Raw genomic sequence first — 113,120 nt, 5'->3', positions numbered from 1 at the left:
GCACGGCGGTGGAACCGATGTGCTCCACGCCCAGGCCCCGCTCCCCCGCCGCCCGGGCGACCCGCGCCGCGAGCCGCGCACCCCGGTCGGCCCAGCGCGGCTCCGGGTCGGCCAGGACCGGGGGGCCCCCGCGCACCGCTCGGCCGAGCCGCAGGTTCTCCTCGAGGGGCACCAGGCGGTCGTGCCAGAGCCGGTCGACCCGGGCCCGCAGGTCGTCCTCGCTCCCGTCGTTGTCCAGCACCGCGTCGGCGACGGCCAGCCGCTCGGCGTCGGACGACTGCGTGGCGATCCGCGCCCGGGCGTCCTCCTCGCTCATCCCGCGGCTGCCGACGAGCCGGCGCACGCGGACCTCCGCGTCCGTGTGCACGACCACGACCAGGGGGAACCGGCTCGCGTTGCCCATCTCGACCAGCAGTGCGGCGTCGTGGACGACGACGGCCTCCGGGCCGGCCGCGGCGACCAGCTCGGCCTGCCGGCGGGCGATGAGGGGGTGGGTGATGCCGTTGAGCACGGCGAGCTGGGCGTCGTCGCCGAAGACGATGGAGGCGACCCGCGGCCGGTCCATCTCGCCGTCCGGCCCCACCACCTCGGGCCCGAACGCCTCGGCGATCCGCGCGAGCCCCTCGGAGCCCTTCGCGACGACCTCGCGGGCGATGAGGTCGGCGTCGACCAGGACCGCCCCCAGCTCCACCAGCCGCCGCGAGACCGTCGACTTGCCCGCCCCGATCCCGCCCGTCAGCCCGATCTGCAGCACGGGGTCAACGTACGCGACGGACGATCACCGGGCGGCGGCCACCGGAGGCACGGGCTTCGGGGTGTCGGTGGTCGACGGCGCGCTCGCGGGCGCGGGCGGCGTGCTCGCCTCCGGCGGGGCCGGCTGGGTCGCGCCGTCCTTCGGCAGGACGCGCAGCGCGAGGTCGACGAGCCGGTCGACGGGCGCACCCGGCGCCCCGGCGGACGCCGGCAGCACGAAGGTCAACGTGTCCACCCCGTAGACGACGGCGAGCACGGTCTCGGTCGGCCGCTCGACCGCGACCGCGGGCGCCGCCCCGATCGAGAGGTCGCGGGACTGCCCGTCCGAGCGTTCGGCGTTGGTGTTGAGCTGCCACTGCCGCTTGGCCGCGTCGGCGTCGCCGTAGCGCCCGACGTTGATGTCCAGCAAGGTGTTCCCGCCGCCCTGGCCGCTGGCCGAGTACCGGCAGCCGACGCGTTCGGTGCGGCCGACCGACGGCTCCGGTACTCCGCGGATGGTGCGCAGCGCGGTGGAGCCGATCGGACGGGCGAACAGCGCCCCGAGATCGTCCGGTGAGAGCAGCGAGGTGCAGTCGTCCGGGAGGGCGATCTTCGTGGGGTTCGCCCCGGCCCCCGCGGCCGCCGACTCGGAGAACGTCGGGACGGGCAGCGCTTCCTGCCCGGTCGCGGTGGAACAGGCGGTCAGCACGCCCAGCCCGACGGCCAGCATCGCCACCACACGCCCCCCGCCACGCATGGATCAAACCTAGGTCGGATCGAAGATCGTTACACGTGGCGCGCCGGAGTGGTCACGGAACGCAGCCCGATCGTGATCGGTGCGACACCCGAAGGAGTACTCCCGGACGTCGAACGGCCCCGGTCCGCGAGGGACCGGGGCCGTCCGTTCAGCCGTGCGTCAGACGCTCACGCCGGGATCACGCACCGCCGGAGAGCTTCTCCCGCAGCGCGGCGAGCTGCTCGTCGCTGGCCAGCGACCCGCCGCTCTGCGCCTCCTGGGAGGCGCCGCCGCCGGACGAGTAGTTGGCGGCGCCGGTGTCGGCACCCGCCTCCTCCTCGGCCTCGGCGGCCTTGCGGATCTGCGCCATGTGCTGCTCGTAGCGCTCGTGGGCCTCGGCGTACTGCTTCTCCCAGGCGGCCCGGGCCTCGTCGTAGCCTTCCTTCCACTCGCCCGTGTCGACGTCGAAGCCCTCGGGGTAGATGTAGTTCCCCTGGTCGTCGTACTCCGCCGCCATGCCGTAGCGGGTGGGGTCGAACTCGGTGTCGACCGTGATGCCCTCGTTGGCCTGCTTGAGCGAGAGCGAGATCCGGCGCCGGTCGAGGTCGATGTCGATGACCTTGACCATCGCGTCGTCGCCCACCTGGACGACCTGCTCCGGGACCTCCACGTGGCGCTCGGCCAGCTCGGAGATGTGCACCAGGCCCTCGATGCCCTCCTCGACGCGGACGAACGCGCCGAACGGCACCAGCTTGGTGACCTTGCCCGGGACGATCTGGCCGATCGCGTGGGTCCGGGCGTACAGGCGCCACGGGTCCTCCTGCGTCGCCTTCAGCGACAGGGAGACGCGCTCGCGGTCCAGGTCGACGTCGAGGACCTCGACCGTGACCTCCTGGCCCACCTCGACGACCTCGGACGGGTGGTCGATGTGCTTCCAGGACAGCTCGGAGACGTGCACCAGACCGTCGACGCCGCCGAGGTCGACGAACGCACCGAAGTTGACCACCGAGGAGACGACGCCCTTGCGCACCTGGCCGCGGGCCAGCTGGTTGAGGAACTCGCTGCGGACCTCGGACTGGGTCTGCTCGAGCCAGGCGCGGCGGGACAGGACCACGTTGTTGCGGTTCTTGTCCAACTCGATGATCTTGGCCTCGATCTTGCGGCCGACGTACGGCTGCAGATCGCGGACGCGGCGCATCTCGACCAGCGAGGCCGGGAGGAAGCCGCGGAGCCCGATGTCCAGGATCAGGCCGCCCTTGACGACCTCGATGACGGTGCCCTCGACGGGCTCGTCCGCCTCCTTCAGGGCCTCGATCGTGCCCCAGGCGCGCTCGTACTGGGCGCGCTTCTTGGAGAGGATCAGGCGACCCTCCTTGTCCTCCTTCTGGAGGACGAGGGCCTCGACGAACTCGCCGACCTCGACGACCTCGGCGGGGTCGACGTCGTGCTTGATCGACAGCTCCCGCGAGGGGATGACGCCCTCGGTCTTGTAGCCGATGTCGAGCAGGACCTCGTCACGGTCGACCTTGACGATGGTGCCCTCGACGATGTCGCCATCGTTGAAGTACTTGATCGTCTGGTCGATGGCGGCGAGGAAGTCCTCCTCCGACCCGATGTCGTTGACGGCGACCTGCGGCGTGGTCGGGGCGGCGGTGGTGTCGGTGGACATGTAGTGGGGTGCTCCGGTGGATGTCTTCGGTTGTGGCCGCGTCACGGGCGGCCGGTCGTGGATGTAGCCGTGACTGGATGATGCGTGGAACAGTCACCTTCGATCGTCGATTCCCCGCGGGTGGTTGCGCGCTGCGAGCCCCTCGCGCACCAGCTCGAGTCGGCCCCGCACACGTTGACCACGGGTACGGACCATGCTACGCGGCACCCGATCAGCGGGGCAATGCGGGTCCCCGGTGTGGAACTGGGACGATCCGGGGCGTGAGCTGCAGGTGTGCGGGTGGATCGATCATGAGCGCGCGGACGTCCCGCCGGGGTCGGCGGTGAGCGCCGAGGAGGTGCTCGGGACGGCCGGCGTCGCCCGCCGGACGGTCGACGCTATGGAGTCCGAACGGGCCAGCCGCGCCTGGTGGGACGCCGACGCCGCGGACTACCTCGCCGAGCACGGCCCGGACATCGGCGAGGCCGAGTTCGTCTGGTGCCCGGAGGGCCTGCGGGAGAGCGAGGCCGGGCTGCTCGGCGAGGTCGCCGGGCGTCGGGTGCTCGAGGTCGGGTGCGGGTCGGCGCCGTGCGCACGCTGGCTGCGCGCGCAGGGGGCCGAGGCGGTCGCGCTGGACCTGTCGCGCGGGATGCTGCGGGCCGCCGCCGACCTCAACGCCCGCACCGGGATCGACGTCCCGCTGGTCCAGGCCGGTGCCGAGCACCTCCCGTTCGCCGACGGCTCCTTCGACCTCGCCTGCTCGGCCTTCGGCGCGGTGCCGTTCGTCGCCGAGCCGGTGCAGGTGATGCGCGAGGTGCACCGGGTGCTGCGGCCCGGCGGCCGCTGGGTGTTCGCGGTCAACCACCCTATACGCTGGATGTTCTCCGACGACCCGGGGCCCGCCGGGCTCACCGTGACCCAGTCGTACTTCGACCGGACCCCCTACCTGGAGGTCGACGGCGAGGGCCGGGCGACCTACGTCGAGCACCACCGGACGCTGGGCGACCGGGTGCGCGACGTGGTCGCGGCCGGCCTGGTGCTCGACGACCTCGTCGAGCCGGAGTGGCCCGACGGCTTCGACCGGGTGTGGGGGCAGTGGTCGCCGCTGCGGGGCGGACTCTTCCCCGGCACCGCGATCTTCGTGACCCACCGGCCGGCGTGACCGCCCTGCGGCTGACCTGGCGGCAGGTCACGCGGTGGCGGGCGGGGCGCCAGCTGCTCACCCGGGGCTGGCCCGATCCCGTCGAGGTCGCCCGCGGCCGACGTCGCGCGGTGGTGGGGCGAGCAGCCCGCGCCGGCGAAGCGGTGGATCAAGTCTGCTCCGGTGGTGCCGGTCGAGATCGACGGCGAGAGCGGGTTCGTGGTCCGGGCCGAGGACGCCGACGAGCTCGCCGCCGTCCCGCCCGCGGGCGAGCACCCCGGCGACGGCCCCTTCCTGCTGCCGGGTTTCGACCCGTGGGTGATCGCGCCGCTCAGCCACCGCCGGCGGGCGATCCCCGAGGGCCGGGAGCCCGAGGTCAGCCGGACGGCCGGGTGGATCTCGCCGGTGCTCGTCGTCGACGGCCGGGTGGTCGGGGTGTGGGAGCGCTCCGGCGACGGCGCCACCGGCACGATCGCGGTGCGCCTCTTCGCCCCGCTCCCGACGGCGACGCGACGGGCCGTGACCGAGCGCGCCGGTGCCGATCTCGTCTGGACGTGAAGTCGCTGGTCGGCCGGTGCGAGGCCGACACCGCCCGGACGCGCAGCGGCGGACAGCCCGGACGCACCAGTCCGCCGAGGGAGGCGCCGACGCAGCCGCACCGTGGCGGCGGCTGCGGGTCACGATCGGCACCCCCGAGGAGAAGGTGATCACCCAGTGTGGACGCGGGCAGTCGGACTTCGACTGTTCCCGTCCATGATCGGTGGTCAAGGCCCGGGGAGCGCACGGTGATCACTCCTTGTGGAGGTGGGCGGTCGGAATTCGACCTTTCCCGTCCACGATTGGTGATCAAGGCTCGGGTCCGAACCGTGATCGCGCCGGGCTCGCCGTCGTATGACTTCTGCCCATCTCGGGCCGTCGACGTGTACGGGTTAGGGTCCGTCAGGTGCCGATCGACGCCTCCCAGCTCCCCTCCCTGCACGGCCCGGCGGTGCCCGGCCAGCTGAACGACCGGATGGGGATCGAGATCCTCGCCGCGTCGCTGGAGGAGGTGCGCGGCCGGATGCCGGTCGACGGCAACCGCCAGCCCTACGGCCTGCTGCACGGCGGCGCGAGCGGGGTGCTGGCCGAGACGCTCGGCTCGGTGCTCGCGGCGATGCACGCCCTCCCGGAGCGCTTCCCGGTCGGGCTCGAGCTGGCGTGCACGCACCACCGCGCGGCCACCGAGGGGTACGTGACGGGCGTGGCCCGGCCGATCCACGTGGGCCGCAGCACCTCGACCCACGAGATCGTGCTGACCGACGAGCAGGGGCGGCGGACCTGCACCGCCAAGCTCACCTGCCTGCACCGGGACACCGAACCCACGATCTGAGACGCCCCGAGGCGGCACGGACGGCACCCCGGTGGGCGGAGTGCCGTCCGCGTGCCTCAGGTGCCGACGTTCTCGCCGAGGTACGCCTCCTGCACCCGCGGGTCGGCGAGGAGCTCCGCCCCGGTGCCGGACAGCGTGGTGCGGCCGAGGTCGATCACGTAGGCCTTGTCGGACAGGGCGAGCGCGGCCAGCGCGTTCTGCTCCACCAGGAGCACCGTGGTGCCCTCGTCGCGCAGCTCCCTGACGGTGTCGAAGATCCGCTGGGTCATGATCGGCGAGAGTCCCATGGACGGCTCGTCGAGCATGAGCAGCTTCGGCCGGGACATCAGTGCCCGGCCGATGGCCAGCATCTGCTGCTCGCCGCCGGAGAACAGCCCGGCCTTGTTGGTGCGCCGCTCCCCCAGCACAGGGAACAGGTCGTACACGCGCTGCATGTCCTGGGCGATGCCGGCCTCGTCCTTGCGGGTGTAGGCACCGAGCCGGAGGTTCTCCTCGACCGACATGCGGGCGAACAGCCGGCGGCCCTCCGGGCTGTGCGCCATGCCCCGGGAGAGGATCTCGTGCGCCGGCATCTTCTGGATCGGCGTGCCGTCGAACTCGATCGTCCCGGAGACGGGCCGGAGCAGCCCCGACAGCGTGCGCAGTGTGGTCGTCTTGCCCGCGCCGTTCGAGCCGATCAGGGACACGATCTGGCCCTGCTCGACGTCGAACGTCACGCCGCGGACGGCCTGGATGGCGCCGTAGGCGACCACCAGGTCGCGGACGGACAGGAACGCCATTACTCGGACTTCCCCTCTGCCGTGCCGTTCCCCACGGTCGCGCCGCCCGTCTGCAGCTGCGCCGAGACCTCCTCGGGCGGGGCGCCCAGGTAGGCCTCCACGACCCGGGGGTCGCCGCGCACCTCGTCCGGCGAGCCCTCGACCAGCAGCTCGCCCTGGACCAGCACCAGCACCCGGTCGCACAGCGTGAAGATGAACTTGGTGTCGTGCTCGATGACGACCACCGACACGCCCAGGTCGCGGATCGCGAAGATCAGCTGCCGGGTGGCCTCGGTCTCCTGCGCGTTCATGCCCGCCGTGGGCTCGTCGAGCAGCAGCACCGACGGGTCCGTCGCGAGCGCGCGGGCGATCTCGAGCCGCCGCTGGTCGCCGTAGGGCAGGTTGCGGGCCAGCTCCTCGGAGAACCGGGTCAGCCCGACGAACGCGAGCAGCTTCTCCGCCCGCTCCGCCGCCTCCGCCTCGCTCCGGCGGAACCGTGGGCCGTGCAGCAGGGACGAGAGCGGGCCCTGCTTCATCCGCACGTGCCGCCCGACCAGGACGTTCTCCGTCGCGGTCATGGACGGGAAGAGCCGGATGTTCTGGAACGTGCGGGCCACGCCCGCCTCGGTGACCCGGGCCGGGTCCTGCGGCATCGGCTTGCCGCGCAGCACGACCTGGCCCGACGTCGGGGTGTAGAGCCCGGTGAGGCAGTTGAAGAAGGTCGTCTTCCCCGCCCCGTTGGGCCCGATCAGGCCGATGATCTCGCCCTCGTGCAACGACAGGTTCACGTCGTTCAGCGCGCGCAGGCCGCCGAACTGCATGGTCACGCCGGAGGACACCAGGATCGGCTCCCGGGTGCCGGTGGCGACGTGCATGTCGTCGGCGAGCTCGGCGGTGACCTCCTCGGGCGGCGCCTCCGTCACCGACTCCGTCACCTCGGCACCGGGGTCCGGGACGGCGCCGTCGGCGGTCTGCGGGTTCTCGCTCACGGCTCCACCCTCGTCGGCAGGGGCCCGGGGCCCTCCTTGGCGACGTCCTCGACGTCCGGGTCGGTCAGCTCCGCCTTGCGGTGCCGGTCCGGCACGATGCCCTGCGGCCGGAACCGCATGATCAGCACCAGGGCCAGGCCGAACAGCAGCAGCCGGTAGTCGGAGAACTCGCGCAGCTTCTCCGGCAGCACGAACAGGATCGACGCGCCGAGCACGGCGCCGGGGATCGTGCCCATGCCGCCGAGGATGACCGCGGCGAGCAGGGTGACCGACTCGAGGAAACGGAAGGAGTCGTAGGCGACGACGGCCGTCTTGTGCGCGAAGAACGCACCCGCCAGGCCGGCCAGCATCGCGCCGATGAGGAAGGCGAGGATCTTGATCGGGCCGGTTCGGATGCCCATGGCGCGCGCGGCGTCCTCGTCCTCGCGGATCGCGATCCAGGCCCGGCCGAGCCGCGAGTACTTGAGGTGCGCGAACACCAGCATCACGCCCGCGACCAGCAGCACGATCAGGAAGTAGTACAGGACGCCCGAGGGCAGCCGCAGGCTCCCGATCATGATCGAGTCGGAGAACTTGAAGTCGCCGACGCCCACCGCGGGGATGTTCGGGATCGCGTTGGCGCCGCCGGTCAGCCCGCCGATGTTGTTCTGCGCGCTGCGCACGAAGATCTCACCGAAGGCCAGCGTGACGATCGCCAGGTAGTCCCCGCGCACCCGCAGGGTCGGCGAGCCGACGATCGCGCCGAACATCCCGGCCACCACGGACGAGATGATCATGACCAGCACGAACGGCAGGTGGATGCCGATCTGGGAGGCCGCCGCCCCGGACAGGTTCGCCGCCACGAAGGCGCCGATGCCCAGGAACGCGACGTACCCGAGGTCGAGCAGGCCCGCGAGGCCGACCACGATGTTCAGCCCGATCGCCGTGGCCGCGTAGACGCCGATGTTCGACGCCACCGTCATCCAGTACTCGGTACCGGCGCTGGTCAACGGCAGCAGCAGGGCGACGATCAGCAGCACGATCACGCTGAACGTGCGGTGCCGCTCGGAGACCACCGAGACCCAGGTGAGCAGGCCGGACGCGTTGAGCGCGGCGAAGGCGCCGCCCAGGGCCGCCAGCAGCGACAGGAAGACGACGCCGGCGTACGGGTTCACCACCCCGCCCTGGCCGCCGCTCGTGAGCACCGCCGCGACCAGCAGCAGCACGATCACGAACAGGACGACGAGCAGGACCCACTCCACCCACCAGGGCAGCTTCCAGGTCCACACCGGCTTGCGCTCGAGCCCGCCGGCGCTCGCGCCGAGCACCGTGACCAGGCCGCCGACCAGGGCCACGATCGAGCCGAACGCGATCGACCCCTCGGAGGCGGTGATCGCGCCGAGGCCGCCGCCCTCGACGGTGATCCACAGACCGTTGATCAGGGCGACGACGGTGACGCCGATCCCGAGCCCGCGCACGATGCGGTGCCGCGCCGGGATCCGTCGCAGCGCCGCCACCACGATCGCAGCCAGCCCCAGGATCACGAGGTGCAGCCGGAAGCCGGTCACGCCGAACGGGGCGACGAAGAAGTTGAGCGTCGCCTTCTCCGGGTACGGCCCCTCGTTGAGCACGAAGGTCGCCCAGGGCAGGTAGGCGCCCACGAGCGTGAGCACCCCGCCGACGATCATGAGGACGGTCGAGCGGGGCGCGGCCACGTCGAGCAGACCGGCGAACCGGCCGGTGTGCCGCGGCATGGCCGCCGGGGTGGCGGGCGTCCGGGGCGTCGCGGTGGCGGTCATGCGCGCACCCGCTCGGACTCGCCGAAGAATCCCTGCGGCCGGAACACCAGGACCGCGATCAGGACGACGAAGATCCAGACATAGTCGTAGGCCGTGCCCCCCGGCATGTACTGCCCGGCGAGCGCCTTGACCAGCCCGATCATCAGGCCGCCGACCACGGCGCCGCGGATGTTGCCGATGCCGCCGAGCACCGCCGCGGTGAACGCGAAGATACCGTTCTGGAAGCCCATGTCGATGTTGATGTTGTTGAGGTAGCTGCCGTACAGCACGCCCGCGACCCCGGCGAGCGCGCCGCCGATGGCGAAGGTCAGCACGATGACACGGTCGGGGTCGATGCCCATCAGCCGGGCGACGTCGCGGTCCTGGGACGTGGCGCGCATGGCGCGGCCGAGGCGGGTCCGCTCGATGAACCGCTCCAGGCCGAAGGCCAGCACCAGCGACATGACGACCAGCAGGATGCCGACGTAACGGATCACCACGCCGTCGCCGATCGGGATGACGACGGCACCCTCGACGAACAGGTTCGGGAACGGCAGGGCCGCGGTGGCCCCCGGGTAGAAGACGCGCATGGCCTCCTGCAGCGCGACCGACACGCCGAGGGCGGTGATCAGCGGGGCGAGGCGTGGCGCGTTGCGCAACGGCCGATAGGCGAAGCGCTCCATGGCCACGGCGATCAACATCGCGACGAGCGCGCCCGCCACCAGGGCGATCGGCAGCGCGAAGTACCAGGTCGTGGCGATCGCCGTGGGCAGGATGTACGTCAGGGTGGCCAGGCCGCCGTAGGCGCCGACCATGAAGATCTCACCGTGCGCGAAGTTGATCAGCGTGATGATCCCGTAGACCATCGTGTAGCCGAGCGCGATCAGCGCGATCAGCGAACCGAGCACCAGCCCGTTCGCGATCTGGGACAGGAACGTGGACAACCGAGGGGTCTCCTCCACCGCGTGCACGAGCGGGGACGGGTGGTGTCCCGTCCCCGCTCACGTGCGTTCTCGTCGCGTACCCCCGGGTCGGGGGACGCGCGTCAGCTGGTCGGGAACGTGCCCGTCTCCAGCGGCTGGAACTCGCCACCCTGGACCGAGTAGACGGTCAGCACCTTGTTGGTGGTGTCGCCGTACTGGTCGAAGGAGATGGCGCCGGTCGCGCCCTGGAGGTTGGTGGCCTGGACCGCGGAGACGAGGCCGTCCCGGGTCGCGTCGGAGAAGGTGCCGTTGCCGACCGCCTTCGCCACGCCCTGGATGAGGACGTTGGCGGCGTCGTAGGTCAGCGCGCCGTAGGCGCTGTACGGCTCGGAGTACTTGGCCGCGGAGTAGGCGTCGATGAAGGCCTTCGCGCTGGGCAGCTGCTCCGGCGGGGCGCCGACGTTCGTGGCCAGGTCGCCCTGGCGACCGCCGAGCGAGACGTAGGTCTTGTCGACGATGCCGTCGCCGCCCATCAGCGGGACGTTGAGGCCCGCGTCGGCCAGCTGCTTCGACAGCGGGCCGGCGACCGGGTACTCACCGCCGTAGTAGACCGCGTCGGGGTTCGACGGGCGGATCTTGGCGATGACGCCGGAGAAGTCGGTGTCCTTCTCGCCGACCTTCTCGCGGGCGACCACGTTCGCGCCGAGCTTCTGCGCCTCGGTGGCGAACTGCGACGCGAGGCCCGCGCCGTAGGTCTTGCCGTCGTCGATGACCGCGATGTTCTTCTTGCCGGCCTTCTGCACGAGGTACTGCGCCGCGAACGGGCCCTGGATCGCGTCCGTGGTGGCGGTGCGGAAGTACGTGGCGTTCGGCCGCTCCGGGGCGGTCTGGTAGTTGTCGCCCTGGGTCAGCGCCGGGTTGGTGTTGGCCGGGGAGATCTCGACGATCTTCTTCTGCGCCAGGATCGGCGCCGCCGACTGGGCGGTCGAGGAGTTCAGGGTCCCGATCACGCCGACGACGTTCGGGTCCGAGGCCAGCTTGGTGGCGGCCTGGCCGGCGATCTGGGCGGTCGCCTGGTCGTCCTCGGCCTGCAGGGCGAGTCGGTAGCCGGGCACGGTGCAGTTCTGGTTGGCCTGGTTCACCGCGAGGTCGGTGGAGTTCTTCATGCCCAGGCCCAGCGCCGAGAGGCTGCCGGACAGCGGGGCGATGAAGCCGACGACGAGGGTCCCCTTGCTGGTGTCGCAGGAACCACCGCCCCCGCCGGTCGCCTCTTGACGGTTGGTGCTGCACGCGGTGAGCGCGAGGGCCCCCGCGAGCAGGGCGGCGGTCGCTGCGACCTTCCGCGTCCGACTCATGTTCTGTCCTTCCGTGCCGACCACGTCGACGGCGGTCCCCCGAGCGCCCGCCGGGCCCCCGGACAGACGCCGGAAGCGCCGCGGACGTTAGGTCACCGGCGGGTGCCCCGTCATCCCGAGCGGCGGCAGCTTTACCAGACCGCAACCGGATATCGCCCAGAGTGACCGCAGCCTCACCCAATGTGCGGAGTTATCAGATCGTTATCAAGCGACAACGCGCTGACCAGGGCAGACGCCGGTAGCACGTGGCGAAGGTCGCACTGCACGGGGGTCATTACCGCCGGGTGAACGATCTTCGCAGGGACCCGGAGAACACGGCGAGGCCGCCCCGGCGGTCTGCCGGGACGGCCTCGTGGTGACGTGCTGCGACCGGGTGGGCCGGTGCGGACGGTCAGCGCCGGATACCCGCTCCGCGGGCTCCGCTCAGCGCCGGATGCTCGCTCCGCGGGCTCCGCTCGGCGCGGATGCCCGCTCCGCGGGCTCCGCTCAGCCCTTCGCGGGGGCGAGCCCCTCGATGACGGCCTCGGCGACCGCCTTCATCGTGGTGCGGCGGTCCATCGCGGTGCGCTGGATCCACCGGAAGGCCTCGGGCTCGGTCATGTTCTGCTTGGCCATCAGCAGACCCTTGGCGCGGTCGACGACCTTGCGGGTCTCGAAGCGCTCGTTCAGGGTGGCGACCTCGTCCTCGAGCGCGCGCTTCTCGGCGAAGCGGGAGACGGCGAGCTCGATCGCGGGCACCAGCTCGTGCCGGGCGAACGGCTTGACCAGGTAGGCCATGGCGCCGGCGTCGCGCGCGCGCTCGATGAGGTCGCGCTGGCTGAAGGCGGTGAGCATGACGACGGGCGCGATCTTCTCCTCGACGATCGTGGCGGCCGCCTCGATGCCGTCCTTCTTCGGCATCTTGACGTCCATGATCACGAGGTCGGGCTTGAGGTCGCGGGCCATCTCGATGGCCGCTTCACCGTCGGGGGCCTCGCCCGCGATCTGGTATCCCTCTTCCCCGAGCATCTCGGTCAGGTCGAGGCGGATCAGCGCCTCGTCCTCCACCACGAGGACGCGCCAGCCGACGGCGGGTCCGTCGTCGGTCGTCTTGTCCTCGGACACTGGCTGGCTCACGGGTGGGTTCTCCTTAGGCGTGCGGGTCGAACGCAAGGACCCAGGGTAGCGACGATAGGGTTGCATCCAGGTTGCCCTGCGCGTGTGATCCCGTGCGACGCGAGCGAGAACACAGTCGGCGACCTGGCGGCCCCCGTAGCCCAATCGGCAGAGGCAGCGGACTCAAAATCCGCCCAGTGTGAGTTCGAGTCTCACCGGGGGCACCGCCGTCGCCTGCGGAGGCGCAGGACTCGGGACCGAAGCCCAAGGCTCTTGGCCACGAAGCCACGAGCTGCGCGACCGGCCGGTCCGGGACTACTACAACGACCTGTTCTCCGCCCACGTCCCCGCCGCGGGTCATCCCGAGGAGTTGGAGCTCGTCGTCGGGACCAGCCTGCTCGCCTGGACAGCACCGAGCGGTGGTCGGGTCCGCCGGCACCTGCTCACCACCGCGGCGCGCATCGACTTCGACGAGGACTCGGGCCGGTTGACCGTGCTCGTCGACGACTCCGTCGAAGGCTCCGTGCTGGAGCTGGACATGCTCGACCCGGGTCTGATCGGCCAGCCGAAGCTCGTCAACGAGCTGCGCGACCGCGCACGCGAGAGTGACGCGCACCCCATGGACCGGGACCGGATGGGCGAGCTGGGGCGCACGCTCACCCACCAGCTCGCCGCCGACGCCCGATTCCTGGACACCGACGACCCCACCACGCCCGGTGCCTCGCCCGTCACCTCGTTCGCGCCTGCCCTCCTGCTCCGCCGGCGTTTGCAGAAGGGCCTGCTGGAGATCTTCCGTCGCATCGTGGAGCAGCTGCGTGAGGCCGGCGAGGTGCCCGACGGCATCCGCCCCCTCGTCGACGCCGACCACGAGCCCGCGGGGACGGCGGACGGCGAGCACGCCGGCGGCGCCGTGGTGCGGGTGGACGACGACCCGTTCCTGCCGCTGCCGGTCAACGACCGACAGCTCCAGATCCTCCGGCGGGTGGCCAGCGGCCAGCACCGCGCAGACCCTCATCCAGGGTCCGCCCGGGACCGGCAAGACCCACACCGCGGCAGTCCTCATCACCCACTTGCTCGCCCAGGGCAAGCGGATCCTCGTCACCGCGCAGACCGGCCGAGCGCTCAAGGAGGTGCGGGAGAAGCTGCCCGAGGCGATCCAGCCGCTGGCCGTCGCCGTGGTCGGGTCGTCCCGGGAGGACATGTCGGACCTGCGGGTCGCCGTCGAACGGATCGCGTCGACCGCGCAGGAGCACGACGCCGACGACGCCGCCAGCACGATCCGCCGAAATCTCGACGCCGTGTCGACGGCCGCGGCGAGCGCGTCCAGGTCGACCGGAACGTCGGTGGGCGGGACGTGCCGGGCGGGTGAGAGGTCGACGTCGTCGTCGAGCAGCTCGAGCGGTGCCACCCGCCGTGATCCGGGTGCGTCGGCGGACGCCGGGTCCGCGGCGAACGCCCGCCAGCGGGACCTGATCTCGTCGATCCCCACGCTGAGGAACAGGACGTCCCGGGGCCTGCTCCCCCGCCGCGGGCTTACGCAAGAGCCACAGGTCCAGCGCGCGGCCGACGTCGTCGGGCAGGGTGGCGACCATGCGCAGCGCACCGCTGCGGACCAGCGTCGAGCGGATCCGACGCCCGGCGCGCCGCACCGCGGCCGACGACGGCAGCACCAGTACGACGGCCGCCCGCGGCTCGGCGTGGGCGAGGCAGTGCTGCAGCCACGCCAACTCCGGCTCCCCGCGCGGCGGCAACCCGAGCTCCCAGCGCGGGTCCGCCGCGAGCTCCTCGTAACCCCAGTCCCGGTCCCCGAACGGCGGCTCGCACAGCACCGCCCCGAACCGGCGGCCGGGCCACGGGTCGGCGCGCAGCGAGTCCGCGCGCAACCCGACCGTGCGCCCGCTCGGCGAGCACGCGTCCGGCCGAGATCCGGGCCGCCGCCTCGTCGACGTCGATACCCCACACCTCGGACGCGCCGCCCTCGATCGCCCCGCGAGCAGACCGCCGGTGCCACAGGCCGGATCCAGCACCGTCCGCCCGCGGACCTCGGCGAGCTCGGCGGCGAGCCGACAGACCACCGCCGGGGTGGTCACCCACGACCTCGCCGAGCCGATGGTCGTCCACACCGGACCGCATGCGCTGCCAGACCCGGTCCAGCGGCGAGATCTCCGCCGTGCGGCCGTGGTCGCGCAGCCGTCGCTCGACGTCCGCGAGTCGGTAGAGCGGGCTCGCGGCGGATCCCCCGACGGGTTGGGGGAAGTCGCCGAAGCGTCGCCGCCTGTTGCTCACGGCGGCTCGCCCGACTCCCGCGAGCCGCGCGCCATGTCGGCCGAGGCGATCGTGGGCTCGCTCGCCGGGCGCCCACGAACAACGGCCGGAGGTCCTCGCCTGCCGCGAGGCGGTCCAGGTGCTCGGCGGCGCGGCGCGGGGCGGTCCCCCGCGGACGAGGATCCCCGCCTCCAGATTGCGGTCCGCCCCCGCGGCGGTGAGGTTCGCGCTGGACACCAGCATCTCCCGGGCGTCGGCAAGGACGATCTTGGCGTGCATCCGGGTGGACCGGTCCGGGCGCCGGTCGACCGGCCACTGCCAGAGCTCCGGGCCGGGGATGCCGAGGAAGGCCTTGCCGGGTTGGTCCCCGTTCAGCGCGCTCCCCGCCCCCTGCAGGGTCTCCACCAGGACGCGGACCCGCACCCCGCGCGTCCGGCCGTCGACCAGTGCCTCCCGCAGCGGCGGGTAGGCGCCGGCCGAGTACGTCGTGAGCCAGAGGGTGCCGCGCGCCCGCCGCACGACGTCGACGAGCACCGCCGCGGTCGACCGCAACGGCACCTCGTGCAGGTGCGGTCCGCTCCACACCGCCTCGACGGACTCCGTCCGCGTCCGGTGTCGGTACGCCGCCGCGACCCCGCGCAGGTAGGCCGCCGACTCGAGCACCCCGCGCCCCTCGGAGCATCGGGCGCGCAGCACCGCTCGGCAGAACTCGGCGTCGTCCGGCCGGACGACGGCGGCCACCATCGCGTGCTCGCGCGCCGGATCGTCCGACACCGCCTCCGCGAGGTCCTCCAGCAACCCGGGGTCGACCTCGTCGGCGAGCCGGACGGCGGCCTCGGCGAACGACCTCGCTGTGCCCATGGGCGACTCCGCAGGCTTCGTCACCGGACGGCGTCCGGGTAGACGGCTGGGAAGGCGGGGTCGATCGGCACGACGAAGCGGCGGTCCAGGAAGCGGTTGCCGCGCTCGCAGGTCGTCTCGGACACGAAGAGGCACACGTGACAGGCGGCCCCGTGGAGGAAGTCCGCCGGAGCCGTGAGGATGCGCTCCGAACACAACGGGTCCGACGAGCAGCGGTGCGCGTCCGCGAGCGCCCGCCGGAACACCCGGGTGAACGTGCGTGGCTCGCCGAGCGAGACCAGCCCGCCGAGCGTGCCCTCGCTGTCCGGAACCCGGGCACCGGGCCATCCGGCGAGAGGCTTGAAGGTCCCCTTCAGCCGGTCGGAGCGTCGGTTGGTCCGGTACCGCCGGTAGGCCTCGCGATGGGCGACGACGACCTCGGACTCCGCGACCTGCTGCTCCCACTGCTGCAGTAATGGTTCAGGCAGCTTGATGAACACAGCCCCTCACCCCGGACCTCGGTGGCGGGCACCCAGTCGAGATGCTCCGCGCGCCCCAGCGGCGCCGTCGGGACGAATCGGGGTCCTCCGGGTCCGGCGCATCGAGCCGGGTGAAGCCGACCAGGGCCCGGGCCTCCCGCAGCCGCTCCACCTGGACCAGGTCGTCGAGGTGTCCGCTGAGCTCGGCGGGCACGTCCTGCCGGTGCAGCGTGAAGTCCGGGGTGGGCGCCGGGTGCCGGGACGCCGCGAAGATCGCCCACTCCTCGGCCTGCAGGTCCGGGAAGCCCTCCTCGGCCGTCCCGTCCTCGGCGATGTCGAGGTGGGCGCGGTGGGAGTCCATCGCCTCCCAGATCTCGTCGCTCCACTCCGCGAGCCCGAACTTCAGGGGCTCGACGTTCGCGCGGGCGTAGGGCAGAGCCACCCGCGGACACGTCTCGAGATGGAGCCACAGCTCGGCGACCTTGGCCGCCAGCTCGCTCTCTCCCGTCCGCGGGACCGCGAGTGCGGAGAGCGTCCGGGCGAACCACTGGTTCGACGCCCCCACTGGATCTCGACGTTCGCGCCGACGTTCGCACTACGGTCCTGCATCCGCAGCCGCGGCTTCGGCGCGTTCGCGCACGGCGCGCCGTGGTGCACGAACTGGCGGTACGGGAAGTCGTCGAGGTGGCCGTTCCGGCAGCTGAGCACGAAACGCGCGGCAACGGCGAGCGGGCGCTTGCGCGAGCGCGGGCAGTCCGCGTGCACGAAGCGGGCCTCGTGCGGCCGCTGCGCGATGTCGTTGACGAACTGGAACGTCGCCAGGCCCACCAGCGAGCCGATGCCGCTGGTGAACATGAGGTGGCTCGGCCGGACCGCGCCGACGCGGCGCCGATGCTGTCCCTCACTCATCGCGCGGTCCTCCCGCTCAGCGTGCTGTCGCCGACCTCGTCGCCGTCGGGCTCGCTCTCCACCTCGGCCTCGCCGTCCGACGGCCGGAACTCCCGGTCGGCCGCGTCGAACTCCGGCGTCCGCAGGTCGGCGGAGACGAGCAGGTTGATCTCGTTCTCCGTCTCCCGCATCGACATCGCGACGGTCCGGTCCCCCTAGCCCCCACTCCCCGCCCGTAACAGCAGCGGATTGAGCAGCGAGTCCCCGCGCTTGGACTTCTCGTAGCCGATGGACCGGTCGGGCGCGCCCTGCCAGCGCTTCCACTCGTCGAGGAAGCGCTGAGCCGTTCGCGCAGGTAGATGCGCCCACGGTTCTGTCCGACGCGCTGCGCCCGCGCCAGCATCCGCTCCACCACGCCCTCGACGACCTCGCCGTCGAGCGGCACCGTCGCCGCGTCCTTGTTGTGCGAGTACTCGTCGTTGTGCGAGTACTCGTCCGCGACGTTCCGCACCGCGGCCACGAGCATCCCCGCGGTGGTCCGGTCCAGCGACCGCCGCGTGTACGGCGTGACGGACAGCGCCTCGACCTGCTTGTAGAAGGTCGCGTGGTAGTGGCCGAAGTCCTCGAAATGGGCGAGGTCGCGGGGCCGTGCCCAGTTGTAGAGCGTGACGACCAGCCCCGGGCGCGCTGCGTCACGGCCGACGCGGGAAGAGGCCTGGATGTACTCCGCGGTGTTCTTCGGCTGCCCCGTCACGACCATCAGCCCGAACCGCGAGACGTCCACCCCGACCTGCAGCATCGACGTCGCGAGCACGACGTCCACGGGCAGGGCGCCCGCCCGCGACCGCGCCGCGTACCGGTCGGACAGCTCGTGCGCCTGCCGCTGCGGCCGCCCCTTCGAGTCCTTCGCCGACGCCTTGCGCTCCCGGATGTCCGCTGCGATACCCGCCCGCCGCGCCGTCGTGTCCAGCTCCGGATCGAACGCGATCTCCAGCTGCTTGAGCGCCGCGCTCATGTCCGCGGACGAGATCCGCGAGGTCAGCTCGGCGATCTCCAGCATGCGCGTGCCCTGCAGCCGGTTCGAGAGGTCCTTGAACCTCCCGTGCCGCCGGACCCGCGTGGTCACGTCGTCGTCCATGTAGCGACGCATGCCCGCCAGCTCGCGCGTGGCGTTGAAGTAGCCGACGAGCGTCATGTACGGGTCGGCGGCCTCCCCGTGCTCGTCGAACAGGGTCTGCGCGGCGAGCAGCAGGATCTCGGCGAGCCGGATCTCCGCGGACTTCAGGCGGACGCCGTGGGCACAGATGCCGAGGTAGCGGCGTCCCGGCGTCGTCGGCGTGACGTCCACCTGCGTGGAGAAGTAGGTGTCCGCCACGTCGAGCATCGGCGGCGGGAAGATCTCCAGCCTGCGCCCGAACACCCCGAGGACCTGCTCGCGGGCGCGCTTGGTGGTCGCTGTCGACGCGACGATCTTGGGGCGTACGAGCTGCCCGCCCGGCGCCTTCCCGGTGCTGAGCTCGTCCACCGCGGGCTCGAAGAGGCCCACCGTGGTGCCCAGCGCGCCGGAGATCAGGTGCAGCTCGTCCTGGATGATCAGGTCCGGCGGCCGCAGCCGCACCACGTTCCGGCTGCTGACCGCCTCCCACCGGCCCTTGGCCTGATGCTTGTCCCGGCAGTGCGTGCGGGCGTCGAGATCGGCGTGCCGGTAGCCGTGCCGCGGGCACTGCGCGCGGACCCGGCCGAAGAGCGCCCCGGCGAACCCGCGCCACGGCAGCTGCGCGAGCTTGTCGACGGTCGCGATCACCAACGCGGGCGTGTACCGGTAGATCTCCTCGTCGATGGTGAGGACCGGCAGGCCCTCCGTCGACCGGGTCTTCGAGAAGGGGCACGCCTGGTCGCCCTCGGCGTTGGGGCAGAAGAGGAACACCCGTCGCGCCGTGTCGTCCGGCACGAGGTCGCGGTGCCCGGCCAACGTCGTGCCGCACCATGGGCACGTGAGCGTCTGCAGGACGTTGACGCGCTGGTCCCGGCCCGCCTCGCGGGCGTCGGCGATCTGGGTGGCGGCCTCGTCGTACCAGTTCGGGGAGACGCCACCGCCGACCCAGAGCCCGATGCGGAACGGCGTCCGACCCCACCGCTCCTCGTCCCGCGCCCGGACCACCTCGGCCGCGCACACCAGCGCCGCCGCACGTCGGAACTGCTGGGCGGTGAGCAGCCGCAGCGTGTAGCGCATGAGCACGGCGACGCCGTCCGCGCCGTTCCGGGCGTCGAGGCCCTGCCCGACGAGCCCCTGCAGCCTCCGGATCGCGAACGTGTAGGCGGTGAGGCCGAGGTAGGCCTCCGTCTTGCCACCACCGGTCGGGAAGAACAGCAGGTCGACGACGGCGTCCCCGGACGCCTCCCGTTCCGGGTGCTCCGGCTGGGTCAGCGCGGGCAGGTCGAGCAGCACGAACGCCAGCTGGAACGGCCGCCAGGTCGCGTTGCTAGGGGCCTCGACCTCCGCGAGCGCCGCCTCGTAGGACAGGCCGCGCTCCTCGCGGATCCGGGTCACCGCGGTGTGCCGTCGCTGCAGCGCCATGACCTCGTTCATGAATCCGAAGGCGGACAACGCCGTGGCGTGACCCGCGCGGTCCCGCTCGCTCAGCAGCGCGATGCCCTCGCGGATCCGCTCCGCGGCCTTCCGCCCGGTCGCCACCGCGGTGGTCGCGCTCTGCTGCAGGTGCGGCGGGAGCCCGGGGATCGCAGCCTCCTGCTCGTCCAGCCAGTTCGCATAGCCGTCGGCAGCGGGGCGAGGCCCGCGCGCAGGCCCGCGGCGTCCGCGGTCGCGAGCGTGTCCATCGCGAGCACCGCCGAGCCTGCCGCCCCCGCCACGGTCGACGGCACGTCCGAAACCGGGAGCCAGGTCGTCTGCAACAGGTCGGCGCGCCTGCTCCGCGGAACGGCCCGCGCGTCGACGGAGACGTTCTGCGCCACCGCGAACCGCAGGTGATGACGGTAGAGCAGGTCGAGGTGCAGGTCCTCGGCGTCGTCGCCGACCTGCCCGCCGGCCGCGGGGTCGTCGACCGGGACGAAGACGTCCGGCCGGTCACCCGTGTGGGCGGTCACGGTCAGCTTCGGCTGGAAGATCCAGAACGGGTCGGCGCCGCGCTCGGGCTCCCGCTGCCCGTTCACCAGCACGAGCTGGACCACCCGCTCTCCGTCGCGCGGCCGGACCTCGACCGAGAGGAACACCGTCTCCTTCTCGTAGGGGTCCTCCTGCAGCAGCCCATAGCGATCGGAGGCCTCGTCGAGAGTGATCTCCACGGTGCGCTCGGGCGTGCGGTACCAGGTGGAAGTCGGCTTCCCCTTCTCGTCCGTCCCACGCTCCCGGCGTAGGTGCCCCATTCCGCCTTGACTACGAGCCGGTACACCTCGGCCGGCACCACGAACGTCATCCCCATCGACGAGGCCCACAGCCGCCCGACGATCTGGGCTGTGGGAACCTCCGGCAGGTCCGCCTCGCCGTCGCCGTACACCCCGGACTCGGTCTCCGGCAGCCGGTCCGCCTGCTCGACGACGGACTTCGACATCGCCTTCGGCCCGAGCATGCCGACGAGGTAGCGGTCGCGTGGGCCGCGGACGTTGGGCGTGAACCGCTCATCCTCCCCGTCCCACGGGCCGAGGAGATCGCGCTCGATCAGGTCCTGCAGTGTGTCGCGGACGTCGTACGACGAGGCGCCGCTGAACTCCTGGGGCACGTCCAGCGGGTTGACGAGCTCCTCCTGCTCGCCGCGAGGATCGTCGAACAGGGGGTTCATGGGCACGCTCCTGCGAGGTCATGGCATGCGAACCGAGCATGATCGTGGGGAGCGGCGGACGAGCCGCGACGAACGGTGACACTGTTTCTCGCCAATCCATGGCGACCCGCCATCGGTGCGGCGAGAGGCGGCTGAGCTGCGACGATGGGCCAACGCTCGAACGCCCGTTCGGATATCCTGAGGGCATGCGTCGCGCCGCACACGAGAGCCTCACCGTGGCCCTCTCGGCGCTACGCGCCGCGACCGGTCCCACCGCGACTCCGGACGAGCTCGTAGGCGTCCTGGCCGTCGCCGAGGAGACCCGGCGGGCACTGGACCGGATCATGGTCGACGTGACCGCGGACCTGCAGCGCCGCGGTACCTTCGCCGACCGCGGCTACCGCTCCGCCGCGGGCGCCTTGTCGGACCTGCTCGGCTGGGAGCGCTTCGAGTCCCGACGCCGTGTGGTCGCCGCCGACAGCGTCTGTCCCACTGTCGGCCTGGGCGGCGAGGAGCTGCCCGCGCGCATGCCCGCCACCGCGACCGTCTTCGCCGACGGCACCGCGAGCCTGCGCCACGTCGAAACCATCGCCCGTGTGCTCAGCAGCGGTCCTGCCACCCGACTCACCCCGGAACAATGGGCGGGCGCGGAGATCCAGCTCGCCGGGCAGACCGGCGCCATGACCCCGACCGAGCTCCACACCTGGGGCATGCAGCTGGTCGAGCTCCTCGACCAGGACGGCGCCGAGCCCTCCGACGAGCCGGTGCAGCTCAACGAGCTGCGCCTCTCCCGCTTCCGCACCCGGCCCGGCGGCAAGATCACCGGCCGCTACGACGACGCCGCGCTCTTCGCCGCGATCGCCGCCGTGATCGACGCCGGCGCCGCCCCCCGGGATCCGGACGACGAGCGGCCCGTCCCCCAGCGCCAGGCCGAAGCCCTCGCCGAAGCCTGCGCCCAGGTGCTCGACCGCGGCCGCCTCCCCGAGACCGGCGGCCGCCGCCCCCAGCTCGTGGTCACCGTGCGCCTGGAGGACCTCGAACGCCGCGCCGCGGCCGCGTCCCTGGAGTTCGGCGGCGCACTGTCCGCTGCCACCCTCCGCCAGCTTGCCTGCGACGCCGCGGTGGTCCCGATGGTCCTGTCCTCCACCGGAGTCCCGCTCGACGTCGGCCGCATCTCCCGCACCGTCCCGGACGGCCTGCGCCGCGCGGTCACCGCGCGAGACGGCGGCTGCGCCTGGGCGGGCTGCGACCGCCCGCCTTCCTGGTGCGAGGTCCACCATGTCGTCGAGTGGGCGAACGGCGGGCCCACCGAGCTGGGCAATCTCGTGATGCTGTGCAGCGCCCACCACCGCCTCATCCACCACTCGCTGTGGGAAGTGCGGATGGTGAACGGCCTGCCCGAGTTCATCCCGCCGAGCTGGATCGACCGCAGCCGAAGACCCCGAAGACGGCCCACCCCCGCCCCGGTCGGCTAGAAGTTCGGCCGGGGCCATCAGAACAGCCCCTCGGCATCGTCGGGCTGCCGCGCTGTCGGCTTCTTGACAGGCTTCTTCGCGCCCTTCCTCTTGTCGTGCAGCCCCTGCGCCACTTCCTCGGCGTACCGCTCGTGGTTGAGCTCGAGCAGCCGGTCGAGGATCTCGCGCTGCGCCGCTGGTCCGATCGTGTAGCGGAGATCGCGGCCGGCGGGACGAAAGCCGTGGTCGAGCTTGTCGAGCAGGTCGTCCCAGTCGTAGGCGCGCACAGTCGCCTCATCGATCGCCTTGTGAATTCGGCGCAACTCCGCGATGTCCTCGTCGTGGACTGACGGGTCGAACACGAGGTTGTACGTCTTGGTTAGGCCTGTCTGCCGGGAGAGCATGACGTCGCGGCGGTAGGCGTCTAGCCGTTCCCCACCATCCCGCAAGTCCTGCGTGAGAGTAGGAAGGGCAAGCGTCTCGAATACGTCGGACGGGGTGCAACGGAGGTCCGCCTTCATGGAGGAGGCACGAGACACCCTCTGTCAACCTTCGGGTCAGGCTGCTCGTCCGAGGGCTCGGTTGCGGTTGGCGACGTGGACGTCCTCGTCGTAGAGGATTCTTCGGGTGAGGCAGTGCCAGAGGATCTCCAGCCAGCGGTTCCCGAGAGCGCGGAGCGCATTGTGGTGGGATTTCTTAGCGGCGATCTTGGCGTCGTAGAATTCGCGGGCCCAACCGCTCTGGGTGAGACTGCAGAACGCCCATTGGTGCACGGCGTCGCCGAGATACCGGTTGGGCGCGAGGCGTCTGGCGACGAAGTCGCTCTTCCCGGAGCGTCGGGTGACCGGGGCGCGGCCGGCGTAGCATTGCAGACCGTTCGGGGAGTCGAACTGCTCGATGTGCTCGCCGATCTCGCCGGCGACCCGAGCTGCGAGGCGGTCTCCCAGGCCGGGGAAGCTCAGGTAGATCGCCCCGCCTGGGAAGGCCTTCCCCGGGTCGGGGTCCTTGACGGTGTGATCGCGGCCGGTGCGTCGACCGCCGAGCAGCAGCTCGCCCATCCGGGCTTCCCAGCCGCGGCGGGCCTCGTGCAGGGCCAGCAGTTGGACCGCGGCCAGGCGGATCCGCCAGCTCGTAGTCCCGGTTCGTCACGGCGAGGTACTTCTTGCGAGCCTCCTCGCGCTCGTCGGCGGCGAGCGGGACCAGCTTCTTGGTCAGTGCCGCGACCGAGCCGATGCCGGAGGACGTGTACTTCTCCGCGATCGTGGCCACCAAGGAGTCGGCGGGGATCTTCTCCAGGTCGGAGAGCAGCACCTCCTCCTCGAGGCCCGGCTTGCCGGTGAGACCGACTACGACGTCCGATGCCCGGAAGCCCTCGAAGGACAGCAGGCCCTCGTAGACATAGCCGATCTGCTCCACGTCCAGCTGCCTGAAGGACAGCGTGCGCCGCTCGCGGTTCTTCCCCTTGCCGACCTCCACGAACTGCACCGCGCGCAGCATGTGCAGGACCGTGCGGTCGTCGATCGACTTCGGCATCCAGAGGTAGTCGTCCGGGTCGAAGAGCGAGCCGTCGTGGGCGGTGAGCGTCAGCCGGGGGTGCTCGATGCCGTCGTGCACCGCACGGAACAGGGCGAGCAGCCGGTGCCAGACGGCGGTCGAGGTCTCCAGCTCGTCCTCGGAGCCTTCGAGCGCCCGTTGCTCCAGCTCCGCGCCGAGCCGGCTCGCCGAGTACGCGGTCGCGTAGAGCTCGTTGTCGCTGGGCAGCAGCCTGCGTTCCTCGGCGAACAGGAGGAACACGATCCGCATCATCACGGAGACGGCGCCGCGGTAGACGTCGTGCGCCGAGACATGGGTGAGGGTGTTCCCGCCGGCCAGCACGTCGGCGCGGCCGATCGCCGTCACGAGCAGCTCGACGGCCTGCCGGACCTGCACGCCGAGGGCGTCGGTCAGGTCCTCCTGGCTGTCCTCACTGCGCTTGAGCAGCGCGGGCAGGCGCTCGGCCTCCGGCACGCGAAGAACCGGGTGCGGCGCAGGAAGGACAGGAACGCCCGCACGACGTCCCGGTCCGATGCGTCCCCCCACCCGACGGCGTCGAACACCACGTGGGAGGTCACGCTGCCGCGCGGGGCGCGGACCAGCACCCACCAGCGGCCGTCGGTCACGAGCCCGAGCTCGACCTCGTGGGCGCGGCAGAGCTGCGCGAGGCGAATCCGGGGAGCCTGCTGCCCGCGCTCGCCGGCAGCTGGCGAGGCCCCTTCACGCATGCGCCGATGGGGTGAAGCCAGCGTCGCAAAATCCGCGTAGTGCGGGTTCGTGTCTCAGGGTGGCACCGCCGGACGGTAGGGTCGGGGAAATATCCGGCCCCGCCGGGGCGCTACACCAGTGACCGCACGCGGGTGCCGGCATCGTCCGCCCCGCCCGTGCGAGACACAGGCCCGATCACCGATCCACCGAGAGGTGTACGGGCCCGGCCGCGGAAGCGGCGTCGCCGCTGTGCGGCGCCACCCGCCGTTGCACCGTGCCCGGCACGGCTGCACCACGCCCTGCCGGGCGTCCAGGAGGAGGAGTACTTGGCTCGACGAGGCAGGCCCCAGACCCGTGCTCGCCGCCCCGCCCCGCGCGACCGCCGGCACGGCGGACACGGCGACCACGGTGGCGAGGACGTCCTGTCGGTCCTCGCGCGCTCCGTGCGCGAGGTCGAGTCCGCGCTGCGCCGCGGCCGGGTGTCGCCTGCGACCCGCACGAAGTTCCAGGCGGTCGCGCTGCTGCTGCGCGAGGAGCGCGCCCGGGTCAAGGGCGCGGAGAACGTCGGCGAGCGGCACCGGACCGAGCAGCTCAAGCGGCTCGACGGGATCGCGAAGGCCCTCGCCATGAGCGCCGTGCGCGAGCCGACGCTGCTCGCGCTCCTCGACGAGGACGCCGTCGTCACCGACGAGGCCCGGTCCCTCACCCGGACCGTGCTGCAGAAGGCGGGCATCGAGACCGCGCCCGAGCCGGAGCCCGAGGTCCCCGCCGCCGAGGTGCCGGCCGCGCCCACCAAGCCCCGCGTGGTGCCGCAGTCGGTCGTGTCGCGGCAGCTGGCGAACCCCTTCCTCGCCCCCGACTTCTCCGCCGCGCGGCCGAGCGGACCCCGGCCCACGCCGTTGACCGGCTGGGAGCTGCTCGGGCCGTTGCTGCGGTCCTTCGAGCGCGCGAGCACCGGCGCGACGGCCTGCATGGATCTTCCGGCGCCCTCGTCGCGCACGGCGCCGGGTGGCCGCGAGCTCATGCCGCACCAGGCCCGGCTGGTCGCCGCCGCCGCGGCGGGTCACCGGACCTTCCTGCTCGCCGACGAGCCCGGCCTGGGCAAGACCGCGCAGGCGCTGCTCGCCGCGCAGGCGTCCGACGCCTACCCGCTGCTCGTCGTCGTGCCCAACGTCGTCAAGACGAACTGGGTCCGTGAGGCCGGCCTTTGGACGCCGCGGCGCCCCGCGACCGCCGTCCAGGGCAACGGCGACTCCGTCGACGGGTTCGCCGACATCGTCGTCGTCAACTACGAGGTGCTCGACCGGCACGCGGGCTGGCTCGGCGAGTTCGGCTTCCGCGGGATGATCGTCGACGAGGCGCACTTCATCAAGAACAAGTCCTCCCAACGCTCGCAGCACGTCCTGGAGATCGCGGACCGGATCCGCGCGCGCGCCCCGCACCCGCTGATGATGGCCCTCACCGGCACGCCGCTGATCAACGACATCGAGGACTTCCTCGCCATCTGGCAGTTCCTCGGCTGGATCGACGACGCGAAGCCGCGCGCGGACCTGATGGACGCGCTCACCGCCACCGGCCTCACCCCCGCCGACCCCGGCTTCTACCCCGCCGCCCGCAGCGCGGTGGTGGACAGGGGCATCGTCCGCAGGCGCAAGGTCGACGTGGCCGCGGACATCCCGGCCCGGCGCATCGCCGACCTCCCCGTCGAGCTCGACGGGGCCGCGGGTCGGTCGATCCGGGCCGCCGAGCGCGACCTGGCCCGCCGCCTCGTGGCGCGCTACGAGGACGCGCTGGCCACCCGCCGGTCCGGCGCCGACATCTCGTCCCCCGACGGCATCGACCACGACCTGGTCAGCCAGGTCGCCCGCTGGGAGCAGAAGGACGCGGCCGAGGCGAAGTCCGGCGACAACGTCTTCACGATGATGCGGCGCATCGGCCAGGCCAAGGCGACGCTCGCCGCGGACTACGCGGCCCAGCTCGCCCGCAGCGCGGGCAAGGTGGTCTTCTTCGCCAAGCACGTCGACGTCATGGACGCCGCCGAGGAGACCTTCGCCAGGCAGGGTGTGCGGTTCTCCTCGATCCGCGGCGACCAGACGCCGGGCGTGCGGCAGCGCAACATCGACGCCTTCGTCAACGACCCGGAGGTCGCCGTCGCGGTCTGTTCGCTGACGGCGGCGGGGGTCGGTCTCAACCTCCAGGTCGCCTCGAACATCGTGCTCGCCGAGCTGTCCTGGACCGCCGCCGAGCAGACCCAGGCCATCGACCGCAGCCACCGCATCGGCCAGACCGAGCCGGTCACGGCGTGGCGCATCATCGCCGCGCAGACCGTCGACGCCCGGATCGCCGAGCTGATCGACGGCAAGGCCGGCCTCGCCGCCCAGGCCCTCGACGGCTCGGACGAGGAGGTCGGGTCCTCGGCCGACGTGCAGCACGCGGCGCTGGTCGCGCTCCTGACCGAGGCCCTGACGGCGGCCCCGGCCCTCCAGGGCGCAGGCAGCCTGGCGTGAGCGGGCCGCGGGCGGCGGCGGACCGGCTCCGCCGCCGCCCGCGTCACCGCACCAGGCGGTAGAACGCGTCACCGCACCAGGCGGTAGAAGCGGAAGAAGTCGTCGTCGATCCCGAGGACCTCCAGGTCCGCGAACCCCGCCGCGCGGGCGTAGCCGCGCAGGGTGCCCGGGCGCATCACGGTGCCGGTGCCGACCGAGTGCTCGTGCGCCATCCCGTCGGCCAGGCAGCACAGCAGGCTGTAGCTGTACATCAGCCGCTCGATCTCGTCGCCGGGTGCCGTGAAGGTCTCGGCCACCCGCTCGTCCATCACGACGACGGTGCCGCCGAGCCCGTGCATCGCGCGCAGGACCGCGACGGGATCGGGCAGGTCGTGAATGCACTCGAAGGCGAACACGACGTCGAAGGTGCCGTCGGCCGTCCCGGCGTCGGCCGCATGGAACCGGACCCGGTCGGCCACGCCGGCCTCGCGGGCGTTGCGCCGGGCGGCCTCGATCGACGGCGCGTCGAGGTCGAAGCCGTCGACGGTCACCTCGGGGTAGGCCAGGGCGATCCCGATCGCGGACCAGCCGTGCCCGCAGCCGACGTCGGCGACCCGGGCCGCGGCTCGCAGCGCGGCGTCGACGTCGGGGACCGCGGGCAGGTACTCGCGGCCCAGCGGGCCGAGGAACATCGGCCGGTTCGCGGCGGCCTGGGCCTCGCGCGCGTCGGCACCGTGCTGCGCCCACGACACCCCGCCACCGGTGCGGAAGGCCTCCGCGAGCAGGTCCTCGGACCGAGCGCGGAGACCCGGGCGCCTCGGGGCACCTGCGGGCCGCGGTGGCGCTGGCGGAGGAGGCCGACTCCGCGTTCGTCGCCGGGATCGCCCGGCACACCCTGCTCACCTCGGCGGTGCGGCGCGGCGGGGCCCCGCTCGCCGAGCTGCGGCCGCTGCTGGAGCACTGGCACCGCTCGGGGTCCTGGAACCACACCTGGGTCGCGGTCCGCGCGCCACCCCCGCGTTCGGCCCGGACCTGGAGCGGGAACGGCAGGTGGAGGCCGCGGCCCGCGCCGCCCTGGGGCCCCGTCTCGACACCGCGCTCCTCGACGGCGCCGGGCTCGGCGACACCGCCGCGTTCGCGCTGGCCGTGCGGCTCACAGCGGTCGGGTCCCGGGTCCCCCCGCTCGGGACTTAAGTCCCTAGAACCCGTTCCAGGCCTGGGCCAGGCTCGGTGTCCGCGGCGGTGGGAGGGGGACGCCCGGCCGGCGATCGGATCCCGCTCGGACCCGACCCCGACCGGTGCCGCGTGGGCTCGGCCGGAGGGCACGCCGGCCGAGCCCACTCATGTCCGCACCCCGACACCTCCACCGGTACGGGTGGTCCGTGGGCGCGCGGCCGCCGGGATGGTTACGGTCCGATCATGAGCAGCATCGTCGAGAAGGCCACCACCCTGCGCCGGCTGCACGAGGCGCCCGAGCTCCTGCTCGTCGTCAACGTGTGGGACGCGATCACCGCCCAGGTCGTGGCGCGGACCCCCGGCACGAAGGCGCTGGCCACCGCCAGCCACGGCATCGCCGCCTCCCGCGGCTACGAGGACGGCGAGAACATCCCCCGCGACGAGATGATCGCCGAGGTCGGGCTGATCGCCCGGGTCGCGGGCGACCTCCCGGTGACCGCCGACCTCGAGGCCGGCTACGGCGACCCCGGCGGCACGATCGCCCGCGCGATCGACGTGGGCGTCGTCGGCGCGAACCTCGAGGACCGGATGAAGCCGCTGGCGGACTCGGTGAAGGCGGTCGAGGCCGCGATCGCCGCCGGCGAGAAGGCCGGTGTGCCGTTCGTGCTCAACGCCCGCACGGACGCGTTCCTCAAGGCAGGCGACCGGGACCCCGAGGAGGTCCTGGCCGACGCGATCGAGCGCGGCCGCGCCTACCTCGACGCCGGGGCGACCACCTTCTTCGTGCCGGGCAGGCTCGACGAGACAACCGTCGGACGCCTGGTGGAGGCGCTCGGCGAGCGCACGGTCAACCTCATCGGCGTGCCCGGCTCGATCCCGCTCGCGACCGCGCAGAAGCTCGGCGTCGCGCGCGTCTCCTACGGCCCCTGGAGCCAGAACACCGCGCTGACCGCTCTGGCGAAGCTGGCCGAGGACGTCTACGCCGGCGGCGGGCTGCCCGCCGACACCCGCAAACTCAACTGATGCCCCCAGACGCCCGCTAGTGGCTCCCGCGGCGGATCTCCCAGAAGCTCGGCCCGACCGGGTCCGGGAAGTCCCCGCGGGCGACGAAGTAGCCGTCGGCGTCGACGGTGATCGGCAGCTGCGGCAGCGGTCGGGCGGCGGGACCGAAGATCGGGCGGCCCCCTTCGGTGATGGCGAACTCGGACTGGTGGCAGGGACACAGGAGGATCTGCTGCTGGCTGTCGTACAGGGTGGCCGGGCAGCCGAGGTGCGTGCAGATCTTGGAGAAGGCGTAGAAGTCGCCGTGGTGGAGGTCCTCGCGGCCGGGGAGGTTCCGTACCTGCGTATCCGGCGGTAGCCGGAGGAGCTGGACCGGGTTGTCCGGGGACGACTCGGCGTCGCGCAGCTTCTCGATGTCGCCCCGCTCGCTCTCGCGGAAGGGCACGACCGTGACGACGCCGTCCTGGTCGATGTCCTCGGGCCGCACTCGCCTGATGTCGGTCGGGTCCCCGGTGGCGATGCGCAGGTAGACCGTCTCCCCGCCGATCGGCTTCCATCCGGTGGTCCAGAGCGGGGAGTCGTCGCGCCCCTCCCACGGGTTGCGGACCAGCCCCCCGAGTCCGACCATCCCGCCGACGAGACCGAGGATGCCGAATGCGGTGATCCCCAGCCGGCGGACCATCGTCCGGCGGCCGAACCCGGTCTGCTCACCGGCTTCGGCGAAGGTCGCGGCCGCGGTGAAGCGCTCTGTCTCGGGCGAGGGCCCGATCTCGAGCTCCTGCACCGCGACCTCGTTCGGGTAAAAGCTCTTGACGTAGAGCACCATTGCGGCAGCCAGCGCGGCGACCATGCCGAAGAAGGTGATCCCGAGGAGCGGCGTGTAGAAGAGATACGTCGTGTGGCCGGGCGCGCCTGGCGGGACGTAGGCGCTGGGCCACAGGTTGTAGACCCAGATGAAGGCGCCGGCGAACATCAGCGACGCCACCAGCAGCAGCGTGACGAGCCGGCGCCTGCGCCGCTCGCTCCGGGCGTCGGCCGCGCCCCGGCCCGGCTCCTCGGCGGCGACTCGAACTCCGTCGAGGGAGTTGCCGAGCTCGACCAGCTCCTTGCGGCTCATCCGCTGCAGTTCGGGCCCGGTGAGGTCCTTCTCGCTGCTCACGAACGGGCCCCGATCCACGCGGCGACCAGGACCAGTGCCCCGAGGCCGACCAGGAAGGCGATGACACCCTCCGTCGACGGGCCGAGCTCGCCGAGGTCGTACCCGCCCGGGGCGTTGTTCTGACCGCGCACGGCCAGCACGTAGGCGATGATGTCCTTCTTCTCCTCGGGCGTGAGCTGCTTGTCGCTGAACACCGGCATGGCCATTGGCCCGCTGAGCATCGCGGTGTACATCTGCTCCGGGGTCGCGGCCTCGAGCCGGGGCGGGTAGCGGCCGGCCCCGAGGATCCCGCCGCGGCCGGTGAAGTTGTGGCAGTAGGCGCAGTTGAGTCGGAACAGGTCGCCGCCGTGCCCGACGTCCGAGCCGATCAGCTGCGGCCCCGTCTCGGCCGGCACCTGCGGCCCGCCGCCGACGGACTGGATGTAGGCGCCCAGCGCGGCCAGGTTCGCCCGACCCTGGTCGGTGTCGGGGTCGAACTCGGGGGCGGGGACCCTGCGGTACCCGCGGTCCTCGGAGCGCGCCAGCGGCATGCGCCCGGTGGAGACCTGGAAGTAGACGGCGGCGTCGCCGACCCCGACCAGGCTCGGCCCGCGGTCCGGCGCGCCCTGCAGGTTCGAGCCGTGGCAGCTGATGCAGGCCTGCTCGTACAGCGCGCGCCCCTGGTCGATCTGCGCCTGCCCGGACTGCGCGGACGCCGTCTGCGGGGCGGGGACGAGCAGCGTGTACGCCCCGCCCAGCGCGACCAGGGCCGCCAGGACGAGCAGGGCGTGCCGTACACGACGGGTCATCGCTGCTGCTCCTCGCCGACGGGTTCGGGGGAGGTGGCCGGCCGCTGGTCCACGCGGGCGCCGCCGTAGTCGAGCGGGATCGGCCGGCCCTCCCGGTCCGCCCCGCCGGGTGGGCGGCGGACCTCGATGTAGACCCCGTCGGGCCGCTCCTGCAGCACCCCGGTGTGCGCCCCACGCTCGAGCACGTCGCGGTCGGCGCGCTGCAGGCCGACGCAGATCCGCTTCGTCACCATGAATGCGAGCGGCGGGAGCACGATCACCCCGATCCGCCCCGCCCACACCAGCAGTTCGAAGGGAACGTCGAAGGTCGCCGAGAGCACGTCCGTGGCGCCCGAGGCGAACAGGACGCCGTAGAAGGTCAGTCCCATGGCCCCGACGGCCGTGCGGGTCGGGTTGTCGCGCGGGCGCTGCAACAGCTGGTGATGGCGCCAGTCCCGGTTGGCCCACCGTTCGAGGAAGGGATAGGCGGCGAGCAGCGCGAACATCACCAGCGGTAGGAACACCCCCGGCCAGAACGGGGCGGGCACGGTGTAGGAGCCCAGGTGGATCTCCGCACGCGGCCACAGCCGCAGGCCACCGATGAGAAAGCCCGCGTACCAGTCGGGCTGGATATAGGTCGACGCGGCGGACGGGTCGTACGGGCCCCACAGGAAGACGGGGTTGATCTGGAACGCCCCGGCGAGCAGGCCGAGCACCGCCAGCACCCAGAGCCCGTTCGCGATCGTGTTCGTGCCGAATCCCGGCACCGCACGCTCCCCCACGACGTTCTTCTCGCGGGCCCCGGGGCCGGGGAAGTGGGTGTGCTTCTGATACCAGACCAGCCCGACGTGCAACGCGATGATCGCGATGAGCAGGCCCGGGATGAGAAGCACGTGGGCGATGTAGAAGCGAGAGATCCAGATCTCGCCGGCGTACGGTCCGCCGAACACCATCCAGTGCAGCCACGTCCCGATCAGCGGGATGGACAGGAGCAGGCCGGAGATGATGCGCACGCCCAGTCCGGACAGCAGGTCGTCGATCTGGGAGTACCCGAGGTAGCCCTCGAAGATCCCCAGCAGCAGCAACGCGACACCGCCCACCCAAGTCAGCTCCCTGGGCCGGCGGAACGCACCGGTGAAGAAGTTCCGGCACATGTGCAGCACCATCGACGCGACGAACACCACGGCCGCCCAGTGGTGCAACTGCCGCACGAACAGCCCGCCGCGGACGTCGAAGGAGATGTCCAACGCCGACTCGTAGGCCCGGGACATGTACTCGCCCCGGGCCGGGAGGTAGGAGCCGAGGTAGACGACCTCGTGGGTGTCCGGCACGAAGAAGAACGAGAGGTAGACCCCGGAGAGCACCAGCACCACGAACGAGTACAGCGCGAACTCGCCCCAGAAGAACGAATGGTGCTTCGGGAACACGTGCGACGCCTGTCTCCGGGCCGCCGCGGCGATGCTCAACCGCCGGTCCAGCGCGTTCGCGGTCCCGCGCGCCAGGCTCCGCGCCACCAGCCCCACCCGTCACCTCCGCCGTCGACCCCGCCCACCACCGGCCGCGTGAGCGGCCCGTACCCGTGGCCGGACGGTCCAAACGCACCACGGTCCCGCCGGGAAGAGTGGGGCGCGGGGGGCCGCACCGCGACCCGGGACCCGGATCGCAAGGCCGCCGCAAGGTGATCGACACGCGCTCGACGACCCTCGTCGTCGGACCTTGCGGTCGTCTTGCGGTCGTCCTGCAATGGCCGTTCTCGCCGCGCGGCGCCACCGGGCGCCCGGTTAAGTCGTCGCCGCGACCACGGTGATCCCCGAGGAGGTGGGTCCGGCCGGCAACGGCCTGTTTGGACGCGACGCAGCCGGGTACCAGCGCGGCGGCTGCAACGGGGCGAGGACGGACGCGACGACGGGAGTGGCGCTCGGTGGACTACCGCGGAGTGTTCGATCAGGTCTTCGGGCTGCAGGTGTGGATCGCTGTCGGGGTCTTCGTGCTGGTGACGGGCCTGCTGCTCGGCGCCCTGGTGGTCAACCGCGCCCGGCGGCGGGACAAGCTGCCGTTCGCCGCCTCCCAGAACAACCCCATCGAGATCACCTTCGCGGTCTTCCTGGGCGGTGCGGCGGCGTTCCTGGTCTGGCTGAGCCTGTCGAACAACCACAAGCTCGACTACGGCGACACCCTGGCGGTGGCGCAGCAGACCGGCCTGGCGCCGGGGCAGCAACCCGTGCGCGTCGACGTCACGGCGTTCCAGTGGTGCTGGAGCGCGGCCTACCCGGGCTCCAGCACGCTCGTCAGCGGTTCCTGCGCCACACCGGCCGACCGCCCGGTGATCGTCGTGCCGCAGGGCCGGCCCGTCGAGTTCTCGCTCACCTCGCGCGACGTCGTGCACGCCTTCTGGATCCCGGACCTGGCCGTCAAGCGCGACGCCTACCCCGACCACGTCAACACGCTGCTGATGACCTTCCCGGAGACCGGGCAGTGGCTGGGCCGCTGCTCGGAGTTCTGCGGCACCTACCACATGGACATGGACTTCTACGTGCGTGCCGTACCGCCGGACCAGTACCAGGCCTTCCTGCAGACCGGGGCGCTGCCGGCCGGGGCCGCCGCGTGACCGCCACCGAGCCCCGGGCCCCGCTCGAGCAGCCGCAGCCGACGCCGCGCCGGGTCCGTACGACCGTCCTGGCCTGGGCGACCAGCACCGACCACAAGCGGATCGGGCTGCTGACCCTGGGCACCGCGATCGTGCTGATGATCGCCATCGGGGCGCTGGCGCTGACCATGCGCGCCCAGCTCGCCCAGCCGCAGATGGACGTGCTCTCCCCGGACCGCTACAACCAGTTCTTCACGATCCACGGCACGGGAATGATCTACCTGGTCATGACCCCGTTCGCCATCGGACTGGGGCTCTACCTGGTGCCGCTGCAGATCGGCGCGCCGAACGTCGCCGCCCCGCGCACGACGATGCTGGGCTACTGGCTCTACCTCGGCGGCGCCGTCACCCTGCTCTCCGGCTTCGCCACCTCCAGCGGGGCGGCCGACCACGGCTGGTACGCCTACCCGCCGCTCGCGAGCACCCGTTTCACGCCGGGGCCCGGGGTGGACCTCTGGATCGCCGGCGTGGCGCTCGCCGGCACCGGCCTGTTGCTGATGGCCGCGACGGTGCTGTGGACGGCCCTGGTCAAACGGGCCAAGGGCATGACGCTGCTGCGCATGCCGGTGTTCTCCTGGTCGGTCGTCGCCACCAACCTCATGGTGATCGGGGCGTTCCCCTCGCTGCTGGTCGCGATGGGCATCCTCGCCGCGGGCCGCGTCAACCCGGCGATCTTCAGCGACAACACCTGGAACATCGGCTACCAGCACGTCTTCTGGTTCTTCGGGCACCCCGTCGTCTACGTGATGTTCTTCCCGTTCGTCGGCGCCGTGGCCGAGGTGCTCGCCGTGTTCGGGGCCCGGCGGTACTTCGGCTACAAGGGCACCGTCGTGGCGCTGCTGGCCTTCGCCGCGCTGTCGATGAGCGTGTGGGGCCACCACATGTTCAGCACCGGCCAGGCGGAGAACGACTACTACTCATTGACCTCGATCCTGCTGCTCGTCCCGGCCGGGCTCGAGTACTTCGGCTTCCTCGCCACGCTGCTCGGTGGGCGGCTGCGCTTCCCGACCCCGATGCTGTTCGCGGTGGCCTTCGTGCCGCAGTTCCTGATCGGCGGCCTCACCGGGATCATGATCGCCACGCCGGTGGTGGACTACCAGGTCACGGACTCGTACTTCATCGTCGGGCACTGGCACTACACGCTCGCCGCCGGCAGCCTGTTCGGCTTCTTCGCCGGGTTCTACTACTGGTTCCCCAAGGCCACCGGCCTGCTGCTGCGCGAGCGGATGGCCAAGGCCCACTTCTGGTTCTGGCTGGTCGGCACGAACGTCACCTTCCTGCCGATGTTCTGGCTGGGGCTGCACGGCATGCCCCGCCGCATCGCGAGCTACCTGCCGCAGGACGGCTTCGGGACCGCCAACCTGATCGCCACCCTCGGCTCCGGGCTGCTCGCGATCGGCACCGTGCTGTTCGTGGTCGACGTCGTCGTGTCGGTCGTCCGGCCGCGGCGGGCGCCCGACGACCCGTGGGGCGGCTTCACACTGGAGTGGGCCACCTCGTCGCCGCCTCCCCCGCACAACTTCGACCCGGCCCATCCCCTGCCGCCGGTCCGCAGCTACGCCCCCCTGCTCGACCTCCGCGCCGAGGAGGGCAGGGCATGACGGGCACCCCACCCTCCGCCCCGACGTCCGGTCCGGCGGCCGCACCCGTCCCACCCGACCCGGTGGGGCGGGCCGTGCTGCCGCCCTCCCGGATCGGCGAGCTGCGGACCGGTCACCTCGTCGTCGGCGCCTGGGTCGCCGGCAACGGCGTCCTCGCGGGGATCATGCTCGGCTTCCGGCCGCAGCCGATCTCGATGCTGCTCTGGCTGTTCGACCTGCTGCTGGTCTCGGGGTTCGGCCTCGCGGTCGTCATCGCCCTCCGCACCCGGCGGGGGGTCGGCACCACCGTGCGGATGCCGGTGCGCAGCACGGCCGCCGTGCTCACCGCGATCGGGCTCACGGTGGCCGGCCTCGCGCTCGCCTACGGCTGGCTCTGGCTGCTGGTCGCGATCTACCCGCTGATCGCCGCGGCGGTGCTCGTGCGGGGCGAGCGCGTCCCCGCCGGGACCCGGCCTGAACCGGCCGCGCTCGACGGCATGCCGCCGGCCCCGAACCCCCGCCCGCAGGAGTACGACGGCACCACCACGGGTGAGGCGGTCCCGGTGCCGGCCGGTCACCCCGCTCGGGCCCTCCCCGACGACCCGGATGCTTCGCCGACGGCCGAGCCGCCCCGCCGGCACGGCCTGCCGCTCGTGCTGCTCACCGCGGTGCCGGCCGCCGGCCGGGCGCTCGTCGACGTCTTCCGCCGGAGGCCGCGATGAGCGCCTTCGCGCAGGTGGCGCACATGGCCACGGACGGGCTGCTGGTCTCCGTGCTCGCCCCGCTGCTGCTCCTGCTGCTGCGGGCGCTGGGCGTCGAGCCGCCCACGCTCCCTGCGGTCGTGGTCGCGCCCGGGTTCGTGCTGCTCCACGCCGCGGTGACGCTGCTGCCCCCGCTGGCCGGGGTCGCGCCGGTCCTGCTGCTGGCCGGCGGCGTGCTGTTCTGGACACCGGTCCTCGGCCGCCGGCGGCTCTCGCCGGCCGGCCGGATCGTCTACCTCTTCGCGACCATGCCCGCGCTCGACCTCCCCGGCGTCTGGCTCGTCGCCCGCGGCGACGGGCCGGGCGGGATCGCCATGGTCGTCGGGATGCTGCCGATCGGCCTGACCGCCCTTGCCCTGGCCTGGCGCTGGACGGTCGACGAGGAACGACGTGCCGCGGCGGAGGAGTCCGCCCACGAGACGGCGAGGAGCTGACCGTGCCGAACCACGAACAGGACCACGAGGGGGACGACGCCGACCACGTGCTCGGCGTGCCGGTCCGCAACCCGACGAGCCGCGAGGCGGTCCACGACTGGATCCGACGGCGGGTGGTGCAGGACCCCGCGATGCGCGCGGCGCAGCACAGGAACGACGAACAGCAGGAGGCCGAGTAGCCGATGGGCATCAAGACCTGGATCGAGTCCTGGCCCGTCTACCGCCAGCTGACCGACGACGACCCGCTGGGCCGGGGCTCGGCCGCGAAGAGCCGGACCAGCAGCACGCTGCGGCCCCGGATCACCGACGCCGACCACGTCACCAAGTCGATCTGCCCGTTCTGCGCCGTGGGCTGCGGGCAGAACGTGTACGTCAAGGAGGGCAAGGTCGTCCAGATCGAGGGCGACCCCGACTCCCCGGTCAGCCGCGGCCGGTTGTGCCCCCGCGGCTCGTCGAGCCTGCAGCTCACCACCGGCGACGCCCGTGAGTACACCGTCCGGTACCGGCGTCCGGGCGGCACCGACTGGGAGGACCTGGACCTCGACACGGCGATGGACATGATCGCCGACCGGGTGATCGCCAGCCGCGCGGAGGGCTGGCAGTGGGAGCACGAGGGCAAGCGCGTCCGGCGCACCATGGGCTTCGCCAGCCTCGGCGGGGCGACGCTGGACAACGAGGAGAACTACCTCATCAAGAAGCTGTTCACCGCGTTGGGCGCGATCCAGATCGAGAACCAGGCGCGCATTTGACACTCCGCCACCGTCCCCGGTCTGGGGACCAGCTTCGGGCGCGGCGGCGCCACGACGTTCCAGCAGGACCTGCAGAACTCCGACTGCATCCTCATCGAGGGCTCGAACATGGCCGAGTGCCACCCGGTCGGGTTCCAGTGGGTGATGGAGGCGAAGGCGCGCGGGGCCACGGTGATCCACGTCGACCCCCGCTTCACCCGGACCAGCGCGCTGGCGGACCTGCACGTCCCGCTGCGCGCCGGCACCGATATCGCGTTCCTCGGCGGCATCATCAACCACGTCCTGCAGAACGAGAAGTACTTCCACGACTACGTCGTGGCGTACACGAACGCGGCCACGATCGTGGGCGAGGACTTCCGCGACACCGAGGACCTCGCGGGCGTGTTCTCCGGCCTCGACCGTGAGGACAAGTCCTACGACTTCGAGACCTGGCACTACGAGGGCGGCATGGTCCAGGCGGCCTCCGGCGAACGGGACCAGGTCGGGTCCGAACGCGTCAAGGAGTCCGACGGGGCGGGGTCCGACGGGGCGCGGTCCGATCAGGCGCGGTCCGATCAGGCGCGGTCCGACGGTGACGGGTCGGGCGGGCGCAAGTCCCGCGCGAGCGGCGTCAAACGGGCCGCGCGCGGGGAGGCCCACGGGTCGGGCGGGGCCGGCATCAGCGGCGAGTTCGAGACCGACGAGACGCTGCAGCACCCGCGCACCGTGTTCCAGATCCTGAAGCGGCACTTCGCCCGCTACACCCCCGAGCTGGTCGCCGAGACCTGCGGGGTGCCGGAGGAGACGTTCCTCCGGGTGTGCGAGCTGCTCGAGGAGAACTCCACGCCCGAGCGGACCAGCGCGTTCGTGTACTCGGTGGGCTGGACCCACCACACCGTGGGCGTGCAGTACATCCGCACCGCGTCGATCCTGCAGGCCCTGCTCGGCAACATCGGCCGCCCGGGCGGCGGGATCCTCGCCCTGCGCGGACACGCGAGCATCCAGGGCAGCACGGACATCCCGACGCTGTTCAACATCCTGCCCGGCTACATCCCGATGCCCCACGCGGAGTCCTCGCCGGACCTGACGACATTCGTGTCGGCGGAGAAGGCCGAGAAGGGCTACTGGGCCGAGCTCGGGTCCTACCTGGTCAGCCTGCTCAAGTCGTACTGGGGTCCGGCCGCCACGCCCGACAACGACTTCTGCTTCGACTACCTGCCCCGGCTCACCGGCAGCCACAGCTCCTTCGAGACCGTGATGGCCCAGCTCGAGGGCGAGTGCACCGGCTTCTTCGTCCTCGGGGAGAACCCGGCCGTCGGGTCGGCCAACGCGAAGATGCAACGGCTGGCCATGGCCAGCCTGGACTGGCTGGTCGTGCGGGACTTCTCCCTGATCGAGTCGGCGACCTGGTGGAAGGACGGGCCCGAGATCGAGACCGGGGAGCTGCGCACCGAGGACATCGGCACCGAGGTGTTCTTCCTGCCCGCCGCCGCGCACACCGAGAAGGACGGCAGCTTCACCAACACCCAGCGGCTGCTCCAGTGGCACCACCAGGCCGTCGAACCGGCCGGTGACGTCCGCAGCGACCTGTGGTTCCTGTTCCACCTGGGCCGCAGGATCCGGGAGAAGCTCGCCGGCAGCACGGACGAGCGGGACCGCCCGGTGCTCGACCTCACGTGGGACTACCCCACCAAGGGCAGTACCGACGAGCCCGAGGCCGAAGCCGTCCTCGCCGAGATCAACGGCTGGGACGGCCATGGCACGCCGCTCTCGTCCTACCAGCAGCTGCGCGACGACGGCTCCACCGCCTGCGGGTGCTGGATCTACTGCGGCACCTACGCCGACGGGGTCAACCAGGCCGCCCGCCGCAAGCCGGGCACCGAGCAGGACTGGGTCGCCCACGAGTGGGGCTGGGCCTGGCCGGCGAACCGGCGCATCCTCTACAACCGCGCCTCGGCCGCGCCCGACGGCGCACCATGGAGCGAACGCAAGGCCTACGTGTGGTGGGACCCGGACGAGAAGAAGTGGGTGGGCCACGACGTCCCGGACTTCTCCCCCACCAAGGCCCCCGACCACGTCCCGCCGAAGGACGCGACCGGCGTCGCGGCCCTCTCGGGCACGGACGCGTTCATCATGCAGGCCGACGGCAAGGCGTGGCTCTACGTACCGGCGGGGCTGACCGACGGCCCGCTCCCGGCCCACTACGAGCCGCAGGAGTCGCCCGTGGCCAACCCCGTCTACCCGGAGCAGCGCAACCCGGCCCGGCAGATCGACTCGGTGGTGCACCCGGAGAACCGGTTCCAGCCCAGCGGCGACGAGCCCGGCGCGCAGGTCTACCCCTACGCGCTGACCACCTACCGCATCGCCGAGCACCACACCGCGGGCGGGATGAGCCGCTGGTCGCCCTACCTCTCCGAGCTCGCGCCGGCGATGTTCTGCGAGGTCTCGCCCGAGCTGGCCCGCGAACGTGGGCTCACGCACGGCGGCTGGGCCCACGTCGTCACCGCCCGCAACGTGATCGAGGCCCGGGTGATGGTCACCGACCGCATCCCGGACCTGCGCGTCCGCGGGGAGGTGCTGCACCAGGTCGGGCTGCCCTACCACTGGGGGGCCAACGGCCTGGTCACCGGCGACGCGGCCAACGAGCTCACGAGCCTCGTGATGGACCCGAACGTGCACATCATGGAGACCAAGGCCCTCGCCTGCGACATCCGGCCGGGCCGCCGACCGCGCGGACCGGACCGGCCCGCGCTGGTCGAGTCCTACCGGCGGCGGGCCGGGATCACGGAGCGGACCGGTGTGGACGACACCGGCGCCACCAGGACGGGAGGAACGGCATGACCGCGCCGCCGCGGATGGGCTTCTTCACCGACACCTCGGTCTGCATCGGCTGCAAGGCCTGCGAGGTCGCCTGCAAGGAGTGGAACGCCATCCCCGCGGACTTCCCGGAGGGCGGGTTCACGGGCACCTCGATGGACAGCAGCGAGGGGCTCGGCGCCGACACGTGGCGGCACGTCGCGTTCGTGGAGCAGCGCCGGCCGCTCGGCGGGCAGGACCCGGGCGTCCCGCGCACCGCCCCGACCCCGCACGACGTCGCCCACCTCGACGTGCTGTCGCTCGCCGGGCAGGGCGCGTCGAGCGCGCCGGCGCACATCCCGGCCTCGCCCGCGGAGCCGGGCCCGGCCGGCGACTTCCGGTGGCTCATGTCGTCGGACGTGTGCAAGCACTGCACCCACGCCGCCTGCCTGGACGTCTGCCCCACCGGGTCGCTGTTCCGCACCGAGTTCGGCACCGTCGTCGTGCAGGAGGACATCTGCAACGGCTGCGGCTACTGCGTCCCCGCCTGCCCGTACGGCGTGATCGACCAGCGCAAGGACGACGGCCGGGTGTGGAAGTGCACGCTCTGCTACGACCGGATCGGCGTGGGCGCCGAACCCGCCTGCGCCAAGGCGTGCCCGACCGACTCCATCCAGTTCGGCCCGCTCGACGAGCTGCGCGAGCGGGCCGACGCCCGGCTCGCCCAGCTGCACGGGGCCGGGATCGACGAGGCCCGGCTCTACGGCCGCGATCCGGCCGACGGCGTCGGCGGGGACGGCGCGTTCTTCCTGCTCCTCGACGAGCCGGAGGTCTACGGGCTGCCCCCGGACCCCGTGGTGACCACGCGCGACCTGCCCCGGATGTGGCGGCACGTCGGCACGGCCGCGCTGGCCCTCGTCGGCGGGGTGGCCGCCGCCTTCGCGTCCACGATCGTCACCGGCGGGAGGCGGCGATGAGCGAGTCCGACGTCACCAGGGACGGTGTGCGTGGTGCGCGCCCTGGGCGCGAGGCCACGACCGGGGCCGTCCGCGACGACGGCCGGCAGGGTGGGCGCCGCCGGCGGGACGGGCGCCGCGGACGGGGCGAACGGGCGATGGTGCCCGACGCCGACTTCCGCTCCTACTACGGCCGCTCGGTCCTCAACCCGCCGACGTGGCAGTCGCGCGACATCGCCGGCTACCTCTTCCTCGGCGGGCTGGCCGGGGCGTCGTCCCTGCTCGGGGCCGGTGCCCAGGCGACCGGACGGCCGGCCCTGGCCCGCTCCGGCAAGCTCGCCGCGATCGGGGCCGGGGCGTTGTCGCTCGCCGCGCTGGTCCACGACCTCGGCCGTCCGCTCCGGTTCCTGCACATGCTGCGGGTGTTCAAGGTGACCTCGCCGATGAGCGTCGGGTCCTGGTTGCTCGCCGGGTACGTGCCGCTCGCCGGTGTCGCGGCCGCCACCGCGGTCACCGGGCGGCTGCCTCGCGTCGGCGCCGCCGCCACCGCCGGTGCCGCCACGCTCGGCCCGGCGGTCGCCTCCTACACCGCCGCGCTGATCAGCGACACGGCCGTGCCCGCCTGGCACGACGGGCACCGGGAGATGCCCTACGTGTTCGTGGGCTCGGCCGCGACCGCCGCGGGCGGGCTCGGGCTGATCGCAGCGCCGTCGGCGGAACAGGCCCCGGCGCGCGCCCTCGCGACCCTGGGCGTCGGGACCGAGCTGGCCGCCTTCGAGCTCATGGAACGGCGGATGGGGCTGACGGCCGAGCCGTACTCCTCGGGCACCGGCGGGCGGTACGTCCGGACGTCGAAGGTCCTCGCCGTCGCCGGGCTGGCCGGGGCGGTGCTCGGCCGGCGCAGCCGGATCGCCTCCGCCGTCTCGGGCGCGGCCCTGGTCGCCGCCTCCGCCGCCACCCGCTGGGGCATCTTCCACGCGGGCCTGCAGTCCGCGAACGACCCGAAGTACACCGTCGTGCCCCAGCGGCAACGCCTCGAGGAGGGGCGCCCAGCCACCGGGACCTCCACCACGACCCACCCGGTCACGGCGCCGACCGGGGAAGGCTGAGCGACCGACCCGGCAGGGCGGGGGCGGGACGATCCCGCCCTGCCGGTCCGGTGTCCGCGAGCAGCTCCGACGAGCGCTTCAGCGGGTCAGGGCCGCGTCACCGCCGCCGATGCCTCGTCGCGCACCCGGCCGACCGTGTCGCTCACCTCGTCCCGGACCCGGCGCGCCTCGGCCAGGCCCGCGGCGGCGAGCGCGCCCGCGGCGCCGCCGTACAGGCCGGTCACCACCGCGGCCGACGCGGCGCGCGGCAGGACGCCGTCGAGCAGGCGCATGAGCAGCGCGGCCGACGACCCGGCCGCCAGGAGCCCGAGCAGGCCCGCCCCGCCGAGCATCAGGCTCGCGGTGCGCGCCCGCCCGAGCTCGCCGAGCAGGTCGTCGCGCATCGCCCGGACCTCGGTGCGCACGAGCGCGCGCACGTCCTCGGTGAGGGCGTGCAACGGCTCCTCGCGACGGGCGTTCCCCTCCGTCATCCCGATCCCCTTCCCGGTGTCACTCCGCTTGTCACTTCGGGTGTCATTCCGCGGCCTGCTGCGCCGCCGAGTACGCCAGCTGCAGGAAGTCCGCCCCGGCCAGGGCGGTGAAGGTGCCCAGGACCAACCGCGTCGGCCGGGGTGCGAAGACCAGCCCGATCGCGAAGCCCGTGGCGATCCACAGGCCGAGGCAGAACGGGCAGGTGAGCAGCTCGCCGACGCCGTGCCGCAGGGAGGACTCCTTGCGCGGTTCCTCCATCACCTCCGCGGGCCCCGCCGTGTCCGCGTACTGCGCGAAGGGTGCGCGGAGCGGGCTGGTCACCGCGTCCTTGGTGATCGTGCGGGAGAGCTTGTGGGTGGCCACGGTGAGCAGCACCAGGTCCTTCACCGACAGCGTGGGCACCGTCCGGCGGGTCGCCGCCGTGATCCCGGCGACCGCGCTGACGATCGCGCCGAAGATCGCCATGACCACGACGTAGCCCCCGAGGGGGCGGTCCTGGCCCTGCCGGTACTGCTCGGCCTCCGACCGTGCGCGGTCGTCGGCGATCGCCGCGACCCTCCGTGCCGTCTCCGCCATCCGGTCCTCCCGGTCTCGCCGTCTCGTACGCTCAGCGCCTACCCGCTGACGCGCGCGTCATCCCTGCGGGACCGCTGCAGCAGCTCGATCGCGGCCGACGTCGCCGCCCGGCGCAGCAGGCCCGTCGCCCCGTGGGCGCCCAGGGCCGCCCGGGCGGCGAACCAGCCGCAGGCGCCGTGCACCCCGCCGCCGGGGTGGGCCGACGAGCTGCCCAGGTAGAGGCCGGCGACGGGCGTCTCGGGCCGGCCGAGGCCGGGGACCGGCCGGAAGACCAGCTGCTGGAAGAGCTGGGCGGTGCCCCCGTTGATCGTGCCGTGCAGCAGGTTCGGGTCCGCGTCCTGCAGGTCCGACGGCCGCCGCACGGCCCGGTGCCGCACCCGCCCGGCGAAGCCCGGGGCGAACCGCTCCAGCACGCGCTCGACGCGGCGGACCAGCTCGTCGGCGGAGCCGGCGTCGTCGACCCCGCGAGGCAGGTGGGTGTACGCCCAGGCGCTCTCCGTCCCGGCCGGCGACCGGCTCGGGTCCGCGGTGGTCATCTGGCCGACGAGCAGGAAGGGCGACTCCGGCAGCACCCGCGACTCCAGATCCGCGCCCCACCGCACCAGCCCGTCCTCGCCCTGGCCGACGTGGACGGTCCCGGCACGGCCGACCTCGGGTGCCCGCCACGGGATCGGGCCGTCGAGCGCCCAGTCGAGCTTCACCACCGGGGTGTCCCACAGGAACCGGTCGAGGTCGCGCTGCACCCGGGCGGGCACGGCGTCGGCCGGCAGCAGGTCCCGGTAGAGCGTCGGCGCCGCGACGTCGGCCACGACCGCGCGCCGTATGCGGACCGTGGTGCCCGCGGCGGTGTGTACCGCCCGCACCCGGCCGCCGGACACCGCGATGTGCTCGACGCGCTCCCCGGTCCGCAGTACCGCACCGGCCGACTCCGCGCGCCGGGCCAGGGCGGTCGTCAGCTGCCCGGAGCCCCCGACCGGCACCGGGAAGCCGTAGTGCTGGCCGAGCATCGCCAGCAGCCAGCCGTACGCGCCGCTGACCGGCGACGTCATCGGGATGTCGGCGTGCACCGCGTTGCCCGCGAGCAGCAGCCGGGCCCCCTCCCCGCCGAAGAGCTCCTCCCCCATCCGCTTGGCCGGCAGCAGCAGGAACCGGGCCAGCCGCAGGGCCTCGGCCGTCCCGATCCGCCGCAGGAGCTGCACGGGCCCCCGGACCGGCGGGAACGTCGTGAAGAGCGTGCGCAGGAACGGTTCGCGCAGCACGTCCCATCGGCGGCACAGGTCCAGCCAGGCCTCACCGTCGCCGCGGTGCTGCGCGTCGAGGCCCACCGCGGTGTCGGCGCGGTCCCGGCACAGGACGGCCGCCTCCGCCCCGTCGGGCCCGAGCGGGTGGGCCAGCACGGCCGGCGCCTCGGACCAGCGCAGACCGTGCTCCTCCAGGTCGAGGGACTGCAGCACCGGAGAGGCCCGCGACAGCGGGTAGAACGCGCTGAACAGGTCCGTGACGTACCCCGGCTGCAGCTCCGCGGAGCGCACCGCCCCGCCGAGGTGGTCGGTCGCCTCGAGCAGGCAGACGTCCCAGCCGGCGTCGGCGAGCACGGCGGCGGCCACCAGACCGTGGTGGCCGCCGCCCACCACCGCCGCGTCCACCTCCAGGTCGGCCATGGAACGCGGATACCGCGGATCACGCGAACCATGCACGGGGCCACCCCGGACGGATCACTCCCCGGCGGCGCGGACTCCGACTCAGGACCTCAGTCCCCACCCGCCGAGCGGGTCCGCCCGGACGAGAAGGGCCGGGTCCCGACGAGCGGGACCCGGCCCGTGGCCGCAGCCGGACCTTCCCCGGCTAGAACCAGACCTTCCTGCCGCCGACCGGACGGCCGGTACGGCCCAGGACCAGGAAGATCACGCCCAGGATCAGCAGGATCGCACCGATGTAGTAGAGCAGGGACAGCCCGGTCAGGAAGCCGACCACGAGAAGTATCAGTCCGAGGATGATCACGGCGGTTTGCTCCTTCGACGGCCGGGCACCCTGTGCGCCCGGTGGTGATCTCATCTACCCGAACAGGTGATCATCCATGCGCGCGAAGGTCACGATCCGGCGACGGTGCGGGACGCAGTGCCCCCGGCGCCCGCAGCGCCCTCAGCCGCCCTCGATCCACACCGTCTTCGCGTTGACGAAGGTCCGTGGCCCGAACTCGGCGAGCTCCCGGCCGTAGCCGGAGTTCTTGGCCCCGCCGAACGGGACCTCCGGGGTCGACTCGGTGAACCGGTTGACGTAGATCATCCCGGTCTCGATCTCCCGGACGAGCCGCTGCTGCTCGGCCTCGTCGTTCGTCCACACGCTGCCGCCGAGGCCGAAGGGCGAGTCGTTGGCGATCCGGATGGCGTCGTCGAGGTCCTGCGCGCGCCACACGGTCGCGACCGGCCCGAACAGCTCCTCGTGGTGTGCGGGCGAGCCGTCCGGGATGTCGGCCAGCACCGTCGGCGGGTAGTAGAAGCCCGGCCCGCTCCCCGGCTCCCCGCCCGTGACGAGCGTGGCGCCGGCCGCGACCGTGTCGCGGACCTGCTGGTCGAGCGTCTTCACCGCGTCGCCGGACGACAGCGGGCCGACGTCGGTGTTCTCGTCCATCGGGTCGCCGACCGTCAGCGCCGCCATCGCCTCGCCCAGCCGGCGCGTGAACTCGTCGGCGACGTCCGTGTGGACGATGAAGCGTTTGGCGTTGATGCAGGACTGGCCGTTGTTCAGGGTCCGCGAGGTCACGGCGTTGCGGACGGCCGTGTCCAGGTCGGCCGAGGGCATGACGACGAACGGGTCGCTGCCGCCCAGCTCGAGCACGCTCGTCTTGATCTGTTGGCCGGCCGCCGCGGCAACGGCCCGGCCCGCCGGCTCGCTGCCGGTCAGCGTGACGGCCCGGACCCGGTCGTCGCCGATCACCCTCTCGATCTCCGACGAGCCGACCAGGAGCGTCTGGAACACGTTCTCCGGGAACCCGGCGCGCAGGAACACGTCCTCGATCGCCAGGGCGCACTGCGGCACGTTCGAGGCGTGCTTCAGCAGTCCGGTGTTGCCCGCCATCAGCGCGGGCGCGGCGAACCGGAACACCTGCCAGTACGGGAAGTTCCAGGGCATCACCGCCAGCACGGGCCCGAGCGGCTCGAACCGCGTGACCACCCGGGCGCCCTCCACCTCGTGCGGAACGTCGGCGAGCATCGCCCCGGCGTTCTCCGCGTAGTAGCGGCATCCCTTGGCGCACTTGTGCACCTCGGCGACGGCGGACGCGTAGGTCTTGCCGACCTCCCGCGTCGCGATCCGCCCGAGTTCCTCCGCGTCCTCGTCGAGCAGCGCGGCCAGGTCCCGGAAGAGCGCGGCCCGGCGGTCCATCGGCACGTCCCGCCAGTGCCGGAAGGCGATCGCCGAGGCCATGATCTTCGCGTCGAGCTGTTCGGCGGTGAGCGCGTCGAAGGTCTTCAACCGCTCGCCGGTGCTGGGGTCGATCGTCGCGATGGCCATGTCCGACGGGTACCGCACCGGCGCCGGATCATGCCGCCGACCGGGATGGACCGGGGAGTACCGGGAAGTCCTCCACGCATGGAGACCGAACTGACCCTGCAGGTCGACGGCGCCACCCACCGCCTGCGCGTGGACACCCGGACCTCGCTGCTCGACGCGCTGCGGCAGCGGCTCGGGGCCACCAGCCCGAAGAAGGGGTGCGACCACGGCCAGTGCGGCGCCTGCACCGTGCTCGTCGGCGGCCGGCGCATCCTGGCCTGCCTCGCCCTCGCCGTGGCCCACGACGGGGCCGAGGTGACCACCGCGGCCGGGCTCGCGCCGGGTCCCGACGAGGACCACCCCGTGCACCGCGCGTTCGTCGACCACGACGCCTTCCAGTGCGGCTACTGCACTCCCGGGCAGGTGTGCTCGGCCGTCGGCGTGCTCGACGAGCTGGAGCGCGGTTGGCCCAGCGCCGTCACCGCCGACGTGGCCGGCGGCCCGGACCTGGCCGACGCCGGGGCCGTCGACCGGGAGATCGCGGAGCGGATGAGCGGCAACCTCTGCCGGTGCGGCGCCTACAAGGGCATCCGCGCGGCGGTGGCCGAGGTCGTCGGTGTCGCGGAGGGGGCACGCCGATGAGGCCCTTCGCCTACGCCACCCCGCCCGACGCCCGGGAGGCCGTGCTCGCCGTGGCCGAGCGGCCCGACGCCAGTTTCCTCGCCGGCGGCACCAACATCGTCGACCACCTGCGGCTGGGCGTGGCCACGCCGGGCCTGCTCGTCGACGTCACCGCGCTGACGTCCGCCGAGATCGAGGACCTGCCCGACGGCGGCCTGCGGATCGGGGCGGCCGTGCGCAACTCCGACCTCGCGGCCGACCACCGGGTCCGTGCGCGCTACCCGGTGCTGGCCCAGGCGCTCCCCTCGGGCGCCTCCGGGCAGCTGCGCAACATGGCCACCACCGGTGGGAACCCGTTGCAGCGCACCCGGTGCGTGTACTTCCAGGACGTCACGACCCCGTGCAACAAGCGCGAGCCCGGCTCGGGCTGCGCCGCGATCGGCGGGGCCACCCGCAACCACGCGATCCTGGGCGCCTCCGAGCACTGCATCGCCACGCACCCGTCGGACATGGCGGTGGCGCTCGCCGCCCTCGACGCGCAGGTGCAGGTGCTCGGACCGGACGGGGACCGCACGATCCCGTTCACCGACCTACACACGCTGCCCGGCTCCACCCCGGAGCACGACACCGTGCTCGGGCACGGCGACCTGATCACCGCGATCGACGTGCCGGCGCTCCCGCTCGCCACCCGCTCGCGGTACCGCAAGGTGCGGGACCGGGCGTCGTACGCCTTCGCCCTGGTGTCCGTGGCCGCCTGTCTCGACGTGGCCGACGGGGAGGTCCACGACGTACGGATCGCCCTCGGCGGCGTCGCGCACAAACCCTGGCGCGCGCACCGGGCCGAGGAGGCGCTGCGCGGCGCCCCGGCCACCGACGAGTCCTACCGCGCCGCCGCTGAGGCCGCGCTCACCGACGCCCTCCCGCAGGAGGGCTTCGACGGCGGCAACGCCTTCAAGATCCCGCTGCTCACCGGGACGCTGGTGAGCACCCTGCGCGAGCTGGCCGGAGAGGAGACCCGGACGTGACCGCCACCCTGGAACCGAGGGCCATCGGGCGCGACCTCGCCCGGCGCGACGGTGCGGCGAAGGTCCGCGGCACCGCCGTCTACGCCGACGAGACCCCGGTCGCCGACCCGCTGTTCTGCCGGATCGTGCAGGCCACCGTCGCCCGCGGCCGCGTCACGGAGGTCGACACGGCCGATGCCGCCGCGCTCGACGGCGTCGTCACGGTGCTGACCAGCACGGACGCCGAACGCCTCGCCTCCACCGACGACGCCGAGCTCGCGGTGCTGCAGGGCACCGAGGTCGGCTTCCGCGGGCAGATCGTGGCCGCGGTGCTGGCCGAGACCGACGAGGTGGCCCGCGAGGCCGTCGACCTGGTCCGGGTGACCTACGCCGCGGAGGAGCACGACGCGCGGCTCGCCGCCGACCGCGACGACCTCTACACGCCGGAGTCGGTCAACCCGACCTACCCCCCGGACACGCACGAGGGCGACATGGCGGCGGCGATGGCCGAGGCGCCGATGACGCTCGAGGCCACCTACACCACGCCGATGCACCACAACAACCCGATGGAACCGCATGCGACCACGGCGCTGTGGGACGCGTCGGGCGCGGGACACCTCACGCTCTGGGACTCCACCCAGGGCGTGCACCCCGTCCGTCAGACGGTCACGCAGATCTTCGCGCTGGAGCCCGAGCAGGTACGGGTGATCTGCCCGTTCGTGGGCGGCGGCTTCGGCTCGAAGGGGACCCCGCACGCGAACGTGATCATGGCGGCGCTGGCGGCCCGCGCGGTGCCCGGCCGGCCGGTCCGGTTCGCCCTCACCCGCCAGCAGATGTTCTCGCTCGCCGGCTACCGCACCCCCACGATCCAGCGGATGCAGCTCGCCGCCGAGCGGGACGGGCGGCTGCGCGGCATCGCGATCGACGTCGTCGAGCAGACCTCGCGGATCAAGGAGTTCGCCGAGCAGACGGGCGTGCCGACGCGGAACATGTACGCCGCGTCGAACCGGCGCACCACGCACCGGCTCGCGGCACTCGACGTCCCCGTCCCCTCGTGGATGCGGGCGCCGGGTGAGTGCCCCGGCATGTTCGGCCCCGAGGTCGCGATGGACGAGCTCGCCGCCGCCCTGGGGATCGACCCCGTCGAGCTGCGGATCCGCAACGAGCCCGAGGTCGACCCGGAGACCGGGAAACCCTTCTCGTCCCGCAACCTCGTGGCCTGCCTGCGCGAGGGCGCGGAGCGCTTCGGCTGGGCCGGGCGCGACCACCGGCCCGGCGTGCGCCTCGAGGACGGGTGGTGGGTCGGCACCGGCGTGGCCGCGTCGGTCTACCCGACGATGCGGATGCCCAAGTCGACGGCCACGGTGACCTACGACGCCGGCCGGTTCGTCGGGCGCATCGGCGCCGCCGACCTCGGCACCGGCGCCTGGACCGTGCTGCCGCAGATCACCGCCGACGCGCTCGGCGTCCCGGTCGAGGACGTCGACGTGCTGATCGGCGACACCGACCACCCGGAGGCCTCGGTCGCGGGCGGTTCGTCGGGCACCACGACGTGGGGCTCGGCGCTGGTCGAGGCGGTGCGCGAGTTCCGGGACAAGTACGGCGACCACCCGCACGACGGCGACGCGGCGTCCGGGTCGGTGAACCCCAACGCGGCCGAGGAGGACTACGCGATGTCCGCCTTCGGCGCGCAGTTCGCGGAGGTGCGGGTGCACGCCGACACCGGTGAGGTCCGCGTGCCCCGGCTCCACGGGGTGTTCGCCGCGGGCCGCATCGTCAACCCACGGCTGGCGCGCTCGCAGTTCCTCGGCGGCATGACCATGGGACTGGGCATGGCACTCCACGAGCAGAGCCTGCTCGACCCGCGGACCGGGCACGTCGTCAACCACGACCTGGCCGAGTACCACGTGCCGGCGAACGCCGATGTCGACGACCTGCAGGCGCACTGGATCGACGAGGACGACCCGTACGTCAACGCCATGGGCTCCAAGGGGATCGGCGAGATCGGCATCGTCGGGACGGCCGCGGCGGTCGCCAACGCCGCCTGGCACGCCACCGGGGTGCGGGTGCGGGACCTGCCCGTCACCCTCGACCGGGTGCTGCCGGCGCGCTGACCGCCCGCGACCCGTCGTCCGGATCCGTGTCGGCCAGCGCGTCGAGCAGGATCCGGGCGGCGTGGGCCGTGTCCACCGCGGGCGACCAGGCCAGCTCGCGGCGGGCCCGGCCCGTGTCCATCACCGGGGTGTCGACGGCCAGGTCGAACCAGCCCGTGGTCGCGCCGAGGACGTGCAGCCGGTTCAGCAGGCCGAGCGCGGCCCGGACCAGGAGCCGCGGCACCGGCAGCGGGCGGGCGCCGGCGACGGCGGCGAGCCCTCGGGAGCCCAGGGCGTCGGCGGCCACGTTGACGGCCCCGGCGGCGCGCCGGTCCAGGACGGCGGCCACCGCCCGGCCCAGGTCGTCGGCGTGGACCAGCTGCAGCACGAGCCCGCTCGGCAGCGGCAGCACGGGGATACGGCCGGCCCGCAGGGCGCGCAGCAGCGCCGTGGGCACGGCCGGGCCGAGGAAGAGCCGTCGCATCCGGGCGGCCGCGTCCGCGCGGACGACGAGCGCCGCCCGGACGCGCGTCACCGCGACCCCGGGGTGGTCGCGCGCGAAGTCGTCCAGCATCGCCTCCGCGGCGACCTTGTCCCGGCTGTAGAGGGAGCCGCGATGGGCGCGGACCGGCCAGGACTCGTCGACCGGCAGGGCCGGCTCGCCGGCCGGGTGCGGGCCGTAGACGGCCTGGGAGGACAGGAAGACCACGTGCCCGACGCCGGCGCGGCCGGCCGCGTCGAGCATCGTGGCGGTGCCGTCGAGGTCGATGCTGCGCGGCGTCGACGCATCGCCGACGGGCTGGATGGCCCACGCCAGGTGCACGACGGCGTCGGCGCCGCGCAGGAGCCCGGTGAGCCGCTCGACGGCGTCGTCCGCGAGCAGGTCGAGCGGGTGCCAGGACAGCCGGTCGGTCTCCGCTGCGTCCGCGGGCGGATGCCGGCACACGGCGCGCACGGTGACCTCGGGGCGCTCCGCCAGGGCGTCGAGGAGCCCGGAGCCGACGGTCCCGGAGGCGCCGACGACGACGACGGTGCGCGCCGGCTGCGTCATGCGGGCGCGCCGGCCCTCTCGGTGTCGTCCCTCTCGATGTCGTCGTCGAGGCCCTCGCGCAGCTGGGCGAGGGTCCGCGCGAGCAGCCGCGACACGTGCATCTGGGAGATGCCGACCCGCTGCGCGATCTGGGTCTGGGTCATCTCGCCGAAGAACCGCAGGGTGAGGATCAGCCGTTCGCGCTCGGGCAGCGCGTCGATCAACGGGCGCAGCGACTCGCGGTACTCGACGTGCTCGAGCGCCTTGTCGACCTCGCCGAGCGTGTCGGCGACCGGCTGGTCGTCGGCGTCGTCGACGGCGGTGAGCGAACCGGCGTGCTGGTTGGCCTTGGCGGCCAGGGCCTCGACGATCTCCTCGCGGTCCACGCCCAGGTGCCGGGCCAGCTCGCTGGGCTTCGGCGCGCGGCCGAGCTCGTGCGCGAGCGGGCCGGAGGCCTTGCCGATGGCGACACTGAGCTCCTTGAGCCGCCGCGGCACCCGCATCGACCAGGTGCGGTCGCGGAAGTAGCGCAGCATCTCCCCGCGCACGCAGGGGATCAGGTAGCCGAGGAAGTCGCCCCCGGCGCGCTCGGGGTCCCAGCGGTCGATCGCCGAGATCAGCCCGATGGTGCCCACCTGGACCAGGTCGTCGATCCCCGCGCGGTAGCCGGAGCCGTGCCGCTGGGCGAGGTGGCGGACGACCGGCAGGAAGGCCAGGACGAGATCGGAGCGCAGCCGGTCGCGGTCGGGGTGGTCGGCCGGGAGCGCGGCGAAGCGCTCCAGCACCGGCATCTGGTCGGCGTACTCGCTGGGGCCCTGGGCGGGGGCGGCGCGGGTGGTGTCCGGCACCGGCTCGAGCACCGGTTCGGGAGCGGTCATCGTGGGCCTCCTCCACGTCGGGGGACGTCAGAGGCAGCTGGCTGTACCTCGTCGAGCGGCGCGGGGGACGGGCGCGCTCGCGGCGTCGATCGTGCGTCGGTCGCTCTTCGACCGTACAAGCGCCCACCGGCCGGCGCAGGTCGACTTCATTGCGAACGCATGACATGCGCCTGCCGGGGTATGACGCGCGACACATCTTCCGGCACCACCTCCGTGAGGGAGCTTCTCGATGACCGTCCACGATGCCCCCGTCCGCCCGGCCCCCGTCGGGATGGCCCGGCGCCCTCCGCCCCGTCCCACACCCGACGTGGCGACGGTGCTCGGCCCCTTCGTGGCCTGGCTGGCGAGCCGCGAGCCGCACGAGGGCCTGCGTCGCAGACAGGTGCGGGTGGTGGAGCGGTTCCTGCGGTGGGCCGCCGTCGACCACGGCGACCCGCGCACCCGGCGGGAGCGGTTCGAGTCCGAGCAGGACGTCGCGGGTACCGCCGAGGCGCAGGCGCTCGCGACGGCCCTGGACCGGTTCGCCGAACACCGCCGCATCCTCGCCATCGTCCCCGACCTCGACGCGTGAGGGAACGACCCACGAAACCACCCGGGAGACGACTCACGAGACGCCCGACGACGGGGGCGACGGACATATCGCACGACGCACGGACCCGGCCTCTATCCTCGGCAGGCCCGGTCCCACCGGGCAGATCGCCGCCGCGCGCCGGCGGCCGGAGAGGAGCGACGTGAACGCCGACTCCCGTCCGGCCCGCGACCCCACTCCGGCCCGCGACGCTCCCCCCGCGCACCTGCCCGCGGCGCTGCCGTTGCTCCCCGATCTCCGGTTGGCCGCGCTGTGGGTGCCCGCCACCCCGCCCGGACCCGCCGCGATCCCGTCCGCCGACGGCGCCGCGCCCGCCGGCGACTGGCTCGACGTCGTGCCGCTGCCGGACGGACGGCTCGCCCTCGCCGTCGGCGACCTCGTGGGTCCCGCACCGCGGCCCGGCGCCGTCACCGGCCTGCGCACCGTGCTCCGCCAGGCGCTGCACACCGCACCGTCGCTCGCCGAGGCCCTCGAGCAGGTCGACCGGGCCGCGAGCGTCGACACCGCGCTGCACGGCGCGTCGCTCACCGTCGTCGTGGTGGGCCCGGACGGGGAGCTGGAGCACGCCCGCGGCGCCCATCCCCCGGCGCTGGTGCGCGGGCCGGACGGGCTCGCGCCGCTGCCCGGCCAGGCTTACGGCCCGCTGGGCGTCGGCGCCGCGCCCCCGGTGCCCCACCGTGCGCGACTGGCCCGCGGGGACACGCTCCTGCTGTACTCCGACGACCTCGTGGAGGGCCGCGGGCGGACCCGTCCCGGCCGAGGCGGCGGGAACGGTCTCCGGCTCGATCGGGACACCCCGTCCGACGACCCCGCCGCGCTCTGCGACCGGATCGCCGCGCGGGCGCCGCGGGGCGGCGTGGCGGTTCTCGCCGCGTACCGACCCCTCACGCCCGTCGAGCCGCTGCGGCTGGTGCTGCCGGTCGACCCGTTCGCCCTGAGCCCGCTGCGCGAGACCGTCACGCGCTGGCTGGAGGCGGCGGGCGTGGCGCCCCGGACCGTGGTCGCGGCACCGATGGTGGTCTCCGAGCTCGCCGCCAACGCGATCGAGCACGCCTACCCCGAGGGCGCCACCGGCGAGATCCGGGTGGACGCCGAGCTGACCGGGGCCGGGTTGAGCATCACGGTCGCCGACGACGGCACCTGGCGGCCCCCGGAGACGGACGGGCCCGAGGACGACGCCGACGGCGCCGGCTTCGGCCTCGCGGTCGTCCGCGACCTCTGCGACGCCGTGGTGGTGGACCCCGGCCCGGACGGCACCTCGGTCACCGCGGTCCTGGCGGTCGGCAGGCCGGTCGCGGTCGGGGACGCCCCACGTCCCCGACCCGAAGCCGTCCCCGAGATGTTCGCCGTCCGTCCCGGGGAGGTCCCCGGCGTGCTCCACGTGCACGGGGACGTGGACCTGCCGGCCGTCCCCACCCTGCGGGCGGCGCTGCTCGACGCCGCGGCGGACGGGGAGCCGTGCGTCCTCGACCTGTCCGCCACCACGCTGTTCGCCAGCGCCGGGGTACGGCTGCTGCACCAGCTCGACCCGGACACCGACCTGCGTGTGGTGGCGCCGCCGGGCAGCGTCGCGCGCCCGGTGCTGGAGCTGACCGGGCTCGCGCATCTCCTGACCGATCGGGCCGAGAGCGCCTGACCGGGCGGGCCCGTCGCAAGGGCGGGCGTCGCCCGGTGCTCCCCGACGGTCAGCCCGCGCCGTCGAGGTGGGCGCCGGCGGGCACGCCGGTTCCGCCGGTCTCCCCGAGAGCCTGCCCGCGGCCCTCCGCGGCCTCCCGGTACACCTGTTCGACGGCGGCGGTCAGCCGGTCCCGGCCGTACCGGGACACCGCCCGGTCGCGGCCCGCGATACCGAAGGCCAGCGGCACCGCGCCCTCCCGCAGCAGCGCGCGCAACGCGTGGGCCAACGCGTCCGGCCGGGCGGGCGGCACGAGGACCCCGGTGACCTGGTCGACGACGGTCTCGGTGAGCGCGCCGACGGCCGACGCGACCACCGCGCGCCCGCAGGCCATGGCCTCGAGCGCGACCATGCCGAAGCCGGTCTGGTGCGGCACGTGGACGAGCGCGTCGGCGGAGCGCAGGAGCGCCGGCAACGTCTCCCGGCGCACGGCCCCGAGGAACCGGACGCGCCGCTCGACGCGGGCCTCCCGGGCCACGGCGTGCAGCCGGGCCAGGTCGCGGTCCCGGGCCGGATCGACCTCCGGATCGTCCGTGCGCGGTCCCCCGGCCACGATCAGCTCGGCCTCGGGCACCGTGCGCAGCGCGCGGATGATGTCCTGCACACCCGCCTCGACGTCGAGACCGGCGACCGCCAGCAGCCGCGGGTGCTCGCCGCGGCGCAGGGTCGGCCCGTCCGGCTGGAAGGTCGTGGTGTCCACGCCGTAGGGCACGACGCGGATCGCGGAGCGGCGGGCACCGAGCCGGACCAGGGCGAACACGTCGTCCTCGCCGCTCGCGAGGACCCGGTCGGCGCGGGCCACGAGCACGTGCTCGGCCGAGGCGCGGCCGCGGCTGTCGACGGCCGGGTCGACCGGCCGCTCACCGACCCCGGGCAGGGTCACGACGAAGGGCAGGCCCAGCTCGCGGGCGGACGCCGCGGCGGCCAGGCCGGCGGTCCAGGAGTGGGCGTGCACGACGTCCGGCCGTCGGGCCCGCCACCGGCGCTCCAGCTCCTCGGCGAGCACCGGCACCTGGGTGACCAGCCGGTCCTCGGACAGCGGGGCGGCGGGTCCGGCGTCGACGTGCCGGACCTCCAGCCGCTCGGACGCGCGCACCACGGGGTGCTGGTCGGGCGAGTCCCGGCGGACGAGGACGGTCACCTCGTGGCCGGCCGCCGCGAGATCCGCGCCGAGCCCGGCCAGGTGCTCGCTCAGTCCGCCGTGGCCCGGCCGGCCGGGTTCGGCCAGCGGGCTGCACCGGTCACAGACGATCTCGACGCGCACCGGGGCTCCCCTCCTCCGCGTCGTGCGACCGCAGCGGGGCCGCACGGGTACCTCCCCCGGACCGTACGGACCTGCGGCCCGGCACGCCAACGCTGGTCGGCGGGCGGTGAGGCGCAACGGCTCGGGTACCGGGCCGGGAGGGCGGCCGGGCTCAGCCCGACCGGACGCCGGGCACGGCGTCGCCCCCGGAGCCGGTCGCGGTTCCGGTGCCGTTGTCCGTGCCCTGGGAGCCGGCGTCGGAGCCGGTGTCGGGGGCCGCGGGATCGTCGAAGCCGTCGGCCCCCGCGGCCACGTGGTCGCGCTCGACGCGGTCGTCCTCGACCCGCTCGTGGCGCCCGTCGCCGTGCCGGCCGGAGGGCCGCGGGCGCGGGTCGTCCACCTGTGCCGTCTCGGTCGGGCCGCCGTGCGGCACGCCGTAGTGGTCGAACAGGGCCGCCTCGGTCTCGGGGCTCAGCTTCCCCTCGGGGACCTCGGGCGCCGTGCGCAGCTGCTCGGCGTCGTAGGGCAGGTGGAGCTCACCGTCCTCGATCATGCCGCCCGCCAGCGGCAGTGCGGCGCGGCGCGAGCCCGCGAGGCCGCCGGTCGGCACGACCCACTCCGGCCTCTGCGTCGCGTCGTCGACGTAGACGGCGTCGACGGAGCCGAGGTCGGCGCCGTCCCGGTCGCGCACCGTCAGGCCCTGCACGCGGGCGGGATCGTCGAGGTCCGCCATGGGTTCCTCCCCGGTTCCTGGAGTGTTCCTGGAGTCGTGGTGGCCCGGACATCCGGGCCGTCCCCGCAGGGGTGCCCGGCCATTCCCGTCGCACACCCCTCGTGGGTGCCCTCACACCTGCGCGGGACCGCCGGGCACACAGGATCGGGCGCGCCCCGGTGCGGGAGTGCGCACGTGGATCACGGGTGGACGGGGGTGACCTGCACGCCCTCGTGACCGGCAGGCACGGTCCGGCCGGCGGTCGTCGTCGCGGCCGTGCTCGCGGCTGTCGAGGTGGCCGCGGTCGAGGTGGCGGCGTGCCCGCCGAGAGCGATGATCAACCCGAGGGTGACGGCCGCGGCGGCGACGAGCCCGACGATCAGGAGGGCGACGGCCCGGCCGGTCCCGGGGGTGGTCTCCTCGCGGTTCCGGGGGTCGTCACCGCCCGTCGCGGCGTGCAGCGCGGTCCAGTAGTCGTAGCCGAGGCCGTAGCCGTAGCAGTCCATCCCGCCGAGGGCATAGGCCCAGCTCCCGGCCCGCGTGCGACGCGTCGGGGCCGGCTCGTTCCCGGCCGGGACCGCGCGGGCGGCGGAGGCGTCGGGGCCGTCGGGTCCGTCGCGGCGGTCGTCCTCGGGGCCCTCCGGCTGGGCGGTGATCGTGGTCGTGGTGCTCATGGCGGTCCTCCTGGGTCCGGCGGGGCGTCGGGAGTGGTGCGGCTCCGATGCCCTGACCCTGCTCCCGCGCGGGCCGCCGTCCCGTCGGGCGGCCGGCGGACGGACCGGCCGATCCCGCCGTCCCCCGATCGCCCGACCCCCGGCCGATCGCGCCCTCGTGCAGCAGCTGCGTCGGCAGGTCGGACACGCCGGGGATCATGTCGGGGCGGGGGGAGGTGGCCTTCTCGACGTCGACCCCGGCGTCGGCCTCGGCCCGGATCCCGAGCACCTCATCGGGCAGGGGCGAGCGGAGGTACGGCAGGTTCGGTCCGCCGGAGTAGTTGCGCACCGCGCACTCGCGCGCCCTTGCAGCAGTACGCAGAAGTACGTAACGGATCTCCATGAGTGGGCGCCGCTCCCTAGACTGCGCGGTCCGGATCGGGGTGACCCACGAGTAGGTCACGAAGTCGGTCTTCGGCCGCGAAGGGTCTCCGAGAGAGCGCCGTTTGGTACGTGTCCGCGGTGCGGACCCGGTGTGGGCGAGGAGGGAATGATCATGGGTGGCACGACATCGGCCGGTCCGACGCCGGAGCGGATCCTGGGACTGGGCTCGGCGTTCTGGGGATCGAAGACCTTGCTGAGCGCGGTCGAGCTCGGCGTCTTCGGGGTTCTCGCGGCCGGTCCGCTGCCCGCCGAGGAGCTCCGCGACCGGCTTGGCTTGCATCCGCGCTCCGCGCGCGACTTCTTCGACGCGCTCGTGGCGTTGGAGATGCTCGATCGGGACGCCGCCGCGGAGCCGCGCTACCGGAACACCGCCGAGACCGACCTGTTCCTCGTCCCCGGAAAGCCCACCTACGTCGGCGGACTGCTCGAGATGCTCAACGCTCGCCTCTACGGCTTCTGGGGCTCGTTGACCGAGGGCCTGCGCACCGGACGCCCGCAGAACGAGGCCAAGAACGGCGAGGACTTCTTCTCCGCCCTGTACGCCGACCCCGACCGGCTGGCCGGGTTCCTCGCCGCCATGAGTGCCCTGAGCGCGGGGGCTGCGGCGGCGATCGCCGACACGTTCCCATGGGAGCGTCATCAGAGCTTCTGCGACCTGGGCACCGCCCAGGGCATGCTGCCCGTGCAGGTGGCCCTGCGGCACCCGCACCTGCGTGGGACCGGCGTCGACCTGCCCCCGGCCGGCCCGATCTTCGAGAAGTTCGTGGCCGGACACGGCCTGAGTAGCCGGCTCACCTTTACCGCCGGGGACTTCTTCACCGACCCCCTGCCGCCGGCGGAGGTCTACGTGCTGGGCCACATCCTGCACGACTGGGGACAGGAGGCGAAGAAGGCACTGTTGCGCCGCACCTACGACGTCCTGCCGGACGGTGGCGCAGTGATCGTCTACGACACGGTGATCGACGACGAGCGGCGCGCGAACACGTTCGGGCTGCTGATGAGCCTCAACATGCTGATCGAGACGCCCGACGGGGCCGACTACACCGGCGCGGACTGCCAGGGGTGGCTTGCCGAGGCAGGGTTCGAGGAGAGCTACGTCCGCCCCCTCGCGGGACCCGAGTCGATGGTCGTCGGGCTCAAGTAGGCGAGGTCGCGCAATCACCTCGGAGGTCGCCGCCCTCGGGTGCGTGGGCCGGTGCGGCCCGCCGTCGTCCGGCACGCTGTGTCAGGCTGCCCCGATGGCCGACGACCGCGAGGGCGGCGAGCTGGTGCTGCGGACGGCGACCGCCGTGGCGCGCGAGGTCCTGGGCGAGCACCTCGACGCCGTGTTCGCGCTGGGCAGCCTGGCCCACGGCGGGTTCGCCCCGCTCGCGAGCGACGTCGACGTGGCGGTGATCCTCGACGCCCTTCTCGAGGACGTCGCCGACCGCATGGCGGAGATCAGGCGGGCCACCGTCGCCCGGGCGGGCGGCCCGCTCGCGGAGCGGCTGTCGGTCTTCTGGTCGGACTGGCACGGCGTGCGCCACGGCGCCGGTGAGCGGTCGCGGCTCCCCGCGGTGGACCGGCTCGACCTCCTCGACGCCGGGCGTCTGCTGTACGGCGCCGACCGGCGCGGCGGCGCGGCCCGGCCCGACCGGACGACGCTGGTCGTGGAGGCGGCGCGGTTCGCCGTCGAGAAGTTCGACGACGCCTACCTCGCCGGCCTGCACCGGCCCGAGGACCTGGTCGCCGCCGGTCCGCGGGCGGCGAGCAAGGCGGCGCTGTTCCCGATCCGCTTCCTCTACACGCTGGCGTCCGGCCGCATGGGCCACAACGACGCCGCGGCGACCTGGTACGGGCACGAGGGCGCGCACGCGCCGCTCGCGCACGCCGCCATGCGCTGGCGCGAGTCCGGCATCGACGATCGCGCTGCCGCGGTCGAGGACCTCCGGGCCCATCTCGTGGGCGTGTACGTCGAGTTCGTCGACGCCTACGCCCCCGCCCTGGCCGACGCCGGGCACGATGCCGTCGCCGACGCCCTCCTGGACCGGCGCGGCGCCCTCCTCGCGCCGGCCACCTGACCCGCGTACGTATCTCTACGCAGCGACAACGGGCGACGGACGGGAGCACGCTGAGGGGTCCCGCAGGAGCGAGCCACGCAGGCGACAGGGGAGGTCGAGATGGCGAAGTTCGCGTTCTTCTTCAGCTACAGCCCGGAGACGTGGAACCGGATGGTGATGAAGCCCAACGACCGCACGGCCGCCGTCCGGACCGCGGTCGAGGCCCAGGGCGCGCAGCTCGAGGCGCTGTACTACATGTTCGGCGGGCACGACGGCATCCTGATCATCGACGCGCCCGACTCGCGGGCCGCGGCGGCCATCTCGGTCGCGGTGACCTCGACGGGTTCGTTCGACCGGCACGAGACCCGCGAGCTGATCACCCCGGCCGAGCTGGTCGACGTGCTCGACAAGGCAGGTCGGTCGCAGCAGGCGTACGTCCCTCCGGGGACCTGAGGCCCGTACGCCACGGAGCCACGACACACCCCCGCGGGATGGGTCGTGGCTCCGGACCGGACCGCCTCAGATCGGGAAGCGCAGGGTGGCGCCGACGCCGTCGGCCAGCTCGCCGTGCGCGAGGAGACCGGGCTCGGGCGCCTCCTCCCCCGTCGCGTCCGCCGCGGCGCGCGCCTCCTCGTCGGCCTGCCGGGCGTCGTCGAGCCGGTCCTTGCCGCGGACCACGGTCGGGTCGTCGAGCCGCACGAGCTGTCCGCCCTGACACGCCAGCGCCCGGATCACCGCCGGCACCGCGGGCACCCGGCGGGCGTCGCCGGCGTTGAGCGCCTCGAGCTCCTCGCGCTGCACGCCGAGGTGCGTCGGCTCGGACCCGGCCCACACCTCGCCGTCGGTCAGCGTGGCCGGGTCGAGGAACAGGGTGTCGACGGCCTCGGCGCGCACCGCCGCGACGACGTCGGCCAGCCCGGTCACGGCCTGTCCGTCGGGCCGCCCGGCCAGCTGCCGGTAGTGCTCCCAGGCCCCGCGGCGCTCGGTGTCGAGGACGTCCTCGACCGCCGCGGCGACCGTGTCCGGCAGCGCGTCCGGCGAGGCACCCCCGGTGTGCTCGACCTCGGCGACGATCCGCGCCGAGCGCTCCGGCAGCGCGTCGACCAGCCGGGACCGGGCCTGCGAGTCGCCGAGGACCACGAGGGCCCGCGCGGCGCTGGCCCGCACCCGGGCGTCGACCCGCGCGGCGACGTCGGCGGTGTTCTCCCGCCAGGTCTCCTCCACCCGCTCCTGCATGTTCAGGGTCGACACACCGCCGCCCCGGACCTTGTGCACCGGGTGGTCGCGGCCGCGGACCTCCTCCGGCTCGGTGTCCCCGGGGGCGAGCACCTCGCCGCCCTTGTCGTCGATCCGCACGACGACGACCGGGACCTCCTCGCGCACGGCCTCCGTGACGCTGGTCAGGTCGGGCAGCGGCGACCACGTGGTGACGGCGGCGCGCGGCGGCGCCGGCAGCTCGGCGTCGACGAGGACGCCCTTCGCGGCCGCCACGAGCACCCGCCCGCCGGTCCCGTCGGGCGTCGGGCCGGACGCCAGCGCGCCGTCGACGGCCTCGACGACGGACTCCGGCGCACCCTGCCCCGTGAGCTCCTCGCGGACGCCGTGGCGGCGGAGCTCGTCCTGGCGCGCCGCGTCCTCGGTGTCGTGGGTGACGTCGAGGACGACGGTCGCGAAGGGGCCGGGCGCCGCGCAGGCGTCGCGCAGCCAGTCGAGTCGCACGGGTTCCTCCGTTCCGGGCGCCGCGGGGCGGGCCCTGTCGACGGACAGACACGGTCGAGGTCGGCGGTACCCGGTGGCCCCGCGACGAAACGGGCACCGCCTCGCGCGGACGCCGTGCCCGGCGCTCGTCGCGCGTCGTCCGCCGAGGTCGGCCGCGTGCCACGGACGCCGGTCGCGCACACCCGGGCGGGTGAATTCCGGTGCCGGACGGTGGCCGGTCCACCCTGGACCGTAACGACCCGGCCAGCCGTGACGAACCGGACGACGATCACCGGGACGATCACGAGGTGGTCGTCGGGGCGGTGGGAGGAGCGCGGTGGGCGGTCTCTCGCTCGTCGACGGGTGGTTGCCGATCGTGCTGCTGGCCGTGGGCGGACTCGCGGCGTTCGGGTTGCTCACGCGGTGGGGGCGCGGCGCGGTGGCCGCGGCGGTCGTGGCCGTCCTCGTCGCAGCCCTGGTGTTCGCCGGGCTGAACCTGCTGGTCGTGAACCAGCTGGCGCTCGTGCCCGAGCCCCTCCCCCGGCAGGTGTTGCTCTGGGTCGCGATCGGGTCCGGCGGGGTGGTGCTCGCGCTCGGCTCGCTGTTCGGCACCCGCCCCGGCCGGAAGGTCCTCGCGCTCGTGTGCGGGCTGCTCGTCGTGGTGGCGGCGGCGTCGCAGGTGAACGTCTACTACGAGCAGTACCCGACCCTCGCCGCGCTGGCCGGCACCGACGAGCGGTCCTTCACCGGCGGGCACGGCGCCCCCTCCCGGTCGATGACCACCCCGGTCGCCACACGCTGGAAGGGCCCGGCCACCGGCGCGTCGAGCATCGAGACCTCCCCGATCCCCGGCACCGTCAGCGGGTTCACCGGCCGGGACGCCCAGCTCTACCTCCCCGCGGCCTACAACTCCCCTAACGCGCCGCTGCTGCCCGTGCTCGTCCTCGTCGCCGGCCAGCCGGGCGGTCCGGAGGACTGGGTCGTCGGCGGCACGCTGCAGACCGTGATGGACGACGTCGCGCAGCGGCACGGCGGGCTCGCGCCGGTGACCGTCGTCGTCGACCCGAACGGGGCGGACGGGGACAACACCATGTGCATGGACTCGGACGTCGCCAAGGCCGACACCTACCTGTCGGTCGACGTGCCGCGCTGGATCGAGGGCAACCTGGGGATCGACGCGAACCACGCGCACTGGGCCTTCGGCGGCTGGTCCTTCGGCGGCACCTGCGCGATCCAGATGGCCACCCGGCACCCGGACCTGTACCCGAACTTCGTCGACATGGCGGGCGAGCGCGAGCCCGCGATCAGCGCCGACCGGACGCAGACGATCGCGATCGCGTTCCACGGCGACACCGCGGCGTTCGACGCGCTCACGCCGCTGACCCTGCTCGCGCAGCGGCGCTACCCCGAGGTCTGGGGCTACTTCGCCTGCGGTGCGGACGAACCGGAGGTGGGGGCATGGCAGACCGAGGTCTCGACGGCGGCGCAGCGGGCCGGGATGACGGTGCGGACCCAGGTCGTCCCGGGCCAGGGGCACTCGTGGGGGGTGCCGCACGCGTCGCTCCCGCCGGCGATGGACTTCCTGGGTCCACGACTCGGACTGACGGCGACGGTCGGGTGAGCGCACCGAACGTCGGGCCGACGACCGAGCTGCGGGCGTCGACCGCGCCGCCCGTCGAGGCGCCGGCCACCGAACGTCCCGCCGGGAAACGCGCCGGCGGGAAACCAGCCAAGGCCCCCGGCCCGCCGCCCACCGCACCCGTCACGGCGGCCTCCGCGCCGCCGGCGTCGGCCCTGCTGCCCGTGGCGGCCGGCCGGACGGCGCCCTTCGAGGTCTGGGCCTCCCGGCTGACCGCGGCCCTCCCCCACGCCTGGCGCCGGACCCCGTTCACGATCACCGTGGTCGCGGTCACCCTGCTCGTCGGGCTGGTGGGGCGCACGATCTGGCGCCCGCTCTGGCAGGAGGGCTGGTTCCCGCAGGTCGCCTACGGCGTGCCCGCGCTGCAGGAGGGCCGGGTCTGGACCCTGTTCACCGGCTGGTTCTTCGCCATCACACCCGGCCAGTACGTCAGCGGGCTGCTGCTGTTCGCGATCGTGGTGGGCGCGTGCGAGATCCGGATGGGGACGAGGGTCGTGGCGGTCGCCGCGCTCGCCGGCGAGATCGGCGGCGTGCTGGTGGCGTCGCTGCTGATCTGGGCCCTGGCGCACACGTCGTGGCCCTGGGCGGTGCACCTGGTCACCGTGCGCGACGCCGGGTTCACCACCGGCGCACTCACCGTCCTCGCGGTCACCACGGCCGCCCTCCGGTCGCCGTGGCGGCTGCGGATCCGGGCGCTGCTCGGCTTCTCCGTCCTGGTGGCCTTCCTGTTCGAGGGCACACTCTCCGACGTCGCCCACCTCGTCGCCGTCACGACCGGGTTCGTGGTGGGCCAGCGGCTGTTCGGGGTGGAGCCCGGCTTCGGGCCGCAGACCCGGCGGGAGACGCGGCTGCTGGCCTTCGCCGGGCTCGTCGCGATCGCGCTGACCGAGCTCGTGGTGCTGCTGTTCCCCGGCCGCGGCCCCTTCGGCGAGACCGCCGGGGAGACGACGTCGCTGCTCGACGTGCTGATCGACATCGTGATCGTCGGGATCGTCGCCAACGCCCTGCGGCTGGGCAAGCGGTGGGCGTGGTGGGTCACCGTCGTCCTCGGCGTGCTGAACGCGCTGGTCGCGGTGGCCGCCGTGGTCATCCTGCTGGTGGGCGGGGTGGTGACCGACGAGGCGATCACCCTCGGCACCGGGGTGCTGTGGATCGCCGAGCTGGTCGTCCTGCTGTTCAACCGGCGCGCCTTCCGGGTCCGGATCCGACGGCGGATGCCGGGCGGGGTCGCCGCCGGCGAGGCCGACGCCCTCGAGCGCGCCCGGACCCTGCTCACCTCGGTGGGCGGGTCGACGATGTCCTGGATGACGCTGTGGCCGGAGATGCGCTACTACTTCCTGCGCGACGGCCGCGGCTACGTGGGCTACCAGCGGCATGCGGGGATCGCCCTCGCCCTCGCCGACCCGGTGGCCCCGCAGGGCACCGTCGCCGCGGCCGTCACCGAGTTCACCGAGGACGCCGAGCGCGGCGGGCTCACGCCGTGCCTGTTCTCGGTCACCGACACCGCCGCCGAGGCCGCCCGGGCCGCCGGCTGGCGCACCGTGCAGATCGCCGAGGACACCCTCATCGACCTGCCCGGGATCGCCTTCACGGGCAAGAAGTGGCAGGACATCCGCACCGCGCTGAACAAGGCGAGGCGCGAGGGCATCGAGTTCCGGGTGGTCACCCTCGCCGAGCAGCCCTTCGCCGTCCTCGCCCAGGTCCGGGCGATCTCCGAGGAGTGGGTGGGCGACAAGGGGCTGCCGGAGATGGGCTTCACCCTCGGCGGCGTCGACGAGGCGCTGGACCCGGCGGTGAAGGTCGGGCTGGCGATCGACGCCGGCGGCAGCATCCACGGCGTCACGTCCTGGCTGCCCGTCCACGCCGAGGGCGGCCGGGTCCGCGGCTGGACCCTCGACGTCATGCGGCGCCGGACGGACGGGTTCCGCTCGGCCATGGAGTTCATGATCGCCTCGGCCTGCCTCACCTTCGGCCAGGAGGGCTACGAGTTCATCTCGCTCTCCGGGGCCCCGCTGGCCCGTGGCGAGTACGAGGCCGAGCTCGACCGCACCGACCGGCTGCTCGACAAGCTCGGCGGAGCGCTCGAACCGTTCTACGGTTTCCGTTCCCTGCACGCGTTCAAGGCCAAGTTCTCGCCGCGCTACGAACCGGTGCACCTCGCATTCCGTGACGAGGCGGACCTCCCCCGTATCGGAATCGCTCTCACGCGTGCGTATCTCCCCGACGCGACGCCTCGGCAGCTGCTCGCGGCGGGTTTCTCCGGGGGCGACAAGGAGCCTCCGCAGCACTGAGGAAGGTCGATTTCCTGCGTGTTCGGCGATGATCCGCGGAGGCGGGGTCTTGTGGTGACGGAAAGGACGCGCTAGCTTTCCTTCCGCACGGGGGATGCGCACTTGGGGCGCCCTGTCAGGTTCAATTCCTGTGTCCTCCACCAACGTCCGGCCGGGGGCCGATCGCCATACGCGATCGGCCCCCGGTCGCGTTCCGGGGGCTCCGTCGCGGTCCAGGCGCTCGGTCGCGGTGCGGTGCCCGGTCGCGGTGCCGGGCCCGGTCGCGGTGCCGGGCCCGGTCCGGAGCGGCAGGGTCAGACGGCCGCGCGCGAGCGGTCCCGCTGGGCCTCCATCAGGCCGTCGAACACCGGGCGCCAGTCCGCGGCCAGCGCGTAGCCCTTGCGCTCCGCCTCCTCGAGGCTGAGCTCGAGAGGCATGCCGAAGGTGTCGTGCAGCTCGAACAGGTGCTCACCGGTCACGACCTCGCCCTGACGGTGCAGCCGGCGCAGCATCGACAGCCCCTTGCGCAGGGTTCGCGCGAACTGCCGCTCCTCCTTCTGCAGGACCGCGACGATCCGCTCCTCCTGCTCGGCCACCTCGGGGTAGACGTCGGCGAACAGCTTGCCGACGATCGGGACCAGCTCGACGGCCACGCCCTCGGTGAGCTCGAGCTCCAGGCCGAAGCGCAGTGCCCGGCGGACCAGCCGACGCATCACGTAGCCCTGCTTGCTGTTCCCGGGCTTCACCCCGTCGGCGGCCAGGAAGGCGGCACCACGGAGGTGGTCGGCCACCACCCGCATGGCGTGGACGATCTCCGGGGCGCCGCCGTCGTAGGCCTTCCCGGACATCTGTTGCAGCTTCTCGACGATCGGCCACAGCAGGCTGACCCGATAGACGTCGGGGTCGTCGAGCGACGCCGCGGCGATGCGCTCGAGCCCGCCGCCGAAGTCGACGTTGTGCTTGGGGAGCTCGGCGACACCGGTCTCCGTCCTGCGGAAGGTCATGAAGACCGAGTTGCCGATCTCCAGGTACTGACCGCCGTCGGAGTTCTGGTGCGGGAACCGGCCGTAGCGGGTGTCGTGCTCGACCTGCGGGAAGTAGTAGAAGACCTCGGAGTCGGGACCGCCCGGGTCGCCGACGGGCATGTCGTCCGGGGCGCCGAAGCGGCTCCACCAGTTCTTGTCGCCGTAGAACGCGATGCGGGCCCCCTGGTTGCCGTGCTCGTTGCCGTACTCCTCGGTGCCGAGGTCGATGCGCCGGCACTCGATGCCGCGCTCGGCGAAGAGCCGCTCCCAGATCTCGGCGCTCTCCTCGTCGCGCGGGACCCCGTGCACCGGATCACCGAGGAAACACGTCACGTAGAGCCGGTTCGGGTCGAGGCCCACGACGTCGACCAGGAAACGGAACACCCGCGGGATCTGCTCCGCCTTGCCGTAGTCACCGAGGCTCCAGTTCCCGAGCATCTCGAAGAACGTGGTGTGCCGGTTGTCGCCGACCTCGTCCATGTCCTGGGCGCGCAGGCACGGCTGGACGTCGGCGAGGCGGGCGCCCTGCGGGTGCTCGGCCCCGAGCAGGTACGGCAACAGCGGTTGCATCCCGGACCCGGTGAACAGGGTCGTGGGGTCGTCGCGCAGGACGATCGGCGCGCGCGTCACGACCGCGTGGCCGTCCTGGCGGAGCATGTCGAGGAATGCCCGGCGGATGTCCTGTGCGTCCATTCCCCGATCCTCCCGAGGAGATCGGCCGCACCAAAAGGCCAGAACGGGGTACAGCTTCGGAAGAAGTGGAGATCCCGTCACGCGTGGTCGTGCAGGAATCGCGTGCGGTGACGAATCGCGGCCACGGCCCGGCTCCTTCGGCTCGGCCGTCGCCGACGTCGTCCTCCCCGGCCCGCGGTCTTGGGTGTGCCGACGGCGGCGATCGGCGGCCGGGCGAGACCAGCTCTTGATCGCTGGTCATGGACGGGGAAGGTCGGAAATCGACCCTCTCCCTCCACGACCGGCGATCATGTCGGGGACCGAGCCCGCCATTCCTCGAATGATCGCCATTCGGGACGGAGAAGTGCCGCCTCTGGCGGAAATCGGTCCCGAACAATGATCACGGGCAGAGCGCCACAATGATCACCGCTGCGGTCGCGCTGCTCCTCGTGATCGCCGAACCTGGAGCAGAAAAGTCGGAAATCGGCCCTCTCCGTCCACGAGCAGTGATCATGGACCGCGCCGCGGACCGCTCCCGCTCAGGGTTCGGCGAGCCAGGCGAAGCTCAGGGCGGGGAGGTGGGCGCGGCCCCCGTGGACCTGGACCGGCCCGTCCGGGGCGAGCACCGTGTCGAGCCCCGCGACCAGGCCCGCGTCGACCGAGGCGGGGTGCTCGGCGAAGTTGGCCAGCCCGAGGAAGGTGCCGCTGCGGGGGTGGCGGCGGCGCCAGGCGAGGACGTGCGGGTCGTCGAGCACGAGCACCTCGGCGGGGGCGCCGGCGTGCAGGGCGAGCAACTCGGCGCGGGTGGCGGCGAGTCGGCGCAGCCAGCCGGACACCCGGCCCTCCACGGAGGTGGTGTCGTGCCGCCGGGCGAAGGCGCCGGCGTCGAGCCAGGGCCGGTGCATCCAGCGGTTGTCGGCGGCGAGGGCGGGGTCGGCGAGGTAGGAGTGGTCGTTGCGGAGGGCGAGCTCGTCGCCCATGTACAGCAGGGGCACGCCGCCGTAGGCGTAGACGACCGCGTAGAGCAGCACGAGGCGCCGGATGCCGGCCTCGAGCGCGCCGCCGTCGCCGACGTCGAGGGCCTGCTCGATCCCGCAGAGGGAGGCCGCGCTGCCGGAGATCCGGGCGTCGCCGGTCTCCGGGTTCTCCTGGAACAGCGCGCCGCGGGCGAAGGAACCTGGGAAGCGGCCGGAGTAGAAGTCGTTGAGGAAACGCCGGTGCGCCGGCCCGGTCCAGCCGACGGCGGCGGCGTCGACGTCGCTGACCGCCCAGCCGATGTCGTCGTGGCATCGCACGTAGGTGGCCCAGGAGGCCTCCAGCGGGATCGGGTCCATGCGTCGCAACGCCTGCACCGCGAGCCGCGCGTCCTTCGTCGCCAGGCACGACCAGAGCAGCACCATCAGCTGGTTGTGGTAGGCCAGCTCGCACTCGGGCCGGTGCCGGGGGTGTCCGCCGAGGTAGGGCACGAGGTCCTCCGGCGCGACGATCGCCTCGGCCTTGAACACGGTCGCCGGGGCGGCGAGCTTCACCGCCGCGTGCAGGGCCTGCAGGATGTCGTGCACCTCGGGCTGGTTCTGGCAGTTGGTGCCCAGCCGCTTGCCCATGAACGGCACCGCGTCCATCCGGAAGATCTCGACGCCGCGGTCGGCCAACGCGAGCACGGTCCCGAGCATCGCCGCGAAGACCTCGGGGTTCTCGTGGTCGAGGTCCCACTGGTAGTCCCAGAAGGTCGTCCACACCCAGCCCCCCGCTCCGTCGCGGGCCTCGGGCACCCACGTGAACGAGCCGGGCGCCCGGTCGGGGAAGACGTCGGGGATGGTCGCCTCGTAGGCGTCGGGCAGGGTCCGGTCGGGGAAGGCGGTGTAGAAGCCGGCGTACCGCGGGTCGCCCGCGAGCCAGCCGCGCGCCCACGGGTGCTCGCGGGCGGTGTGGTTGAGGACCAGGTCCACGCACAGGCTCATCCCCCGCGCCCGCAGCGCGCCGGCGAGCTCCTCCAGGTCGCCGAGGGTGCCGAGCCGGGGGTCGACGGCGCCGTAGTCGGCCACGGCGTACCCGCCGTCGTTCTCCCCCTGCCGGGGGCGCAGCAGCGGCATGAGGTGCAGGTAGGTCACGCCCAGCTCGGCGAGGTGGTCGAGACGGGCGTGCAGTCCGCGCAGCGTGCCGGCGAACCGGTCGGTGTAGGCGACGTAGCCGACCATCCGCGGGTCCTGGTACCAGCGCGGATGCACCTCGCGGCGGCGATCCAGATCGCGCATCGGCGCCGGCCGGGCCGCCGCGGCGGCGAGGGCGTCGCGGACCAGGCGGGCGGCGAGGGCGTCGGTGTCGTGCCGGTCGCCGAAGAGGGCGTCGAGCGGCAGGTGCAGGTCGGGGAACCAGAGCTCGAGACGGGCCAGGAACGCGACGGCCTCGGCCCGGCCGAGCGCCTCCTCGGCCTCGGGCCGCAGGTCGGGCAGGAGGGACCGCAGGCAGGCGGACGCCGCGCGGCGCCGCTCGGCGTCGGGACGACGGCGGCGGGCGTCGGGATCCGCCGCCGCGCCGGGGTGCGGCGCGGGCGACGCCGGCCCCTCGCGGTCGATCACCCGTCCATCCTGCCGCGCACCGACCCGGTCCGCCGCGTCACGCGCCGTGGTCGGTCCCGCCGCATCGATCCCGTCCGTCGACGGTCCAGCGGCGCAGCTGCCGAGCCGTGGCGCCGACGAGCGCGACGCACGCGACACACGCCGCGCCGCCGGTCGCCGCGGCCAGCTCGGGGCCGAGGTACCCGGCTACGAGCCCGGCCCGGGCGTTGCCGATCCCGGGCGCACCGGCCCCGACGACGTACTCCGCGGCGCTGACCCGCCCGAGGTGCGAGTCCGGCGTGGCGAGCTGGATCAGGGTGCCGCGGGAGAGTACCGAGACGGTGTCCGCCGCCCCGGCCACGGCGAGGCAGGCCAGGCCGGCCACCAGGCCGTCGACCAGCCCGAACGCGGCGAGCGCCAGCCCCCACACCCCGGCCGCCCAGACCATCACGAGGCCGGGCCGCCGGGCCCGCGTGGCCGGCCCCGAGGTCAGGGCAGCGACGATGCCGCCCGCCGCGATGGCGGACAGGAACAGCCCGAGGGTGCGGGGGTCGCCCGCGAACCGTTCGGCGTTGAGCGCCGGGAAGAGGGCGACCGGCATCGCGAGGACGGTCTGCGTGAGGTCGGTGGCCAGTGCCGCGCGCAGGACCGGCGTGCGCAGCAGGACCCGCCAGCCCTCGACCGTGTCGCGCAACCCCGCGGCGAGTCCCCGGCCGGCGTCGGTCCGGTCCGGGCGCATCGCGGGGAGCCGGGCGACGCCGTAGAGCGACACGGCCGTGGCGGCGGCGTCGAGGGCGTAGGCCGCGGTGGTCCCCCACCCCGCGACGAGCACGCCCGCCAGGGCGGGCCCGACCAGCATCGCGGCCTGGAACGCGACGTGGTGGAGGGCGAGCGCCGGACCGACCTGGTCGCGCGGGAGCAGCCGGGGCACGAAGGTCCGCCGGGCCGACGAGCCGAGCGCGGTGGCGCCCGTCTGCGCGGCCACCAGCGCCAGGACCAGCGCCCACGAGCGCAGGCCCGCCGCGGCCTGCAGGGCGAGCAGCCCGGCGACGACGGCCGCCGCGGCGCTGGTGACCAGGACCAGCCGGCGGCGGTCCAGGGCGTCGGCCAGGGTCCCGCCGAGCGTGCCGAACACGGCGATCGGGACGCCCGTCGCGAGCCCGACCACGCCGACCAGCACCGGGCTCGACGTCAGGTCCCAGACCTGGGCGAGCACGGCCACCACCGCGACCTGCCCGCTGAAGGTCGACGCCGTCGTACCGAGCCAGAGCCGCCGGAACCCGGGATGGCCACGGAGCGGCCGGGTGTCGAGGACCCGGTCGAGCGCACTCACCCGGCGCTCACTCTGCGTCCATCCCTGCGTCGGTCCCCTTGTCGGCCCCTGCGTCGGTCCCTGCTTCGGCCCCTGCGTCGGTCCCTGAGGCGGTCTCGGCGAGGTGCGCCCGGAGGCGGTCGAGGAAGGGCCGCTCGCGCAGGGCGGCGGCCACGTCGGAGATCACCCGGGTCATCGGGTACGGCAGGGCGGCGTCGAGCTCGGCGAAGGCCGCCTCGGTGGCGCGCCACTCCGCCTCCAGGAAGGGCACGAGCGCGCGGCCCTTCTCCGTGAGCACGACCTCGCGGGTGCGCGCGTCGGCGCCGGGGGCGGTGTCGACCAGCCCTTCCTTGCGCATCTCGGTGACGGTCTGGCTCATCGCCGAGTGCGAGACGTCGAGCTGCACCGCCAGCTCCTTGATCGGGATCGGGCCGCGGTGGTGGAGCCGGATCAGCGCCATGCTGAACCGGGTGCGCACTCCCCGGACCCCGCGCTCGGCGTAGAGCTCCGCGATGGCGGAGTCCATCGTGCCGAGCAGGTCCTTGAGCGGCCGCAGCCAGCTCTCGAGAGTGGGATCGGACAATGTCACAGCGCTAATATAACAGCACTGTCAGAAACAGTCGCGGACACGCGGCCGGGTCCGCTGCCCCGCGACGATCACCCACTCGGGCACCATGAACACATGACCGAGGCCGCGGCGTGAACCGCACCGCCGCGACGCTGCTGTCGCTCCTGCTCGTGGGGGTGCTCGTGGTCGGCGGCGTGATCTGGTGGACGAACACCCGCCCGCAGCCGAAGTGCGTGGCGACGGCGGCGGGCCAGTCCGTGTCGCTGACCCTCGACCAGGCGGACTACGCCGCGACGATCGGCGGGGTCGGCTACGCGGAGGGCCTGCCGGACCACGCCGTCACCGTGGCCCTCGCGACCGCGCTGCAGGAGTCCCGGCTGCGGAACCTCACCGGCGGCGACCGCGACTCGGCCGGGCTCTTCCAGCAGCGGCCGAGCCAGGGGTGGGGCACGTACGCGCAGGTCACCGACCCCGTCTACGCGGCACAGGCCTTCTACCGGGCGCTGAAGAAGCTGCCGGACTGGCAGGACGTGTCCGTCACCGAGGCCGCCCAGCTCGTCCAGCGCTCGGCCGCCCCCGACGCCTACGCCCAGTGGGAGCCGCAGGCCCGCACCATCGCGGCCGCACTGACCGGCCAGGAGCCCGCGGCCTTGCGCTGCCAGGACCTGACGCCGCACTCCCCTCCGGACGACGTCGCCGCCGTCGCCGCGCAGGAGCTCGGCACTGCGCGGCTCAGCGGGCCGCAGCCCACGCAGCGGGGGTGGGCGATCTCGAGCTGGCTCGTGGCGCACGCCGCGCGGTTCGGCCTGTCCGAGGTGACCTACGACGGCCGCACGTGGTCGGCCGACGAGGGCACGTGGACCGGTGCCGGTCCCACCGACGGCCGGCTCTCCCTCGTCCGCGACCAGCCCTGACGGGTCAGCCGGCGGGCGGCGCGAAGAACTCCAGCGCGATGTTGTCCGGGTCGCGGAAGGAGACGCCCGAGCCGTAGTGCGCGTCGACGATCCCGCCGTGCGCGATGCCCAGCTCGTCGAGCCGGGCGGCCCAGTGCTCCAGCTCGGCCCGGTCGGCACAGGCGAAGGCGACGTGGTCGAGCCCGGCCCGGCGCTCGTCGAAGGCGCCGTCGGGCGTGCTCCCGGGGTGGGTGTGCAGCCCGAACAGGTGCCCGCCGCCGAGTGCGAAGACCGTGTGGTGGAAGCCCCCGGTGTTCTCGTCCTCGTCGAGCACGGGGTCGGAACCGAAGAGCGCGGAGTACCACCGGGTGCTGCGCTCCAGGTCGGTCACGGTGACGGCGGCGTGGGCGAGCGGCGGGAACGGGGCCATGTCTGCCTCCCTCGAGCGACGGTGATCGCCCCGAGCATCCCAATGCGTCGCGGTCGCCGACACCCTCTCTTCGGACGGGTCCGGTCAGGGGCAGACCGCCGCGGCGCGCCGGGCCGCCCGGACCAGGGCCAGGCGCAGGACCAGCGCGACCGCGGTGATCGCCACGATGACCAGCGCATACACCTCGGCGGTGATCCGCAGCCCGAACGCCGTGCCCGCGAACCCCGCGGCCACGGCCGGGACGCTGAAGGCGACGTAGGAGATCACGAACGCGACGGCGAACAGCGCCCCGCGCTCGTGCGGCGCGGCGATCCGGGCGAAGGTGCCGAAGGTCGCCAGGGCCGCCGCCCCGAACCCGACGCCCGCGACCAGGGTCCCCAGCGCCGCAACGGCGATGAGTCCGGTCGTCACGCCGAGCAGGGTCACGAGCGTGCCCAGGCCGAGCAGCGCGGCGGACAACGCCAGCAACCGCACGGCCGGCCGGTTGCGCAGCAGGAAGGCGGTGGCCGCGCCGGTGCCGCACAGCAGGGTCACGACGAAGCCGCCGACGAGGTGGTTGCGCAGGTCGAACAGGCCGGCCGTGACCGACGGCCCGAGCGAGAGGTAGAGCCCGCTGAGCGCCCAGCTCGCGATCATCACCGGCACCACCGGCGCGACCTCGGCCCGCAGCCGGGCCGGGACGCCGACCTTCGGGCGCAGCGACGCCAGGGCACCGGGGCGTCGTGCGGACGTCTCGGGCATGAGCGCGACGACCACCGCCGCCAGCCCCATCCCGGCCAGCAGCAGGGCGTAGACGAACCGGGTGGGCGCGGGCCCGAACTCGACGAGCGCACCGCAGCCCAGCGCGCCCAGCGCGAGCCCGGTCGTCGGAGCGACCGAGTTGACAACCCCGGCCCGTCCGGGCGCCTCCGGCGCCTCGAGGTCGACCAGCGCGGCGCCGAGCGTCGTCATCGCGACGCCGGTGGCGACACCCTGGAGGAACCGCGCGACGGAGAGCACGACCACGTCGCCGGCCAGCACGAACAGCACCAGGGCCACGATCTCCAGCAGGATCGCACCGAACAGGACCGGCCGGCGGCCGATGTGGTCCGAGAGCGCGCCCACGATCAGCAGCGAGCCCAGCAGGCCGACCACGTAGATGGCGAACACGACCGTGAGCACGGTCGGTGTGAAGCCCCAGAGCTGCTGGTAGACGACGTAGAGCGGGGACGGCGCGCTCGACGCCGCCAGGAACAGCATGATCATCGCGGCCACACCCGCGAAGTACGGCCCGCGCAACCGGATGTCCCGGGCCGTCGCCCCTGTCGTGACCGACATGCTCGCCTCGCAAGTTCGTGCAGCGATCTGTGCGTTAACGTCCCCGACGGTAGCACGAACGCACAGATCGTTGCGTTAGCTTGACGCAGCAATCGGTGCAATAATCGCTTACATGGCTGCATCCACGCCGGTCAAGGGCACGCACACCCCGAGCGCGGGTACCGGGTCGCGTCCCGGCGGCCGCTCGGCGCGGGTGCGCGCGGCCGTGCACCGGGCGGTCGAGGAGCTGCTCGCCGAGGAGGTCGGCGACGGGCTGACGATCCCCGCCGTCGCCGCCCGGGCGGGCGTGCACGCGACCACCCTCTACCGCCGCTGGGGCTCGGTCGGCGAGCTGCTGGCCGATGCCGCGACGAGCCGGTTCTCGGGCGACGTCGTGGTTCCCGACACGGGGTCGCTGCGCGGGGACCTGCAGCGCTGGGCGGCCGACGTCGCCACCGACCTCGCCGACCCGGACGTCCTCGCCCTGATGCGGGCCACGCTCGGCGCCGGTGGCGAGCAGGGGGCCTGCGCCTGCCGCGGCGACCGGGAGGACCAGCTCGCGGCGATGATCGCGCGGGAGGAGGCGCGTGGCGGCGCCATCCCGACCGTCGAACGCGCGGCCGACGCGCTGCTCGGGCCGCTGTACTACCGCGCGATCTTCACCGGCGAGCCGGGCTCGCCGGACTGGGCCCGCGGGCTCGTCGACGCGCTCCTGCCGGGCTGACGGCGGGTGCCTACCGGTTCGGGCCGCTCCCGACGGGGGTGACCCGCTCGGCGAGCCGGGCGGAGTAGATCGAGTAGCCGTCCACCCACCGCGACACCGCCGTGGCCACCAGCGTCGCGACCATCATCGGGACCATCAGCCCGAAGCCGCTGTGGGTCAGCTCCAGCACGAGCGCGAGCCCGGCCAGCGGCGCCTGCATCCCGGCCCCGATCATGGCCGCGGCCCCGATCATCGCGAAGGCGCCGACGGGCGTGCCGGGCCAGAGCAGCGACCACACCCCGCCCAGGCAGGCCCCGAGCGCGGCGCCGGTGGCGAGGGTGGGCGTGAACAGTCCGCCCGAGGCCCCGCTGCCCAGGCACAGCACCGTGACCAGCGGCTTCAGCAGGAACAGCGCGGCGAAGAGCCACAGCGGGCCGGTCCCGGCGAACGCCTGCGCGGCGATGTCCTGCCCGTTGCCGTAGAGCTGCGGGAAGACCAGCCCGAGCGCGGCCAGCACCGCGAACGCGGCCAGGGGCGCCACGATCGCGAGCCGGCCCCGCGGAACCCGGTGCGAGATCCAGGCGATCAGGCGCACGAAGACCACCGCGACCAGCCCGATCAGCACCCCGGCCGGGACCGCCCAGGCCAGGGCCGACAGGGAGAACCCGAAGTTCGGCACGTCGGGGTAGATCGGGCCGGAGGGCAGGCCGATCCAGGCGGTGACCGTCGCCACCGCGGAACAGGCGAGCGCGGGCAGCATGACCGGGAGCCGCACGGCCCCCACCAGCACCTCCGCGGTGAACAGCGCCCCGCCGAGCGGCACGTTGTACACACAGGCCAGGCCCGCGCCCGCGCCGCAGGCCACGAGCAGCCGGCGCTGCGGCGTCGTCAGCCCCGCCCAGCCCGCGAGCACGCTCCCGCACACCCCGGCCATCAGCTTCGGCGCCGCCTCCCGGCCGAGTGACGCGCCGAGCCCGACGACGATCACCGAGAGCATCGAGTTCCCGGCGCTCCGGCGGAACCCGAGGCGGCCGTCGCCGGTCCAGACGGCGTCGTCGGTGTCGGAACGGCCCGGGACGTACCGGCGCAGCAGGAACCACCCGATCCCGGCGATCACGCCGGCGACGAGCAGCGGGAGCACGCGATGCCACCCGGTCGTGCGCTCGACGGCCGCGGTGAAGTCCACGGCTGCGCCGGGCCCGAAGGCGAGGCGGGCGGCGGTGCCGAGGAGCAGCATCAGCGCGATCCCGAACAGGCCCGCCGCGACGCCCGTCAGGAGGACCATCAGCCAGAACCGGACGGTCAGCGGGACGTCGCCGTCGCCGGTGACGTTGGGTTGGTCCATCGCCCCGCGCCCGGACGCGATCCGCCTGCGCAGCAACGGCTGCGGCTGCCGGAGCCGTTCGCTGGGCCGTCCCTCGTCGCGACGGCCGGACCTGCCGTTCCCCACGCCGGATCATCCTGCCCGGACGGGCAGCCGTACCGCGAGACGGGTGCTGGCCACACCCCCGGGAGGCCCGGGTGGCGCGGTCGTCGCGGACCCCCGCCGGACGGGAGCCTTCGGTCACCGACGCCGCCTCCCGCGGCCCGACCCAGGAGAACCCCGATGACCCTGTCGACCTCGTCGACCACCTCGCTCGACGCCCTCCGTGCCGGTGACCTCGCGGCGCTCGGCGCGGCCGTGGCCGGCCCCGTCCTGCAGCCCGGTGACCCCGGGTTCGCCGAGGAGATCGGCGGGTTCAACCTCGCCTACACCCCGGCCGCCGCCGCGGTGGTCGGCGCGACCAGCACGGACGACGTCGCCGCGGCCGTGCGGTACGCCGCCGCACCGCACGGCCTGGCCCCGCTCAGCGGCTCGTCGTCGCAGGTCGGGGTGGTCGGCTACACGACCGGCGGCGGCCTGGGCCCGATGGCCCGCCGCTACGGCTTCGCCGCGGACCACGTCCGGCGCTTCACGATCGTCACCGCCGACGGGATGGTGCGCGACGTGTCCGAGCACGGCCAGGGGCCCGACGCCGACCTCTTCTGGGCCGTCCGCGGCGGCAAGGGCAACTTCGGGATCGTCACCGAGATGGAGTTCGACCTCGTCCCGGTCACCCGGTTCGTCGGCGGCGCGCTGATGTTCGGCGCCGACGACGCGGCCGCCGTCCTGCACGCCTGGCGCGAGTGGGCCCCCGGTCTGCCCGAGGACACCACCACCTCCGTCGCGCTGCTCCGCCTCCCGCCGGATCCGGCCCTGCCGGAGCCGGTCCGCGGCCGCTTCGTCGTCGCCGTGCGGTTCACCCACCTCGGGTCGGCCGAGGAGGGCGCCGCGCTGCTCGCCCCGCTGCGCGCCGTCGCCGGGCCGGTGCTCGACACGAGCGCGGACATGCCCTACCCCGCGATCGACGCCGTGCACATGGACCCGGTCGACCCGATGCCGATGTGGGACCGCGGCACCGCGCTCTCCGCGCTGCCCGCCGAGGCGGTCGACGCGCTCCTCGCCGTCGCCGGGCCACAGGCCGACGTGCCGCTGGCGATGGTCGAGATCCGGCTGCTGGGCGGCGCGATCGCCCGCCGGCCCGAGGTGCCCAACGCGGTCGCCAGCCGTTCGCCGGAGCCGGGGATCCGTTCCCCGGGCTCCGCGGCGTGCCGGCCGGGCCGCTGTGGAGACCGTATGAGCGGCCGCGATCAGTGAATCAATCGGCCGCGAACCGGGTACAGTGGCGCATGGCCACTCCGAGCGACGAACGCGCCGCCGGTCACCGGACCCACGGCGGCGACCCCGACTCCGCCTCCCCACCCGACGTCCGCGCCGCGGCGACCTCCATCAGGGGCCGGCCGGTCCTCGGCATCGGCGGTCCGAACTCCGGCACCGGCTCCCACGACGGACAGAGCGCGCTGAAGCTGCACCGGGGCATCTCGGTGCTCGCGTTCCTGCTCTGTGTGCTGGTGACCGTGGTGTTCCTCATGGACGCCGCGCTGGTCCCCGCGATCATCTTCGCCGTGATCGCACTGGGCTGCGTCGGCGTCTTCATCTGGACCAGCGTGCAGCTGCGTCGCGCGACCGGGACCCACGACCCGGATCGCGAACCCTACGTGACCTGATCGATACTCCCCGTGACACTCGACGAGGTCACGGAGGACCGATGCGGGTCGCCCGCCACCGCACGCCCGCACGGACCGGACCGCGCGCCGCGATCGCGCTGGTCCAGGTCCTCGGGCTCGCGGTCTGGTTCTCGGCCTCCGCGGTGGTGCCCCGGCTCCGCGCCGAGTGGGGCATCGGCGAGGCGACCGTCGTCTGGCTGACCGTCTCGGTGCAGCTCGGCTTCGTCGCGGGCGCGGTCACCTCCGCGGTGCTCACGCTGCCGGACCGGGTGCGCCCGCACAGGCTGCTCGCCGGGTCCGCCCTCGGCGCGGCCGCCTGCACGCTGGTGCTGGCCACCGTCGTCGACTCCCCCGGGCCCGCGCTCGTCCTACGCGCGTTGACCGGTGTCTTCCTGGCCGGGGTCTACCCGGTCGGCATGAAGCTGACGGCGTCCTGGTCCGGTCCGGGTACCCGGTTCCGCGATCTCGGCGTGCTCGTCGGCGCCCTCACCCTCGGCTCCGCCCTCCCCCACCTGCTGGGCGGCCTCGCAGGCCCGGGCCTGCCCTGGCGCGGTGTCCTGCTCGGCGCCGCGGCCGCCGGCGTGCTCGCCGCGCTGGTCGCCGCCGGGCTCGTCCGGCCCGGTCCGGGTCACGCGCCCGCCCCGCGCCCCGATCCCCGGTACGCCGTCCGGATGCTCCGCGAGCGCGGGCCCCTGCTCGTGGTGTGCGGCTACCTCGGACACATGTGGGAGCTCTACGCCTTCTGGACCTGGCTGCCCGCCTACCTCGCCGCGGCTCCGGCCACGAGCGCACGGTCGGGCGGGGTGCCGATCGAGCTCGTCGTGTTCGCCACCTCCGGCGTCGCGGGCGCGCTGGGCTGCGCCGTCGCGGGGCGGCTGGCGGACCGGGAGGGGCCGGCGCCGGTCGCGATCGCCGCACTGCTCGCGAGCGGCACCTGCTGCCTGCTCTCGCCGGTGATGGTCGGGGCCGGGGCGCCCGGGCTGTACGTCTTCTGTGCGGTGTGGGGCGCGGCGGTCGTCGCGGACTCGGGGGTGTTCACCGGCGCCCTGAGCGACGTCGCCGACCGTCGCTACGTCGGCACCGCGCTGACCACGCAGACCGCGCTGGGCTTCCTGCTCACCGCGGTGAGCATCCCGGTGGTCCCTCTGATCGCCACCGCAGGAGGGTGGCCGACCGCATTGCTCGTCCTGCTCCCCGGCCCGGTGCTCGGGGCGATGGCCGTGCGGGCGTCGCTGCCGTCGGCTCCCGCGGTGCCGGTCCGCGCCTGAGGCCGCCGGACCGGGCGGCCGTCCCCCGATCGCCCGACACGGGGTTCACCCGCCGGACCCTCCGGCCGCCCGACGGTGCCGGCCGCGCCCCGGCGCGACCCTTCTCCCGTGCCGCGGGAACCACCCGCGCGCAAGGCCGGAAGAAGGCTCGCCATGACCGCCCCCACGGGTTCGCCGCCATCGGCCCCACGCTCGGCGCGGCCCTCGCCCTCGCCGCGGCGCACCTGGTGATCGGACTCGCCGTCGCCACCCTGACCGGCCGCGCGGCCGCCGCCTCCCGGCGGGTCGCCGCCCGGGAGGTGTGAGCGCGCGAGTCGGGGCGACGCCCGGGCCGAAGGGGTGCCCGGGCGTCGCCGCGCGGTCCCGGCCGGAGGGGCGCCCCGGCGTCGCCGCGCGCGGTCCAGGCGGAGCGGGTGGTGTGAGCGCGACCGCCCGCGGCTCCCGCACCGATCTCCGCTTGCCACACTGGGAGCATGGCGCCTGATCCCACCCCCGTCCCCGGGTCCACCGACCTGCTCGTCGTCGGGGCCGGGCCGGCGGGGTCCGCCGCCGCCGCGTGGGCCGCCCGGCAGGGTCTGGACGTCGTCCTGGCCGACGCCGCGGTGTTCCCCCGGGACAAGACCTGCGGCGACGGACTCACCCCGCGCGCGGTCGCGGAGCTGGACCGCCTGGGGCTGGGCGAGTGGGTGCGTGGGCACGGTGCGAACCGCGGCCTGCGCGCGGCGGGCTTCGGGCAGGAGCTGCTGCTGGAGTGGCCGGGCGGCTCGCTGCCGTCGGAGGGCAGCGCGGTGGCGCGCACCGAGCTCGACGCCCGGATCCGCGAGGTGGCCCTCGAGGCCGGGGCGGTGCCGGTGCAGGGCGCCAAGGCGGTCGGCGTGGAGCGCGACGGCGAACGGGTTTCGGGCGTCACGTTCGCACTCGCCGAGGGCGGGAGCGCCACGCTCCGCTGCGAGCGGCTGGTCGTGGCCGACGGCGCCCGCTCCACGCTCGGCCGGGTGCTCGGCCGGGAGTGGCACAAGGACACGGCCTACGGCGTCGCGGCCCGCGGGTACATCCGCTCCGGCCGGCACGACGACCCCTGGATCTCCTCCCACCTGGAGCTGCGCGGCACCGAGAACGAGGTCCTCGCCGGGTACGGCTGGGTCTTCCCGCTGCACACCGGCGAGGTCAACATCGGCGTCGGCACGCTCGCGACCGACAAGCGGCCCGCCGGTGTGCAACTGAAGTCGCTGATCGAGCACTACGCGACCCTGCGCCGCGAGGACTGGCAGCTCGACGGGCCGGTCCGCCTCGTGCGTTCCGCGCTGCTGCCGATGGGCGGGGCCGTGTCCGGGGTGGCCGGACCGAACTGGGCGCTGGTCGGCGACGCCGCGGGCTGCGTCAACCCGCTCAACGGCGAGGGAATCGACTACGGCCTGGAGACCGGCCGGCTGGTCGCCGAGCTCATGGCGACCGAGAAGGACCTGGACCGGGCCTGGCCCGCCACCCTGCGCCGCCACTACGGCCAGGCCTTCTCCATCGCGCGCCGGCTGGCCGGGCTGCTCACGATCCCCCGGCTGCTGCCGCTCGCCGGGCCGGTCGGGATGCGTTCGACGCCGCTGATGCGGGTCGCGCTGCGGGTGATGGGCAACCTCGTGACCGAGCAGGACACGGACCTGGTCGCGAAGGCGTGGCGCGCCGCGGGCCGGCTGTCCCTGCGGTTCGACGAGCGCCGGCCGTTCCCCGCCGCCGACCTGCGGACGTAGTTCGACGGCGGGGCTGGCCTCGACGGGGCGGAGCTGATCGGGGTTGGTCGGGACAGGGCTGATCAGGGCCGGGCTGGGCTGGGCCGGTCAGAACAGGGCCGGTCAGGGCAGGGCCGCGGCGTAGAGGTCGGCGAGGGCGGCCCAGTGCCGCTTCTCGGCGTCGGCGTCGTACGTGGGGCTGTCCGGGACCGCGAAGCCGTGCGCGGCCGGGTAGGTCTCCAGGGTGTGTCGCACGTCGGCGGCGGTGAGGACCTCGTCGAGCAGCGCGAACTGCTCCGGCCCGAACGACGCGTCGTCCTGCGCCCCGGCGACGTACACCGTGGCCCGGACGTCGGCGGCACGGTGGTGCGGGCTGTCCGGGTCGTCCGGCACCGCGAGCCGGCCGCCGTGGAACGACGCCGCGGCCGCCACCCGGTCGCCGAGCGCGCCCGCCGCCGTGAGCGACGCCCGGCCGCCCATGCAGTATCCCGTGGTGCCGACGGCGTCGCCCCGGACCTCGGGCCGGGCGAGCAGGACGTCGACGTACGCCGCGGCGTCGGCCCCGATCGCCTCCGCGGTCAGCGGCCGGACCAGCTCCCCCAGCCGCGCCCGCTCGGCAGGGTCGCTGAACAGCGTCGCGACGTCGAAGGGCTCGAACCCGCCTGCGCGGTAGTAGACGTCCGGCAGCAGCACGGCGTACCCGAGGTCGGCGAGGTGGTCGGCCATGCCGAGGAAGATCTCGCGCACGCCGCCCGCGTCGGGATACATCAGCACGCCGCGCCATGGCCCTTCTCCCGCCGGGGTGTGCAGCGTCGCGGCGCACTCGCCCGCGGGGGCCGGGATGGTCAGGGCGGTACGGGGCAAAGCGGCCTCCGTCGGGTCCATGGGTGATGCGGACGAGCCTAAGGGCGCCGGAGGCCGGTCAGGCCTCCCCGCGCGCCTCCGGGGAGAGCAGGTAGGCGGTGAGGGCGGTCGCCAGCTCGCCGAGGACCTTCTCGACGACGGCCAGCTCGTCGCCGGTCAGCGCGCCGACCACCCCGGACGCCCGGTGCCCAGGGTCTCGAGCAGCTCGGCGGCCACGTCGCGGCCCGCCTCCCGGCAGCCCAGCCGGATGCGCCGGCGGTCGGCGCGGTCCGGGGCGCGGCGGACGTGCCCGCAGCGGACGAGCCGGTCGACGATGCCGGTGATGGCGCCGGTGGTGAGCCGCAGGGGCTGGGCGAGGTCACCCGGGGTCGCCGGGACGCCGCCGGCCTCGGCGGCCGCGATGACCACCAGCGCGTGGACCTCGGTGGAGCGCATCCGCCGCCGGCCCGCGATCACCTCGACCACCCGCTCGACGCCTGCCCCGAGCAGGTGCACCCGCGTCCCGAGCGCGGCGACCGCGTCCTCCCGCACCGGGAGCGCGGTCGTGTGGTCGTGGGCGTGCACCATCCGGGCGGCGCGCTCCTCGGCGGTGACATCCGTTGGGGCACGGTCTGCACAGGACGTGTCGCTCAAGGGCGACCACTGTCCACGTGCGACTCGGCATCGTGTCGCATTCCGTCCCCTTGCACCGTCGCTCCGTCCTCTCAGGGCATCCTCACACACAGTTCCGAGACGAGCGCATCGACCGTTCGTCGCACTCCAGGGCGCGATCTTTTCGCGACGATACGGAGTAGCGCGATCACCCGTCGTGAGGCAGGTCGCGTGCTCAGCGCAGCCGTTCGAGCACGGTTCGCACAGAGACGTGGCGACCCATTCGAGGGGTCATCCCGACATTTCCCCGCTGGACCAGGGAGAGTTGCGCTCAGCGACACACGAATGCGTCCGCCGATTCTGCACGCTGTCGAATGGTGCCGGGCAGATACCTTTCCATGACGTGACAGTGGCCACTCTCCGCGTTCGAGGGAGGAGACGAGGCCTCCGTACCCGCACCAGGGGTCCCGCGGCATGATCATCTTCTGTGGAGCGGGAGGGCCGAATTCCGACCCTGAACGTCCACGACGGACGATCATGGTCGGGAGGCGTACCCTGCGTGGACCCGGGTCGGCCTGCTGTCGGGTGCGGGCACGGATGACCCGGTCTCCCACCTCGCGTTCCCGCCCCCACGGTCCCGTTCACCAGCCCGGACGCCATGATCGCCACTGCTGGACGGGGAGGGTCGAATTCCGACCCTGGCTGTCCACGACTGGTGATCATGGCCGAGAGGCGGCCTGCCTTCGCCTTCCTGCCTTCGCCTTCCCGCCTTCGCCTTCCTGCCTTCGCCTTCCCGCCTTCGCCTTCCCGCCTTCGCCTTCGGCTCCGTGAGTCACTCCTGCGAGCCTCGCCCCACCACACCGCGACGGCATGATCACCGATCCTGGACCGAAGCGGTCGAAATTTGACCCGCCCCTTCCACAACCGATGATCATGACCCGGGGATGGCCTGCCTCCGCTCCCCGGCTCCGCAGGTCTGCTTGTGCGCGCTCGGGCTCATCACACCCCGACCCCGTGATCACTGCTCGTGGACGGGCAGGGTCGAAATCCAACCCTGCCCGTCCACAAGTGGCGATCTTCGTCGGGGCGGCGAGCCGGCAGGTCGGGCGCGACCCTCAGACCGACAGGCTTCGGGCCGGTCGCTCGCGCGCGACCCCTCGACCCGGACGGCGGGCCAGCCGGTCGGCGCGACCCCTCAAGCCCTGCGACCCCTCAGCCCCGGCGGGCGGCAGGGTCCGGGTCCGGCGTAGCCCTCAGCCCTGTTCCCGGCGGGGCGCGGGGATGATGCGGGGGCGGTGGTCCCGGGAATGGTCCCGGGCGTGACGGGGGTCAGCACGCCGGTCCCGGGGCGGGTCGAGCGGGATCGGGAGGCTCTGGACCGGGATGCGGCCCGGGTCGGTGGCGTGCCGCGGCGCCGGCAACGCGGGCGGGAACCGACCCTCCGCCCCGCCGTCCGGGCCGATGCCGCTGCGGGTGGAGGTGACGTCGTAGGCCGTCTCGGCGTGCTCGTGCAGGTCCAGCCCGCCCGCCTCCGCCTCCGGGGAGGCACGGAACCCGAGGGTGAACCGGATCAGGTACCCGATCCCGAGCGTGACGACGAACGAGTACCCCGCGACCACCCCGGCCGCGACCGCCTGCCGGCCGAGCTGGGTGAACCCGCCACCGTGGAGGAGACCGTCGGCGGGCAGCGCGGCGTTGACCGCGGTCGAGCCGAAGACCCCGACGAGCAGGGTGCCGACCAGCCCGCCGACCAGGTGGAGGGCGACGACGTCGAGCGAGTCGTCGAGCCGCAGCCGCCACTTCAGCGCGCAGGCCAGCGGGCAGACCACGCCGGCCACCGCCCCGATGGCGATGGCACCCCACAGGTCCACGAACCCGCAGGCGGGTGTGATCGCGACGAGCCCGGCGACGGCCCCGGAGGCCGCGCCGAGCGTGGTCGGGCGCCCGGTCCGCAGCTGCTCGACGAGCAGCCAGGCCAGGACGGCGGCGCAGGTCGCCACCGTGGTGTTGGCGAACGCCAGCGCGGCGAGGCCGTCGGCCGACAGCGCCGACCCGGCGTTGAACCCGTACCAGCCGAACCAGAGCAGCGCGGCGCCCAGCACGGTGAAGGGCAGGTTGTGGGGCCGTGCGACGACGCCGGGCCAGCCCTTGCGCCGGCCCAGCACGATCGCCAGCGCGAGCGCCGCGGCCCCGGCGTTGACGTGCACGACCGTGCCGCCCGCGAAGTCGACGGCCTGCAGCCGGTTCGCGATCCACCCGCCGACCGCGTCGGGGGCGAGGAAGCCGTCGACCGAGAAGACCCAGTGCCCCACGGGCGCGTAGACGAGGACGCTCCACAGCGCCACGAACACGACCCACGGCCAGAAGCGGGTGCGTTCCGCGACCGCACCCGAGATCAGCGCGGGCGTGACCACCGCGAACATGAGCTGGAACATCGCGAACGCGAGCACCGGCACCGCGTGCTCCCCCGGCCAAGGCGCCCCGTCGCCGGCGAACCCGGCCAGGTGCAGGACCGACCAGTGGTCGCCGGCCGAGCCGACGGAGCCGATCAGGCCCGCCATCGCGTCGTCGCCGAACGTGAGGTCGAAGCCGACGACGGCCCACACGAGGCCGACCACCACGAGGCAGACGACGTTGGCCATCAGCATGTTCAGAACGCTCTTCGCCCGCACCATTCCGGCGTAGAAGAATGCGAGCCCCGGCGTCATCAGCATGACCAGGGCGGCGCTCGCGAGCACCCATGCGGTGTCGCCGGTGTTCGCGCTCACGCGGCGGCGCCGGCCCGGCGCACCGGGCCCCGTCTCCCACCGATCACGCTGCCCACCACCGCCTTCTCCGTGCCCGCTCGTCCACACCGGCCGCCCGACGCGCGCAACGAGCCTAGGCGTCTCGCCACCCCGTTCCGGGGAACCGCAGGGATGTTAACGAACCGGTAACCCCTTTCGCGAATGATCCACACGACGATTCCGGACACATTTCGACAGTCCGTGGCCGACCGATCACGAAGGGCTGTTTCCGGGCGGTTCCGGCGCACCGACGGCACGCGCGGGCGGCGCTTCCGCTCACGGCGTGTGAGGGAGGGGGTCGCCCGTCACTTCTGCCGGAAGCCGTGCAGCACCGCCGCCATGTCCTCGTCGGCGTGCCCGCGGGCCGCGGCCTCGGCGAACCGGTCGTGCATGGCGGTCATGAGCTGGTCGGACACCCCGTTCCCGGCGAGTGCCTCGGCGATCAGGCCGGAGTCCTTGACCGCGCCGTCGAGCGCGAAGGCGGCCGGGAACTCCTCGGCGATCATCGCCTTGCCCTTGAGCTGCGCGTACCCGCTGTCGAGCGGCCCGCCGGCGATCGAGTCGAGCCACTGCTGCGGGTCGACGCCCAGTGCCTGTGCCAGCGCGACGGCCTGCCCGGTCGCGGTGACGAGGGACAGCACCCAGGAATTCGCGACCAGCTTGAGCCGGTGTCCGTCGCCGGGCTTCTCCCCGACCCACACCGTGCGGGAGCCGATCGCCCCGAACACCGGCGCGACGGCCTTGCGCACCTCCTGCGGCCCGCCCGCGAGAACCACGAGCTGCCCGGCCTCGGCGGGCTGGCGGGTGCCGAGCACGGGCGCGTCGACGAACGCGACGCCGTGCTCCCCGGCCAGCGCGGCGAGCCGGTCGGTGCCCTCGAGCCCGACGGTGGCGGTCTGCACCCAGGTGGCACCCGCCTTCGCCGCGGGCAGGGCGCGCTGCATGACCTCGGCGACCGAGTCCGCGTCGAACAGCATCGTGACGATCACGTCCGCCCCGGACACGGCCTCGGCGGGGTCCTCCGCGACCCGGGCGCCGGCGTCGGCGAGCGGGTGGGCCTTCTCCGGGCTGCGGTTCCAGACGGTGGTGTCCAGCCCGGCCTTCGCCAGGTTGGCGGCCATCCCGGCGCCCATGATCCCGGTCCCGAGCACGGTCACTGCGGTCATCGTTCCTCCAGCAGGTCGGCGGGTCTCACGGGGCGAGCACGCGCCACGAGTGCGGCGGGAGCAGGAGCGCGTCCTCCGGCGTGCCGCCCCGCGCATCCTCCAGCGTCTGCCCCGCAAGTCCGTCGGGGAAACGCCGGGGCTCGTCGTCGACGGACAGGAGGGCCACGAGCGCCTCGCCGCCGGGCCCGGTGGACCGCAGGGCCATCGTGGTGTTGGTGAGGTGCTCGACGCTCGTGCGCGCGCGGACCAGCCACGGATGCCGGCGGCGCATCCCGATCAGCCGCTGGTGCAGCTCCTGCACCGGGGCGCCGAACGGGGCGAGCCCGGCGGGGGTGTCCGGGAAGGGCGGGCGCACGGCGTCGTCGCCGAACTCGCGCTCCTCCTTCACCCCGGTGAAGGCCTGCTCGTCGCCCGCGTAGAGGCTCGGCACGCCACCGACCGTCATCAGCACCGCCACGGCGTGCCCGATGTGGTCGGTGCGGTCCAGCCGGCTCGCCAACCGCGTGACGTCGTGGTTCCCGACGAAGGTCAGCGGCGCGAACGACTCCACCATCGCGGAGTGCCGGTCGAGGGCGTGTGCGAGCTCCCACAGGTTGCGGTCGTTGAGCGCGCTCCAGATCGCCTTCCACAGCTCGTACTGGGTCACGGAGTCCATCCCGGACTCGGCGACGATCGCGGCGTAGTCGCCGTGGATCACCTCCCCGGCGAACCAGGCGTCGGGGAACTCCTTGCGAACGCCCGGCAGCACGGCCCGCCAGAACGCCGTCGGGACCTGATAGGCGGCGTCGAGCCGCCAGCCGTCCGCGCCGCGGCCCAGCCAGTGCCGCATGACGGCGGCGACGTGCTCCTGCACGGCGGGCTCGACGTGGTTCAGCGCGACCAACCGGCCGTGCCCTTCGAAGGTCGCGGGGGCGTCGCCCTCCCAGTGGAACCAGCGGCGGGCCCCGGCGTCGCCCTCCTCCGCCGCGCGGAACCGCGCGAACCCCTGGCCGACGTGGTTGAACACCCCGTCGAGCAGCAGCCGCACTCCCCGCGACCGCGCCGCCTCGACCAGGGTGTCGAAGTCGGCGTCGTCGCCGAGGCGGGAGTCGATCCGGAAGTGGTCCACGGTGTCGTAGCCGTGGGACTCGGAGGCGAAGACCGGCCCGAGCGCGAGCCCGGAGCACCCCAGCTCGAGGAGGTGGTCGAGCCAGGGTTCGAAGTGTCCGAGGCGGTGTGCGACGGGGCTGCCGGGCGGGAGCGCGTCGCGCTCGGCGCCGACGAAGCCGAGGGGATAGGCGTGCCACCAGATCGCGTGGTCGATCCACCGGTCGTGCATGCCGCCAGCCTTCCCCACGACGGCGGAACTCGCTGGGCCGGACGCCCCTGCCGCTCTACGGTCGGGCCATGACCGCCATCGCGACCTTCTCCCTGGCCGCCCTCGACACCCGGGACCCGCTGGGCCTCGCCCGCTTCTACTCCGCGATCACGGGATGGCCGATCCGCCCCAGCGACGAGGCCCCCGGCACCGAGTGGGTGGAGCTCGTGTCCGGCGGCGGGGCCACGCTCGCCTTCCAGCTCGCGCCCGGGCACACCCCGCCGGACTGGCCGGGCGACGCGCACCCGCAGCAGGCCCACCTCGACTTCGACGTCCCGGATCTCGACGAGGGCGAGACCCGGGTCCTCGCGATCGGCGCGCGCAAGCACGACGTGCAGCCCGGGAAGGACTTCCGCGTCTACCTGGACCCGGCCGGGCACCCGTTCTGCCTGGTCCTGGAGCACTGACGAGCACTGACGAGCACTGACGGGAGCTCACGGGGCGAGCTGCGCCCGGTTGCGGGCCATCACCGCCCGCCGCCGCTCCTCCAGCGCGGCCAGGTCGGTCGACCCCGCCTCGGCGATCGCCCGCTCGGTCTCCAGGGCCGCCAGCACCGGCGCCCCCGAGCCCTCGACGTACATGCGCTTGACCGCCTGCAGCACGTCGGCAGGCGGCTCGGTGGCCGCGGTCGCGAGCTCGACGGCCCGGTCCAGGAGCCGCTCGTGGGGCACGACCTCGGTGACCAGTCCGATCCGCAGCGCGAGGGCGGCGTCGACCACCTCGCCGCAGAACGACATCCGCCGGGCCCAGGCCGTGCCGACCACGCTCGGCAGCCGCGCCGTCATCCCGCCGCCCGGCCGGACGCCGACCCGGGCGTGGGTGTCGGCGAAGACGGCCCGCTCCGAGGCGACGAGGAAGTCGCAGCCCAGCGCCAGCTCCAGACCGCCGGTGAAGCACGCCCCGTTGACGGCCCCGATGATCGGCTTGCGCATGCGGCCGGTCTGCGCGATCACCGGCTCGTCCCGGTGCCGTCGGAAGTAGGCCTCCCCCTCGACCGCGGCCTGCTTGAGGTCGACGCCCGCGCAGAAGGCCGGGTCGGCCCCGGTCAGCACCACGGCGAGCACGCCCTCGTCGGCGTCGGCCTCGACGAGCGCGCGGTAAAGCTGCGAGATCACCTCGCCGCTGAAGGCGTTGCGGGCCTCGGGCCGGTCGATCCGGACGACGCGGACGGCGCCCCGGTCCTCGATGTGCACGACGTTCATGCCTGTCCTCCTGCGGGCGCGCCCGTGCGCACCTCGGCCGCGATCCCGGTGACGAGCGCGGGGTCCGCGTCCCAGGGTGTGTAGTTCCTCGCCGAGGCGGCCCGCAGACCGTCGTACCCGGCCTCCTCGGCATGGCGGGTGGCCTCGCGCGGGTTCGCCGGCCCGGTGAGGGGCAGGCTGGTGTCGATCTTCACCGGGACCTCCGGGCGCTCAACGGACCTGCTCCGCGGGCGCGAGGCCGGCGACAACGTCGCGGCGGAGCAGCTTGCCGGTGGGGGTGCGCGGGATCTCGGGCCACGCGTGGATGCGGTCGGGGGTCTTGGAGCTGCGCAGGGTGGCCCGCACGGTCTCGCGCAGCCCGTCGAGCGCGGCGGCGTCGAGGTCGGTGCCCGGGCGGGCGACGACGACGGCCTCGATGCGCTGGCCCCACTCCTCGTCCGGCACGCCGACCACGACGGCGTCGGCGACGTCCGGGTGGGCCAGCAGGACGTCCTCGATCTCGGCCGGGGCGATGTTCTCCGCCCCGCGGATGATCGTGTCGTCGATCCGGCCCTCGATGAACAGGTAGCCCTCGGCGTCGAGCCGGCCCTGGTCGCGGGTGTCGAACCAGCCGGTGCCGTCGAGCGAGGAGCCGCGTCCGGCGTACTCGGTGGACACCTGCTCGCCGCGCACCCAGATCCGCCCGGGCATACCGGCCGGCACCGGGGCGCCGTCCTCGTCGCGGACCTCGATCTCGATGCCGGGCACCGCCTGCCCGGCCGAGGACAACCGGGCCCGCACCGCCTCGTCGGTCGAGTCGAGCGCGGCACGGTGCTCGGCGGGGCCGAGCACGGTGATCGTCGAGGAGGTCTCGGTGAGCCCGTAGGCGTTGACGAACCCGACGTGCGGCCATTCCCGCAGGGCCTGCTCGACGATCCGGCGCGGCATCGCCGCCCCGCCGTAGGCCAGCGACCGCAGCGAGGGCACCGCCCGCTCCAGCCCCGGCTCGTCCATGATCCGCGCCAGCATGGTCGGCACGACCATGGCGTTGGTGACCTCCTCGCGGCGCACCAGCTCGATCCAGCCGGCCGGGGTGAACGACTCGAGCACCAGCACCCGGCGGCCCGCGTAGAGGTTGGTCAGCGCGTTCGACACCGCCGCGATGTGGTAGGGCGGCACGCTCATCACCGCCGCCTCCGCCTCGTCGGCACCGGCGAACTCCACCGTGCCCAACACGTAGGAGACGAGGTTGGCGTGGCGCAGCACCACGCCCTTGGGCGCCGAGGTGGTGCCCGAGGTGTAGATGATCACCGCGGCCGAGTCCGGGTCGACGAACCCCTCCTCGGCCGGCGCCGACTCCGCCGCGGCGGCGGCGTCGCGCAGGAACTCCTCCGGGGTGCGGAACCCCAGCCCCGCCCGCTGCGCCGCGGCGGCCTGGGCGGCGTCGGCCACCACCAGCGCCTTCGGGTGCTGCGCGAGCAGGTGGTCGAGCTGCGCGGCGCCGAGGCGGTAGTTCACCGGCACCAGCGGTACCCCGGCCCGCGCCGCGGTGAACAGCGCCACCGGGAACGCCGGACCGTTGACGGCCAGGTAGAGCACCGCGTCCGCGCCGGCCCCGGCGACCAGGCTCGCACCGCCCGCGGCCAGCTCCCGCACCCGCCCGGCCGTGAGCCCCTCGGCCCGCGTGCCGACCACGATCCGGTCACCGAAGCCCTCGGCCGCCATGTCCAGCAGCACCGACAGGTTCACCGCGGCCGCCTCAGTCCGACGCCGGCAGCGGCTTGGCGTCCTTGAGCGGCAGTGGCGTGCCCCCCACCGCCAGCGTCCCGGCGCCGGCCTTGGTGCAGAGCAGCTCGATGCCGAGGTCGGGATCGGCGTAGCGCTTGCCCATCCGGGTGCCAGCCTGCTGGTCCGGGTCGGCCGGGTGCGTGGTGCCCGCCTCCGGGCCCTTCGCGTCCACCATCGGCGCGCCCCCGCAGGTCACCTCCACGTCCGCGTCCCCCCATCGCACCACGACCGCGGTCGTGGCGTCGGTCGTGCTGGCCAGGGTCGTGCCGATGCGCGGCTTCATCGCGGCGCCCTCCGTGTCGACGAGCGGGCCGCCCGGTGGGGCGGCCCCGAATGAGAGTGTGACGTCAGCGTCACAATGCCATCCGGAGCGGCGGTGGGGAAGACCGGCCGGAGATCACCCGTTCACGCGAACCCGTGGAGCCGCGAGCAGCCGGGTGCCAGACTCCCGGCGAACGCCGCTGGGCCCGACAGCTGGGGGACCGATGCTCGCGCTCGTCGTCATCATGCTGATCCTGCTCGCGTGGGCGCTCGTCGCCGGCAGGCTGGCCCGCTTCAGCGTCACGATGCCGTTCGCGATGCTCGCCGCCGGCGTCGCCCTGACAGCCGGGCCGGCCCCGGTGTTCATCTTCGACATCGACTTCGAGCCGTCGGAGCACGTGGTCGAGGGGATCCTGGCGATCCTGCTGTTCACCGACGCGACGGAGATCCCCGGCGGGATCCTGGGCCGCCAGCCCCGGCTCACGCTGCGGCTCCTGCTGATCGCCCTCCCCCTGTCGGTCCTGGCCGCCTGGCTCTTCGGCGCCGCCCTGTTCGGCGGCGCCGGCTTCTGGCTCCTCCTCGTGCTCGCCGCGGTCGTGATGCCGGTCGACCTCGCGCCCGCCATCGCCGTCGTCCGGGACCGGCGGATCCCGGAACGGCTGCGGCAGGTGATCAACGCCGAGAGCGGCCTCAACGACGGCCTCATCGCCCCGGTCTTCCTGTTCGCCCTCGCCGGGGCCACCCCCGCCGGTGGCGAAGGGCTGGCCGACGCCGCGCTCCACGCCCTCCCGTCGCTGGTCATGGCGATCCTGGCCGGGGCGGTCGTCGGCGCCGCGGCCGCGCGGATCCTGCGCCGGGCGGTCGACTCCGGCTGGACGCAGTCCTCCGCCCTGCGGATCGGGGTGCTCGCGCTCCCCCTGCTCGCCTACGGCGTCGCGGTCCTCGTGGGCGGGAACGGCTTCGTCGCGGCCTTCGTGGCCGGGGTGTTCTTCGAGCCGGAGGCGCGCCGGCTGCCGCCCGGCACGCTGCACCTCGTCGAGGACGTCGGCACGCTGCTCTCGCTGGCCATGTGGTTCATCTTCGGCGCGATCGTCAACCACACCCTCGGCGGCGGGGCGATCACCTGGCAGATCGTGCTGTACTCGCTGCTGGCGCTGACCGTCGCCCGGGTGCTGCCCGTCGTCGTGGCACTGATCCGCACCGACGTCTCCGCGAAGGACCGGCTCGTCCTCGGCTGGGCGGGGCCCCGCGGCATCGCGACCCTGGTGTTCGGCATGCTCGCGTTCATCGAGCTGCAGGGGCCGGAGAAGGACCTCGTGCTCGCCGTCACCGTGGTCACCATCGTCGCGAGCATCGTCGTGCACGGCCTGTCGACCGGGGTGGTGGCCCGGCACTACGGCCGGACCGCGGCCGCCGAGGCCGATGGCACGACCGACGTCACCGGGTCCGACAGCACGACCGACGTCGCCGGGTCCGCCCCGCCGGGCGGCCCCGGCCCGGCCGTCGCACCGGTCGGGCGGAGGGGCTCCCGGGGCCGGTGGTGGCGGCGGGGAACGGAGCCGTGACCGGCCCGGGGACGGCTCCGCTCAGCGCCGGCTCCTGTGCTCCGGGTACCAGCGGGTGAACTTGAAGGCCCCCACCAGGACCACGATCGGCAGGATCCAGTCCGTCCAGTCGCTGGTCGAGGGCAGCCGCGCCGCGATGTAGCCGAGAAGCGCCGTGACGAGGAAGGCGATCCCCCAGACCAGCGTCAACACCCGGTTCACGTGTGTGAACTCGGGAGTCGACCACACCTCCTCGGGCGTGGACTCCCGGGCGTACTGCTCGGTGAACGGCGTGAACGCCAGCGAGATCAGCGCGACCAGTCCGAGCACGCCGCTCGAGATCGTGGTGGAGTACGTGTCGAGCACGTCGCGGTCGTGCGCGCCGACCACCGCCCCGGCGACGGCGAGCCCGACGAAGAACACGATCGTGACGACGTCGAGCAGCTTCGTCCGGTGCTTCCGGGTGGACGGGACGGCCAGGATGATCGCGGCGAGCGCCGCACCGATCGCGCCGTACTCCCAGGTGCTCGGGCTGTTGGCGACCACCCAGAAGATGATCCAGGGCAGGAAGCCGCCGACCGGGTTCTGCGCCACGCGTTCCACGAGCGAGGGCTGGCGAAGGTCGTTCTCGACGCGCTGGTCCATGGGGGCCTCCGCTCCGTCGGCAAGGACCCGCGGCTGTCGCCGGGCGGCGTCAGCGAGGGAAACGGAGTGAAGCGCTCCGGGGCGGCGCTGTCGATACAGCGACCGAGTGACGACGGCACCGAGGCGCGGGTTGCCCGGCCTCCCGCGGGTGCGGTTGACTCCTCGCGTGATGCGCATGCGGCTCGAGTTCTTCGGCCGAGCCGCCGCGTGTGCCAGTTCGACGAGTTCTGTCCGCGGGCCGCGTAGCCGCGCCCCGTCGTGGGCAGTAGCCCGGGCCGCCGCGCGGCCGCTCGTGTCCCGGTCGCGGGAGGAGGGCGAGGCGCACGTCATCCGCAACGCCGGCGGCGTGATCACCGACGACGAGATCGGCTCCCTGGCCATCAGCCAGCGGCTGCTCGGCACCGAGGAGATCATCCTCATCCACCACACCGACTGCGGCATGCTGACCTTCACCGACGACGACCTCACGCGCTCGATCCAGGAGGACACCGGCATCAAGCCGGGGTGGGCCGCGGAGGCCTTCCCGGACCTGGACGACGACGTCCGCCAGTCCGTCGCGCGGATCAGGGCCAACCCGTTCGTCCCGCGCAAGGACTCGGTCCGGGGCTTCGTCTTCGACGTCGCCACGGGGAAGCTCAACGAGGTCGTCTGACCCCCCGTCCGTCCGGCCCGTCCCGCCCGGCCGCGTCTCAGCGCGTGGCCGGGCGCGGCTTGTCGACGAACCGGTGGTAGGCCTTCATGCCGTACCGGTCGACCGCCGTCTTGATCAGGCCGAAGATCGCGCCCTGCAGCGTCGCCGCGAGCAGCACCTCCTTGGTGCCGTAGTCGCGCGACAGCGGCTGCGGTGTCTCCGGCTCCTTCGAGACCCGCTTCCACACCAGGCTGAACACCTGCCCGGCGATCAGCCCGCCGAGCACCCCCGACACCAGGCCGACCGGCTTGTACGCGAGCTTCAGCGCGCCGGGCAGGTCGTCGCCGAGCTCGGCGGGTTTGTGGTCGGTCTTCTTCGTGCCGCTCATGCCGGGCACGTACCCGGCGCCGCGCTCGATCACACGCCACCGGCCCGCGCGGCCGATCACCCGCTGTGCACGACGACGGCCCGTCCCCGGCAGGACGGGCCGTCGTGGTCGGTCGGGATCGCTCCGCCGTCACGCGGGCGGCGGCGGCATCTCCCCGTGCTGCGGCGCGCGATCGACGTCACCGCGCCACGCGCCCTCCTCGGCGCCGCGCGACTCGATGAACTCCTTGAAGCGACCGAGGTCGCCCTTGGCCTGCTTGCCGACGATGCCGAGCGCGTCCCCGGCCTTCTCGACGACGCCCTCCGGCTCGAAGTCGAGCTGCAGGGTGACCCGGGTGTGCTTGTCGTCGAGGCGGTGGAAGGTGACGGCACCGCCCTGGCTCGGGCCGTTCACCGACTTCCAGGCCACCCGCTCGTCCGGGTGCTGTTCGGTGATCTCGGCGTCGAACTCGCGCGTGACACCAGCGATCTTCGTGACCCAGTGCGTCCGGGTGGCGCCGGTCTGCTCGATCCGCTCCACCCCGCCCATGAACCGCGGGAACGACTCGAACTGGGTCCACTGGTTGTAGGCGGTGCTGACCGGGACCTCGACGTCGATGCTGTCCTGAACGTTGGTGGTCATGTCGTCGGGGTTGCACCCGCGGCCGCGACCGAAACGTGGGCCGATCGGGCGGTGTCCGCGCTCATCCCTCGGGATCGGGCAGGGCGGGCGCGGCCCGCGAGTCGCGGCGCAGGTACAGCGGCACCAGCACCCACAGCATCGCCGTCGCCGTCAGCAGCGTCGCGGTCCCGACGATGCCCGCGAGCCGGCCCACCGCGATGTCCAGCACCAGCATCAGCCCCGCGGACAGCGTCAGCGCCAGGGAGCACAGCCCGGCCAGGGCCAGCTGGTGACCGTGCCGGACGAGCTCGCGCTTGCGGTTGCGCTGGAAGAGGATCCGGTGCGCCGCGACGGGCGCCACGATCAGTGTCGACGACGTCGCCGCGCCCGCGAGGGTGGCGACGAACAGGGCGTGCTGCATGGCGTCGAGGTCCTTGAAGCGATCGCTCAACGACAGCGTCAGCAGGAAGCCGAACAGGATCTGGACGCCGGTGAACACGACGCGCAGCTCCTGCAGCAGCTCCGCGAAGTTCCGGTCCGCGCGGTTCAGTGGCCCCTCGGCGCGGTGCCGGGTGTTCCAGTCCTCGGTCTCGTCGGTGACCGTCGCCGCCACGGACATGTGTCGCTCCTCCCGTCGCCGCCTCCCGGACCCGCCCTCCTGTACCCGTTTCCTCCGCTTTCACACGAACGGGTGAGCGAGAGGGCGCCGAGACGGCGTGACGGGTGGATCCCGTCGGGTGCGTATGCGGCGCAGGCCGAGGGGGTACGCCCGAGGTCGAGGGACGACGGATGTGAGAAGGGGGGTGCGGGATGACCTCGACCGGGACGGCGGCGGCGCAGGACGACGCCGCCGACGACCACGTGTGCTGGAGCTACGGCCCCGCTCCCGACGTGCCGGCCGGCGTGCGCCGGCGGCTCGGCCCGGTGCTGCGGGCGTGGTGTGTGGAGGGCGAGACCGCCGAGGACGTGCTGCTCGTCGTGACCGAGCTGGTCGCGAACGTGGTCGATCACGCGGGCACGCCCTTCGAGATCGAACTGCACCGGGCACCGGGGAGGCTGTACGTGGCGGTGCGCGACCAGTGCCCCACGCCGCCTGAGCCGCGCGGCATGAACCCGCACGCCTCCCGCGGCCGCGGACTGCTCGTCGTCCAGGCGGTGTGCCGCGACTGGGGGTACGAGGTGCACGGAGGGTCCGACGCCGACCAGCCCGGGAAGACCATCCACGCCGAGCTCGCGGCCTGAGCCCGGCACGGTTCGGCGCACGCGCACCGGGTACCCCGTGAGATGACCCAGATCGTGCGCCCCGGCCCCCTGCGCTGGCTGGCCTATGCGTTCGGCGCCGGGCTCCCCGCCCGGCACCGGACGTGGGTGCTGCACGACGTCACCGCCCCCACCTGGGTGCTCCGGCACCTGGTCCGCGCCGTCGTGCAGATCGCCCCCTTCGGCGTCGCCCTCTACCTGCTCGTCCCGGGCTCCCCGGGGATCCGGGCGACCGCGGTGGTGATGGGCGCGGTCATCGGCCTCCTCTACTCGGTGGCCTTCGTCGAGGCCGCCGCGGAGCACCGGGCGATCAAGGCCGGGTACCCGGAGGGCACCGCGGCCGTGACCCGTCGCGAGCGCCGCCGCGGCCGACGCGGGCCGGGCTCCTGTCCCGGCGGGCCGACGGGCCCGCCGCGCACCCCCACCTCGACGACCGGAGGCTCCCGATGACCGACCCCGCCGACCACACCGACCCCACCCGCACCGAGGAGACGGTCGACCGGCTCGAGGAGGAGGTGGTCGGGCACCGCGTGGACCAGTCCCGCGACGAGGACAGCGACCCGCGCCCGGCCCACCGCCAGGACGTCGAGCCGGGTGCCGACGCCGAGGACGGGCCCGGCACCGAGCCGTCCGACTGACCGGGCCCACCTGGTCCGACCCCACCCGACCGGGTCGAGCCGGCCCCGACGACCGGGCCGGATCGACCGCCGCGCACGATCGGCCCGGAGGAGAGCGCGATGATCCCGACCCTGTCGGACCCGGGCGGCGTGCCGGGGCGCCGCGAGGAGCACGACCCGCAGACCGGGTTCCATCCCCGCGACCAGCACGACGCCCTGCGTCCCGACGCGCCGCCGGAGACCCTGACGACCCCGGCGCCGGCGACGCCGGTCGGGGCGCTCGTCGTCGGGCTCGACGGGTCGCCGCAGTCCCGGGCCGCGCTGCGCTGGGCGGTGGCCGAAGCGCGGGCGCGGAACGTCGTCGTCGACGTCGTCCTCCTCGCCGAGGACCGCGATGGCTGGCTGGACGAGGTCCTCGGGGACACCGGCGACGGGGTGGAGATCCGGACCGTGGACGAACGCGGCGACCCCGCGACGGTGCTGCTCGGGCACGCGACGGCGGCCCGGCTGCTGGTGCTGGGGCACGTCGGCGGCCGGCTCGACGACGTGACGCGGCGGTGCACCGAACACGCCCGGTGCCCCGTCGTCCTCGTCCCGGTGGCCGGGCGCTGACCGTGGCCCGTTCCGACGACGCCGGGGGCGGCGGCGACCCCGGCCACTCCCCCGGGCGGCGCCCACCGCTGCCCCTGGTCGCCGCGGTCGTCGTGGCGCTGCCCGGCCTCTACCTGGGTGCGGCGAGCCTGCTCGGGCTGCCGCAGCCCGCGCTCCCCGCCCCCGCCGCGGTCGCCGTCTACGGGCTGGCGATCGTCGGCGCCGCGTTCGTGCTCTCCTGGGCCGGGGAGGCGGCGCAGGTGGACATGAGCGCCGGCCTCGCGCTCGCGATCCTGGCGTTGCTCGCGGTGCTGCCGGAGTACGCCGTCGACTTCGTGTTCACGATGCGGGCGGGCGAGGTCTTCTCCGCCGAGGGCGAGTGCGTGCCCGATCCCGGCGGCAGCAACCCCTGCTCGCTGGCGCTGGCCAACATGACCGGCGCGAACCGGGTGCTGGTCGGCATCGGGTGGCCGCTGGTGGTGCTGGTCGCGGTCCTCGCCGCCCGTCGGCAGGGCCGCCGGGCGGACGGCGGGCGCGAGGGCGGCCGCGCCGGTGTCCGGTTGCCGCGCACCCTGTCGGCCGAGGTCGTGTTCCTCGGGATCGCCACGCTCTACTCGCTGACGCTCCCGCTGCGCAGCACCCTGACCATGATCGACACGCTGGTCCTCGTCGCGGTGTTCGTCGGCTACGCGGTCCGCCTCGCCCAGGGGCCCGCGGAGGAGCCCGACCTGCACGGCAGCGCGGAGTGGGTGGCTCGACGCCCGACGGCGGGCCGGCGGTGGCTCTACGGGGCGCTCTTCGCGTTCGCCGCGCTGATCATCCTGGCGAGCGCAGAGCACTTCGCCGACGGGCTGGTCGAGACCGGCTCCCAGCTCGGCGTCGACCGGTTCGTGCTGGTCCAGTGGGTGGCGCCGCTGGCGAGCGAGGCCCCCGAGCTGATCGTCGCCTGCCTCTACGCCCGCCGGCTCCGGGCCGGCGACTCGCTCGGCACCCTGCTCTCCAGCAAGGTCAACCAGTGGACGCTGCTGGTCGGGACGCTCCCGCTGGTCTTCGCGATCGCGTCGGGGTCGCTGCACGGCCTGCCGCTCGACGACCAGCAGCGCGTCGAGCTGCTGCTCACCGGCACGCAGTCCTTCTTCGCGGTGAGCCTCCTGGTGACGCTCGGGCTGACCTGGCGCGGCGCCGTCGCGCTCGTCGTGCTGTTCGCGGTCCAGTTCGGCACGTCGATCTCGCTGCCGACGCCGACCGTGCACACCGTGTCGCTCGTGCTCTCCGGGGTGTACGTGCTGCTCGGCGTGGCGCAGCTCGTCCGGCACCGCAGGGCGCTGCCCCGGCGGGTGCGCGACGGCCTGCGCACCGACCCGTACCGGCTGGCCGAGGAGGCGGCCTGACCCGCGGCCGGGCCGTGGTCGCCCGGCGCTTCCGGCAATGGTTCCGGCCGATGCTCGGTGAGCGGGTACTCGACGGGTTCCTGGTCGTGTGGGTCCGCCGCGCCTCGAGCTCGGGTCTCGAGCGCAAGCGACGCCTGAAAAGGCGCACGAGATCGCCGCGCTGCTGACCGCACGGACCTACGACGCAGTGGCGCTCGCCGATCACACAACCGTGACCTCGGCCTACCGGGAGGCGGACGCGCACTGGGCGTCGCTGCACCCGGACAACGACGCAGCCCCGGCCCGGGCCGACGGGCCGATCGCCTGGCGACACTCTGCCGCGGCCACTGTGCTTCGGGCACCTGCGTAGTGGTGGTGTGGCCCGCTCATACGTGCCGGGCCATTTGTGCACACCTGCCTTGCCACAAGCAGCCGGTGCTGCGGCAGGCTTCCTCACCCGGGCCGTCGTTGCTAGCGCCAGCGTGGTGTCGCCCCGACCGGAGGCCAACTGAACGGTGCTGTCGTCGGCCGGTGATCGCCGCGTCGGCGTCGACACGGCCGTCGGGATCGTCGCGACCGGGACCGCCGCTGCCCCTGGGTCCCTGCACGCAGATCTTGCGACATTTCCCGCCCGACCCTGAGAGCCCTCGCAGCGGTGATCTAGTCAGCGGGCTCGATGTTCTGGTTCAGTCGGAAAACATTCTCCGGATCGTATTTCTGCTTGACCGCAGTGAGCCGATCAAAGTTGGAGCCGAAAGCCGATCTGATCCTGTCCGACCCCTCCTCGCCAAGGTAATTGACGTAGACACCGCCACTGGCGAACCGTGCGGTCGCTTCGACGAAGTCTTTGGTCCAGGAGATGTTCTCCTCGGCGTTCCGCCGATCCTCCCACATGGAGGTGACGAGTAGGTTATAAGAAGAGTCCCTGTGCCAGAAGGCGGTATCGCCGCGCCTGACGTCGTTCATCGCGCCATCTCCGTTGTGTTCGATGACGACTGTCGTCATCACTGACGGAACGGACGAGAACTTGGCTACCATTGTGTCAATAGCGTCGTCAGGCAGCCCGTTCAGGAAGTCCGACTTCCAGTAGTTCTGGAAGTTGTGCGGCCATAATGCGTCGGCCATCGTCTGTGCGGCGCTGTAAGGCATCGGCTCGATGATGTCCGCGACCGGCGACCCCCAGTCACGAAGTGGCCGCAGCACCTTCTCCCCGACCTCCAGGTCGCCGGTGAAGACCCCGCCGATGCCGACGACCGGTGTCCCCTGGGCATCTTCGGGCACGAATGGTGCGGGAGGTGCTGTGAACAGCAGCGCGCCGGTAGTCAGTTCCCGCGGCGCCGTTGTCTCGAAGTCTCGCCAGAACTTCATGGCCTCGCGAGCGCGAGAGGCTGGATGGATGACCAGTCCGGCGAGGACGGTACCGGCCGGATGGACCTCGAACTCGAATGAGGTAACGATCCCGAAGTTGCCGCCACCACCTCGGATGGCCCAGAAGAGGTCGGGGTTGTCTTCCTTGCTGGCCTGCAGGAAGCGCCCGTCGGCGGTCACGATGTCGGCCGAGACCAGGTTGTCGCAGGCGAGGCCGTGCTTTCGGACCAGCCATCCGAGTCCGCCGCCCAGGGTGAGGCCCGCGACCCCGGTCGTTCCCACGAAGCCCCCGGCAGCCGCAAGCCCGAAGTGTTGCAGATCGTGGTTGACCTCCAGCCAGGTCAGCCCGGCTTCTGCCCGCACGATCCTGAGGCGCGGATCGATTCGCAGTCCCTTCATCAAGGACAGATCAATCGTCAAGCCGCGATCCGCCAGGGCATTACCGGTAACATTATGCCCGCCTCCGCGGACGGAGATCGGCAGACCGTGTGCTCGACCGAATTTGATCGCGTCAATGACATCACCGACGCCGGCGCAACGAACGATGACCTCCGGTCGGCGGTCGATCATCGCGTTGTAGATCCGCCGGGCGTCCTCGTAGTCCGCGTCCCTGATCCGAACGAGATCACCGCGAAGATCCGATTTCAAGAGATCGGCTGCCGAGTCGAAGGATGCCGTGGACTGCCTCTCATGGTCCATTGATTGCCCCCTCCTTCAGTTCAGGCCACGCGAGCGGTGGCGCGCGCCGAAATATCCTCCTCATTCCGAGATCACGGCAAGTAGGGCTCGATTGGGCGTGCGCGCGGCGCTTCGCGCCTGGACCTTTCCCGTGAAGATGGCTGTCCTCGCCCAGGCTTGACCACACGTCTTCGAGCCGATCAGGTCTCGGCCGGTGGGATCCGCGCAGTGCCGAGGCACAGTGACGTACGTACTTCTACGCAGCGACGGCGGACAGCGGAAGGGACAACCTGAGCGGTTGGAAAGGACAAGAAGATCGGATGGCGAAGTGCGCGCCCTCCTGCTGCTACACCACGAAGACCTGGATCCGATCCGGACGTGACGAAGGCCAGCGACCGAACCACCGCCGCCCGGATCGTGCTCGGGCCCAAGGACCGCGGCTCGAGCCGCCTACCGCCCGAAGGCCACCACCGCGCTCTGATCTCCGGCCTCAAGTCGCCGGGTCAGGGGCGCCGGACTATGTGGCCGGACGACCGAGGAGTAGAGAGGAAAGGTCAATGAGACTCGGAGTCGTCGCGTCACCGTTCTACCCGTCGGCCGTCATGGACATGATATTGGACGGTGCCCATGCCATCGACGCGGACTCCCTCTGGGTGTTCGATCACATGCTGGGCGTCTTCCATCCGGATCTATATCGAGATATAGGTTTCGCCGAGATGGCTCCGGATCCCGACGGCATCTTTGATCCTTTCTGTGCGTGTTCCTGGCTCGGGCGTCGGACCGAGCTTCCCCTAGGGGTTGCCGTTACAGACAGCATCCGCCGGGCAGCACCCGACATCGCTCGGGCAGCCCTCAGTCTTCAGCACCTATGTAAGGGCGGCTTCAACCTTGGCGTCGGATCTGGCGAAGCCGAGAATCTCGTGCCGTTCGGTTATCCCTTCGATCACCCCGTAGGTCGCACCGAAAACTTCCTGGCAACCCTGCGGCATCTGCTAGACGTCGGCCACATGCCAGATAACGTCGGACGTTTGGGCCTGCCGTTGAAGTCCGAAGCTGGATCACCGCGAATATGGGTGGCCGCCCATCGGCCTCGAATGTTGCGCCTGACCGGCGAATATGCCGACGGGTGGCTCCCGGTGGACGCCTCGACTCCAGAGGAGTACAGGGAACTGAAGGCGACCGTCGCGGAGCACGCGCGGAAGGCCGGGCGTTCGGAACCAGAGTCCGGGCTGTTCGTCTTCCTCGTCCTCGGCGAGAGCCGCGATCGAATCCGGGGAATGTTCGAGGCCCAGCCGATGGCCAAGCTCTTCGCCCTATGGATGGCGCCCGCGCCAGCATGGGAGAAGTACGGGCTGGAGAACCCTTCCGGCGGGAGCAACCGCGCATATATTGACATCATTCCGCACAAGCTCGACCCGCGGAAGCTTCGTGAATTCGCTCCGCAAATTCCGTTCGAGCTACTAGAGGAATATGTGTTCCTCGGTTCTCCCACGGAGGTTTCAGAGCGCCTGCGCGGGTACGCAGAAGCGGGACTCGAACATCCGATCCTGATGAATATGACCGGACTTGCCGGTGGTGCCGAGGAAGCGATGGCGCGGACCGCGGAGCTGGCAGAGCTGGGTCGTTTGATCAAGACGACGGCACCGGTCTTCAAGACGCCCAGAATTACGTAGTCAAGAGCAGCCGAGCGTGCCTTCGGTGAGTTCGTCGGTGCAGCCGGAGCAGGGGGTCAATTGAGGGCGGTCAGGCGGCCCGTCGCCGCGCAGCTGTCCCTGTGTCGCTGTCCTGGCGTCCTGTTCGGCGCACCGCTGGGCGCGCTCGCGGCGGCAGCCCGGTCGAACACCGTGGCGGCACTGGCCGCCTCCGTGCCGGGCGGCGAGCTCGGCGGCGATCACCTGAGCCACTGGATCGGCCGGGTGCAGGTGCAGGAATCCCGGCAGGGCGGGCGCGCGTCGAGGGCCTCGCGCTCACGGGCGGCTCACTCTCCCGCCGGATAGACGGCGTCGCCGGCGCGGAGCCCATCCGCATACAACAGGCTTGGGCGCGCACTGCGGCCACTGGCGCCGCGGCGGTCGAGCCCGTGACCTGCGGAAATCGTCAAGTTCGCGCCCCTTCGCCACCGCTTTCACCAATGCAGTGACCCGTCGGGCGGTGACTACTGTCAGGCGTTTACCTTGTGCGGGGTGCCGCGGAAGGCGCACCAGAAGGGCTCGAGCTCCGGGTCCTCCGCCGGTCGCGCCTTCGCACCGGCGGCCTTGCCGTACATGCGCTTCAGCGCCCGCTTCGCCGACCGTTCCGCGGCCGCGGTCAGGTCCTCCGCCTCGGACCGGCGAGGCCCGCGTAGCACCGCGACGTACACGAACCGCCGTTTCGCGGTCCGTGCGGCGGGCCGCCACGCCGGGACCCACTCCAGTTCGGCGGTGAGCGGGCGGTCGGGGTCCGTGCAGATCGCGCGCGTGAGCGCGGCCTCCAGGACGTGCGGATCCACGTCTGCCGGTGCCTTCACCCGCAGCAGTGCCATCACGGGCTCGGTGGAGGTACGCACGTCGACCCCTTCGTCGGTGGTCCCGCGGCCGGCGCGGGCGGCTGCGCCGCTGCCTGCTCAACGTGCGTCGCCCGCACCATGACACATCACGGGCGGGTTGCGCACCGTGTGACCGGGTATCGCCGGTCACGAGGCCGCGGACGCACCGCGGTCCGGAGAGGAGAGCCACGATGGGTGCACTGGACGGCAAGCGCGTCGCGATCCTCGCGACCGACGGCGTCGAGGAGGTCGAGCTGACCGAGCCGCGCAAGGCGGTCGAGGACGCCGGGGCCACCACCGAGATCGTGTCGATCTCCACGGACGCCATCCAGGCCATGAACTCGGACATCTCGCCGAGCGGGGTCTACCCGGTGGACAAGGTGGCGTCGCAGGTCTCGGCATCGGACTACGACGCGCTCATCATGCCGGGCGGCACCGTCAACGCCGATCGCCTGCGCATGGACCAGGACGTGCTGAAGTTCGTCAAGGACGTGTTCGCCGCCGGCAAGCCGGTGGGCGTGATCTGCCACGGCCCGTGGACGCTGGTCGAGGCGGACCTGGTGAAGGGCCGCACGCTGACGTCGTTCCCCAGCCTGCGGACCGACATCCGCAACGCGGGCGGCAACCCCGTCGACGAGGAGGTCGTCACCGACCAGGGTCTCGTCAGCAGCCGCAACCCCGGCGACCTCGAGGCCTTCTGCGCGAAGATCGTCGAGGAGTTCGCGGAGGGCGAGCACTCCGTCCACCCGGAGGGCGCGACCGCGTGACCCCGGCGCCGCGCCGGGCCATGATGCCTGCATGACCCTGTTGACGAGGTGCTCATGAAGGGGCCGGCGTGACGGCGGGCGAGGAACGGGCGGGAGTCGCGCTCTCGAGCCTGGACTCCGCGCTCGTCGACGGGGACCCCGCCACCAAGCGGGACCTCGTCGACTACCTCGACGTCGTCGCCGACCGGATGGTCCCCGTCCTGGCCGACCGGCCGCTCTCGGTGATCCGGGTGCGGCCGGGCCAGGAACCGTTCATGCAGAAGAACCTTCCGCGCTACACCCCGGACTGGGTCCGCAGCACGGTCATCCGCTCGCAGACCGGCCGCGACGTCCGTTACGCGCTCTGCGACGACCGGCGCACCCTGCTCTGGCTCGCCAACCAGCGGTCCGTCGAGTACCACCCGGCCCTGTTCACCGTGGGCGCGGACCGGGCCTCCCAGCTGGTGCTGGACCTGGATCCGCCCGAGGGAGCGGGCTTTCCCGCCGTCGTCGCCGTGGCCCACCTGGTGCGCGAGGCGCTCGCCGGGTCCGGGCTGACCGGCGCCGTGAAGACGAGCGGCTCCAAGGGCGTCCACGTCGTCGTCCCGCTGGCCCCCACCCCGTTCGACGACGCTGCGGCCGCCACCCGCGCGCTGGCCGCGCGGACCGAGCGGCTCGACCCCGGCATCGCGACCACTGCGTTCCTGCGCGAGGAGCGCGAGGGCAAGGTGTTCGTCGACTCCACCCGCGCGGGCGGCGCGACCGTGGTCGCCGCCTACAGCCCGCGCGTCCGGCCCGGCCTGCCGGTGTCGTTCCCGCTCCGCTGGGACGAGCTCGACGAGGTCTCCCCCACCGACTTCACCCTCCGCACCGCGCCGGACCTGCTGGCGGACCGGCCCTCCTGGACCGAGGCGCTGCCCGCTCCGCAGGAGCTCCCGGCCGACCTCCTCGAGGAGGGGCACGCGATCCCCGTCGCCCGGGTCCAGGCGATGCACGAGGGCAAGCGGCGCAAGCGCGCCGCCTCCGAGCACACCGCCTCCGAGCACACCGCCTCCGACCACGCCGCCTCCGAGCACACCGCCTCCGACGAGGCCCGCAAGGGCTGAGGAGGTTCCCGGGAACGGGCGGGGCCGGGGCCGCACCGCAGCAGGCCCGGAGTTTGCGTCATGGGACCATGACGCGCTCCAGCAGGCCCGGAGCTCGCGTTATGGGACCGGAGTGCGCGAGAACGCCCGCTGAGGCCCCTCAGCCGGTCACGGGCAGGTTCTTCCGCACGACCTCGGGGCGCGGCGCCTCGCCGGGCTCCGGCTCGTGCTTCTTCACCACCGGCTCGGCCGCGTGGTCCTTCGCCTTCTCCTCCAGGGCGCAGGTCACGGACCCGACCGTGATCTTCAGCAGGTCACCCTTCGGCGAGAGCGCCTTGACCAGGTCGTCGACCGTCTTCAGCGGGGTCTTCTGCAGGTCCGGGAGCTGCCCGGTGACCAGACCGATCAGCTCCGGTGCGACCTCCTGCTCCTCCTTGTTGAGCTGGCGCTTCGGGTCGTCCCGGTTCGGCAGCAGGGTGAGCGTGAAGCCGGTGACCGTGATCGAGTCGTCGTCCCGGTCCTGCTGGTTGAGCGTGATCTGCAGGAGCGGCGACACGTCGAACTTCTGCTCCTCGGCCGGCGCCTTCACCGGGGTCCCGAGGACCGAGGCGTTCACGAGGTCGACGCCCGCGGACCCGCCGTCCGCGCCGTCGCACCAGGTGCGGAAGGCCTCGGCCCTGAGAACGTCGAGCAGGTTCACCTTCGCCACCGTCGCCTCGGCACGGTGCCCCTCGGCCTCGGCGACCAGCGCCGACAGGCCGATACCCGGCTTGCCGTGCAGCGGGAGTGCGGCCACGTCGGCCACGCTCTGCCGGTCGTGGTCGCCGTCGCGCGACTCGGCGTACGGGCTCGGGCTGATCGACAGCAGGCCGTCCGTCCGGAAGACGTACGCGGACGAGTCCACGGTGGGTTCCGCGGACGCGGCGGTGGAGCCGAGCAGCAGCACCGCCGCGGCCGTGGCCGCACCCACCGCGGCCGCACCGGCACCGGCAAACTTGGAGGTCTTCACGCGTCGGGTCCCTTTCGTGATCATGCTTCGTCGATCGTCACGAGCGTGCCGAGGGGCACCTCTTGGAGCTGGCGCAGCGCGTCCGCGGGGACGCGGATGCAGCCGTCGCTGGTGGGGGTGCCGAACACGTCCGCGGTCGGCCAGGTGTGGATGGCGACGGTCCCCGGACCGCCGCCGAAGGTGTCGTGCGTGGGGCTGTGCGTGCCCAGCGGAAGGATCACCGGCGAGTACTTCTGCTGGTCGTCGCTGAACGCGCCGAGCAGGAAGGTGCGGCCGGTGGGGGTCGGCGCCGAGGGCTTGCCGATGCCGACCGTCCACTGCGCGATCCGGGTGCCGTCCTCGAACAGCTCCAGCTTCATGGAGCCGAGGTGCACGGCGATGCGATAGGGCGTGGTCTTCACGTCGAGATCGGCCATCGGCAGCCAGCCCGTCGAGGAACTGGGCCGTGAGGGCAGCAGGACCTGCGCCCAGTCGCCCTGCTGCGCGATCACGGGGAGCCACGTGTCGCCGATCTGCGTCACCGGCATTCGGGCGATCGGGGTGCCGCCCGGGGCGTCGTGGACCATGGTCTCCCGGACGGGGTGCGCGACCCGGCCGTCCGTGGTCTGCTGCGGCGCCGGGTCGGGCACGGTGCCCTGCAGCGTCGTGTAGGTGGTGCTCTCCTGCAGCGCGGCCGGGTCGACGGCCGCCGCGACCGGGCCGGTGCCCGAGGGCGAGGGGCCGCCCTGCTGCGCGAGCGGCGAGGGGGCGCCGCCGAGCAGCAGCCCGACGACCAGGACGATCGCCAGCGCGGCCACGACGCCGAAGCCGGCCCAGAGGACGAGCCCGGACCGGGAACGCCGGCGCGGGGCGGACCGGCGGGTCCGCGGGGGCAGGGTGTGGTTCGCCATCACGCACCCCATGACCGATTGGCGGGGGCGGCGGTGCGGACCGGGGAGGTTTCCGACGCGCTGTGCACGATCGGATGAACGACCGGCTCCACGAACAGGTGACGCCTGGCGCGCAACGGTCGCACCGCGTTCCGACGGACGGAGTCGATCCCGCGACGGGCGGTCGGATCGTGCCGCTCGCCCGATCGCCGGAGTGCCGAGCGGTGTCACGACCGCACCACGGACGGTTACCATTGCCGCGAAGGGATGACGGAGCGTGACAGGAGACGGTGTGCTGCTGGCGGACGAGCGGGTGCGGATCGTGGAGTGCTGCCGGCGGATGGCCGCCGCGGGGCTCACGGTGGGTACCTCGGGCAACGTGAGCGAGCGCCGTGGCGACCTGGTCGCGATCACGCCGACCGGGGTCGACTACGACGCGCTGACCCCGGCGGGGGTGTGCGTGGTCGATCTCGGCGGGCACGCGGTCGAGGAGGGGCCGGTCCCCTCGTCCGAGCTGCCCATGCATCTCGCGGTGTACGGGGGGACCGGGGCGCGGGCCGTCGTCCACACGCACCCGCTGTACGCGACGGCGCTGTCCACGCTGGTCGACGAGCTGCCGGGCATCCACTACCTGGTCATGCAGCTCGGCGGCCCGGTGCGGGTCGCGCCGTACGAGCGGTACGGGTCGGCCGAGCTGGCCGAGGCGAGCGTGCGGGCGATGGCGGGGCGCAGCGCGGTCCTGTTGCGCAACCACGGCGCCACGACCTGCGGCGACACGCTCGCCCGGGCGTTCGACCGGGCCGTGACGCTGGAGTGGCTGTGCCGGCTGTACCACCAGGCGCGGCTGCTCGGCGAGCCCACACTGCTCGCCGACGACGAGCTGGCCGCCGTCGGCGAGCAGCTGCGGACCTACGGGCAGCCCGGCGCTCAGCGCGGCTGAGCCGCGCGCCGGCGGGTCGCGAACCAGTAGTGCGCCGCGACGCTGACGGCGATCCAGAAGATCGGCCCGCCCGGCCAGAAGAACGACACCGGCCCGGCCACCCACCGCACCAGGACGATCGCGACCACGGCCAGCGCGATGCCGGCGTGGATCATCAGCCGGCGCCGGGCGTCGGGCGACAGGGTCCGCAGGCCCGGCGGCGGGGGCGGCGGGGCCGGCAGGTCGGCTGTCAGCGGGAGCAGGTCGGCCTCGACCTTCGCGGCGTAGGCGGCCTGCTGGCGCTCGTCGGCCTCCTCGAGGGTCAGCCGCCCTTCGGCGGCGGCCGCCCGGATGCGGTCGGCGACGGCCTCGCGGTCGGCGTCGGAGAGCCGCAGGTCGGTGCGGACGGTGCTCTCGGTGCGATCGGCGCGGTCGGTGCTCTCGTTCACGATGTCCCCAGGTGTTCGCGTGGTGTGCCTCCACGGTGCCGGGGAGTGGCGCCGGGCACGTCGCCCCGCGGGCGGGACCTGCACTGCCCCGCGAGGGGGTCCGCAGGGCGGTGGCGTACGCCCCCGGGAGTACGCCGGAGGTCCCCCGCGGACCGAGGCGACCGGGTCGCGCCGCGCTCTAGGGTGCGGGTGTGTCCTGGTTGGTCGGCCTGCTGCGGCGCTCGTGGCAGAGCGTGCCGCACACCGTCCTGACCCCGGCCGCCTGGCTGGTCGTGGGGCTGGTCGCCGAGCTCAACGTGTCGCGCTTCGTGCCGACGGCTCGCCCGGTCGACGCCCTCGGCATCGCGCTGATCGTGCTGGGCCCGCTGCTGCTCGTCGTCCGCCGGGCGCACCCGCCCGCGGTGCTGGTCGCCTGCACGGCGGTGCTGCTGGTCTACCTCGCCCTCGGCTACCCGTTCGGGCCCGTGGTCGTGCCCTCGCTGGTCGCGCTGGCCGAGGCGATCGTCCACGGGCACCGGCGGGTCGCCTACGCCACCACCGTCGTCGCGGTGCTCGCCGGGCTGGCGATCCAGATCGGGGTCCGCGGCGGCCTCGCGGGGATCGAGGGCCGACTGGGCTGGCTGGCGTGGCTGGCCGCATACGTCGCCGGCTGCGAGTTGTGGCGGGCCCGCACCGAGCGCCGCGCCCAGGCCCGGGCGGCCCGCGAGGAGACCGCGCGCCGGCAGGCCGGCGAGGAGCGCCTGCGGATCGCCCGCGAGCTGCACGACGTGCTCGGCCACCACGTCTCGCTGATCAACGTGCAGGCCGGCGTCGCCCTCTACCTGCTCGACGACGACCCCGAGCAGGCCCGGCGGGCGCTGGCCACGATCAAGGACGCCAGCCGGGACCTGCTGCGCGAGATGCGCTCCACCCTCGGGGTGCTGCGCGGGGTGGACGACGAGCCGCCGCGCGCGCCCACGGCCGGGCTGGGGATGCTCGACCGGCTCGTGGCCGACAACGAGGCCGCCGGCCTGGCCGTCAGCACCGCGGTCGACGCCGACGTCCGGGCCCTGCCGCCGAGCGTCGACCTCGCCGCCTACCGGATCGTGCAGGAGGCGCTGACCAACGTCCGCAAGCACGCCGGGGCGGCCCGCGCGCTGGTGAAGGTGACCGAGGTGGGCGGCGCGCTCCGGGTCGTCGTCGACGACGACGGTGCGGGCCCGTCCGCCCGGGCCGGCGAGGGCGGCGCGGGGCTCGTCGGAATGCACGAGCGCGCGACCGCCCTGGGCGGCACGCTGTCCCACGGACGGGCCCCGGGCGGCGGGTTCCGGGTGGAGGCGGTGCTGCCCCTGACCGGTCCCCGCCCGGCGCCGGTGGGGCCGCCGGGCGAGGAGGAGGCAGGGTGAGTGCCGGCGTGATCAGGGTCGTGCTGGCCGACGACCAGGCGCTGGTCCGGGCCGGGTTCCGGGCCCTGCTCGGATCGGCGGCGGACCTCGAGGTCGCCGGCGAGGCCGAGGACGGCGAGGCGGTGCTGCGGGTCTGCCGCGACACCCGGCCCGACGTCGTGCTCATGGACATCCGGATGCCCGGGCGCGACGGGCTCGCGGCGACCAGGGACATCGTGGCCGATCCGCGGCTGTCCGGCGTCCGGGTCGTCGTGCTGACGACCTTCGCCGAGGACGCCTACATCTTCGAGGCGCTGCGCTCCGGGGCGAGCGGGTTCCTGGTCAAGGACACCGAGCCGGCCGAGCTGCTGCACGCGGTGCGGGTGGTTCACGCCGGGGAGGCGCTGCTCTCGCCCGGCGTGACCCGCCGGCTCGTCGAGGAGTTCGCCGCGCGGTCCCGCCCGCCCGCGCCCGACCGCAGGCTCGACGCGCTGACCGGCCGCGAGCGCGAGGTGCTCGCGCTGGTCGCGGCGGGTCTGTCCAACGACGAGATCGCCGAGAAGCTCGTGGTCAGCCCGGCCACGGCGAAGACGCACGTCAGCCGGTCGATGGTCAAGCTGGGCGTGCGGGACCGCGCTCAGCTCGTGGTGCTGGGGTACGAGACCGGGCTGGTGCGGCCGGGCTGGCTGGCCTGACCGCACCGGCCGGGGTCACGCGTGGACGACGGTGCCGGCGTCCTTGTCGGCCAATGCGTCGGTGAGCGCGCCGCGGGTCAAACCGTTGACCACCCGGAACTCCCGGACGTTCTTGGCCGTGGGCAGCAGCTCGCACGCCAGCCGGTCCACCGGCAGGTCCGGGGTGGTGGCCGGGACCCGGCCCCCGGGGCCGTCGGTGTCCTTGACGGCCTGCAGCTCGGGGTCGTCGAGGCTGCGGCTCAGGAGCAGCTCGCCCAGTGCGGCTGCGCTCGTCATAGGAGAACCCCCAGGTCACGGGCGGCCGAGGCGGCCACGCCGCGGGCGACCGTAACGGCCACGGGAGATCGCCGCCAACCGTCCGGCCGGCCGTGCCGCAGCGGCCTCCGTGGACGCGGCGGGGCGCTGGGCGCTCCCCCGCAACCGCGTTGCGGGTGGCCGCTCTGTGATCCCGGGCTCACCCGGCCGTGGCCGGGCGCGTCAGAGGGCCACGAACGAGGCGAGACCGTCGAGGAGCCGGTCGACGTCGGAGTCGTCGGTGTACGGGGACAGGCCGATCCGCAACGACCCGGTGTCGCCCAGGCCGAGCCGGCGGCTGGCCTCGAGGGCGTAGAAGGAGCTGGCCGGGGCGTTGATCCTGCGCTCGGCGAGGTAGCGGTAGGCGTCGGCCGGGTTCCGGTCGGTGAACTCGACGAGCAGCGTCGGGGTGCGGTGCGCCGCGCGGGACCGCAGGCGCACGCCGGGCAGCTCGGCGAGCGCCTGCTCGATGCGCTCGCGCAGCGGCTCCTCGTGCGCCCGGATCGCGCTCATCGTCTCGAGCAGGGCGGTGCGCCGATCGGCCTGGGAGCCCGTGAGCCCGGCGAGGAAGTCGACCGCGGCCGTGGTGCCGGCGAGCAGCTCGTAGGGCAGGGTGCCCAGCTCGAACCGCTCCGGGACGTCGTCGCTGCTCGGCGCCAGCTTCGCGGGGCGCAGCTCCTCCAGCAGCTCCGGCCGGGCCGCCAGCACCCCGCAGTGCGGACCGAGGAACTTGTAGGGCGAGCAGGCGTAGAAGTCCGCGCAGAGCTCCGAGACGTCGATCCCGGCGTGCGCGGTGAGGTGCACCCCGTCGACCATGGTCAGTGCGCCGGCGTCGTGCGCGAGGGCGGCGATCTCGGCGACCGGCGGGATCGTGCCGACGAGGTTCGACGCGCCCGTCACCGCGACCAGGCGGGTGCGGCGCGACAGCACGGCGGCGACGTCGGCCGCGGTGAGCTCGGCCGTCTCGGGGTCGAAGTTCGCCCAGCGCACCGTGGCGCCGGCGGTCTCCGCGGCGAGCACCCACGGCCGGATGTTGGCGTCGTGGTCCAGCCGCGTGACGACGACCTCGTCCCCCGGCCGCCAGGTCTCGGCGAGTGTGCGTGCGAGGTCGAAGGTCAGCTGGGTCATGCTGCGCCCGAACACGATCCCCCGCGGGTCGGCGTCGAGCAGGTCCCCCATCGCGGCCCGGGCCCGCAACACGATCCCGTCGGCGTGCCGCTCGGCCTTGGTGACCGTGCCGCGGTTGGCGATGGGCGCGACCAGCGCCTCGTACACCGCCCGGGCCACCGGCTCGGGCGTCTGCGAGCCGCCAGGACCGTCGAAGTGCGCGGTCCCGGACTTCAGCGCGGGGAACTGGGCGCGGAGGGCGGCGACGTCGTAGCTCGCAGGCTGGCTCACGCCTCCCACCCTGGCACGGCTACCGCAGGACCGTGCCCTTCGTCTCCGGCAGCGTGAGCACGGTCAGGAACGCGATCGCCGCACCGACGGCGACGTACCAGAAGAACGCCCCGCCGAACCACTGGATCAGCAGCGGCGCGGTGCCACCGAACAGCGCGACCGTCAGGTTGTACCAGGCGCCGATGCCCAGCCCGCGCAGCTCCGTCGGGAACAGCTCGCTCATGATCGCCGGCGCGATCGAGGTCATCATCGTGTAGAGCCCGAGCCCCACGCAGAACACCACGAGCAGGCCGGTGACCCCGGGCCGGACGAGTGCGGACAGCGGCACGATCAGCAGCGCGGTCGCCCCTGACCACACCAGCAGCTGCGGCTTGCGGCCGAACCGGTCCGACAGCGCGCCCATCGGGTACTGGAGCAGGCAGAACAGCAGCGTGGCGATCGACAGCGCGAGGAACACGTCGAACGGGTCGGCGCCGCGGGACTTGGTGGCGTACGGGGTCAGTGCGGAGAAGAAGGTGTAGTAGCAGAGCGTCGAGAGCAGGGTGAAGCCGACGAGCTGGCCGACGGCCTTCGGGTGCTCGCGCAGCGTGGTGAGCAGCGGGTTCTTGAGCGTCTTGGCCTTGGCCTTGTTGGTCTCGAACTGCTCGGTCTCCGGGATCGTCCGGCGCATCCACAGCCCGAGGACGCCGATCAGGCCACCGACCAGGAACGGGACCCGCCAGCCCCAGGAGGCGATCTGGTCGTCGGACAGGGTTCCGGCGAGGAGCACGCCCAGCAGGCTCGCGATCAGCACGCTCGCGCCGGTGGAGATGTAGAAGAAGGACGAGTAGCGACCGCGATGGTTCGGCGGGGCGACCTCGCCGAGGTAGGCCGACGCGTTGGACACCTCGCCGCCCAGCGACATCCCCTGCGCGATGCGGGCGAGCAGCAGCAGGACCGGGGCGAGCCAGCCGACCATCGAGAAGGTCGGCAGGATCGCGATCACGAGCGAGCCGCCTGCCATCAGCAGGATCGTCAGCATCATGGCCGTGCGCCGACCGCGGACGTCGGCGAAGCGGCCGAGCAGGAACCCGCCGAGCGGCCGGAAGAAGAAGGCCAGCGCATACGTGGCGAGCGTGCTGATCAGGGCCAGTGCTGCGTTGCCGGGCGGGAAGATCTGGGTCGCGAAGTAGATCGAGAACGTCGCGTAGATCGTCCAGTCGTACCACTCGATCGCGTTGCCGATGGAGGCCGCGACGAGCGTTCTGACCGGTAGCCGATGGCGTGTGCCGGTGGTGGCCTGCTGGCCGGTCTCGGTCATCCGCACTCCCGTGTGATCCGCTCTGATCGGTACATCCGGGCACGATGTGCGCGAAGGGTACGTCGGCCGGGG

Annotated in this window: 104 protein-coding genes, 1 tRNA gene and 4 pseudogenes (1 of these 109 running past the window's edge); 47 read left to right on the top strand and 62 right to left on the bottom strand. The window is 73.4% G+C overall.

From position 1 onward, the window contains the following. From coaE to rpsA, 3 genes are all read right to left on the bottom strand, one after another. Nucleotides 1-754: the 5' portion of a dephospho-CoA kinase gene (gene coaE / locus LWC33_RS16260; RefSeq protein ID WP_233305228.1), read on the bottom strand. It extends 446 nt beyond the left edge of the window; only the first 754 of its 1,200 coding nucleotides appear in the window; it begins with the start codon at nt 752-754; its stop codon lies off the left edge, out of view. A 24-nt stretch (nt 755-778) separates the two neighbouring features. Continuing rightward, the gene (locus LWC33_RS16255) at nt 779-1,489 is read right to left on the bottom strand and encodes a hypothetical protein (RefSeq protein WP_233305227.1); all 711 of its coding nucleotides are present in this window, start codon (nt 1,487-1,489) and stop codon (nt 779-781) included. Between the two features lie 178 nt (nt 1,490-1,667). Continuing rightward, complete coding sequence (gene rpsA, locus LWC33_RS16250; protein WP_233305226.1) at nt 1,668-3,137, bottom strand: 30S ribosomal protein S1; 1,470 nt, start codon at nt 3,135-3,137, stop codon at nt 1,668-1,670. 379 nt (nt 3,138-3,516) lie between these two features. On the opposite strand from rpsA, the gene LWC33_RS16245 reads away from it, so the two are divergent. The 3 genes from LWC33_RS16245 (at nt 3,517) to LWC33_RS16235 (ending at nt 5,626) form a co-directional block, all read left to right on the top strand. Continuing rightward, a complete protein-coding gene (locus LWC33_RS16245) occupies nt 3,517-4,278 on the top strand; it encodes a class I SAM-dependent methyltransferase (protein ID WP_233305235.1) in 762 nt (253 codons plus the stop codon). Nucleotides 4,279-4,353: 75 nt separating this feature from the next. Then, nucleotides 4,354-4,815, top strand: a complete 462-nt coding sequence (locus LWC33_RS16240; protein WP_308190954.1) for a DNA glycosylase AlkZ-like family protein — start codon at nt 4,354-4,356, stop codon at nt 4,813-4,815. Between the two features lie 385 nt (nt 4,816-5,200). Next, nucleotides 5,201-5,626, top strand: a complete 426-nt coding sequence (locus tag LWC33_RS16235) for a hotdog fold thioesterase (protein WP_233305225.1) — start codon at nt 5,201-5,203, stop codon at nt 5,624-5,626. A 56-nt stretch (nt 5,627-5,682) separates the two neighbouring features. Here the strand turns inward: LWC33_RS16235 and LWC33_RS16230 are convergent, their stop codons facing one another. From LWC33_RS16230 to LWC33_RS16205, 6 genes are all read right to left on the bottom strand, one after another. Next, complete coding sequence (locus LWC33_RS16230; RefSeq protein ID WP_233305224.1) at nt 5,683-6,405, bottom strand: ABC transporter ATP-binding protein; 723 nt, start codon at nt 6,403-6,405, stop codon at nt 5,683-5,685. Then, complete coding sequence (locus LWC33_RS16225; protein WP_233305223.1) at nt 6,405-7,373, bottom strand: ABC transporter ATP-binding protein; 969 nt, start codon at nt 7,371-7,373, stop codon at nt 6,405-6,407. The genes LWC33_RS16230 and LWC33_RS16225 overlap by 1 nt, the downstream gene beginning before the upstream one ends. Continuing rightward, nucleotides 7,370-9,151 carry a branched-chain amino acid ABC transporter permease gene (locus tag LWC33_RS16220; protein ID WP_233305222.1) on the bottom strand — a complete coding sequence of 594 codons (1,782 nt, stop codon included), beginning with the start codon at nt 9,149-9,151 and terminating at the stop codon, nt 7,370-7,372. The genes LWC33_RS16225 and LWC33_RS16220 overlap by 4 nt, the downstream gene beginning before the upstream one ends. Further along, nucleotides 9,148-10,074: a branched-chain amino acid ABC transporter permease gene (locus LWC33_RS16215; protein WP_233305221.1), complete on the bottom strand. Its 927-nt coding sequence runs from the start codon at nt 10,072-10,074 to the stop codon at nt 9,148-9,150. Before LWC33_RS16215 ends, LWC33_RS16220 begins: the two co-directional genes overlap by 4 nt. Nucleotides 10,075-10,175: 101 nt before the next feature. Then, nucleotides 10,176-11,408, bottom strand: a complete 1,233-nt coding sequence (locus tag LWC33_RS16210) for a branched-chain amino acid ABC transporter substrate-binding protein (RefSeq protein WP_233305220.1) — start codon at nt 11,406-11,408, stop codon at nt 10,176-10,178. Between the two features lie 486 nt (nt 11,409-11,894). Next, on the bottom strand, nt 11,895-12,524 hold the full coding sequence (locus LWC33_RS16205; RefSeq protein ID WP_232873643.1) for an ANTAR domain-containing response regulator: 630 nt from the start codon (nt 12,522-12,524) through the stop codon (nt 11,895-11,897). Nucleotides 12,525-12,653: 129 nt separating this feature from the next. Here LWC33_RS16205 and LWC33_RS16200 point away from each other — a divergent pair. Further along, nucleotides 12,654-12,727: transfer RNA gene (locus LWC33_RS16200), tRNA-Leu, on the top strand. A gap of 381 nt (nt 12,728-13,108) precedes the next feature. Further along, nucleotides 13,109-13,774 (top strand): annotated as a pseudogene (locus tag LWC33_RS36555) (AAA domain-containing protein); the annotation flags it as partial. Between the two features lie 354 nt (nt 13,775-14,128). On the opposite strand, the pseudogene LWC33_RS36550 reads toward LWC33_RS36555, so the two are convergent. The 7 genes and pseudogenes from LWC33_RS36550 to LWC33_RS36055 form a co-directional block, all read right to left on the bottom strand. Next, nucleotides 14,129-14,332: pseudogene (locus LWC33_RS36550) on the bottom strand (N-6 DNA methylase); the annotation flags it as partial. Nucleotides 14,333-14,942: 610 nt separating this feature from the next. Next, nucleotides 14,943-15,629: pseudogene (drmC, locus tag LWC33_RS36545) on the bottom strand (DISARM system phospholipase D-like protein DrmC); the annotation flags it as partial. 20 nt (nt 15,630-15,649) lie between these two features. After that, complete coding sequence (locus LWC33_RS16185) at nt 15,650-16,108, bottom strand: hypothetical protein (RefSeq protein WP_233305217.1); 459 nt, start codon at nt 16,106-16,108, stop codon at nt 15,650-15,652. Further along, nucleotides 16,089-16,652, bottom strand: coding sequence for a hypothetical protein (locus LWC33_RS16180; protein WP_233305216.1), 564 nt, complete (start codon nt 16,650-16,652; stop codon nt 16,089-16,091). Before LWC33_RS16180 ends, LWC33_RS16185 begins: the two co-directional genes overlap by 20 nt. Nucleotides 16,653-16,708: 56 nt before the next feature. After that, nucleotides 16,709-16,942 (bottom strand): annotated as a pseudogene (locus tag LWC33_RS36745) (DUF8724 domain-containing protein); the annotation flags it as partial. A 70-nt stretch (nt 16,943-17,012) separates the two neighbouring features. Next, nucleotides 17,013-19,715, bottom strand: coding sequence for a DISARM system helicase DrmA (drmA, locus tag LWC33_RS16175; protein ID WP_233305233.1), 2,703 nt, complete (start codon nt 19,713-19,715; stop codon nt 17,013-17,015). Continuing rightward, the gene (locus LWC33_RS36055; RefSeq protein WP_233305215.1) at nt 19,616-20,278 is read right to left on the bottom strand and encodes a hypothetical protein; all 663 of its coding nucleotides are present in this window, start codon (nt 20,276-20,278) and stop codon (nt 19,616-19,618) included. The genes drmA and LWC33_RS36055 overlap by 100 nt, the downstream gene beginning before the upstream one ends. A gap of 679 nt (nt 20,279-20,957) precedes the next feature. Here LWC33_RS36055 and LWC33_RS16165 point away from each other — a divergent pair. Beyond that, entirely contained in the window at nt 20,958-22,226 is a 1,269-nt protein-coding gene (locus LWC33_RS16165) for an HNH endonuclease signature motif containing protein (RefSeq protein WP_233305214.1), read from the top strand. A 17-nt stretch (nt 22,227-22,243) separates the two neighbouring features. Here LWC33_RS16165 and LWC33_RS16160 read toward each other — a convergent pair whose 3' ends face one another. The 3 genes from LWC33_RS16160 to LWC33_RS16150 form a co-directional block, all read right to left on the bottom strand. Further along, on the bottom strand, nt 22,244-22,726 hold the full coding sequence (locus tag LWC33_RS16160) for a hypothetical protein (RefSeq protein WP_233305213.1): 483 nt from the start codon (nt 22,724-22,726) through the stop codon (nt 22,244-22,246). A 36-nt stretch (nt 22,727-22,762) separates the two neighbouring features. Next, the gene (locus LWC33_RS36540; RefSeq protein WP_233305212.1) at nt 22,763-23,263 is read right to left on the bottom strand and encodes a transposase; all 501 of its coding nucleotides are present in this window, start codon (nt 23,261-23,263) and stop codon (nt 22,763-22,765) included. A gap of 885 nt (nt 23,264-24,148) precedes the next feature. Beyond that, on the bottom strand, nt 24,149-24,466 hold the full coding sequence (locus tag LWC33_RS16150) for a hypothetical protein (RefSeq protein ID WP_233305211.1): 318 nt from the start codon (nt 24,464-24,466) through the stop codon (nt 24,149-24,151). Between the two features lie 306 nt (nt 24,467-24,772). Between LWC33_RS16150 and LWC33_RS16145 the strand changes: the two genes are divergently transcribed. Further along, a complete protein-coding gene (locus LWC33_RS16145) occupies nt 24,773-26,953 on the top strand; it encodes a DEAD/DEAH box helicase (protein ID WP_233305210.1) in 2,181 nt (726 codons plus the stop codon). Between the two features lie 68 nt (nt 26,954-27,021). Here LWC33_RS16145 and LWC33_RS16140 read toward each other — a convergent pair whose 3' ends face one another. After that, on the bottom strand, nt 27,022-27,684 hold the full coding sequence (locus tag LWC33_RS16140; protein ID WP_233305209.1) for a class I SAM-dependent methyltransferase: 663 nt from the start codon (nt 27,682-27,684) through the stop codon (nt 27,022-27,024). Nucleotides 27,685-27,982: 298 nt separating this feature from the next. Here LWC33_RS16140 and LWC33_RS16135 point away from each other — a divergent pair, with 298 nt between their 5' ends. Further along, nucleotides 27,983-28,126: a hypothetical protein gene (locus tag LWC33_RS16135; protein WP_233305208.1), complete on the top strand. Its 144-nt coding sequence runs from the start codon at nt 27,983-27,985 to the stop codon at nt 28,124-28,126. Nucleotides 28,127-28,351: 225 nt separating this feature from the next. Further along, complete coding sequence (locus tag LWC33_RS16130; protein WP_233305207.1) at nt 28,352-29,131, top strand: isocitrate lyase/PEP mutase family protein; 780 nt, start codon at nt 28,352-28,354, stop codon at nt 29,129-29,131. A gap of 16 nt (nt 29,132-29,147) precedes the next feature. Here LWC33_RS16130 and qcrA read toward each other — a convergent pair whose 3' ends face one another. The 3 genes from qcrA to qcrB are packed head-to-tail and all read right to left on the bottom strand — an operon-like array spanning nt 29,148 to nt 32,550. Continuing rightward, the gene (gene qcrA, locus LWC33_RS36050) at nt 29,148-30,269 is read right to left on the bottom strand and encodes a cytochrome bc1 complex Rieske iron-sulfur subunit (RefSeq protein WP_233305206.1); all 1,122 of its coding nucleotides are present in this window, start codon (nt 30,267-30,269) and stop codon (nt 29,148-29,150) included. After that, on the bottom strand, nt 30,266-31,057 hold the full coding sequence (gene qcrC / locus LWC33_RS16120; protein ID WP_233305205.1) for a cytochrome bc1 complex diheme cytochrome c subunit: 792 nt from the start codon (nt 31,055-31,057) through the stop codon (nt 30,266-30,268). Before qcrC ends, qcrA begins: the two co-directional genes overlap by 4 nt. Beyond that, nucleotides 31,054-32,550: a cytochrome bc1 complex cytochrome b subunit gene (qcrB, locus tag LWC33_RS16115; RefSeq protein WP_233305204.1), complete on the bottom strand. Its 1,497-nt coding sequence runs from the start codon at nt 32,548-32,550 to the stop codon at nt 31,054-31,056. Before qcrB ends, qcrC begins: the two co-directional genes overlap by 4 nt. A gap of 407 nt (nt 32,551-32,957) precedes the next feature. On the opposite strand from qcrB, the gene LWC33_RS16110 reads away from it, so the two are divergent. The 8 genes from LWC33_RS16110 to nrfD are packed head-to-tail and all read left to right on the top strand — an operon-like array spanning nt 32,958 to nt 42,047. After that, a complete protein-coding gene (locus LWC33_RS16110; RefSeq protein WP_233305203.1) occupies nt 32,958-33,644 on the top strand; it encodes a cytochrome c oxidase subunit II in 687 nt (228 codons plus the stop codon). Then, a complete protein-coding gene (locus LWC33_RS16105; protein WP_233305202.1) occupies nt 33,641-35,284 on the top strand; it encodes a cytochrome c oxidase subunit I in 1,644 nt (547 codons plus the stop codon). The genes LWC33_RS16110 and LWC33_RS16105 overlap by 4 nt, the downstream gene beginning before the upstream one ends. After that, entirely contained in the window at nt 35,281-35,985 is a 705-nt protein-coding gene (locus tag LWC33_RS16100) for a hypothetical protein (RefSeq protein WP_233305201.1), read from the top strand. Before LWC33_RS16105 ends, LWC33_RS16100 begins: the two co-directional genes overlap by 4 nt. Next, nucleotides 35,982-36,458, top strand: coding sequence for a cytochrome c oxidase assembly protein (locus LWC33_RS16095; protein ID WP_233305200.1), 477 nt, complete (start codon nt 35,982-35,984; stop codon nt 36,456-36,458). Before LWC33_RS16100 ends, LWC33_RS16095 begins: the two co-directional genes overlap by 4 nt. Nucleotides 36,459-36,460: 2 nt before the next feature. Beyond that, nucleotides 36,461-36,637, top strand: a complete 177-nt coding sequence (locus tag LWC33_RS16090; RefSeq protein ID WP_233305199.1) for a hypothetical protein — start codon at nt 36,461-36,463, stop codon at nt 36,635-36,637. Between the two features lie 3 nt (nt 36,638-36,640). Then, nucleotides 36,641-40,027, top strand: a complete 3,387-nt coding sequence (gene fdh / locus LWC33_RS16085) for a formate dehydrogenase (protein ID WP_233305198.1) — start codon at nt 36,641-36,643, stop codon at nt 40,025-40,027. Beyond that, nucleotides 40,024-40,959 carry a 4Fe-4S dicluster domain-containing protein gene (locus LWC33_RS16080; RefSeq protein WP_233305197.1) on the top strand — a complete coding sequence of 312 codons (936 nt, stop codon included), beginning with the start codon at nt 40,024-40,026 and terminating at the stop codon, nt 40,957-40,959. Before fdh ends, LWC33_RS16080 begins: the two co-directional genes overlap by 4 nt. After that, nucleotides 40,956-42,047 (top strand): NrfD/PsrC family molybdoenzyme membrane anchor subunit, encoded by a 1,092-nt coding sequence (gene nrfD / locus LWC33_RS16075; protein ID WP_233305196.1) that lies wholly within the window; start codon nt 40,956-40,958, stop codon nt 42,045-42,047. The genes LWC33_RS16080 and nrfD overlap by 4 nt, the downstream gene beginning before the upstream one ends. Before the next feature lie 86 nt (nt 42,048-42,133). On the opposite strand, the gene LWC33_RS16070 is transcribed toward nrfD, so the two are convergent. From LWC33_RS16070 to LWC33_RS16050, 5 genes are all read right to left on the bottom strand, one after another. After that, nucleotides 42,134-42,517 (bottom strand): phage holin family protein, encoded by a 384-nt coding sequence (locus LWC33_RS16070; protein WP_233305195.1) that lies wholly within the window; start codon nt 42,515-42,517, stop codon nt 42,134-42,136. Nucleotides 42,518-42,560: 43 nt separating this feature from the next. Then, nucleotides 42,561-43,094, bottom strand: coding sequence for a DUF1360 domain-containing protein (locus tag LWC33_RS16065; protein ID WP_233305194.1), 534 nt, complete (start codon nt 43,092-43,094; stop codon nt 42,561-42,563). Nucleotides 43,095-43,132: 38 nt separating this feature from the next. Beyond that, on the bottom strand, nt 43,133-44,755 hold the full coding sequence (locus LWC33_RS16060) for a phytoene desaturase family protein (protein WP_233305193.1): 1,623 nt from the start codon (nt 44,753-44,755) through the stop codon (nt 43,133-43,135). Between the two features lie 184 nt (nt 44,756-44,939). After that, entirely contained in the window at nt 44,940-45,095 is a 156-nt protein-coding gene (locus LWC33_RS16055; RefSeq protein ID WP_197040567.1) for a hypothetical protein, read from the bottom strand. 141 nt (nt 45,096-45,236) lie between these two features. Then, nucleotides 45,237-46,607, bottom strand: a complete 1,371-nt coding sequence (locus LWC33_RS16050) for an NAD-dependent succinate-semialdehyde dehydrogenase (protein ID WP_233305192.1) — start codon at nt 46,605-46,607, stop codon at nt 45,237-45,239. 78 nt (nt 46,608-46,685) lie between these two features. Here LWC33_RS16050 and LWC33_RS16045 point away from each other — a divergent pair, with 78 nt between their 5' ends. Genes LWC33_RS16045 through LWC33_RS16035 form a run of 3 tightly spaced genes read left to right on the top strand, consistent with a single transcriptional unit; the run spans nt 46,686 to nt 50,325 of the window. After that, a complete protein-coding gene (locus tag LWC33_RS16045; protein WP_233305191.1) occupies nt 46,686-47,228 on the top strand; it encodes a 2Fe-2S iron-sulfur cluster-binding protein in 543 nt (180 codons plus the stop codon). Continuing rightward, entirely contained in the window at nt 47,225-48,232 is a 1,008-nt protein-coding gene (locus tag LWC33_RS16040) for an FAD binding domain-containing protein (RefSeq protein ID WP_233305190.1), read from the top strand. The genes LWC33_RS16045 and LWC33_RS16040 overlap by 4 nt, the downstream gene beginning before the upstream one ends. Further along, nucleotides 48,229-50,325: a xanthine dehydrogenase family protein molybdopterin-binding subunit gene (locus tag LWC33_RS16035; protein WP_233305189.1), complete on the top strand. Its 2,097-nt coding sequence runs from the start codon at nt 48,229-48,231 to the stop codon at nt 50,323-50,325. The genes LWC33_RS16040 and LWC33_RS16035 overlap by 4 nt, the downstream gene beginning before the upstream one ends. Here LWC33_RS16035 and LWC33_RS16030 read toward each other — a convergent pair. Beyond that, on the bottom strand, nt 50,294-51,355 hold the full coding sequence (locus LWC33_RS16030) for an NAD-dependent epimerase/dehydratase family protein (protein ID WP_233305188.1): 1,062 nt from the start codon (nt 51,353-51,355) through the stop codon (nt 50,294-50,296). The genes LWC33_RS16035 and LWC33_RS16030 overlap by 32 nt on opposite strands. After that, on the bottom strand, nt 51,352-52,212 hold the full coding sequence (locus tag LWC33_RS16025; RefSeq protein WP_233305187.1) for a SigB/SigF/SigG family RNA polymerase sigma factor: 861 nt from the start codon (nt 52,210-52,212) through the stop codon (nt 51,352-51,354). Before LWC33_RS16025 ends, LWC33_RS16030 begins: the two co-directional genes overlap by 4 nt. Before the next feature lie 229 nt (nt 52,213-52,441). Here LWC33_RS16025 and LWC33_RS16020 point away from each other — a divergent pair, with 229 nt between their 5' ends. Together LWC33_RS16020 and LWC33_RS16015 are read left to right on the top strand one after the other, a co-directional pair. Then, nucleotides 52,442-52,783 carry a hypothetical protein gene (locus tag LWC33_RS16020; protein ID WP_233305186.1) on the top strand — a complete coding sequence of 114 codons (342 nt, stop codon included), beginning with the start codon at nt 52,442-52,444 and terminating at the stop codon, nt 52,781-52,783. 160 nt (nt 52,784-52,943) lie between these two features. Then, entirely contained in the window at nt 52,944-54,437 is a 1,494-nt protein-coding gene (locus tag LWC33_RS16015; protein WP_233305185.1) for an ATP-binding protein, read from the top strand. A gap of 49 nt (nt 54,438-54,486) precedes the next feature. Here LWC33_RS16015 and LWC33_RS16010 read toward each other — a convergent pair whose 3' ends face one another. From LWC33_RS16010 to LWC33_RS16000, 3 genes are all read right to left on the bottom strand, one after another. Further along, nucleotides 54,487-55,740, bottom strand: a complete 1,254-nt coding sequence (locus tag LWC33_RS16010; RefSeq protein ID WP_233305184.1) for a glycosyltransferase — start codon at nt 55,738-55,740, stop codon at nt 54,487-54,489. Nucleotides 55,741-55,891: 151 nt separating this feature from the next. Continuing rightward, nucleotides 55,892-56,452 (bottom strand): PRC-barrel domain-containing protein, encoded by a 561-nt coding sequence (locus LWC33_RS16005; RefSeq protein WP_233305183.1) that lies wholly within the window; start codon nt 56,450-56,452, stop codon nt 55,892-55,894. 179 nt (nt 56,453-56,631) lie between these two features. Then, nucleotides 56,632-57,105: a hypothetical protein gene (locus tag LWC33_RS16000; protein ID WP_233305182.1), complete on the bottom strand. Its 474-nt coding sequence runs from the start codon at nt 57,103-57,105 to the stop codon at nt 56,632-56,634. A gap of 535 nt (nt 57,106-57,640) precedes the next feature. Between LWC33_RS16000 and LWC33_RS15995 the strand changes: the two genes are divergently transcribed. The 3 genes from LWC33_RS15995 (at nt 57,641) to LWC33_RS15985 (ending at nt 60,020) form a co-directional block, all read left to right on the top strand. Beyond that, nucleotides 57,641-58,672 carry a methyltransferase gene (locus tag LWC33_RS15995; RefSeq protein ID WP_233305181.1) on the top strand — a complete coding sequence of 344 codons (1,032 nt, stop codon included), beginning with the start codon at nt 57,641-57,643 and terminating at the stop codon, nt 58,670-58,672. A 94-nt stretch (nt 58,673-58,766) separates the two neighbouring features. After that, nucleotides 58,767-59,588 carry a hypothetical protein gene (locus LWC33_RS15990; RefSeq protein ID WP_233305180.1) on the top strand — a complete coding sequence of 274 codons (822 nt, stop codon included), beginning with the start codon at nt 58,767-58,769 and terminating at the stop codon, nt 59,586-59,588. Nucleotides 59,589-59,687: 99 nt separating this feature from the next. Beyond that, nucleotides 59,688-60,020, top strand: coding sequence for a GYD domain-containing protein (locus LWC33_RS15985; protein WP_233305179.1), 333 nt, complete (start codon nt 59,688-59,690; stop codon nt 60,018-60,020). Between the two features lie 66 nt (nt 60,021-60,086). Here the strand turns inward: LWC33_RS15985 and LWC33_RS15980 are convergent, their stop codons facing one another. Then, nucleotides 60,087-61,286, bottom strand: coding sequence for a baeRF2 domain-containing protein (locus LWC33_RS15980; protein ID WP_233305178.1), 1,200 nt, complete (start codon nt 61,284-61,286; stop codon nt 60,087-60,089). Nucleotides 61,287-61,602: 316 nt separating this feature from the next. Between LWC33_RS15980 and LWC33_RS15975 the strand changes: the two genes are divergently transcribed. Both LWC33_RS15975 and LWC33_RS15970 read left to right on the top strand, forming a co-directional pair. Beyond that, nucleotides 61,603-62,886: an alpha/beta hydrolase gene (locus LWC33_RS15975; RefSeq protein WP_233305177.1), complete on the top strand. Its 1,284-nt coding sequence runs from the start codon at nt 61,603-61,605 to the stop codon at nt 62,884-62,886. After that, complete coding sequence (locus LWC33_RS15970) at nt 62,883-65,195, top strand: bifunctional lysylphosphatidylglycerol flippase/synthetase MprF (protein ID WP_233305176.1); 2,313 nt, start codon at nt 62,883-62,885, stop codon at nt 65,193-65,195. Before LWC33_RS15975 ends, LWC33_RS15970 begins: the two co-directional genes overlap by 4 nt. Before the next feature lie 293 nt (nt 65,196-65,488). On the opposite strand, the gene LWC33_RS15965 is transcribed toward LWC33_RS15970, so the two are convergent. The 4 genes from LWC33_RS15965 to LWC33_RS15950 all read right to left on the bottom strand — a co-directional run bounded on the left by LWC33_RS15965 (nt 65,489) and on the right by LWC33_RS15950 (nt 71,330). Continuing rightward, entirely contained in the window at nt 65,489-66,892 is a 1,404-nt protein-coding gene (locus LWC33_RS15965) for an alanine--tRNA ligase-related protein (RefSeq protein WP_233305175.1), read from the bottom strand. Between the two features lie 518 nt (nt 66,893-67,410). Beyond that, entirely contained in the window at nt 67,411-69,450 is a 2,040-nt protein-coding gene (locus tag LWC33_RS15960; protein ID WP_233305174.1) for an amylosucrase, read from the bottom strand. 37 nt (nt 69,451-69,487) lie between these two features. Next, nucleotides 69,488-70,762 carry an MFS transporter gene (locus LWC33_RS15955; RefSeq protein WP_233305173.1) on the bottom strand — a complete coding sequence of 425 codons (1,275 nt, stop codon included), beginning with the start codon at nt 70,760-70,762 and terminating at the stop codon, nt 69,488-69,490. 7 nt (nt 70,763-70,769) lie between these two features. Next, nucleotides 70,770-71,330 (bottom strand): MarR family winged helix-turn-helix transcriptional regulator, encoded by a 561-nt coding sequence (locus tag LWC33_RS15950; protein WP_233305172.1) that lies wholly within the window; start codon nt 71,328-71,330, stop codon nt 70,770-70,772. 110 nt (nt 71,331-71,440) lie between these two features. On the opposite strand from LWC33_RS15950, the gene LWC33_RS15945 reads away from it, so the two are divergent. After that, nucleotides 71,441-72,223: a hypothetical protein gene (locus LWC33_RS15945; RefSeq protein ID WP_233305171.1), complete on the top strand. Its 783-nt coding sequence runs from the start codon at nt 71,441-71,443 to the stop codon at nt 72,221-72,223. Between the two features lie 4 nt (nt 72,224-72,227). On the opposite strand, the gene LWC33_RS15940 is transcribed toward LWC33_RS15945, so the two are convergent. Both LWC33_RS15940 and LWC33_RS15935 read right to left on the bottom strand, forming a co-directional pair. Next, nucleotides 72,228-72,632 (bottom strand): VOC family protein, encoded by a 405-nt coding sequence (locus tag LWC33_RS15940; protein ID WP_233305170.1) that lies wholly within the window; start codon nt 72,630-72,632, stop codon nt 72,228-72,230. 84 nt (nt 72,633-72,716) lie between these two features. Further along, complete coding sequence (locus LWC33_RS15935) at nt 72,717-73,949, bottom strand: MFS transporter (RefSeq protein WP_233305169.1); 1,233 nt, start codon at nt 73,947-73,949, stop codon at nt 72,717-72,719. A gap of 112 nt (nt 73,950-74,061) precedes the next feature. On the opposite strand from LWC33_RS15935, the gene LWC33_RS15930 reads away from it, so the two are divergent. Next, on the top strand, nt 74,062-74,652 hold the full coding sequence (locus tag LWC33_RS15930) for a TetR/AcrR family transcriptional regulator (RefSeq protein ID WP_233305168.1): 591 nt from the start codon (nt 74,062-74,064) through the stop codon (nt 74,650-74,652). A 10-nt stretch (nt 74,653-74,662) separates the two neighbouring features. On the opposite strand, the gene LWC33_RS15925 is transcribed toward LWC33_RS15930, so the two are convergent. Further along, nucleotides 74,663-76,081 (bottom strand): chloride channel protein, encoded by a 1,419-nt coding sequence (locus tag LWC33_RS15925; RefSeq protein WP_233305167.1) that lies wholly within the window; start codon nt 76,079-76,081, stop codon nt 74,663-74,665. 156 nt (nt 76,082-76,237) lie between these two features. On the opposite strand from LWC33_RS15925, the gene LWC33_RS15920 reads away from it, so the two are divergent. The 4 genes from LWC33_RS15920 to LWC33_RS15905 all read left to right on the top strand — a co-directional run bounded on the left by LWC33_RS15920 (nt 76,238) and on the right by LWC33_RS15905 (nt 80,731). Continuing rightward, on the top strand, nt 76,238-77,308 hold the full coding sequence (locus LWC33_RS15920; protein ID WP_233305166.1) for an FAD-binding oxidoreductase: 1,071 nt from the start codon (nt 76,238-76,240) through the stop codon (nt 77,306-77,308). Between the two features lie 32 nt (nt 77,309-77,340). Continuing rightward, nucleotides 77,341-77,718: a hypothetical protein gene (locus LWC33_RS15915; RefSeq protein ID WP_233305165.1), complete on the top strand. Its 378-nt coding sequence runs from the start codon at nt 77,341-77,343 to the stop codon at nt 77,716-77,718. Between the two features lie 41 nt (nt 77,719-77,759). Further along, complete coding sequence (locus tag LWC33_RS15910) at nt 77,760-78,986, top strand: MFS transporter (protein ID WP_233305164.1); 1,227 nt, start codon at nt 77,760-77,762, stop codon at nt 78,984-78,986. A gap of 473 nt (nt 78,987-79,459) precedes the next feature. Then, nucleotides 79,460-80,731, top strand: coding sequence for an NAD(P)/FAD-dependent oxidoreductase (locus tag LWC33_RS15905; protein ID WP_233305163.1), 1,272 nt, complete (start codon nt 79,460-79,462; stop codon nt 80,729-80,731). Nucleotides 80,732-80,833: 102 nt separating this feature from the next. Here LWC33_RS15905 and LWC33_RS15900 read toward each other — a convergent pair whose 3' ends face one another. From LWC33_RS15900 to LWC33_RS15880, 5 genes are all read right to left on the bottom strand, one after another. Continuing rightward, a complete protein-coding gene (locus tag LWC33_RS15900; RefSeq protein WP_233305162.1) occupies nt 80,834-81,574 on the bottom strand; it encodes a dienelactone hydrolase family protein in 741 nt (246 codons plus the stop codon). A 156-nt stretch (nt 81,575-81,730) separates the two neighbouring features. Beyond that, nucleotides 81,731-82,141, bottom strand: coding sequence for a MarR family transcriptional regulator (locus tag LWC33_RS15895; protein ID WP_233305161.1), 411 nt, complete (start codon nt 82,139-82,141; stop codon nt 81,731-81,733). Nucleotides 82,142-83,418: 1,277 nt separating this feature from the next. Then, complete coding sequence (locus tag LWC33_RS15890) at nt 83,419-84,879, bottom strand: ammonium transporter (protein ID WP_233305232.1); 1,461 nt, start codon at nt 84,877-84,879, stop codon at nt 83,419-83,421. Between the two features lie 377 nt (nt 84,880-85,256). Further along, entirely contained in the window at nt 85,257-86,117 is an 861-nt protein-coding gene (locus LWC33_RS15885) for an NAD(P)-dependent oxidoreductase (RefSeq protein ID WP_233305160.1), read from the bottom strand. A 25-nt stretch (nt 86,118-86,142) separates the two neighbouring features. Continuing rightward, on the bottom strand, nt 86,143-87,435 hold the full coding sequence (locus LWC33_RS15880) for an alpha-amylase family glycosyl hydrolase (RefSeq protein ID WP_233305159.1): 1,293 nt from the start codon (nt 87,433-87,435) through the stop codon (nt 86,143-86,145). A gap of 68 nt (nt 87,436-87,503) precedes the next feature. Between LWC33_RS15880 and LWC33_RS15875 the strand changes: the two genes are divergently transcribed. Then, nucleotides 87,504-87,881: a VOC family protein gene (locus LWC33_RS15875; RefSeq protein ID WP_233305158.1), complete on the top strand. Its 378-nt coding sequence runs from the start codon at nt 87,504-87,506 to the stop codon at nt 87,879-87,881. A 27-nt stretch (nt 87,882-87,908) separates the two neighbouring features. Here LWC33_RS15875 and LWC33_RS15870 read toward each other — a convergent pair whose 3' ends face one another. The 4 genes from LWC33_RS15870 to LWC33_RS15855 are packed head-to-tail and all read right to left on the bottom strand — an operon-like array spanning nt 87,909 to nt 90,726. Beyond that, nucleotides 87,909-88,676: an enoyl-CoA hydratase gene (locus LWC33_RS15870; RefSeq protein ID WP_233305157.1), complete on the bottom strand. Its 768-nt coding sequence runs from the start codon at nt 88,674-88,676 to the stop codon at nt 87,909-87,911. Then, the gene (locus tag LWC33_RS15865; RefSeq protein WP_233305156.1) at nt 88,673-88,870 is read right to left on the bottom strand and encodes a hypothetical protein; all 198 of its coding nucleotides are present in this window, start codon (nt 88,868-88,870) and stop codon (nt 88,673-88,675) included. Before LWC33_RS15865 ends, LWC33_RS15870 begins: the two co-directional genes overlap by 4 nt. 16 nt (nt 88,871-88,886) lie before the next feature. Next, complete coding sequence (locus tag LWC33_RS15860) at nt 88,887-90,404, bottom strand: class I adenylate-forming enzyme family protein (RefSeq protein WP_233305155.1); 1,518 nt, start codon at nt 90,402-90,404, stop codon at nt 88,887-88,889. 10 nt (nt 90,405-90,414) lie between these two features. Continuing rightward, a complete protein-coding gene (locus tag LWC33_RS15855) occupies nt 90,415-90,726 on the bottom strand; it encodes a hypothetical protein (RefSeq protein ID WP_233305154.1) in 312 nt (103 codons plus the stop codon). Nucleotides 90,727-90,928: 202 nt separating this feature from the next. Between LWC33_RS15855 and LWC33_RS15850 the strand changes: the two genes are divergently transcribed. Continuing rightward, nucleotides 90,929-92,269 (top strand): cation:proton antiporter, encoded by a 1,341-nt coding sequence (locus LWC33_RS15850; protein ID WP_233305153.1) that lies wholly within the window; start codon nt 90,929-90,931, stop codon nt 92,267-92,269. Between the two features lie 21 nt (nt 92,270-92,290). On the opposite strand, the gene LWC33_RS15845 is transcribed toward LWC33_RS15850, so the two are convergent. Then, nucleotides 92,291-92,893, bottom strand: coding sequence for a DUF3159 domain-containing protein (locus tag LWC33_RS15845; RefSeq protein WP_233305152.1), 603 nt, complete (start codon nt 92,891-92,893; stop codon nt 92,291-92,293). A 175-nt stretch (nt 92,894-93,068) separates the two neighbouring features. Between LWC33_RS15845 and LWC33_RS15840 the strand changes: the two genes are divergently transcribed. Further along, nucleotides 93,069-93,545, top strand: a complete 477-nt coding sequence (locus LWC33_RS15840; protein WP_305080869.1) for a beta-class carbonic anhydrase — start codon at nt 93,069-93,071, stop codon at nt 93,543-93,545. A 37-nt stretch (nt 93,546-93,582) separates the two neighbouring features. On the opposite strand, the gene LWC33_RS15835 is transcribed toward LWC33_RS15840, so the two are convergent. The 3 genes from LWC33_RS15835 to LWC33_RS15825 all read right to left on the bottom strand — a co-directional run bounded on the left by LWC33_RS15835 (nt 93,583) and on the right by LWC33_RS15825 (nt 95,131). Further along, nucleotides 93,583-93,912 carry a DUF4235 domain-containing protein gene (locus tag LWC33_RS15835; protein WP_233305151.1) on the bottom strand — a complete coding sequence of 110 codons (330 nt, stop codon included), beginning with the start codon at nt 93,910-93,912 and terminating at the stop codon, nt 93,583-93,585. 129 nt (nt 93,913-94,041) lie between these two features. Then, a complete protein-coding gene (locus LWC33_RS15830; RefSeq protein WP_233305150.1) occupies nt 94,042-94,533 on the bottom strand; it encodes an SRPBCC family protein in 492 nt (163 codons plus the stop codon). A 61-nt stretch (nt 94,534-94,594) separates the two neighbouring features. Further along, nucleotides 94,595-95,131, bottom strand: a complete 537-nt coding sequence (locus LWC33_RS15825; RefSeq protein WP_233305149.1) for a DUF6328 family protein — start codon at nt 95,129-95,131, stop codon at nt 94,595-94,597. Between the two features lie 191 nt (nt 95,132-95,322). Here LWC33_RS15825 and LWC33_RS15820 point away from each other — a divergent pair, with 191 nt between their 5' ends. The 5 genes from LWC33_RS15820 (at nt 95,323) to LWC33_RS15800 (ending at nt 98,371) form a co-directional block, all read left to right on the top strand. Beyond that, on the top strand, nt 95,323-95,754 hold the full coding sequence (locus LWC33_RS15820; protein ID WP_233305148.1) for an ATP-binding protein: 432 nt from the start codon (nt 95,323-95,325) through the stop codon (nt 95,752-95,754). A 42-nt stretch (nt 95,755-95,796) separates the two neighbouring features. Then, nucleotides 95,797-96,222, top strand: coding sequence for a DUF5313 family protein (locus tag LWC33_RS15815; RefSeq protein ID WP_233305147.1), 426 nt, complete (start codon nt 95,797-95,799; stop codon nt 96,220-96,222). Then, nucleotides 96,219-96,410, top strand: coding sequence for a hypothetical protein (locus LWC33_RS15810; protein WP_233305146.1), 192 nt, complete (start codon nt 96,219-96,221; stop codon nt 96,408-96,410). Before LWC33_RS15815 ends, LWC33_RS15810 begins: the two co-directional genes overlap by 4 nt. Nucleotides 96,411-96,509: 99 nt before the next feature. Then, nucleotides 96,510-97,001, top strand: a complete 492-nt coding sequence (locus LWC33_RS15805) for a universal stress protein (RefSeq protein WP_233305145.1) — start codon at nt 96,510-96,512, stop codon at nt 96,999-97,001. 2 nt (nt 97,002-97,003) lie between these two features. Then, nucleotides 97,004-98,371 (top strand): sodium/calcium exchanger protein, encoded by a 1,368-nt coding sequence (locus LWC33_RS15800; protein WP_233305144.1) that lies wholly within the window; start codon nt 97,004-97,006, stop codon nt 98,369-98,371. Between the two features lie 639 nt (nt 98,372-99,010). Here LWC33_RS15800 and LWC33_RS15795 read toward each other — a convergent pair. Then, nucleotides 99,011-100,417: an FAD-binding oxidoreductase gene (locus tag LWC33_RS15795; protein ID WP_233305143.1), complete on the bottom strand. Its 1,407-nt coding sequence runs from the start codon at nt 100,415-100,417 to the stop codon at nt 99,011-99,013. 536 nt (nt 100,418-100,953) lie between these two features. On the opposite strand from LWC33_RS15795, the gene LWC33_RS15790 reads away from it, so the two are divergent. Continuing rightward, nucleotides 100,954-102,069, top strand: a complete 1,116-nt coding sequence (locus tag LWC33_RS15790) for an LLM class flavin-dependent oxidoreductase (RefSeq protein WP_233305142.1) — start codon at nt 100,954-100,956, stop codon at nt 102,067-102,069. Between the two features lie 488 nt (nt 102,070-102,557). On the opposite strand, the gene LWC33_RS15785 is transcribed toward LWC33_RS15790, so the two are convergent. Beyond that, nucleotides 102,558-102,941 (bottom strand): hypothetical protein, encoded by a 384-nt coding sequence (locus LWC33_RS15785; protein WP_233305141.1) that lies wholly within the window; start codon nt 102,939-102,941, stop codon nt 102,558-102,560. Between the two features lie 170 nt (nt 102,942-103,111). On the opposite strand from LWC33_RS15785, the gene LWC33_RS15780 reads away from it, so the two are divergent. Then, the gene (locus LWC33_RS15780) at nt 103,112-103,687 is read left to right on the top strand and encodes a type 1 glutamine amidotransferase domain-containing protein (protein ID WP_233305140.1); all 576 of its coding nucleotides are present in this window, start codon (nt 103,112-103,114) and stop codon (nt 103,685-103,687) included. A gap of 68 nt (nt 103,688-103,755) precedes the next feature. Beyond that, nucleotides 103,756-104,772, top strand: a complete 1,017-nt coding sequence (locus LWC33_RS15775) for a DNA polymerase domain-containing protein (protein WP_233305139.1) — start codon at nt 103,756-103,758, stop codon at nt 104,770-104,772. Between the two features lie 139 nt (nt 104,773-104,911). Here the strand turns inward: LWC33_RS15775 and LWC33_RS15770 are convergent, their stop codons facing one another. Both LWC33_RS15770 and ldt-CoaP read right to left on the bottom strand, forming a co-directional pair. After that, nucleotides 104,912-105,760, bottom strand: coding sequence for a hypothetical protein (locus LWC33_RS15770; protein WP_233305138.1), 849 nt, complete (start codon nt 105,758-105,760; stop codon nt 104,912-104,914). Nucleotides 105,761-105,780: 20 nt separating this feature from the next. Further along, a complete protein-coding gene (gene ldt-CoaP, locus LWC33_RS15765; RefSeq protein ID WP_233305137.1) occupies nt 105,781-106,650 on the bottom strand; it encodes a L,D-transpeptidase in 870 nt (289 codons plus the stop codon). 271 nt (nt 106,651-106,921) lie between these two features. On the opposite strand from ldt-CoaP, the gene LWC33_RS15760 reads away from it, so the two are divergent. After that, nucleotides 106,922-107,569, top strand: coding sequence for a class II aldolase/adducin family protein (locus LWC33_RS15760; RefSeq protein ID WP_372476615.1), 648 nt, complete (start codon nt 106,922-106,924; stop codon nt 107,567-107,569). Here LWC33_RS15760 and LWC33_RS15755 read toward each other — a convergent pair. Then, nucleotides 107,557-107,997, bottom strand: coding sequence for a DUF1707 SHOCT-like domain-containing protein (locus LWC33_RS15755; RefSeq protein ID WP_233305136.1), 441 nt, complete (start codon nt 107,995-107,997; stop codon nt 107,557-107,559). The two genes, LWC33_RS15760 and LWC33_RS15755, sit on opposite strands and share 13 nt — an antisense overlap. Nucleotides 107,998-108,188: 191 nt before the next feature. Between LWC33_RS15755 and LWC33_RS15750 the strand changes: the two genes are divergently transcribed. Beyond that, nucleotides 108,189-109,382, top strand: coding sequence for a sensor histidine kinase (locus LWC33_RS15750; RefSeq protein WP_233305135.1), 1,194 nt, complete (start codon nt 108,189-108,191; stop codon nt 109,380-109,382). 8 nt (nt 109,383-109,390) lie between these two features. Further along, entirely contained in the window at nt 109,391-110,056 is a 666-nt protein-coding gene (locus tag LWC33_RS15745; protein WP_233305230.1) for a response regulator transcription factor, read from the top strand. Nucleotides 110,057-110,071: 15 nt separating this feature from the next. Here the strand turns inward: LWC33_RS15745 and LWC33_RS15740 are convergent, their stop codons facing one another. The 3 genes from LWC33_RS15740 to LWC33_RS15730 all read right to left on the bottom strand — a co-directional run bounded on the left by LWC33_RS15740 (nt 110,072) and on the right by LWC33_RS15730 (nt 113,048). Further along, a complete protein-coding gene (locus LWC33_RS15740; RefSeq protein ID WP_233305134.1) occupies nt 110,072-110,332 on the bottom strand; it encodes a hypothetical protein in 261 nt (86 codons plus the stop codon). Nucleotides 110,333-110,533: 201 nt separating this feature from the next. Further along, nucleotides 110,534-111,748: a cysteine desulfurase-like protein gene (locus LWC33_RS15735; RefSeq protein WP_233305133.1), complete on the bottom strand. Its 1,215-nt coding sequence runs from the start codon at nt 111,746-111,748 to the stop codon at nt 110,534-110,536. Between the two features lie 19 nt (nt 111,749-111,767). After that, the gene (locus LWC33_RS15730) at nt 111,768-113,048 is read right to left on the bottom strand and encodes an MFS transporter (protein ID WP_233305132.1); all 1,281 of its coding nucleotides are present in this window, start codon (nt 113,046-113,048) and stop codon (nt 111,768-111,770) included. Between the last annotated feature and the right edge of the window lie 72 nt (nt 113,049-113,120).

The sequence above is a fragment of the Pseudonocardia terrae genome (genome assembly GCF_021343995.1).
Classification (GTDB): Bacteria; Actinomycetota; Actinomycetes; order Mycobacteriales; family Pseudonocardiaceae; genus Pseudonocardia; species Pseudonocardia terrae.
This window is presented reverse-complemented; position numbering and strand designations above follow the sequence as displayed.

Excerpts from the sequence above, each read along its gene's own strand:
- LWC33_RS15810 (WP_233305146.1), top strand. The coding sequence starts at position 96,219 with ATGACCGACCCCGCCGACCACACCGACCCCACCCGCACCGAGGAGACG.
- LWC33_RS15895 (WP_233305161.1), bottom strand. The coding sequence starts at position 82,141 with ATGGTGCACGCCCACGACCACACGACCGCGCTCCCGGTGCGGGAGGAC.
- LWC33_RS16045 (WP_233305191.1), top strand. The coding sequence starts at position 46,686 with ATGGAGACCGAACTGACCCTGCAGGTCGACGGCGCCACCCACCGCCTG.
- LWC33_RS15790 (WP_233305142.1), top strand. The coding sequence starts at position 100,954 with ATGAGACTCGGAGTCGTCGCGTCACCGTTCTACCCGTCGGCCGTCATG.
- LWC33_RS16150 (WP_233305211.1), bottom strand. The coding sequence starts at position 24,466 with ATGCGTGAAGGGGCCTCGCCAGCTGCCGGCGAGCGCGGGCAGCAGGCT.
- LWC33_RS16165 (WP_233305214.1), top strand. The coding sequence starts at position 20,958 with ATGCGTCGCGCCGCACACGAGAGCCTCACCGTGGCCCTCTCGGCGCTA.
- rpsA (WP_233305226.1), bottom strand. The coding sequence starts at position 3,137 with ATGTCCACCGACACCACCGCCGCCCCGACCACGCCGCAGGTCGCCGTC.
- LWC33_RS15730 (WP_233305132.1), bottom strand. The coding sequence starts at position 113,048 with ATGACCGAGACCGGCCAGCAGGCCACCACCGGCACACGCCATCGGCTA.
- LWC33_RS16095 (WP_233305200.1), top strand. The coding sequence starts at position 35,982 with ATGAGCGCCTTCGCGCAGGTGGCGCACATGGCCACGGACGGGCTGCTG.
- LWC33_RS16100 (WP_233305201.1), top strand. The coding sequence starts at position 35,281 with ATGACGGGCACCCCACCCTCCGCCCCGACGTCCGGTCCGGCGGCCGCA.
- LWC33_RS16070 (WP_233305195.1), bottom strand. The coding sequence starts at position 42,517 with ATGACGGAGGGGAACGCCCGTCGCGAGGAGCCGTTGCACGCCCTCACC.
- LWC33_RS15935 (WP_233305169.1), bottom strand. The coding sequence starts at position 73,949 with ATGTCGGTCACGACAGGGGCGACGGCCCGGGACATCCGGTTGCGCGGG.
- LWC33_RS16020 (WP_233305186.1), top strand. The coding sequence starts at position 52,442 with ATGACCGTCCACGATGCCCCCGTCCGCCCGGCCCCCGTCGGGATGGCC.
- LWC33_RS16040 (WP_233305190.1), top strand. The coding sequence starts at position 47,225 with ATGAGGCCCTTCGCCTACGCCACCCCGCCCGACGCCCGGGAGGCCGTG.
- LWC33_RS15805 (WP_233305145.1), top strand. The coding sequence starts at position 96,510 with ATGATCCCGACCCTGTCGGACCCGGGCGGCGTGCCGGGGCGCCGCGAG.
- LWC33_RS15885 (WP_233305160.1), bottom strand. The coding sequence starts at position 86,117 with ATGACCGCAGTGACCGTGCTCGGGACCGGGATCATGGGCGCCGGGATG.
- LWC33_RS15870 (WP_233305157.1), bottom strand. The coding sequence starts at position 88,676 with ATGAACGTCGTGCACATCGAGGACCGGGGCGCCGTCCGCGTCGTCCGG.
- LWC33_RS16030 (WP_233305188.1), bottom strand. The coding sequence starts at position 51,355 with ATGACGCAGCCGGCGCGCACCGTCGTCGTCGTCGGCGCCTCCGGGACC.
- qcrC (WP_233305205.1), bottom strand. The coding sequence starts at position 31,057 with ATGACCCGTCGTGTACGGCACGCCCTGCTCGTCCTGGCGGCCCTGGTC.
- LWC33_RS15845 (WP_233305152.1), bottom strand. The coding sequence starts at position 92,893 with ATGGACCAGCGCGTCGAGAACGACCTTCGCCAGCCCTCGCTCGTGGAA.
- LWC33_RS15840 (WP_305080869.1), top strand. The coding sequence starts at position 93,069 with ATGCGGCTCGAGTTCTTCGGCCGAGCCGCCGCGTGTGCCAGTTCGACG.
- LWC33_RS16160 (WP_233305213.1), bottom strand. The coding sequence starts at position 22,726 with ATGAAGGCGGACCTCCGTTGCACCCCGTCCGACGTATTCGAGACGCTT.
- LWC33_RS15965 (WP_233305175.1), bottom strand. The coding sequence starts at position 66,892 with ATGGACGCACAGGACATCCGCCGGGCATTCCTCGACATGCTCCGCCAG.
- LWC33_RS16025 (WP_233305187.1), bottom strand. The coding sequence starts at position 52,212 with ATGACCGCTCCCGAACCGGTGCTCGAGCCGGTGCCGGACACCACCCGC.
- LWC33_RS15880 (WP_233305159.1), bottom strand. The coding sequence starts at position 87,435 with ATGCACGACCGGTGGATCGACCACGCGATCTGGTGGCACGCCTATCCC.
- LWC33_RS15820 (WP_233305148.1), top strand. The coding sequence starts at position 95,323 with ATGACCTCGACCGGGACGGCGGCGGCGCAGGACGACGCCGCCGACGAC.
- LWC33_RS16060 (WP_233305193.1), bottom strand. The coding sequence starts at position 44,755 with ATGGCCGACCTGGAGGTGGACGCGGCGGTGGTGGGCGGCGGCCACCAC.
- LWC33_RS15930 (WP_233305168.1), top strand. The coding sequence starts at position 74,062 with ATGGCTGCATCCACGCCGGTCAAGGGCACGCACACCCCGAGCGCGGGT.
- LWC33_RS16000 (WP_233305182.1), bottom strand. The coding sequence starts at position 57,105 with ATGAGCACCACGACCACGATCACCGCCCAGCCGGAGGGCCCCGAGGAC.
- LWC33_RS16210 (WP_233305220.1), bottom strand. The coding sequence starts at position 11,408 with ATGAGTCGGACGCGGAAGGTCGCAGCGACCGCCGCCCTGCTCGCGGGG.
- LWC33_RS16050 (WP_233305192.1), bottom strand. The coding sequence starts at position 46,607 with ATGGCCATCGCGACGATCGACCCCAGCACCGGCGAGCGGTTGAAGACC.
- LWC33_RS15825 (WP_233305149.1), bottom strand. The coding sequence starts at position 95,131 with ATGTCCGTGGCGGCGACGGTCACCGACGAGACCGAGGACTGGAACACC.
- LWC33_RS15940 (WP_233305170.1), bottom strand. The coding sequence starts at position 72,632 with ATGGCCCCGTTCCCGCCGCTCGCCCACGCCGCCGTCACCGTGACCGAC.
- LWC33_RS15875 (WP_233305158.1), top strand. The coding sequence starts at position 87,504 with ATGACCGCCATCGCGACCTTCTCCCTGGCCGCCCTCGACACCCGGGAC.
- LWC33_RS15905 (WP_233305163.1), top strand. The coding sequence starts at position 79,460 with ATGGCGCCTGATCCCACCCCCGTCCCCGGGTCCACCGACCTGCTCGTC.
- LWC33_RS15920 (WP_233305166.1), top strand. The coding sequence starts at position 76,238 with ATGACCCTGTCGACCTCGTCGACCACCTCGCTCGACGCCCTCCGTGCC.
- LWC33_RS16220 (WP_233305222.1), bottom strand. The coding sequence starts at position 9,151 with ATGACCGCCACCGCGACGCCCCGGACGCCCGCCACCCCGGCGGCCATG.
- LWC33_RS15835 (WP_233305151.1), bottom strand. The coding sequence starts at position 93,912 with ATGAGCGGCACGAAGAAGACCGACCACAAACCCGCCGAGCTCGGCGAC.
- LWC33_RS15915 (WP_233305165.1), top strand. The coding sequence starts at position 77,341 with ATGGCCACTCCGAGCGACGAACGCGCCGCCGGTCACCGGACCCACGGC.
- LWC33_RS15795 (WP_233305143.1), bottom strand. The coding sequence starts at position 100,417 with ATGGACCATGAGAGGCAGTCCACGGCATCCTTCGACTCGGCAGCCGAT.
- LWC33_RS16245 (WP_233305235.1), top strand. The coding sequence starts at position 3,517 with ATGGAGTCCGAACGGGCCAGCCGCGCCTGGTGGGACGCCGACGCCGCG.
- LWC33_RS16080 (WP_233305197.1), top strand. The coding sequence starts at position 40,024 with ATGACCGCGCCGCCGCGGATGGGCTTCTTCACCGACACCTCGGTCTGC.
- LWC33_RS15985 (WP_233305179.1), top strand. The coding sequence starts at position 59,688 with ATGGCGAAGTTCGCGTTCTTCTTCAGCTACAGCCCGGAGACGTGGAAC.
- LWC33_RS16255 (WP_233305227.1), bottom strand. The coding sequence starts at position 1,489 with ATGCGTGGCGGGGGGCGTGTGGTGGCGATGCTGGCCGTCGGGCTGGGC.
- LWC33_RS36540 (WP_233305212.1), bottom strand. The coding sequence starts at position 23,263 with ATGGGCGAGCTGCTGCTCGGCGGTCGACGCACCGGCCGCGATCACACC.
- LWC33_RS15780 (WP_233305140.1), top strand. The coding sequence starts at position 103,112 with ATGGGTGCACTGGACGGCAAGCGCGTCGCGATCCTCGCGACCGACGGC.
- LWC33_RS15815 (WP_233305147.1), top strand. The coding sequence starts at position 95,797 with ATGACCCAGATCGTGCGCCCCGGCCCCCTGCGCTGGCTGGCCTATGCG.
- ldt-CoaP (WP_233305137.1), bottom strand. The coding sequence starts at position 106,650 with ATGGCGAACCACACCCTGCCCCCGCGGACCCGCCGGTCCGCCCCGCGC.
- LWC33_RS15855 (WP_233305154.1), bottom strand. The coding sequence starts at position 90,726 with ATGAAGCCGCGCATCGGCACGACCCTGGCCAGCACGACCGACGCCACG.
- LWC33_RS16065 (WP_233305194.1), bottom strand. The coding sequence starts at position 43,094 with ATGGCGGAGACGGCACGGAGGGTCGCGGCGATCGCCGACGACCGCGCA.
- LWC33_RS15740 (WP_233305134.1), bottom strand. The coding sequence starts at position 110,332 with ATGACGAGCGCAGCCGCACTGGGCGAGCTGCTCCTGAGCCGCAGCCTC.
- LWC33_RS15910 (WP_233305164.1), top strand. The coding sequence starts at position 77,760 with ATGCGGGTCGCCCGCCACCGCACGCCCGCACGGACCGGACCGCGCGCC.
- LWC33_RS16005 (WP_233305183.1), bottom strand. The coding sequence starts at position 56,452 with ATGGCGGACCTCGACGATCCCGCCCGCGTGCAGGGCCTGACGGTGCGC.
- nrfD (WP_233305196.1), top strand. The coding sequence starts at position 40,956 with ATGAGCGAGTCCGACGTCACCAGGGACGGTGTGCGTGGTGCGCGCCCT.
- LWC33_RS15850 (WP_233305153.1), top strand. The coding sequence starts at position 90,929 with ATGCTCGCGCTCGTCGTCATCATGCTGATCCTGCTCGCGTGGGCGCTC.
- LWC33_RS16230 (WP_233305224.1), bottom strand. The coding sequence starts at position 6,405 with ATGGCGTTCCTGTCCGTCCGCGACCTGGTGGTCGCCTACGGCGCCATC.
- LWC33_RS15890 (WP_233305232.1), bottom strand. The coding sequence starts at position 84,879 with ATGCTGATGACGCCGGGGCTCGCATTCTTCTACGCCGGAATGGTGCGG.
- LWC33_RS16130 (WP_233305207.1), top strand. The coding sequence starts at position 28,352 with ATGAGCAGCATCGTCGAGAAGGCCACCACCCTGCGCCGGCTGCACGAG.
- LWC33_RS15995 (WP_233305181.1), top strand. The coding sequence starts at position 57,641 with ATGGGTGGCACGACATCGGCCGGTCCGACGCCGGAGCGGATCCTGGGA.
- LWC33_RS15990 (WP_233305180.1), top strand. The coding sequence starts at position 58,767 with ATGGCCGACGACCGCGAGGGCGGCGAGCTGGTGCTGCGGACGGCGACC.
- LWC33_RS15830 (WP_233305150.1), bottom strand. The coding sequence starts at position 94,533 with ATGACCACCAACGTTCAGGACAGCATCGACGTCGAGGTCCCGGTCAGC.